The following is a 94795-nucleotide window of genomic DNA, read 5'->3' on the forward strand; positions in this document are numbered from 1 at the left end:
CTATAGTTTCAGCATCGAAAAGCATGTTAGTGCCCGTTTAATGATTCGGTTTATAATAAGCACTCTTAACTTTTAACTCTCAACTCTTAACTCTTCCAGCTATCTTTGCGGCATTACAAACGACAGATATGGCGAAACCGAATTTTAAACCGAAGCAGAAGCAGAAACAAACCGAGAATTTTAACATTATAGCTACCACGCTTGCCGGCCTGGAAGAAGTGCTGGCCGATGAGCTGCGCGCCCTCGATATGGAGTATGTTAAAGTGGGCAACCGTGTGGTTTCTTGTTCGGGTAACCTGCGCCAGTTATACGAAGCCAACCTGTGGTGCCGTACCGCCATCCGTATTCTAAAGCCGATCCGTAATTTTAAGGCCCGCAACGAAGACGACCTGTATGAACAAGTACAGAAAACCAATTGGAGTGAGTATTTTGACCTGGACCAGACCTTTGCTATAGATGCTGTGGTAAGCCATTCTACGTTTGAGCACTCGCTGTTTGTGGCCCAGCTTACCAAAGATGCTATAGTTGACCAGTTCCGTAAAAAGACCGGCGAGCGCCCGTCTGTTGACCGCATCAGACCGGATGTGCGCCTGAACCTGCACATGCACGAAAACATGGTAACGCTGTCGCTAGATTCGTCGGGAGATTCGCTGCACCGCCGCGGGTATCGTTTGCAGACTAACGTAGCGCCGCTAAACGAAGTGCTGGCAGCCGGTATCATTTCGCTTTCAGGCTGGGATAAAAAGTCAACGTTTATAGACCCGATGGCCGGTTCCGGTACTTTCCTGATCGAGGCTGCTATGATGGCACAGAACATTGCCCCGGGCTTGTTCCGCCGCGACCCTTTTGGGTTTGAAAACTGGAAAGACTACAACAAAGAGCTATTTGAGATGGTGTGGCGCACTGCCGAAGCCAAGGAAAAACGCGAACCACAGGCCGAAATAATTGGCTATGATATAGACCCGGATTACGTAGAGGCAGCCCGCACCAACATTGCCAACGCCGGCCTGGAGCACGTGATTAAAGTGGAGGAAGCAGACTTCTTCAAAACCAATGCCCCAACCGAACACGGTGTTTTAGTGATGAACCCGCCTTACAACGAACGTATTCTTTCCGACGACATCAACCTGCTTTACAAGAACATAGGCGACACCCTGAAGAACAACTACCAGGGTTTTGATGCCTTTGTATTTACCGGTAACCTGGATGCAGCCAAAAGTATAGGCCTGCGCGCCTCTCGACGCACCCCACTTTACAATGGTGCCATAGATTGCCGCCTGCTGAAATATGAACTATACGGCGGTAGCAAAAGGGGAGAAGAGCAGAAAGATTAACTATGGTTAATAGTTTCTAAAACATAAATAAAAAGGCATGATACATGGCGCGAGCGTCCTCACTCGTGACGTATTATAGCGGGGCCTCTGGCCCCTTTATATTTTGAGTTGCAATGTCGATGATTGAACATTTACAGTATGTAGTAATACTATAGTTTAAAGCGGCCAGAGGCCGTATGTAGCCCACACATGCGGGACGCGAGCGAGGGTCAATGTAGAGCCATACTATATTTAATTAAAGTGGGCGGGACGCCCAACTATAGTAAGTCACGAGCGAGGACGCTCGCGCCATCATACTTTTCGCGCATTAAACTTTAATAAGTTTAAATCTCACAACTTACTCTATATAGTCACACGGCGTTTACCCTTATACCATCGCACGCCAACTATAGCCGCCACTGCAACTATAAGTAAAGGCCAGATATAAACCAGACCGATCAGTAAATCTTTAAACAATCGCCAGCCACCTGAGAGAGCAGAAATGGTACGGGTAGAGAAGCTGGTTCTGTCGGAATATGATGCTGGCACCAACTGGTACATGGTTAAATTTATAGTGCTATAGTTTACCTGCTGCTGCAGCGCCTTCATTTGTGCCTGCACCACTTCTAATTCTTCCTGTACTTTCTGTAATTCAACTTCAATTGCCAGTATTTCCTGTACGTTGGTGGTCTTGTTTAGCAGCTCCAGGTACTTTTGTTTTACAGCTTGTTTGGCTTTTATGCGGGCTTCCACATCTACATACTGCAAGGTTACATCCTCCGCCGAAATGCTTTTATTATCCAGGTAAATACTCTCGCCTTGTATAGCGGTAAGCAAGGTGTTTAGTTTTTCGGGGGTAACTTTTATAGTAAAGTTGCTTTCAATCAATTCTTCCTGGCTATAGGTCTGGCTGTTGGTAATGGTAGCGCCATACGTAGCTGCAAGTGCTTCAATTTTAGTGCTGCTTTCGCGCAGGTCCTGCACCTGAAAACGGATGGTTGCTTCTTTTTTTAGTTTGCGGTCTGGGAGGCTTTGTGGAGGAGCAAGGTCTAAACTGGCAACTGCCGGCGAGACTTGTTCTGTTTCAGTACCGGAATTACAACTCATGGTGCCAAGCAGCAAAAGGGCGAAAACAAAGTATAGGTACGAGCGCATGTTGGTTAGGGGTTAGTTAACTGTTTATGCAATAAACTATAGTTAGGTAACCCGTTACTAAAGCGCAAGTTAGTTGCTAACAAACTATATAAAGCAAAGACCCGCTACAGGAGAGTAACGGGTCTTTGTGTTAGTGTAATTCACTTCCTCGGAGCAAGGCGTTTCATTCTGGTAAATAAAGCTATAAGATCATTCTGTTAAGTCAACGATCCTGAGTTTTATCTGGGAAACTTGGTGATAGGTTGGTTAAGCCAATGCTATTAACCTACAAGATTCTTCCAGGATGACAAAAAAGAGAATGAAACGACCTTACGCTCAGAGGTAAGTTACGATATCCACGGAATGTTTTTGAAGTTCGGTTTACGTTTTTCTAAAAACGCATTACGGCCTTCTTTCGCTTCTTCGGTCATGTACGCTAAACGGGTGGCTTCGCCGGCAAATACCTGCTGGCCTACCATGCCATCGTCGGTCGCGTTAAAGGCAAACTTCAGCATTTTGATTGAGGTTGGTGATTTTGCCAGTATTTCCTGAGCCCAGTCGTAAGCAGTGTCTTCCAACTCGTCGTGCGGGATAACAGCGTTTACCATGCCCATATCGTAAGCTTCCTGGGCAGAGTAGTTGCGGCCTAAAAAGAAGATCTCGCGGGCACGTTTCTGACCTACCATTTTAGCCAGGTAAGCTGAACCATAACCACCATCAAAGCTGGTTACATCGGCATCGGTCTGTTTAAAAATTGCGTGCTCTTGGCTGGCCAGTGTCAGGTCGCAGACAACGTGCAAACTATGGCCGCCCCCAACTGCCCAGCCCGGAACTACAGCAATCACCACTTTGGGCATAAAACGGATCAGGCGCTGCACTTCCAGTATGTTCAGACGCGGAATTCCACCTTCATCTACATACCCTTGAAAACCACGTGCATTCTGGTCGCCGCCGCTGCAGAAACTATAAACGCCATCTTTTGTAGAAGGGCCCTCCGCAGAAAGCAACACTACACCTATACTTGTATCTTCGCGGGCATCCAGAAACGCATCGAACAGCTCAAACACTGTTTTAGGGCGGAACGCATTGCGCACATTTGGTCTGTTAAAAGCGATACGGGCCACGCCGTCAGCTTTTTTATAAGTTATATCTTCGTATTCCTTAACGGTTTTCCAATTTGCTTTGCTCATATCTCAATTATTTGCCTCAAAGGTAAGGTATTCTATAGTTTAGCTCAAATGGTTTTAGATAGCTTATAACAACATGGCGCGAGCGTCCTCGCTCGTGACAGGTATAGGGTGGCCTCTGGCCACTTTATAGTTATAGTTTATGCTGATTTAGAATTCATGCGGGCCAGAGGCCCAACTATAGTTAGACACGAGCGAGGACGCTCGCGCCATAGTAATTCTATCTTTTGGAGTTAATTGTTTTCCAAAAGCTGCAACGTTTTAGCATCTTGCTGTCCATCAAAATATTTTTCCAGTATTTTCCGGAATACCGGATTTTCATCACTAACAGCCGCAAATAAGGTCATGCTGGATTTTAGTTTCAAATCATCGGGGCTGCCGAAAACCTGGTTGGCCGTTTTGCCAGCTATAGTTAGCAATGCTTCTGAGATCTCTGCCAAACGCTTTCCTAAAATAGGGTGATGCAGGTATGCCTTAGCTTCGTCTATAGTTTTGATGGCGTAAAACTGAGATGTCTCGCTAAACCCCAAACCAGCTACCTGCGGAAAAATAAACCACATCCAATGGCTCCGCTTCCGGCCGTTTCTGATCTCAGATAAAGCAGTTTGGTAGGTTGACTGCTGGGCTTCTACAAATCGGTTCAGGTTATAGTTGTAGGTCATGTTGCGGTTTTAAGTTTATAGTTGTTGCACTGTTCTTTTACAACTTAGGTAAACTATAGTTTAGTTTGTAAAGCAAAAGCCCGGTTACTGAAAGTACAGTTTTATACTTTCGATAACCGGGCTTAAAACAAAAACAGCTTCTTACTTCAGGAAGGAATACTTAACTCCTATGCTAAAGTTCTTAGGAACTTGCTTGAAACGCAGCATGTTGTTGGCTTCGGCAAAGGCAGACATCTTATCAGTTACATTATATTCTAAACCTGCACCGGGGCTCATACGCAACCATAATGTAGTCTCTACTTCTCCTTCATAACCAATTTCTTCCGAAGTTTCCTGTACAGTTCCTACCTCAAACAAATGGGCCAGCAGGTATACTTTCATTTTCTCCTGTTTCACAAAATCATACTGGTATTTAAACGACAACGACTTACGCTTATCCGTCCATTTTATTTTATCTGTAGTATAATTTTTGTAAACTGTTCTCTCAAACTCGTAGTTGGACACATCAATTCCAATACGGAAAGAGTTACGGCTTTTAGCTGAGAAGTAATATTGCGCGCCTACCTGGTATCCTCTGGATGGTCCTGTCGTTTCATCTTCTAAAAAAGTAGCATGGTTCGTGAAATGGGCATAAGCTACCCAGTATGGTTTTTTCTCTACAGCAACTTCAGACGCAAAATAATACGTTATGTTTCCGTTGTTATAAGCTGTAATGGCAGACGCTAATCCTTTTTCAGTAAAGTCGGTTTTCTGTATCTTTTCTATCAGGTCGGCTCTATCCTGCATTAACGTGGTAAGTGTGCCTACATATTTATAGTCGAATTTTTTGTAGCGCTTGCCACTAGCTTCGGTTACTGTTATTTCATTATTCTCAAGTTTGTGCGCCACATCATCTTTGTAAGCATAAAACTCCAGGTTGGCTGCTTCACGTTTATACAGGCTTATTTTATCAGATGATACAACCACCTGGAAAATTAAGGTACTGGTTTCGAAAGGTGAGGTGTAAGGCTTTGCTACATAGCGCTCACCGTTGTTAAGTGTTATTTCCTGTATATTTTTAGGGGCAAATGTTTGCTTGTTATTGTTGGCATCATACACATTAAGTGTAAGCGGGTTGTCGTAATAGTAAGCAATTTTACCTTCTATAGTTCGCCCGTCAGTAAGCACTACTTTACCCTGCTCAGACTGTATCTGGGCAAAAGCAGAAAGGGAACAAAAAAGGAATGTGGCTAAGAGTAAAAGTTTGTTCATAAAATGTATTTGGCTAAAAGTGTGAAAAATTTCCCGAAGATAATTACAATACAATACAATACAATACAATACAATACAATACAATACAATACAATACAATACAATACAATACAATTTTTTCAGTAACTCTCTCTTGAATGAGTGGTTAAGCTATAGTTTAGGCGTTCCGTTTCAGGCAACAAAAAGAGCACCCATTACTGAGTGCTCTCCTAATCTTAAAATATAGTTTATAGTTGTTATATTCTTCTGATCTGTGCGCCAATCGCGTTTAGTCTGCCATCAATGTTCTGGTAACCGCGGTCGATTTGTTCTACGTTATCGATAATGCTGGTACCTTCTGCGGAAAGTGCTGCAATCAACAGGGCTACACCGGCACGAATATCCGGCGACGTCATACGGATGCCGCGTAACGGAATGTTGTTGTTATGGCCGATAACCGTAGCGCGGTGTGGGTCGCAAAGAATGATCTGGGCACCCATGTCGATCAGTTTATCAACAAAGAACAGGCGGCTCTCAAACATTTTCTGGTGGATAAGCGCTGTACCTTTTGCCTGGGTAGCTACCACCAGCGCTACGCTAAGCAGGTCAGGAGTTAAGCCCGGCCAGGTATGGTCCGATATGTTCAGGATGCTACCATCAATATAAGTATCGATCTCGTAATGGTCCTGCGCCGGAATATGAATATCATCACCACGGAACTCCATTTTAATACCCAGTCTTCTGAACGTGTCCGGTATCAAACCAAGCTCCGGTATCTGGCAGTCTTTTATAGTTATCTCAGAGCCGGTCATGGCAGCAAGGCCAATAAACGAACCGATCTCGATCATATCCGGCAGCATGCGGTGCTCCGTGCCGCCCAGTTTTTCCACGCCTTCAATTACAAGCAAGTTAGAACCGATGCCGCTTATTTTAGCACCCATGCGGTTTAGCATGCGGCAAAGCTGCTGCACATAAGGCTCGCAGGCGGCGTTGTAGATAGTGGTTGTACCTTCGGCCAGCACAGCAGCCATCAGTATGTTAGCCGTACCTGTTACCGAAGCTTCATCCAGCAGCATATAAGCGCCTTTTAACTTATCCGCAGTAGCTATAAAGAAGTTATCAGCAGCATTGTAAGTAAACTTAGCACCTAATTTTTCAAAGCCTTCAAAGTGCGTGTCCAGTCTTCTGCGGCCAATTTTATCGCCACCCGGTTTTGGCATTTTAGACTTACCAAATCGGGCCAGCATCGGACCCACGATCATAACCGAACCACGGATAGCACGGCCCTGTGCCACAAACGCATCGGTGTCCAGGTAATCCAAGTCCACGTTATCAGCACGGAAAGTGTAGGTATCAGCAGAAATTCTATCTACAGCTACTCCTAAACCCTGAAGTAATTCGATAAGCTTATTTACGTCCCGGATGTCGGGGATATTAGAAATGGTAACAGTTTCGGAGGTCAGCAACACAGCACAAAGTATCTGCAATGCCTCGTTTTTTGCTCCCTGCGGTATTATCTCGCCTTTTAATTTGTTACCACCAATTACTTCGAATGAAGCCATTTACTATTTATTTCTTTGATTGGAAGATCGTGTATTCTTGTTGCGGTTGCGGTTGTCGCCGCCGCGGTTTTGCTGCTGGTTGCGCTGCTGGTTATCCTGGCGGTTGCTGCCACCTCCCACATTAGACTCAAACAGGTTATTGCTCTCAATGTAAGCCAAATCCATGTTCAGTTTGCCTTTCGATAACTGGCGGATATCCGTCAGGATCACATCGTCGGTAATGCTGTCTTTGTTATAAGAGCGGTACAGCGTTTTCATCAGTTTACCGATAGAGATAATGGCTGCTTCGCGCTCTTTCTCGTCCTCCAGTTCGGTGGCACGCTGTATCAGCAATTCTACGTTCTGGCCATAGTGCTTATACTTTGGTACCTCAAGCGGGTAGCGCATGCGCTGCGGTTTATCGTTCAGGTACTCCATGGCGCTAAGCGGGTAAGGAGCGTCCACATCGAGCTGCGAGCCTGACATCACATACAGGTGGTTCCATAGTTTCTGCTGGTAGTCCTGTGTGTCGCGCAGCTGCGGGTTTAGCTTGGCCATCAGGTTAATCAGTAACTGTGATAAGCGCGTACGCTCAGCCCTGTCTTGTACAGTTAATATATAGTTAACAAGGTCCTGTACGTTACGGCCGTATTCGCGCAGCAACAGGTCTTGTTTAAAGGAGGTACTTGCTTCCATTAGATTTTATATAAATTCAAAAGTATGAATTAGAAATTAGAAATGATAAATATTACACGTAGTGCAACTATAGAATTACGGATTTTGAACAAGAAGTTATGAGCAGTACCGGAAAAGTACAGTCAGGTATACATTCGCTAAAGCCCTAATTTCCAATTTTTAATTCACAATTTCTAATTACGCATGTATACGCAGCTTGGCAAAGCTCAGGAGCAGGGTCTTTTCGCCTACCTCATCAAAGTTTATAGTTGCTTTTACACTGTTGCCCTGGGTGTCTACCAGCGTTACTACGCCGAAACCGAATTTAGGGTGTTCTACCTTCATGCCGGCAGCAAGGTTACTGGTATCGCTAGGGGTAAAGTCGGCAGGAGCGGTGTAGGCTGTAGCGGCTTGTTTGCGTGCCGGTGGCTGCACCAGACTGCTGATGCTGCTCTTGCGCTGTAGTACGCGCTCAAACACACTATTGATTGCCGTATTCCCAGAGTCGCCATACTTAAAGTTCAGGTACTTCGGATCGATTTCATCCAGGAAGCGGCTCTTTTCGCAGGCACGCAGGTTGCCCCACTGGTAGCGGCTGGTAGCATAAGTTAAGTATAGTTTCTTTTCGGCACGGGTAATGGCCACGTAAAACAGGCGGCGTTCTTCTTCCAGATCAGCGCGGGAGTTCAGCATCATCTGGCTCGGGAAAAGGTTCTCTTCCATTCCAACTATAAACACATTCTTAAACTCCAAACCCTTAGCCGAGTGGATGGTCATAAGTGTTACGTGCTCGCCTTGTTCATCTGCTTTGGTATCAGCGTCGGTAATAAGGGCAATGTCCTGCAGGAACGCAGAAAGGCTTTTGTCTTCCTTCTCCGGGTCGTCTACATACTCTTTTATACCGTTCAGCAATTCCTGGATGTTCTCGTAGCGGGCAAGTCCTTCTACGGTTTTATCCTGGTACAGGTCATCTACTATACCTGAGCGCTTGGCTACATGCTTGGCAACTTCAAAGGCATCGTTCTGTTCAGCCATAATCGCGAATTCCCGGATCATCATCGAGAAGTTTTCGATAGCCGTGCCCACGCGGTTGCCTAAAAACTCGGTGGCGTTCTGTACTACTTCCCAAACACTGTGGTTAATTTCATCAGCTGTTACAAAAAGCTTCGACTCTGTAGTTTCGCCAATGCCGCGTTTCGGGTAGTTTATAACGCGGCGTAGCGCCTGCTCATCGTTATGGTTAACGGTCAGGCGCAGGTACGCAATAAGGTCTTTAATTTCTTTTCGCTGATAGAACGACAGGCCACCTACAATTTTGTACTTGATGTTCATGCGGCGCAGGGCTTCTTCCATGGCCCTGGACTGCGCGTTGGTGCGGTAAAGTATAGCAAAATCGTCGTAGGAGAGGTGGTTGTTCATCTTTTCTTCAAAGATGGTTGTTGCCACCAGTTTGCCTTCTTCGTTATCTGAGTTCGCTTTTATAACTTCAATCAGCGGACCCTGTTCATTGTCGGTATAAACATCTTTCTTCAGCTGCGCGGAGTTATTTTTTATAACTGAGTTAGCCGCATGCACAATGTTTTTGGTTGATCTATAGTTCTGCTCCAGCTTAAATACTTCCAGCTCGGGGTAGTCGCGTTCAAAGTTCAGGATGTTCTGGATATCGGCACCACGGAATGCATAGATAGACTGCGCATCATCACCTACCACCACAATATTACGGTTCTGGGCAGCCAGCTTACGTGTGATCAGGTACTGCGAGTAGTTTGTATCCTGGTACTCATCCACCATCACAAACTTAAAGATGTTCTGGTACTTGTTCAGAGCATCGGGGTGGTCGCGGAAAAGCACGTTGGTCTGGAACAACAGGTCATCGAAATCCATCGCGCCAGCCTTAAAGCAGCGGTTCTGGTACTGCTCGTAGATCTTACCTATTTTGGGGCGCATGGCAGCTTCGTCGTCGGCTTGTATTACCGGGTCGTTTAGGTATTGCTTATGCGAGATCAGTTTGTTTTTAGCTGACGAAATGCGGCCCAGCACCACGTTTGGCTTGTATAGTTTGTCGTCCAGGTTCATCTCCTTCACAATATTGCGAATGAGTGTTTTGGAGTCGTCAGTGTCGTAAATAGTAAAGCTTTTCGGGTAGCCAATTTTGTCGGCTTCGGCGCGAAGGATGCGCGAGAAAACCGAGTGGAACGTACCCATCCAGATGTTTTTGGCCTCATTACCGATCACTTTCTCGATACGATGGCGCATTTCTTTGGCCGCCTTGTTGGTAAAGGTCAGGGCCAGTATGTTAAACGGATCGACCCCAATGCTGATAAGGTGGGCGATCCGGTAAGTAAGCACTCTTGTTTTGCCTGAGCCGGCACCCGCTATGATCATGGCCGGGCCATCGGTGTGCAATACCGCCTTGCGTTGCGACTCGTTCAATAAACTGATATAATCCATTTCTTCTCTTCCGCGTGCGTCTTTTTATTGTGATGCAATTTACGAATACTAATCCGTTTTCAGAACCGATGCTGTAAATTGATATGTGTAACAGCGGCTATGCTTGCCACTGCCTACTCATGAACAATACTAACCTTAAAAGCGTTTTAAAACAGGCTAACTAAACAGGCCCGAATATTGTAAGCAGAATGATGGCTATACTTGCCCATTTGAATTAGAAGCAGGTTATGGCTACTTTTGCTTTATAACATGCTTCTGAATAAGAAGAATTTATACAGATGATCTATCAAAAATACTGCTCTACTATACCTGCCATGAAAAAACTATTGCTGCTTGCCCTGTTCGTTTTTAGCGCGCAGTTAAGCCCGGCACAAAGTAAACCGACACAAAAAACCGGCAAAGCTCCTGAAAAGAAAACTGCTACCACGCAAAAGGCAACTTCAGCCCAAAAAGCAAATACCGCAACTATAGCAGCTAAGCCGGTAGCAAAAGCTCCCGAAAAACTTATCTGGAAAACACCAGCCATGCAGGAAGCAATGGCACTTTACACGTCACAAAACTATAAGCAAGCCGAAGTTAAGTTCAGAGAAGCTGCAACACAGGGCGAACCGGAAGCTTTATACTTTTTAGGCCGCATGCACCAGTACCGCGAGCTGAAATATGATAATGTACAGATCGATACTTTAACTGAGCTTCAGAACCGGACTAAATTCTTTTCAGCTAACGCCGATTCGGCAAAGTATTATTTTGAACGTGCCTTAGAAGAGAACAGTCCGTTGGGGCAACTGGGTATGGCAGAAATGATGGTCCTGCGTACGGAAGAAGATAAAGAGAATTTTTTGCAGAAGATGCGCACAGCCGCTATAGTTATCCGGGAGAAAGCTGTGGAAGGCGATGCATTTAGCAACCGTATGCTAGGTAGTATGTACTACACCGGCTATGGCGAAATGAAAGATTTAGGGTACGCCTATAACTACCTGAACCGTGCTGCTAACAAAGGAGATGTGGTAGCTTATACTTTTCTGGCAAATTTATACCTGGATGGGGAAGGAGTGGAGCCAAGCAAAGAGAAAGCGCTTTTCTGGCTTAAAAAAGGGGCAGAGGCCGGCGACCGCGAAGCGCTTTACACGTTGGGCCTGCTTTACGAAGAAGGAACTATAGGCGAGCCAAACCTGGAAGAAGCCCGCAAACTATACCGCCAGGCCATTTCGAAGGGTAGTGTAAGTGCTTACGAGCAGCTCCGTTATATGAACCAGACAGCCGATCAGAAGCTAGTAATTGCATCTATTATGCGAAACCCTGATATGCTGGCGCGTGCGCTTAAAAATAAGGCCAATGTAAACACCTTAGCCGTGCCTGATGATTATGATGCTGAGGAACTGAGTAAGCGTACCCCTTTAATGCACACTGTGTACCTGCCCCTTTTGCTGGAAGATTTCGGTGTAGTATATGAGCCTGAAGTTCGCCCGGCTATGGTTGGCATGTTGCTGAGAAATGGTGCTGATGTTAATGCAAAAGACGAAAAAGGAAAAACTGCTTTGCATTATACTGTAATCGGAGCCCGTATAGCTAATTCGCAGTTGTTTGAGCAGGAGCAGGTGCAACTGCTGGACACGCTGCTAAAGTATAAAGCTGACCTGAACATAAAAGACAACGAAGGTAACACAGCCCTTACTGCGGCACTACAATCAACAAACGGGCAGCACATTGGCATTATGGAGCTGGAAAAACTGCTTGCTTCAGGTGCGAACCCCAATATCCAGAACAACGATGGCAAAACACCTTTAATGCTGGCATGCGAACTAAACTCTGATTTCGAAATTATACTTGCCCTCGTGCAAGCCGGTGCAGATCCTAAATTGCTCGATCAGGCTGGTAAAGCAGCTATAGACTATACCAAACAGGAAAACGTAACCAATATCCTGATGGCTGCCGGATCGCCGCAAAAGAAGAATTAAGCTTTTAGAGTAAGTATAGATGATGAGATTTTAAAAAGGTGATTGTGTAAAACGCATTCACCTTTTTTGTTTTAAATGCTCGAAGGTTTTCCAAAGGCTCCGAGGAATTAACCGGTCCTGCTATAGTTGCGCTTAACGTTCTATAGTTCGTGTTATCCAACCACCCCTGACCCTCAGCGCTACGCTCGCTACCTTCTAACTCTAGTTCTCGATAGTCTAAGGCGGGGAGTTTTTACCCCATCCCAACTTTCCCCTAGAAACAGGGGAAGGAGCTCTTTCCTTTGCTATAGTTAGCATTTTTGTATTTATAGTTACAGACCAAGATCGGACAGGTCGCGACCTGGCCCTACGGACCTACGACCACGATCAAGCTATGCAACTATAAAGTATCAATATCAACTAAAGCTTAGCTATCGAATTGATCTCAGTCTTTGGGTTGAGCGCCTTTGATTTGTTGCGGTGGCGTGAGCCAATCCGAGGCACGAGGATAGCAAGAAGGCAGCAGCGCGATGCCCAAAGACGGGGCCTCCCTTGAAGAGGGCCCCTACCCCCGCCGTGAGGGCACCAAAGCTGGATTGAAACGATAGGTGAGTAAAGCTCCCAAGATTGGAAGTAAATTGAAAGGATAGCTTGGTGCAAGCAAATAAGGACTTAAACTAAAAGCTGTAATAGATTTCTCGCTAAACTCGAAATGACAATAAAGAAACTATAGAACAATAGACGCTAGCAGGAGCTACGCACGCTTCCAGGTCTTTGGGAAACTACAAATTCACCTATAAGGCTAGTTATAACAATAAACTATTTTCTCGTTACCTTTGTCTCTCTTAAGTGCACATAAAGCACTATTTTAACAGAATCATGATAGTCCTTCAGAATACCGTAATCAGCGACGACATCCGCGATAAATTTTTTGTTTGTAACCTCGAGAAATGCAAAGGTGCCTGCTGCGTGGAAGGTGATTTGGGCGCTCCTCTGGCAGAAGACGAGCTGGCTATACTTGCCGACAGTTACGAGCATATTAAACCATACATGACCGGTGCCGGCAAGCTGGCTGTAGAAGAACAAGGCTTATACATTACCGATTTTGAAGGTGATTACTCCACGCCAACTATAGAAAACCGGGAGTGCGCCTATGCACTGTACGACGAGAAAGGTATCCTGAAATGTGCGATTGAACAAGCCTATTACGATGGCAAAATCAGCTGGAAAAAACCGATCTCCTGCCATTTATACCCTATCCGTATAACCAAGTATGATGACTTTGAAGCCCTGAACTATGACCGCTGGAGTATTTGCGCGGCTGCCTGTAATTTTGGCGAAGAGCTTGGTGTAAGAGTTTACCAGTTCCTTAAAGAGCCACTTATCCGCAAGTATGGTGAAGGCTGGTATAATGAACTGACGCAGCTGATGGAAGCTGAAGAAGCGAAAGCATAAACTATAGCAGGTTTAAAATTTAAAAGGGAGGCAAGTTTATACTTGTCTCCCTTTTTTATGCTTTCTTATCAATACTATGTTAATGCTGAGGTATTAGATCTAGATAAATCGTGGCTTCGTAAACAACATTTTCTGCAGTCATAAAACGGGACTTCCAGCTTACCTTTAAAGAATTAGCTTTTAATTCGTGTATTGGCCAGTTAGTTTTATTCCAAGAAGCCTGATTAAACATTATTTTCTTCTTATCAGCAGATAATTCCCAGGTACCTGTGCCTCCATTTATTGTATAGGTACTATCTGCATTAAAAGTAATTTTATAATCATCGTAAAGCATTAAGTATCCCTGAAACAGTTCTAACGCCTCCTTGTTGTCACTTTCCGCTCTAATATTTCCCTTAACCCAAGTATGGGCTGTCAGTAACTTCTCATAATCAGGTGTCGGTTCATCTTTACTGCAAGAAGTTATACTTACAAGTACAAAGAGAGCAAGTATGCTACGGAGTAAAATGTGTTTCATTAAGTTTTGTTTTGGTATAAGTAGTATACTTCAAATATAAAATAAATATAGTTATATCGCTATACTTTCATAATCGTTCATTAAAGTATCAAGTTGTAAAGTTATGTTAAGTAAAGATTAGTCAATAAAAAAGCCGGTACGAATGCACCGGCTTTTCATGCTATAGTTTAAGCTGCTTAGTCAAGCGCTTTAAAATCGAAATTCTCGAGGTAAGCAGTTGTAAAGTTGCCTTCTTTAAAGCCTGGGTCATCCATCAGTTTCAAGTGGAAAGGTACTGTTGTTTTAATACCTTCAATTACGAACTCGCTCAGGGCACGCTTCATCTTTACAAGAGCTTCTTCACGGGTCTGTGCACTCACAATCAGTTTAGCGATCATTGAGTCGTAGTTGGCCGGAATAGAATAGCCAGAATATACGTGCGAGTCTACACGAACACCGTGGCCGCCTGGTACGTGCAGGTTGGTAATTTTACCTGGGCTAGGGCGGAAACCGTTCTTAGGATCTTCGGCATTGATACGGCACTCGATGGCGTGCATTTTAGGATAGTAGTTTTTACCAGTAATGCGCTCACCGGCAGCTACCTTAATCTGCTCCTTAATCAGGTCGTAGTCAATTACTTCTTCGGTAATCGGGTGCTCTACCTGGATACGCGTGTTCATCTCCATAAAGTAGAAATCACGGTTTTTGTCTACCAAGAACTCTATTGTTCCAACACCTTCGTAGTTAATGGCTTTGGCTCCTGCAATAGCAGCCTGGCCCATGCGCTCACGAAGATCATCGGTAATAAACGGAGATGGTGTTTCTTCAACCAGTTTCTGATGGCGACGCTGGATAGAGCAATCACGCTCAGAAAGGTGAGCTACGTTGCCGTGCTGGTCACCGATCAGCTGAATCTCGATGTGGCGCGGCTCTTCAATGAATTTCTCCAAATAAATGCCATCGTTACCGAACGCTGCAGCAGCTTCTGTACGGGCATCGTTCCACATTTTCTCGAACTCAGATTCCTCTTTAATGATACGCATACCACGGCCACCACCACCGGCAGTAGCTTTAATGATAACCGGATATTTGATCTTCTTAGCCAGCTTTATACCTTCTTCAAAGTTCTTTAGCAAACCATCAGAACCTGGTATAGTTGGTACGCCAGCAGCTTTCATGGTATCTTTCGCTGAAGCTTTATCACCCATCTGGTTGATCATCTCAGGAGAGGCACCTATAAACTTAATATTGTTCTCAGCACAAATGCGCGAAAACTCAGCGTTCTCAGACAAGAAACCATAACCCGGGTGAATAGCGTCTGCGTTAGTGATTTCGGCAGCAGCAATAATGTGCGGAATGTTAAGGTAAGACTGAGAACTTGGCGCTGGACCGATACAAACAGCCTCATCCGCAAAGCGCACGTGTAAGCTCTCTTTGTCGGCAGTAGAATAAACAGCTACTGTTTTTATACCCATCTCTTTGCACGTACGAATAATGCGCAGCGCAATCTCGCCCCGGTTGGCAATTAATATTTTCTTAAACATAATGTCAGATTAGGAGATTTGTAGATTTGAAAATTATGAACAATGAAAATGGAGAGGTTTATAAGACCATCTCCATCTCCAAATTTTCTCATTTCCAAATTTTCAAATTAGGATATTAGCTTGGATCTACCAGGAACAGAGGCTGATCGTACTCAACTGGTGTGGCGTTATCTACCAACACTTTCACGATCTTACCTGATACTTCAGACTCGATCTCGTTGAACAGCTTCATGGCTTCGATGATACAGATCACCTGGCCTTTTTTCACCTCATCACCCACATTCACGAAGATAGGAGACTCTGGGCTGGCAGCGCGGTAGAACGTACCGATCATTGGCGCCTTAATGGCAACATACTTGCTGTCGTCGGATGCCGGAGCGGCCGCAGGAGCAGCTGGTGCAGCTGCCGGAGCAGCCTGAGGTGCAGCAGCTACCGGAGCTGGAGCAGCAGGTGCAGCATGGTGAGATGGCTCACTTACATACTTTACCTTCTGAGCAGCATCACGCTGTACCGATATCTTAAATTCTTCTGTTTCGATGTTGACTTTGTTCAGGCCGGATTTGGCGATGAAGTCGATAAGGTCCTGGATTTCTTTAGCTTTCATGTGTTATTTTACTCTTTCTGCGTAAGAATAAGTACGAGTGTCTACTTTTATTTTTTCGTCCTGGCCAATGAAAAGCGGCACCTGTATAGTTGCGCCTGTCTCTACTATGGCTGGTTTTGATGCGTTTGTTGCGGTATCGCCTTTAAGGCCCGGCTCTGTGTAAGTTATGGTTAACTCTACAAAAGGAGGGATCTCGCAGGTTAGCGGGCTTTCGGTTTCAGCATGGAAAAGGATGGTTACTTCCTGGCCTTCTTTCATCAGGTCAGCAAATGGCACCATTTCTTCCGGCAACGTTACCTGCTCAAAAGTGCTCATGTCCATAAAGTTATAGCCCATGTCATCTTTGTATATAAACTGATGCGGACGCTGCTCTACACGGGCAGTTGTAATTTTATGGCCTGCCGAAAACGTGTTGTCTAATACTTTACCACTTCTGATATTTCTTAGTTTGGTTCTTACAAAGGCAGGGCCTTTGCCTGGCTTTACGTGCTGGAAATCTATTACCTGGTACAGGTCGTTGTTGTATTCGATCACAACGCCATTTTTAATATCAGCTGTGGTTGCCATATAGTATTCTGAATCGTGTTGTACTTAAATGAAACGATAAAAGTATAGCGCAAAACTATGTTTAGCAAGCAAAGTTAGTCAATCTGTGTGATTTGTTCTGAAAAAAGGTAGGATTTTAACTTGTTTGTTAGCTGATTTTTTGATATGTTATGCATGCGCAACATATTGCTGTGGCCCCTTTCTCAGCCGCAAACTATAGTTTAACGCCTCAGAAAGCGACTTTAAAGGCAATTTATACCATGCAGGCAGGTTTTATGCCAGGCGGCGCATCACCATTTGCACCATCTTGTTGCAGCGCTCGTTGCCAAACTCAAACACGCTGCTGTCGTTGGCTAGTTTGTACAGGTTATCTTTTAAGAGTGCTTTGGCGCGGTGCAGTCTTATCTTCACATTGCTTTCTGATAGGTCCAGGCAATCCATTACTTCCTGCACACTCATTTCTTCCAACTCACGTAGGGTGTACACTATTTTATACTTCTCAGGTATAGCATCAATGGCCTTCTCCAGTAAATGCCTGGCTTCGCTACTGATAATAATTTTTTCGGGGTCCATAGGCGTTATGTGAGAAAGCGGCAGTGCGTCATAGTCGATCAGGTCGGTAGGGGCTTCGGCCAGTTTTTTGTTTTTTCGCCAGCTGGCCAAAGCCGTATTTATACCTATCCGGATGAGCCAGGTAGAGAACTGGGCATCGTGCCGGAACTGGTAAAGTTTTTCGTAGGCCTTCAGGTAGGTGTCCTGCATGGCGTCTTCTACTTCGCTCTCGCTTTTCAGGTAGCTCCTGATAACGCGGTATAGTTTCTGGTTGTGGCGGCGCATCAGCAGCTCGTACATTTCTTTTTCTCCGGCCAGCACACGGGTCACCACCTCCGTATCCGGCATTGTTCCGGCCTCTTTTAAGGTATAGTTTATTGCCTGCATCGTTTTTTATAGTTGGATGTGCAAACAGTCAGAGGGTTACATTTTTTGTAACGGATTTTACCTGAAGATATCTAATTCCTAAAACTATAACTTAAAAATGGAGGATAAACATCATGAACACCGCATCAAGTATTTCCACTGACCGCCTGCACACCGTTTGGGCGACACTAAAGTATACCTATGCCATAGTGCCCATTGTGGCTGGTATCGATAAATTTACGCACTTGCTTACCGACTGGGACAAATACCTGAGCCCTATGGTTGCCGACATCATACCATTTAGCCCGCATACGTTTATGCTTATAGTTGGCGTGATAGAGATAATTGCCGGTATACTGGTTTTGCTGCGGCCACGCCTTGGAGGGTATGTAGTGGCGGCCTGGCTGGTAGGTATCGCCTTAAACCTGATCACGACCGGGGAGTATTTCGATATTGCCGTGCGTGACCTGGTTATGGCAGTTGGCGCTTTCTGCTTAGCACAGTTATCTGAAGCCCATCACCCCGAAGGCGGCGTTGGCTCCCGAACAAACTATAAAACCGAACAAATGCTTGGGTAAACTATAGGTAAGTTGCAGTTGTAGGGTAGGAGCAGACAGAATTAAAAAAAAGCGGCCGTTAAAGCCGCTTTTCTGTTATAGTTAAGTTATACTATTTCGGATCGTAAGCCCACTTAATGTAAATAGCACCCCAGGTAAAGCCACCGCCAAATGCAGCCAGTATAAGGTTATCGCCTTTTTTTAGCTGGTTTTCATACTCCCATAAGCAAAGCGGAATGGTGCCACTGGTAGTGTTACCATACTTGTGGATGTTCAACATCACTTTCTCGTTGCTCAGGCCCATGCGGTTTGCCGTTGCCTCTATAATGCGTTTATTAGCTTGGTGCGGTACCAGCCAGGCCACATCGTCGCCGGTAAGGTGATTGCGTTCCATTACTTCCGCCGATACATCTGCCATACCCTTTACTGCAAATTTAAATACCTGCTGGCCTTCCTGGTACGCGTAATGCTCTCTGGCTTGTACTGTTTCTATACTTGCCGGTTTGCGGCTACCGCCCGCTTTCATGTGCAGGAACTGTGCACCCGTACCATCCGACTTAAGCACCGAATCAATGATACCCAAGCCTTCCGTGTTTGGCTCCAGCATAACTGCGCCACCACCATCACCAAAAATAATGCAGGTAGCTCTGTCGGTATAGTCTATGATAGAGGACATTTTATCGGCTCCTACAACTATAACTTTTTTGTACTGACCAGACTCTACGAACTTAGAGCCTGTTACCAATGCATAAAGAAAACCTGAACAGGCCGCCTGCAGGTCGTACCCAAAGGCGTTAACTGCACCAACTTCAGCGGTAATCAGGTTAGCTGTTGCCGGGAAAACCATGTCTGGGGTAGTAGTAGCACAGATAAGCAGGTCTACTTCCTCCGGTTTTGTATTGGTCTTTTTAAGTAATTCTAAAACTGCCGGTACTGCTATATGCGATGTACCTTTTCCTTCACCTTTTAATATGCGCCTTTCTTTAATGCCGGTCCTTGAGGTGATCCATTCGTCATTGGTTTCCACCATTGTTTCAAGCTCCTTGTTCGTCAGCACGTAGTCGGGTACATAACCCGCTACACCTGTTATCGCGGCAGTAATTTTACTCATCTTTAAAAGGTATTAGGTTGTTAGTTTAAGGCGGGCAAGATACAAAAAAACTTGGCACAAGCGCTCGGTTCTATAAAAAGTTAACCGAAACAGCTTATGCCAAGTTCAAATTATGGCCGCAAGGCCACTGATGTTATTCGCTATAGTTCTTTCTGAAGCGCTCTGATAAATTAGATGCTACCATTTTCTGAGCCTGCAATACCATGTTGCAAATAGCTGTAGGAGTAGATACCCCGTGGCCAATTACTGCATTGCCATTTATACCCAGAATAGGGCTGCCCCCCTCGGCTTCATAGTTAAACTTGTCGAAGAACGGATCGTGCATCTTCTTCTCGTTTAATATGTCATAGATAGACTCCGCCATTTTCAGGATGATATTACCGGTATAACCGTCGCAAACTATAACGTCTGCTTTATCATTGAAAACGTCGCGGCCTTCTATGTTGCCGATAAAGTTTATAGTTTGGTTTACCTTAAGACGCTGATGCGCAGCCTGTGTATTTACAGTGCCTTTGCCCTCCTCTTCGCCCAGGTTCATCAAACCAACTTTAGGGTTCTCGATGTCGAGTACATACTTGGCGTAAATAGAGCCAAGCTCAGCAAATTGCTCCAGTACTTCCGGTTTGCAATCTGCGTTTGCACCAACATCCAGCATTATACCATAACCACCATTCACTTTCGGAACAAGCCCGGCTATAGATGGTCTTAAAATACCTTCTATAGCTTTAACGCTAAACATAGCCCCAACAAGCATGGCTCCGGTATTACCAGCACTGCAGAAAGCATCTGCTTTCCCGGCTTTCAGTAGTCCGTAACCAACAGCAATGCTGGAGTCTGGTTTTTGGGTGAGGGCTTTGGTAGGGTGTTCCCCCATTTCAATAACCTGGGTAGCATTAACCACTTTAATGCTAGTCCCGGTATACCCATATTCTTGTAACAACGCCTTTACAATATCTTCTTTGCCTATCAGCAAGATCTCGTATTGTTCAGGAAGCTGTTTCTCGGCAAGTATAGCACCTTTAACTATTGCCTCCGGTGCATAATCGCCACCCATTGCGTCTAAGGCGATCCTCATGTAGTGGTTGATGTTAAACTATACAGAACTAAAACTATGAGCAGCTAATGCTTACTGGGCGTTAGTTGTATAATTTTTGATTGCCAGTTTGCCTTTGTGGAACAGGTCACCTTCTACAACATAAGCGTGGTGGTATAGGTGCGGAGTATCCGTAGTAGGGCAGATCGCAATGGCTTTCTCAGAAAGTTTATAATGAGTTCTTCTCTTATCTCTTCTGGTCTTCGAAATCTTACGTTTAGGATGTGCCATTTTTTAGTTAAATAATTTATTTACTGTGTTTATAATTCGTTAAGCTATTACTAATTCAGGTTCTTCAGAGCGTTCCAGCGTGGGTCAATGTCGTCGTCGTCATCATCCTCGTCGTTGTCGTTATCTGCGTCACCGCTTTGTCTGGACGAGTAAACCAGGATATCGTTATCACTGTCTTCATCCATTTCTTCCAGGTACCGTGGGTGCAGTTTTTTCATCGGCAGCGACAATACAATATAATCGTACAGGTGCTGTGCCACGTTAATCTGCTGCGTATCGCTTTCAATCTGCCATAGGTTTTCGTCCAATTCTTTGTTTTCCGGACCAAACTTCATGATCATATCTTCCTGAACATCAACTGGCTGATCAAATTCCTCCAGGCTTCTGTCGCAGGTTAAGCGCACGGTTCCTTTAATATCAAAATGCAGTGTTAGCAGCGTTTCACTCTTTTCAAGCTCTACATCAGCGCGCAGTTTGCCACCATGTATAATTTCGTCGCTAAAAAGGTTAAAAAATGAATCATCCATCTCAAACTCGTACTGGTGCATTTTATTGCTGAGTTTGGCAATGTTGATCTCGTATTCTTTTAACTTCTTCACTACCTTTTTTTATTGCAAGTTGCAAAATTAGAACATTATTCTGACAAATAAAATACCTGTTTATTAAACAACCGGCATTTGTTCTGCAGTTCTCTTTTTTATTACATCGCAGGCCAGAAACAAAGCTTCCCTGAAAGAGGTTTCGCTGGCTACGTGTTTATCGGCTATACTATAGGCAGTGCCGTGATCTGGCGAGGTACGAACTATAGGCAAACCGGCCGTAAAATTAACCCCGCTCTCAAAGGCCAGGGTTTTAAAAGGAATAAGTCCCTGGTCGTGGTACATCGAAACAACAGCATCAAACTGCTTATACTGCTGCATCCCGAAGAAGCCATCGGCAGGGTAGGGCCCGAACACTAAGTGGCCTTTTTCTTTCAGGTGCATTACTGCCGGGCGAATTATTTCCAGTTCTTCGGTACCTAACAAACCATTTTCGCCGGCATGCGGATTTAGGCCCATCACGGCAATACGCGGCTTCAGTATCCCGAAATCCTTCTTCAGCGATTCTAAAAGTATGGTTATCTTCCGGATGATCAGGTCGAACGTGATTCTATCAGACACATCTTTTACAGCCATGTGGCCGGTTATAGTTGCCACGCGCAAATCGCCGCTTACGAGCAGCATTAAACTTTCCGGCGCATCAAAATAAGAAGTCAGGAACTCGGTATGGCCCGGGAATTTAAATTCATCCGTCTGGATATTTTCCTTATCAATAGGTGCTGTAACAATGCCATCCAGCAAGCCAGCTTTAAGGTCTTTACAGGCGGCCATTAAAGAGTCCAGCGAAGCTTTACCAGATTCCGGTGTCGGATTACCAAGGTGTACTTCCAGGTTCTCGTCCAGGCAAGTGATCAGGTTAACTTTTTTAGGAACTATAGACTGCACTGATTGCACTTGCTGGTAATGGAAATGCTCGGCACTAAGCGCCTTACGTACTTTATTAAGCACGTTGGCAGACGCATAAATAACCGGCGTACAAAAGTTAAGTATACGCTGGTCTGATAATGTTCTGATGATCACTTCCGGGCCAATGCCATTGGTGTCGCCTATAGTTAAGCCCAGTCTGGCTTTAAATCTGTTGTCCATTGTTGGTTAGTTAGCTTTTGAGCTAAGGTAATTGTAAACAAGACGAACGCCTGTACCAGTTGCCAGTTTGCCGCGGTAAGAATCTTCGGCGTGTAAATAAGCTGTTCCGGCAATGTCAAAATGCACCCAAGGGTAATCGGTAAATGCCTCCAGAAACTTGCCTGCTGTAATATGGCCAGCATCGGCACCGCCAATGTTTTTCAGGTCTGCAATTTCAGAGTCAAGCTGCTTTTTATACTCGTCGTATAGCGGAAAATCCACTACGCGCTCGTGTACTTTGTTGCCCACTTTTTTGATATCAGCCATTACATCATCACCGGCAGTACCCATGGCAGCTAAGGCTTCTTTGCCTAGGGCGCGCATCGCAGAACCCGTTAAAGTTGCTAAGTCAATTACCAGTTCAGGGTTATACTTTTTCGCGAAGCTCAGGGCGTCAGCCAATATAAGGCGGCCTTCAGCATCGGTGTTCAGTACTTCTACTGTTAAACCGCTGTGCATTGTAATTACATCGCCAGGGGCAACTGCTTTACCACCCGGGCGGTTATCTGTAGCCGGTATCAGACCAATGATATGAAGTGACAGGTTGTTTTTAGCTGCAGCATACAGTACGCCTGTAACAGCTGCGGCTCCAGCCATATCAGACTTCATATAGTCCATCGACATTGGGGTTGGCTTTATACTTAACCCGCCCGTATCGTACACTACGCCTTTACCTACCAATACATATGGTTTGCTGTTTTTAGCGTTTTCTGGTTTCCACTCTAATATGTTAAACGTAGCTGGATCGTCGCTTCCCTGGTTTACAGCCAGTAAACCGCCCATTTTCAAGCTTTGGATTTTGATCTCGTCCAGCACATCCAGCTTAAAACCTGCTTCAGATGCCAGCACTTCCAGTTGCTCGCTTAGTTGCTCTGCGGACTGATGGCTGTGTGGTTCGTTTATTAAGTCGCGAACTTTGTAAACTGCTTCCAGTACGTTGGCCAGTTCCTGCACCTGCGCTGCATCTATAGTTTCGTCGGCTATAGTTATGGTTTTAAGCGTAGTTTCCTTGGTATCTTTGGTTTTGTGCTTAAAGTACTGGTAGTTACTTAAGTATAAACCTTCGGCTAAGTATAAGCTGGCATTGCTGCCGGTCTTGTCAACTATAGTTATACTTTCAGATTTATCCGTTTTAAGCTGCTTTAACAAACTATAGCCGGCCTGGCGAAGCCCTTCGTTTTTCAGGTCTTCGGTTTTGGCATCCGGACTTACAACAATATATACGCGGTGCGAATAGCGGTTCAGGTAAATGAACTTAGCCTCCTGCTGTAGTTGCTGCTGCACATAGTTTTGCTCTTCCGGCTGCAGTTCCTGCAACTCAGTTCCCTTGTTGGCGGCAATAATCAGGGCCAGATCAGTATTTTTAGCTAAGCTTGTGTCGTATTTAAGTTGTGTTGGCATTTGTCGTTCGTATCTTTGATGGCTGCAATATAGTAACTATAAAACGTAATGCGAAAACAAGCAGCCGTAGCCGTTTAGCGCACAATAAAGGTATAACGGGTTTCCGGCAAAAAGTATAACAATCGCCGCAAACTATAAAGTATAGACAGTGAGCAAAGTAAGTCCGAAAAAACATTTAGGCCAGCACTTCCTGGTCGACCAGAACATAGCCCAGAAGATAGTGGAGCAACTGACCATGCCCGAAGGCGTGCAGGATGTTTTGGAAATTGGCCCGGGTATGGGTGTGCTCACGCAGTATTTATTGCAGCACAAAGAATATAGAACCACAGTAATCGATATCGACCGTGAATCCATCGCTTACTTAAAAGAGCATTTTCCGCAACTAGAAGACCGCATCATTTCAGCCGACTTTCTGAAGACAGATCTGAGCAAGCTATTCCCGGGCAAGTTTGCCATTATCGGTAACTTCCCTTACAACATATCGAGCCAGATTTTCTTTGCTGTTTTAAAGCACCGCGATGTAGTGCCGGAAGTAGTGTGTATGATACAAAAGGAAGTAGCTGAGCGTATTGCAGCGCCTCCGGGCTCTAAAACTTATGGTATACTGAGTGTGTTGTTGCAGGCATTCTATAAGATAGAGTATAACTTCACGGTGCACGAACATGTGTTCCATCCGCCGCCAAAAGTAAAGTCCGGGGTTATCAGTCTAATCCGGAACGAGGTGAAGGAATTGCCTTGTAATGAGAAGCTGTTTTTTGAAGTTGTTAAACTGAGTTTCGGAACACGACGCAAAACACTGCGTAACTGTCTCAAAAGTTATAACTTGCCGCCCGAAATACAGGCGCAACCCGTTTTTGATAAGCGTGCCGAGCAACTTTCGGTGCAGGATTTTATAGCATTAACCCAGCTGGTAGAGCAGAATAAATAGCGTATGCAGGTAGAGATCACAAGAGAGTATATTGACCAGGTAGAGGAAGCCATTGAACGCAAGGACTCAGAATTTATACTGAGTACGATGGCCGACATGTACCCGGCCGATATTACCACCGTGCTCTACGAACTGGATGCCAACGAATCCAAATACGTGATGGATTTGCTGCCGCCCGAGGTGGGAGCTGAGATACTGAGCGATCTGGACTACGACATTCGTACCGATTTTCTGCATTACTTTACATCTGCCGAGATTGCCCGCTACATTAACCTGATGCACTCCGATGATGCCGTAGATATTCTCAACGAGCAATCGGTGCAGACGCGCGAAGAAGTGCTGGCCTTACTGGAGAACGAGGAGAAATCGGAAGACATACTGGACCTGCTGCACTACGAAGAAGATTGTGCCGGTGGTCTGATGGCGAAAGAGCTTATAAAAGTAAACCTGAACTGGCGTGTAAGGCAGTGTATCGAAGAGATTCGCAGGCAGGCCGAAGATGTAGAACGCATCTATACGGTATATGTGGTTGATAATAAGGATATACTGGTTGGCCGTGTGAGTGTGAAGGCGCTTTTGCTTTCCCGGGACGATAAATTGGTAAAAGATATCTATAGTACCGATGTTATCTCAATCGAGTCATTCAGAGATGAGAACGAGGTAGTAAGCGTGATGCAGAAGTATGACCTGGAAGCGATACCTGTGGTAAACATACAAGGGCGTTTGCTGGGCCGTATTACGATTGATGACGTAGTAGACGTGATGCAGGAACAGGCTGAGTTAAGTCGTCAGCTCATGACTGGTATTTCGGAGAACGTGGAAGAAGATGACAGCGTGTTCCGTATTTCGCGCTCGCGCATTCCGTGGCTGATCATTGGTATGGTTGGCGGGCTACTGGCTGCCCAATTCATGGGAATGTTTGAGAAAGACATTGCTATACTTCCGGCCCTGGCGCTTTTTGTGCCGCTAATTACGGCAACGGGCGGTAACGTAGGCATTCAGTCTTCTTCTATCATCATCCAGACACTTTCCTCTAATGCGGTGATGTTCGAGAACTTTGCCCAGCGTATTTTTAAATTGATTATGGTCGCCTTACTTAATGCACTCATCATTTCGGCACTGGTATTTTCGTTTACCTATCTTTTGCGTTCCGATTTAACACTAGCGATGGTGGTTTCTTTGGCTTTGTTTTCGGTGGTAATGCTGGCTTCGATGATGGGAACTATAACGCCGATGGTGCTAGACAAATTTGGCATAAACCCTGCCGTAGCTGCTGGTCCATTTATAACTACAGCAAACGACCTGTTAGGTTTGGCAATCTATTTTGGGGTTGCGCACTTGCTCTATAATCTGTAAACGGTCTACTAAATCCTGAACTATAGTTAGCAGAAAGTATAGAAAGCTGAATCCAGAATAACTTTCTAACTTATACTTTCCAAACTTTCTAACTCCAATATCTCGTATCTCACTAACTCTTTAACTCCTAAACTCTCTAACTGCAATGCGTGTCCTGATCATCGACGAAGTGCACCCAGGTATTTTTCCGATGCTGGAAAGTATAGGCGTGGAGGCAGATTACCGGCCAACTATAAAACCGACAGAAGTTTGCGAAGCGTTAGTTGGGTTCGACGGGCTTATAGTTCGGAGCAAGATGCGTGTTACCGCAGAAACTATAAAGTATGCTGATAAGCTGAAGTTTGTTGCCCGTGCTGGTGCTGGTGTAGATAATATTGATGCCGAAGCCCTGGAAGCAAGAGGTATAAAATTACTTTCAGCTAACGAAGGCAACCGGCAGGCAGTAGGGGAGTTTACGCTTGGTTTGTTGCTCTCGCTAACCCGCAACATTGCCCGCGGCGACCGCGAAGTGCGCACCAAAGTATGGCTGCGCGAAGAAAACCGTGGCGAAGAAATAAGTGGTAAAACAATCGGCATTTTTGGCTACGGAAACATGGGGCAGAGTTTTGCCCGACTGCTGCAGTGCTTTGGCTGCCGTATACTTGCTTACGATAAGTTTGCCCCCGAGAAAGTATCGGTGCCGGCAGAGCAGGTTCCGATGGAGGTTATACAGGCTGAGGCTGACATCGTGAGTTTTCATATTCCGTATATCCCGGAGAACTATAATTTTGCCGATGATGCCTTCTTTAACGGCTTCAAAAAGCCGATCTGGTTCCTGAACACATCTCGCGGCGAAGTGGTAGACCAGACCTCTTTAGTAGAACATCTTAAAAAAGGAACTATAAAAGGCGCCGCCCTAGATGTATTGGAAAACGAAAAGCTGCACACGCTTACCCAGGAGCAACAAGCTAACTATAACTACCTGGCGCAGGCCCAAAACGTAGTGCTTACCCCGCACATCGGCGGCTGGACTCACGAATCGTATATCAAGATAAACGAAGTGCTGGTACAGAAAATAAGAGCATTGCTGCAACTATAAATCTGCCTGTAATGCTTGTAAGCCATTATTTGCAACTATAAACGGTATAAATGCCTGTTAAAATTTAAAAACAGGTAGAATCAGCTTGTTAATAAAAATTTCTTATATTTGCCTTAGTACGTTGCAGGTGCCATAAGGTCCTGCCTATTTTTTACTTAAATACCAGCATATGGTATAATGCTAGCAATACCGCTACAGGTGGCGTTGCTTTTAGAATAGAACTGATATAATTTACATAGTTTGCAAAGAGAACGGTTATGCATGCCATAACCGTTCTCTTTGCTTTTGTGTCTTAAACAACAAGAATTTAGTATGAGCAAATTATCTTATTACACTGCAGAGGGTTTACAAAAACTGAAAGAAGAGTTACAGGAGCTTAAAACCAAAGGCCGTTCGGAGGTTGCACGTCAGCTTGCTGAAGCCCGTGATAAAGGCGATTTGAGCGAGAATGCCGAATATGATGCTGCTAAAGATGCCCAGGGTCACCTGGAACTGAAAATTGCGAAGCTGGAAGAAGTAGTAGGCAACGCCCGCCTGATAGATGAATCCGGGTTAGATACCAGCAAAGCCCTGATCCTGTCTAAAGTAAAAATCAAAAACCTGAAGAACAATATGGTAGTAGATTATACTTTGGTAGCGGAGGAAGAGGCAGACCTGGCAACAGGTAAAATTTCTGTTAAGTCACCGATCGGTAAAGGCCTGCTGGGCAAGTCGGTTGGGGAGGTGGCCGAAATTACAGTGCCAGCCGGAAAGCTACAGTTCGAGGTATTGGAAATAAGCCGATAAACTATGGAAGCTTCTGTATTTACTAAGATCGTGAATGGTGAGATACCTGCTTACAAAATAGCAGAAGATGACCGTTTCCTTGCCTTTCTGGATGTTTTCCCGACGACTAAAGGTCATACCCTGGTAATACCGAAGCAACAAATTGATTACATCTTTGACCTGGACGACGAGCTCTATATGGGCCTGATGGCTTTCGCTAAAAAAGTAGCGGCTGCTATTGAAAAGGCAGTGCCCTGCAAACGTATTGGCATCGCCGTGGTTGGCCTGGAGGTACCACATGCGCACGTACACCTTATTCCTTTAAACAGCATGCAGGACATGAACTTTGCTAACAAAAAGCAGTTCAGCCAGCAGGAGTTTGAAGAAACACTGGAAAAAATAAAAGCTGCCTACCAAGAGTAAAGAGTAACTATAGATTTAAGAATCGCCGGAAGAAAGTATGATGCTTTGTTTCGGCGATTTTTGTTTTGTCTGAATCAGGATTTATAGGATTTTAAAGGATTTGCAGGATTTTAGACCTGGCAGCGTGCGCAGCTCCTGCTAGCTTTTGGCTTTATAGTTTCCGTTCCTACACCCCTGTAGTCCCCTCAAGGGGACAGACAGTTCTGTTATCGCCAATCAAACAGCTATAGTTCTATAGTTACAGACCACGATCGGACAGGTCGCGACCTGTCCCTACGAAAATACAACCACGCTTAAGCTACACAACTATAGCTTCTCATTCTAACTATAGCAGAAGCTATCGAAAGATTCCAGATCCCAGACTTGATTCGGGATGAGGCTTCCCTTGAAGAGGGCCCCTACCCCCGCCGTGAGGGCACCAAAGCTAACTATAGAACTATAGGGTTGTTAAACTCCCAGGATTGGAAGTGGCTATGAATGGATAACTTATGGAAAAGAAGTATAGACGTAACTATAAGTTGAGATAGATTTCTCACGTTGTTCGAAATGACAGAAGAGAGTAAAATCGCATCAATAATATGAAAATAAAAAAGCGCAGTAAGTATAAACCTACTGCGCTTCTATAAAATTAATTCTAACTATAGTTTAGTTGTATCCGGCTGCACCGGTTGCTGGCCATTTTGCTTTTGTTCCTTCGCCTGTTTTTTAAAGTACCCACGCAGCAGGAAATTACTTTGCAGGGCTTCCATGTTCTGGTCAAATTTCTGGGTGCTTGTTTCCAGGTTTTGCATGGTGTTTTGCAGGTTGCGGGCAAATTCCTTATCTGTCAGCAATACGCCCATGGCGTTGTTCTTGTCGTTCAGGTTGGTGCTTGCCTGTTTCAGGTTCTGGGTTAGGTTAGCCGCCGAGGTAGTAGCTTGCTTAAGTTGCGCCATAGATGCCTGCAACTGGTTAAATACGGTAGTATCGGTCAGTAATTCGCTGGCCAGGCTGCCTTTGGTATTTAATTGTGCGGTAAAACGGTTCAGGTCGTTTGAGGCACGCATGGTATTTTGTGATACGCGCTGCAGGTTTGCCACCATCGCCCTGAAGTTATCTGCCATGGCCGTATCAGTTAGAATTGCGCCTACGGTGCCTTCGCCATTTACAAGTTTAGAAGACAGCTGCTTAAAATCGCCTGTAATAGCTACCAGGTTCTTATTGTTCTGCTGCAGCGTTTCCATTAAGTCGTCGGTGTTCAGCGGGTTTACAGCTGTAATACGGTCGCCGTCCTGCACAGGTGTAGCCTGCGGACTTCCACTTTCGATAATAATGTTTTTGTTACCAATAAAGCTTTCAGAACTGATGCGGGCTACAGCATCTTTACGAATGTACTGCTGTGCGCTTTCCTCGATGTTCATGATAACCTCTACCTGCGAATCGCCATAAAGCTGGATAGACTTTATAGTTCCGATCTTTACACCGGAAAACCACACGTTGTTACCTGTTTTAAGACCGGCCACATCATCAAAAACGGCCTTTACTGTAAAGGTTGCAATAAAGCGTTTCTGTTGGCCGCCCAGCGTAAAAATACCGGCAATAAGTATTACCAGGGCAAGCAGCACAAAAATGCCAACTATAATAGATCGTTTATTATCTGCCGTATTCATTATTCAGTAAAGTTGTAGTTATAAAAAGCTTTCACGCGTTCATCTTCTGTATCAAACACTTCCTCAAACGTACCCTGCCGCTGAAACTGCCCGTCGAGCAGCATTACTACGCGGTCGCCGACAGCTTTTGCGCAGGTAAGGTCGTGGGTAATGATGATAGAAGAAGTATTAAAGCGGCGCTGCACTTCATTTATTAAGTTATTGATATCCTGGCTCGTAATAGGGTCAAGGCCGGCGGTTGGCTCATCGTATAGCATAATTTCGGGCCTTAAAATAAGGGTGCGGGCTATACCTATACGTTTGCGCTGCCCACCCGACAGTTCAGATGGCATCTGGTTTACAGTTTGAGAAAGACCTACCGCTTCCAATACAATATCTATGATACGGTCACGGTCGCGAGCCGACATCTCTTTAGAGTGGCGGATAAGCGGGAACTCCAGGTTTTCCTTCACCGTCATACTATCGTAAAGGGCACTGTTCTGGAACGAAAAGCCGATCTTCAGGCGAAGGGCATCCAGTTGCTTTGGCGTTAGTTTATCTACATCCTGGCCCAACACATTTACCAGACCGCTGTCGGGGCGCAATAGCCCCGAAATTATCTTTATCAACACCGATTTACCGGTACCGGAGCGGCCAAGCACTACCAGGTTTTCGCCTTTGTACAGGTCCAGGTCTACGCCTTTTAACACTTCATAGTCATCAAAGGCTTTGGTAAGGCCTTTAATGGTGATCACTTTTTGCGTAAGGTCTATCTTCGAGTTTGGTTTCTTCATCAGGTCAGGCGGTTATATAACACGTAAAGCATTGATGATCTGCATGGTAAGCAGCTCTTCAATAAAGATGAGAAACATGGCCGTAACTACCGATGAGTTGGCCGCTTTGCCTACTCCTTCCGTGCCTTTAGACGAATGATATCCTTTATAGCAACCTACCATACCAATCGTAAAACCAAACAATACTGATTTAACTGTATTGGCAACTATATCCAGGAACGTGATGGCCTCAAAAACCTGTGTAAAGAAGGTAGTTATAGTTGTAAGTTCATTCTGATGCACATTTAAATAGCCACCCAGCAAGGCAACCAAAGTGGTATACATGGTTAAGGCCGGAATCATAAGCGTGGTAGCCAGTACGCGGCTCACTACCAGGAATTTATACGGGTTTGTAGCCGATACTTCCATGGCATCTATCTGTTCGGTAACGCGCATAGAGCCCAGCTCGGCACCTATACTTGACCCCACCTTACCTGAAGCGATAATGGCTGTAACCAATGGCCCCATGGCACGCACTATAGCTACCGAAATAAGGGCAGGCAACAAAGAGGCTGCACCAAAATCGGCAAGCGAAGGGCGCGACTGGTTTGTGAATACAATACCGATAATAAAGGAGGTAATAGAAATAAGGGGAAGTGATTTTACACCAACCTCATAACATTGCTTTATGATCTCTCTCCATTCGTAGGGTGGGAAAAAGACTTCGCGGAAAAAACGGGATACGAAAGCATAAATCTGGTATAGTTCCAGAAACAGGCGGTCCAACCTTCTGGTTAAAAAGTATTTACGTCGGCGTGTTGTGTCTTTTTCTCTGTTACTATAATCCATTGGCTGTTTGCTGGTGCCGATTTTTGCTCAAGTTTACTAAAAATTACGATTCTGGAACTGTAAAACAAGTAACTCATCTTACGGCCAGCCCGACATTCAGGGTTATAAAACGCAAATGTAATTCAAATGCTTTTGTATGCCTAACGTAATGCCGTTTATATAGTGTATTCCGGATAAAGTAAAGTTTAGAGTTGATGAGGTACAACTGGTTAAAGTTGCGTTTGTTTTGCAGGGTTCGATGTTGGGAGATCTTTTGTTTTATAGTTACCGTGGTCCAACCACCCCCAACCCCTCAGAGCTACGCTCGCTACCTTCGAAATCGCTTCTCGGTAGTCTAAGGCGGGGAGTTTTTAGGCCTTTGCTATAGTTGGAGCTATAGTTTTATAGTTTAAAATTTACCTCACCCCAACCCTCTCCTAAAAACAGGAGAGGGAGTTTTAAACTGTTACTTCTTCTGTCATCCTGAAAGGATCTTGTGTGAAATGAGCATAAGCCTTAGCCTTAGCTATAACACACCCCTGCCCCTCTCAAGAGGGAATTTCGGCTATTACTATAGCTACAAGTATAGTAATAGTGTTACAGACCAAGAGTGGACAGGTCGCGGCCTGTCCCTACGAAACTATAGCCACGATAAATTTCGAAGCTTGTCATTTCAAAGTATAGTTAAACTATAGCCATGAGAAAGATCACAGTCTTTGGGTTGAGCGCCTTGTAGATTTCTGGTGCCGCAGGCATTTCGAGGTACGAGAAAAAGAAATGTACACCGCGCGATGCCCGAAGACGGGGCTCCCGGCCGTGAGGGCACCAAAGTATAGAATGAAACTATAGGCAAGTAGAGCTCCCAGGATCGGAAGTAGCTATGAAAGAAAAGGCTTGGTATGAGTAAGTATAGACTGCAACTATAGGACACATAAGATCCCTCGACTTCGCTCGGGATGACAAAAGAGAGAATCTATAAAAGAAAACTTTACTTCGAAGCAACCCGATCCGGGTTATCTGTCAGGAAACCTTTCCAGGACTTGGCGCCAGATTTTGCATTGTTACCTTTCTGGTAATGGTGGCACAGCGCGACAGACAAGGCATCGGTGGCATCAAACATTTTCGGGTCCGGCTGAATTTTCAGGATCTGTACCAGCATACTGGCAACCTGCTCTTTAGAAGCATTACCATTTCCGGTAACCGATTGCTTTACTTTTTTGGGTGCATACTCCACATAAGGGATGTCGCGGGAGAGGGCCGCAGCAATGGCAACACCCTGGGCACGACCTAGTTTCAGCATACTTTGGACGTTAACCCCAAAGAAAGGAGATTCGATAGCCAGCTCATCCGGCAGGTATTCGTCGATGAGCTGTATCATGCGGTCGAAAATTTTCTTTAACTTGATGGCGTGGTTGCTGTAACTTTTCAGGTGAATAACGCCATACTGCACTACCTTTACTTTAGAACCGGTAACTTCAATAAGGCCGTAGCCCATAACCTGGGTGCCGGGGTCAATACCAAGAATAAGTTTGTTGGGCGGAAGCGCAGAAGAGTAAACCATAAGTCTACAAAAATAAGACAATATCTTGAACATTGCCTCAAACAGAAGGTTCCTTTTACCCGCCGGCAAATTGCTGGTGGTGGTTCTTACGCTTTATCTTTTGTGGCAGGCCATTTCTACCGTTCCTGATACATTTCTGAGTTGGAAAACGATAGTCCGCAACACCATAAATAGTCCTTTTAGGTGGCTATTTATAGTTACAGCTATACTTATACCTGTAAACTGGGGCTTCGAAGCGAAAAAGTGGCAACTACTTGGCCGTAAACTGGAACCGATATCGTTCTGGCGGGCATACCGGGCTGTAATGGTTGGCCTGACCCTGGGCTTTATCACACCAAACCGGCTTGGTGATTACGCCGGCCGTGTGCTGGAGCTTAAAAGCAAACAACGCCTGGAAGCTATTGGAGCTATTTTTATCGGCAGGTTTTGCCAATTGGTAGCTACGGTTATAGTTGGTTCGGTGGGGTTGCTGTATTTTATAGTTACGTTCTTCTGGGCAGCTAATCCGGGAGTTTCTTTAAGCCTGATTTTTCTATTGATGTCAGTTTCTGCGGCTACGTTGTTGCTTTTGTATAATGCACAGGCCATAGTGGCGGTAGTTTCGGCTATAAAACCATTGCGAAAATTAGTTGGCTATGTAGCCATCATGGGCAACTATAGTTCTGCCGAAATCTCAAAACTGCTGTTGCTTTCGCTTTGCCGCTATGCCGTGTTTTTGTTGCAGTTTATACTATTACTTATCCTTTTCGATGTGCAACTGACTGCGCTGCAATATGTATGCGGTGTAGCAGGTACGTTCTTTATCAAATCTATAGTTCCGTCGGTAAGTTTGCTTTCAGATTTAGGCGTGCGGGAGTTGTCGGCGATGTATCTGTTTGGGTTACTGGGGCAGGAGCGTTTACAGGTGCTAAGCGCCAGCCTGAGCTTGTGGTTACTCAATATTGCCGTGCCCAGCGTGGTGGGTTTATACTTTGTGCTGCAGTTGCGGTTTTTCAGGAAAGGAGCGGGGGCATGACCTGGATAGTTGAGTTACTGCTTTTCGTTTCGTTGGTAAGCTATAGCTGGATTATACTTCGCAGGTGGGTAGCCTGGGCCAAACTTCCGGAAACAAACATGCCAGCCAACTGGCAGCCAACTACAAAACTCTCGGTTATCATCCCTGTCCGAAACGAAGCAGTGAATATTCTGCATTTGCTCCTCGATCTCGAAAAGCAGACTTATCCAAAAACGCTCTTTGAAGTGATCGTGGTAGATGATCATTCCGAAGACGAAACCCAAGCTATAGTTCAGCAATTTTCTAAGGCATCGGCACTACGAATAAAAATTATTGAGTTAAATACTTATGTTAAGTATAGTGGTAAAAAAGCTGCTGTACAAAAAGGAGTGGAGTTGGCAGAAGGGGAGTTGTTGGTTTTTACCGATGGCGATTGTCGGGTGCAACCCGAGTGGCTTACCTTGTTTGCCTATAGTTATCAGACGTATCGGCCGTTATTCATTAGCGGACCGGTTAGTTTCCAGAACACCCATAGTTTGCTGGAGCGCATGCAGCTTGTGGAGTTCGCCAGCCTGATCGGTATTGGTGCAGCGTCAATAGGGCTAGGCAAACCAAACATGTGCAATGGCGCTAACCTGGCCTATACTAGGCAAGTGTTTGAGGAAGTGAAAGGTTTTACCGGAAACGAAACTATAGCCAGCGGCGACGACGAATTTCTGCTGCACAAGATCCATAAACTATACCCCGGAAAAATTTTCTTTGTAAAGAATAAAGGAGCTATAGTTTATACCGAAGCCTGTAAATCCATCAGTAGTTTCCTAGGGCAACGGATCAGGTGGGCCAGCAAGTGGCGGGCCTATCAGGAGTGGCATGTAAAACTGTTGGCGCTAGTCGTTTTTATGGTTAATCTGTTACTTTTTGTGGTGTTATTAATGGCACTGTTCGGCAAAATGCCTGCTTCTGTATTTATTGGGGCTATAATTGCCAAGTTCGCTATAGATTTCTTATTTTTAACTCGTATTCTCAGTTTTTTAGGTCGCAGGCGCTACATTTGGTATATGCTGCCGCTGCAACTGGTGTACATCCCTTATGTGGTAACAACAGCAGTTTTGGGCCTTACAGGGCGCTACCGCTGGAAAGGCAGAACCATACAAAACCGATGACAGAAAACGAATTCGATATACTCGACGAACTATACTTTGTAGCCTCTTACCCGGACCTGCGCAGCACGCTCTCGCTCACCGATGAGGAGCTGTGTGCCGGGTTACAGTTGTTGCTTCAGAAGGGCTACATCCGCATCATGTATCCTGACCAGGATACCGAGCATGCTTATGATCCGCAAACTTTCAGCAAACACTGCCACGAGTATTTTTACCTGGCTACAAAGGCCGGACTTGTAGTGCATAACTCAATTTAAATGGCTGTACTACAACAAAATAAAGCAGCCAGCCGGCCGCCTTCTTATTACATCAGGCAACGCCTTTTGCAAAACAAACCTGCTATGGTGGGGCTGGGTATTATTGTGCTGGCTATAGTTGTAGCGATCCTAGGCTACGCCATTATGCCCGACAGCACACCAAATGCAAACAACGGTTTGGTGCAGATCCAGAAAAAGAGCCCCGGCTTTTCGACACAGGTGCTGCGCATGGCCAAATCAAATCCGGCAGCAGATGTTAACCCGCTGAATTTTATCCTTTCCGGCGCACCCGAAGATTACTCCGAAATCCCGATAGAAAGCTATAGTTTTAAAGGCGACAGCCTGCAGGTACAGCCGCTGCGCAGCAATAACGCCATGGCTGATCAGCCACGCACCTACGGCCTTAACGAAATTGTAGGCAACCGCACAAACTATAGCTCAGCTGAACTTAAGGAAACTATAGAAAACGATCATATCCGAACCAAAACTTACTGGCTGGGTACCGATAAGGCCGGGCGCGATGTACTGAGCAGGCTAATACTGGGAACGCGTATTTCGCTGGGTATAGGCTTTGTGGCTGTACTTATATCCGTATTTGTGGGTATTGCAGTTGGGGCCGCAGGTGGCTACTTTGGAGGTTGGGTTGATAAGCTGATGACATTCCTGATGACGGTGGTGTGGTCGGTGCCGAGTATTATGCTGGTAATTGCCATTAGCCTGGCCCTGGATAGCAAAGGCGTTTGGGTGGCTTTTGTGGCCGTTGGTTTAACTATGTGGGTAGAAGTTGCCCGTGTGGTACGTGGCCAGATACTCGGTTTAAAAGAAAAGACCTACATCGAAGCTGCTCAGGTTCTGGGAGTTCCGGAAAGATTGATTATATTAAGGCATCTGCTGCCAAACATGATCGGGCCCTTAATCGTTATTGCCACAGCCAACTTTGCATCGGCGATTCTGATAGAAGCTGGCCTTAGCTTTCTGGGGCTGGGCGTACAACCGCCGGCACCAAGTTGGGGCATGATGGTAAACGAAGGTTTTCAGCTGATAGGCGCGAAGGCCGGTTTATACTTAGTTTTATTACCAAGTTTATGCATCAGCGTGCTGGTGTTGGCCTTTAACCTGTTAGGCAATGGCCTCCGCGATGCATACGACCCGAAAATACCGTTAACAAATGGCTGAAAGTAGCACACCTAATATACAGCAGGAGCTGAACCTGAAAAAACTGGAGCTTTCGGCACTGCTCGAGATAACGCAGGCTATTAACGAAAACCTGCCCGAAGCTGCTTTGTACAAAATTTACCGTTTTACTCTGCTTGCCCAGTTGCAGATAAGCCGGCTGGTGCTGTACGTACACGACGAAGCGTGGGAATGCAAAGCCGATTTCGGAACGCAGCAGGATTTTAAAAAGCAAGACCTACCGGAAGCCATCACTTCGCTGAAAGAGATCACTTATACCTCTAAACTACAGGTAGATAAAAAGTGGCGTGCCTTCGAGATCGTGATTCCGGTACTGCACAACGGTAAAGTGCTTGCCTTTGTAATGATTGGTAAAATGCAGCCATTCTATACTAACCTGGAAGCCCTTAATTTTGTGCAGACGGTGAGTAATATTATGCTGGTTGCCATCGAGAACCACAAAATGGCCCGCCAACGACTGGCTCAGGAATCTATCCGTCGCGAAATTGAAATTGCCCGTGAAGTGCAGAACATGCTGTTCCCGAAAGCATTGCCTAACGACAAGGACATTGCCATACATGCCAGCTACATTCCGCATTCTTCTATCGGCGGCGACTACTACGATTACATCGAAATAGACCAGGACCAGTCCTTGTTCTGCGTGGCCGATGTGTCGGGTAAAGGTGTTCCGGCTTCGTTGCTGATGTCAAACTTCCAGGCTGGCCTCCGGACGATACTTCGCCAGACCTCAGACCTGAATACTGTTGTATCTGAGCTTAATAACCTGATTTACCGGAACGCGATCGCTGAGAAATTTATTACCACTTTTCTGGCCCTTTATAACCGTAAAACCCGTGAGCTGAGCTACGTAAATGCCGGCCATAACTCGCCTATACTTCTGTTTGAGAATAATACGCACCAACTCCTGAACGAAGGCTGTACCATGCTGGGCGCCTTTGATGTGCTGCCGTTTATGTCGGTTACAAGCATACAGGTACCCGAAAACTCGATGTTGCTGTGCTATACCGATGGCCTGACAGAAGTATTTGACGAGGACGATTCGGAGTTTGGTATTGAACGCACAATAGAGTTTCTGCAGACACACCGTTTCCTGAGTTCTAAAATGCTGCACCTGCAACTGCTGCGCGAAATAAACCTTTATAACGAAGACGCCACCCTCAACGACGACATTACACTGCTATCGTGCAGGTTTAAATAGTTAAAGAGTTTAAGAGCGTTTAAGAGTTAATAAAGTTAGAAAGTTATAGTTTGCAGAGACGCAATATTTAGCGCTTTTTACTTCAGGATATCAGACCATCAGACATTTAACAGTCAACAACCGACAATCAACGTGTTTCGCCTTTTCAAAACGCCTTACCTGATGAAAAAACTATTGCCCGGCTACACCTGGCACCGGGAGGCGACAGGCAAAAATTTATACCTCACGTTTGATGACGGACCAATTCCGGAAGTAACACCTTTTGTGCTGGAGCAACTGGCACAATATAAGGCTAAAGCTACCTTTTTTTGTGTGGGCGAAAACCTGGAAAAGCATCCTGAAATAGCGCTTCAGATTTTAGCTGGCGGCCATAAACTAGCTAACCATACCTATAACCACTTAAAAGGCTGGCAAACATCTTTAGAGCAATACCTGCAAAACGTGCAGCAATGCCAGTACATCCTGCAAACTATAGTTCCGGCCGCACCACAGGAGAAGCACCTGTTCCGTCCGCCATACGGCAGAATAACAGGTAAACAGGCAACCGCTTTGCGTACAACTTACGAGCTGATTATGTGGGATGTGCTCACCAACGATTACGACGCTACCTTACAACCCGACCAGTGCCTGAAACAAAGTATAGCTAAAACCCAACCTGGCAGCATTATCGTATTCCACGACAGCCTGAAAGCAGAACGAAACATGCGCTATGCCCTGCCACGTTTTCTGGAGCATTTTGCCGGGCTTGGCTATACTTTCGAGACGTTATGATCTTATCGGTCATCTATTTTATAGTTTACTTCTCTATTTTCCTGGCACTGCTGTACTTGTGGGTCTACAACCGGAAAAGCTATAGTTTACAACCTGTAGTGCAACCTCGTATCAGCATATTAATTGCTGCCCGCAACGAAGAGCACAGCATCCTGCGCTGCCTTACTGCTATCGAAGCGTTAAACTACCCTCATACTAAAATTGAAGTGCTCATCGGCGATGATGCCTCTACAGACAATACCCGCGCTATAGTTGACGATTTTATAAAAGACAAACCAAACTATAGATGCATAACTATTACCAAAACTATAGGTAATGCCCGCGGAAAAGCCAATGTATTAGCCCAACTTACCAAACTGGCCACTACCGATTATTTCTTTTATACCGATGCCGACATTGCCGTACCCAAAAACTGGATACAAGCTATGCTGGCCGAACTGAAGGAAGATATAGGGGTGGTAACCGGCGTTACAACTATAACCGGCAACCACTTTTTCCATAAAATGCAGGCCCTGGATTGGGTATACTCGCTGGGGTTGGTGCAGGTGGTGGCAGATATAGGGTTGCCGGTTACGACAATGGGTAACAACATGCTGCTGCGCCGCGAAGCTTACGAACAGGTGGGTGGCTTCGAAACTATAAGATTCTCGATAACCGAAGACATTGCCATTTTTAACGAGATACTGCACAAAGGCTGGAACTTCCGGAACATTTATACCCGAAATGCGCTGGCACTCTCGTTGCCGGCGGCCAACTTTGTGCAGTACATAAACCAACGCAAACGCTGGATGAGTGGCTCTATGCACCTGCCGCTTTACATGGCCGTTATCTTTGTACTACATGCGGCTTATTACCCGGTGCTTATCCCGTTTTTTGCCTATACTTCGGTGGCGGTAATGGGTGGCATCTTTTTGCTTAAACTTATCTTCCAGAGTGTATTCGTGCATATTTGCCTGCACCGGCTTAACCTGGCTGTACCGTGGCATTACTACATCCTTTTCGAACTATACCTGGTTGTATCATCCGTTATGCTGATCATCTACTTCTTTATGCCTTTCAGGACCGTCTGGAAAGGAAGAAAATATTAGAAGTTAAAAGTTAGTGAGTTAAAGAGTTTGTGAGTAATTCAATTGTAATCCAGTTCATCCTTCCAAATCCTGAAAATCCTGATTCAGACAATCAGCAATTAAAGCTAACTTGCAGCTTTAATTTGTGTTACCCATCGGCTTTAAGCTGATGATAATCTATAGTTGAGAATGAAGTTAGTTGATTCGCACGCACATATTTATTCCGAAGAGTTTAAGGATGACCAGCCAGCCGCTGTTGCTAAAGCCCGTGAAGCAGGCGTAGAGAAGATCTACATGCCCAACATCGACCACACCAGTATAGATGCGATGCTGGAAACCGAAGCCGCTTTTCCGGGGACCTGCATACCGATGATGGGCCTGCACCCGACCTATGTAAAAAAGGATTTTGAGCGTGAACTATACCTGGTGGAAGAGTGGCTTAACAAGCGCGAATTTGCGGCAGTAGGGGAGTGCGGTATAGACCTGTACTGGGATAAAACATTTTTGCCGCAGCAACAGGAAGCCCTGAAAGTACAGCTGGAACTGGCAAAAAAGCATAAGCTACCCATCGTATTACACACCCGCGACTCTTTTGATGAAACGTATGAACTGGTTGCTGCTGCCCAGGACGGAACATTGCGCGGAATTTTCCATTGCTTTTCGGGTACGCCGGAGCAAGCTGCTAAAGTAAAAGAGCTAAACTTTTTGATGGGTATTGGCGGTGTGGCAACCTTTAAAAATGGCGGACTTGATAAGGTGTTACCGCACGTGTCGCTGAATGATCTGGTACTGGAAACCGACTGCCCATATTTAGCTCCGGTGCCTCACCGTGGCAAACGCAACGAGCCGGCTTATATTCCGCTGGTGTTAAAACGTGTAGCCGAATTAATGCAGAAAACTGAAGAAGAAGTGGCAGAAATCACTACTATAAACGCCCTGAACCTGTTTAAACTATAGTTATGCAAACGGTAAAAGTCCACATCGATACTGCCGCACCCGACGACCCGGAAGCATCTATCCTGATCATTTATACCGGCGGAACTATAGGAATGGTGTATGATGAGAAAGCACAGCACCTGGTACCATTCAATTTTAACCAGGTACTGGAGAAAGTGCCTGAGCTGAAGCAGTTCAATTACCTGCTCACGGTTATTAGCATCGAACCCGTCATCGATTCGTCGAACATAACCATAGATGACTGGCTGATGCTGGCAAAGCTGATAGAAGAGAACTATAACGATTACGACGGGTTTGTGGTGCTGCATGGCACCGATACGATGGGCTATAGTGCATCGGCGCTGAGTTATTTGCTGGAGAACCTGCAGAAGCCGGTGATCTTTACCGGAGCCCAAGTGCCCATTGGCTTGATACGAACCGATGCCCGAGAGAACCTGATCACAGCCTTACAGATAGCTGGAACCAAAGCCCATGTTAAGTGCCGGGTGCCGGAAGTGAGTATTTTTTTCCATAACCTGCTGCTGCGTGGCAACCGCGCCAAAAAAGTAGAAAGCAGCCACTTCGATGCGTTTAAATCCGAAAACTACCCACCGCTTGCCGAAGCCGGTATCAGCATCGATTTTTACGATGAGCACATTTTGCCTTGCCCTTTGCAGCCGCTTAAAGTGCATCATGCCTTAAACCCGAATGTGGTTATATTAAAACTCTTCCCAGGTATAACAGAGCAGGTAATTAAAAGCATTTTGCATACGCCGGGGTTAAAAGGCGTAGTGATAGAAACCTTTGGCTCAGGTAATGCGCCAACATCAGAGTGGTTTCTGAAACTGCTGCAAGAAACGATAGAGCGAGGCGTGTACATCCTGAACGTGAGCCAGTGCGACGAAGGCCGCGTAGACCAGGGCCGCTACGAAACCAGCAAGTACCTGTTAAATATGGGCGTAATTGGCGGGGCCGATATTACTACCGAAGCGGCTATTACCAAAATGATGTTTGTGCTGGGTATGGAGCTACCGAAAGAGGAAACTATAGCATTGCTTTCAGAGAATTTGCGCGGCGAAATAACCCTGTAAAACAGCGAAAGTATAACCCAGCTATAGTTTGCAACTATAGAATTTAAAAGTGTATCTTTGCACGCAATTAGAGAGCTGTCCGAGTGGTCGAAGGAGCACGCCTGGAAAGTGTGTATACCCCAAAAGGGTATCAAGGGTTCGAATCCCTTGCTCTCTGCCGAAGCGTAAAAAGCCTCGTTTATGAAAAGTAAACGGGGCTTTTGTTTTTATTTTCCGGGCGCAGGTATTGGCGGCTAACACAGGGTATAAATCCCGGGAAAAGCTGCCAATTCAGAAAAATACTTTACGTAAGAATATATTTTCGGGTTATAGTTCAAGTATTTTGCGTAACTGCTGCGTATTAGTGTTCTATGATTCTGCAACGCGCTTTAATTTCCGAAACGGTCACCAACGATCATACCCTCTATACCATCCGTTATAGCGAACCTCTCAGCTTAGTTGAAGTTAACTGGAATGGGTTAATCACTTCAAAAGGTTTACAGGCAACGATCACGCATTTGCTTAAGGTGATAGAAGAAAAACAACCCCGTTTTTTGCTTGCCGATACCCGCCTTTTAAATGGACTTGGAGTAGAAGATCAGACCTGGATCAAGAACTCTTTTTTGCCGGAATTAAGCAATTCATCTATAGTTAAGTTTGGCCGCATTACAGAGCCGGATGTTTTCAGCGAAGCCATTATCGACAGTTTTCTGAGTTATGTACAGTGCGAAGCAATCTTTGGCTGCATCATGAAATCATTCCCGGACCGCGAAGCTGCTTTGGACTGGTTTTACTGCTAACCTTAATGCCTTGTAAAACAAAAGCCCTGCAGCGGCTACTACAGGGCTAATTGTTTAACACAAACAACCAACAACTAATTTACTATTATAATCGGGCTTACCTGTAAGCCATAAGTTCTGTTTGCTAAGAGCGCATAAACGTTTGCTGCGGATAGCACTGCGAAAAATCGGAAACCCCCACAAAATACCCTCCTATAAAAATGCCTGCCCCGGTATTTACAGCTTCCTCACACGCATAATAATCAATCACGCCGCCATCTATCGTTGCAAATTCCATCAGGTCATCGGGTTGCAGCGAAATGTTTAAACCTGCTACAGGTACGTTTGGCTGTCCAAGGCAATCAGATTCTTTCAGGATGCTATAAGTTGAGTTCATACAGCGTGTCTTTTAGTTTGATTGAAACAATATTACGAAACAACTATACTTGACAACAGGAAATCTAATGCAAGATTATAACTTGTGTAAAACCAAGAAACTACTGTATGTATTTTTTCTGGGGTAAGTTGAAACCAGCTATTAGCGCCAGGTTTAAAAGGATTTAAAACGCGAAGTAGGGGCGTATCAGAAAGTGTAGTGCAATATAGCTGGTTAAAATAAAGCGCAAAAGTAACATTTACTGCCTTGCTCTCCCCTGTGTTATATGCACTAAATGGTAGCTGCAAACCTGCAAGGCCAGTACGGTTAGCGCCAAAAAGCCTCCCGGAAAAGCTACCAGCCACCACGCACCCAGGTTAGACCGTATGCCAGCTATTGTTCTGCCCCAGCTCGGCAAGTCAGCTGGTAGCCCTATTCCTAAAAACGATAAGGTAGACTCTATGGCCAGTAAGCTCCCAACGCCAAACACAAAAGCCACCACTACCGGGCTTAAAAGGTTAGGAACGGCTTCTTTAAAAATGATCTGCCTATGCGTCATACCTACAGTTGTGGCAGCTTCTATAAAGGGCAATTGTGCTATGCGCAACATTTCGGCACGGGCAAGACGGGCAGTCCCCGTCCAGTAGGTACAGATAAAAATTACCGAAAGTAACATAACCGACGGAGGCATGAAGGCGGCAACACTAATAAGTATAAGTAACCTGGGCAGGCTGGAGATAAGTTCTATAGTTCGGAGTGTAAGGCTATCCAGCGGAAACGCAACTTGTCTGCTGCAAAAAGAAAAACGAGTTATTACTGGCTTTATCCCAAACCAGGCAATGCCGCTTAAACCCACGCCTACCAACATAGATGTATAGCTCAGTTTGCTTGGTAACCCGTTTGAGAACAATTGCAGCGGCACTATAATGTTGTAGTATAGCAATAGTGACAGGCAGCACAGGAGTACCAGTAAGGACCCGCGTTTTAAGTATTGTTTGTTGTTGCCAAAATACCCTGCCAGCACGCCCACACTGACACCTACCAACGACGCAATAGCCATAACAGGCAAGGCCAGTAGCAAACCGTTCCGGGCACCATATAGTGTATTTACAAGCACATCTCTGCCCAATTGGTCGGTGCCCAGCACATGGTATTTATTATTAAAAGGTGCCAGAAATACATTTTCAAGGTCCAGTTGGTCGGGAGTAAAAGGTAGCGGAATAAATGGCAGCAAAGCTATAGTTATACCTAACCCAGCCAGGTACAGCAAGGCCAACCTGAAACTCCATTTGGTTTGCCAAAGATGTGCTATGTCCTGCAGCAATGCTTTCATTTCTGATTATGACGTATTCTGGGGTCAGCCAGCGCATACAGGATGTCGGCAACTATATGAGAAAGCATTTTAGCGATGGCAATAATTACTACAATACCAACTATAACCGGGAAATCGCGGGCTAAAACACTGGTAACTAGCAGCCTGCCGACACCCGGAATAGCAAATATAGTTTCGATAACAACTGTACCGGCAACCAAGGCAGGCAGCATATCAGAAAGTACCGTGATAACAGGCAGTAGGGCATTCCGGAGGGCATGTTTAACGATGACCTGGTTTTGTGGTAACCCCTTTGCCCGCGCAGTCCGGATATAATCAGCCTGCAGTGTCCCTTTTAAAGAAGTGTACAGGTGATTGGTTAAGTAAGGCAGTTCCGCCAGCACCAGGCATATGATAGGCAGTACCAGGTGAGGTAAATTAACTATAAACGACATAAAACCTGATTGTTCGCCAGCATGATGATAACCCAAACCAAAAACGGGGAAAAGTTGCAGCGCGTCCGGGTTGGCAAGCAACAGCAGTAAAAGCAAGCCAGTTAAAAATACCGGAAAGCTATCCAGCAAAATTAAGAAGCTCAGCAACACGCGCCGCCGTTTAACGGCCCTATCCTGAACAATGCTTACACTAATGAGTAATGCCAGAACTATAGTTAACGCCATACTTATAAGCAATAGCCAAATGGTGTTTCCCGCTGCCTCCCAAAGGATCTCCAATACAGGACGCGAACTTGCAAAAGATTCACCTAAACTTCCGGTAAATAATGCAGCCGCCCAAATGTGGTACTGGTTTTTAGTGCCGTTCCAGGTCAGGTCGGGGAGGAGGTAACTATAGTTGGATGTTGCCTGGCTAGTTGCCAGAGGGGCAAAAGTAACATAAAACAGGGGCAGGTGTTGATTGGTTCGGGCTAATAACTGCTCGTGCGCGGCGTTTCTTTGCTGCTGCGATCCTTTACTGTAAAATCCTTCTCCGGCTTGCGAAATCTGCTCCTGTCCAAACGTGCCGGGCAATACTCTGCTTAGTAAAAAGATAAGCGTTACCATAACCCATAGCGTGGGTATAGTATACAGCAGTCGCCGGAACAGGTAGCGCAGCATAAGTATGGCTACTATTGTTTAAGCTCGAAAGCGCTTACGTCGTAATTCGGCTTGAGGCCAGATATTTTAGCATTGCCAAAGCGCTTGTGTATAGCTATGCGCTCTTTCTGATAATATAATGGTATAAAGGTGGCCTCTTCCTGCATCACTTGCTGTAGCTTTTTCAGGTGCAGCGCTTTTTGTTCCGGGTTAGGAGCTGTGTTTATAGCCTGTAGCAAGGCATCACTTTCAGCATTGCCGAAACCGGTATAGTTGGTGCCGCCTTTTTCAGCGAAGGAAGTATGCAACAAGGCAGTAAAGTTAAAAGCAAACGGGTTACCGGTTAATGTCCTGAGAAATACTTCGAAATTATGTGCTTTCAGGTTTTGGTTAAACAGGTTGCCTTCCTGTGCTTCAACCTGAACGGGTATATTTAGCTTAGCGGCACTTTGCTGAAAAATAAGGGCCGAAGACTCCAGTACCGTATTGCCGGCTTTGTAACTGATAGCGATAGTTAATGGTTGCTCTTTGCCGTTTATAGTCCTGAACCAGCCATTATTACGTTCCTGCCAGCCAGCTGCCTGCAACAATTGTTTTGCCTTGGTAACATTAAATGCATAGGGTTTCAGGTTTGTGTTATAGTAGGCTGTAACGTTAGGAGGGATGATGCCGACAGTAGGCGTGGCATACTGCTGCTGCGTTACTTTTATAAAGTTGGCAACATCCAGTAAATAAGCAATGGCCTGTCTTGTTTGCTTGTCTGAAAACTTTGGGAGCCTGCTGTTTATACCCACATAAACTGAACTATAGGACTGAGGCGTGTGCAGCTCGTAATTCTTTAAAAAGTCTTTGTTGCTTTTTAGCTTGTCAAATTCAAGGGCGGCAATATCGCTTAGCACATCCAGTTGCCCGTTTTTAGTAGCGAGCAGGGCTGTTGTGTTGTCGGGTATTACTTGCAGCGTAATGCGCTTAGGGTTTGCTGTCAGGTTTGATGCCTTAGCTTCTTTGCCCCACCAGTTCTTCTTTTGTTTAAGTGTAAGGGTTTGGCCGGGTACCCATTTCTCTAACAGGTAACCGGCGCTGCCTTGTAGTGTTTGTCCGTTGTTATTAAATGCCGGTGTATTAAACCAAGCCGCAAAAGCCTTCACGTTTTTATTGTTTTCTAGCTTGGAAAGGCTGTCCGTAAATGCGGCTACCGGAATTGATTTTAATAGGTTCTCCGGGTCAAATAAGTAAGCAGGCAAAATAAAGAAATCCCCGGAAAGCAGTTCCATTTCAGGTGTAAACCCGTCGCAAACCAGCGTAAACCTCCGTTTATTTTCTTTGTCCTGTATCAAGTCACGGATAAACGCAACCTGTGGTTTCATCATTTCATTTTGTACCAGCGGTGCTTTCAACACCTTCAGCGTAAAGGCAATGTCATCTGATGTTACGGGCGATCCGTTTGTCCATTCAGCTTCTTCCCGCAACTCATAGGTTATAAGAGTTACGGAATCTTTTTGCTCAATTAAAGGCAGGCTTTTAGCCAATACAGGTTTCAGTTGATCGTCTTCCAGGTCAGCGCCCAGCAGGCTATGAAATAGAAGGTTAATAACCTGTAACCCGTTAGAGTCGCTATAGTTTACCGGGCTTAGCGTTTGCGGATCTGAACTCAGTCGTACCCTTACCTCATCCGGCTGTCGCTGGGGTTGTGAGCAAAACGATAAGAAAATTGCTAAACTATAAAGTAAACGGTGAACCTTGCGCATCTGAAATTAACTTTGGCTAAAAGTATTGATGAGCAAGATAAGGAAAAGGAAAGAATACTATTTAGAATTAGTTTCCCAATTTCCAGTGCCACCATCAGTTTTAATCATCATTTCCTTCTTGGCTTTCTCGTCTTTTGCCTTCTGATCAGCCAGTTCTTTTTCCGTGCTAACGCCACCAATTATAGTTGCTACTTGCAGTATTACAGCTATTATTATTTCTACCATGATTTTATGTTATTTTATAGTTTTCGTTTTTCAAATATTTATTAATGATTGCTAAAAGCCAAGGAATATTTTTTATTGATAGTAACTAGGATATTTTTATAAAAAAATATGTAAGTTGCTAACAAAATGTTGTTCCGGGTGAATGCGTTCTGATTTACTTAAATGAAAATCTCTCTTTTATAAAGAGAAAGTAACATTAGTTTTTAGGCTAGTATTGATTTAAATAAAATAATTCTTTAATAAGTCTGATAGTATTTTCCAGTTTTATACATTATCATAACAATAGCTATTTTTTATTAACAAAACAAGTTGCTGCATATGCAGGAAATCCAACAGATCTTAAAAGTTATTGTAACGTCTTCTTCAAAAGGTTATTTGAGTAACTATTTACTGAAGGGTAAAAGTCTCGAGAGTAATTTTATAGGGGGAATTATCCATAATGAATTTAACAGTGATGGAGAAGCTGCGCTAAAGTTATACGGTACAGACCAAAGCGATGTACGCTATAAAATGTTAAAATATAGAGTTAAGAAAAAATTATATAACTCGCTTTTAACTATAGAAATAAACAATAATGATCTGGCATTTCAAAAGGAAGTCGAATGTACCCGTCTATTGAATATTGCCCGAATATTACTAAGGCAGGCAGAACATCAGCTTGCTATTGGGCTTTGTTCTAAAGTCATCAGTATTGCTAAGGAATATGAGTTCAATGAACACCTGCTAAGTGCATACGAAATAGAAATAGCGGCGCTTACTAACCAAACTTCTCTAAAGGTGTTTACAGAAAAAAGAAAACAATACTTAGAGAAATTAATTGTTGTAAATCTTGAGAAAGAGGCAAATGGATTGCACCAGCTTGCAAAAGCACATCTTAGGGGTACAGTTAAAGTAAGAAAAACGTTAGTAAAAGAATTGCCCGCTATAATTAACCGGCTAAAGCAAATAGTAACAGAAGCAAATACATTTGAAACGTTTTTATCCTTATATGTTACATCAATTCTCTATTATGAATTGATCGGGAATTTTAGTGAAATAATTAAAATTACAGAAGATGCAGTTAATAATTTAAATAAGGGTAAAACCAATGCAGCTAGGTTTGATATTAAGTACAATGCTTATATATTAATTTATGCTCACTTACGAACAAAGGAATATGCAAAAGGTCTCGTATTTGCAAACGACTTTTATAATTTATTTAAGCCAACAACAAGGAACTGGTTTGCATATATGGAGAACTACTTCCTTTTAGCCGTGCACGCCAAGCAGTATGAGTTGGCCTCAGTCCTTTTACATCGCGTAAGGAGTAACACAAGTTATGGGATTATTAAAAATAATGCTAAAGAAAGATGGCAGTTGTTTACGGCGTATCTATTCTTTATAGCACCTTCTTCTCCCGTACTGGAAGGATTTAATTATCAGAAATTTATTACATCAGTAACAGAGTATAGCAAAGATAAGCAGGGCTTTAATGTCGCTATACTTATACTTCAGTTTATGTACTATTTAAAGAAGGGCGACACTGAGGGGTTACTGTATAAAATTGAAAGTCTAAAAAAATACATACTTACCCACCTGAAAGATACCTTTAGTTTAAGGAGTAAGCTGTTCCTTAAATTATTAATGTTAACTGTAACAGAAGATTATGATGCACAGTCCTGCCGTGTTAAAGGGGCCAAATACTATCAAAAACTGATTGAAACCCCAACCCCAGGTGATGCCTATGCCGAGATTGAGATTGTGCCATATGAGCACTTATGGGAACTGATACTGGAAACAATGCCTAAATAAGCCTATTTATGGATGAGTTAAAAAGGCTTATTGATATATTGGAGCGTAAGGGGAAAGGTTCTGCCTCAGCTATACTTAATTACGCTGACCATACAAACCTTGAGACACAGTTATATCAGTTAGCTAAGGATGATGAACTAAAAGAAGAGTCATTTTTTGTTGAGCAGTTATATAGTACGCCGGATAAAGCCGGGGCATATAAGATGCTCAAATCGAGGGTTAAGAGGAAACTGTATAACCAATTACTTTTCTTAGATACAGATAACCCAAAACTTGTAGACTTAATTGGAAGCATTAAACTTAAATGCCGGAAAATTTTATATCAGGCAGACAGCCTTAGACGGCTCGATGAATCTGTATTGTCAGAGCAGCAGCTCAAAAAAGCGTTAACAATTGCACAGGATGCCCAGCTTGTAGAACACGAGATTGATGGTTTAGAGCAGTTAAGAATCTTATTAGCAGAGAAAAAATTCAAAAGAAAAGAGTTTGATAAATGTACAGCTAGGCTAGATAAGCTTTATCAAATACAGGAAATAGAAAGGGCCTCAGATAAGATATATTACGACTTCCGGTTTAATATAAAGTTTGGAGTAGAGACAAACTATAAGTTAAAGCAAAAATTGTTAGGCTATGTGAACGAGCTTCAAAACTATTGGGAAGCCACTAATTCTAATATGGTCTTTAGAAGATATCACCAGCTAAAAATGTTTTATTATGAAATGGAAGGGGACTTTGATTCATATATTATTTACTTAAAAAATACATTTTTACTTTATAACTCCGGTAAAATACATCATTTATACTTTTCAGAAAATTTTAATAAGTATGTACTAGTCTTCGCTTATCTCAGAACTCAGAATTATATAGAGGGACTGAAGGAAGCTGAAGAGTTAAAATACAGAATAGAGAATGGCACGAATAATTGGTTTATGCACATGGAAAACTATTTCTATTTGGCAGTACATTCTAAAAATTATCATGAAGCAAATAGCATTCTTACAGAGGTAGTAACAAACAAATATTTTGCTGAGCTAAAGCATGTTGCCCAAGAGCGTTGGATACTATACTCCGGGTTTTTTAATTATTTAACGGGAGGCACAGTTAAAATAAAGAATAATAAAAAATTAAAATACATACCCCAGGACAAGAAAGGATATAATGTATGGGCACTTATACTTGACTGTGTGCTGGCTTTAGATAAAAAGCAGGCTGACCTGATTGAACGTGAAATTGACCGTTTGCGCAAGTTTATACCCAGTTACCTGGTGGATAAAGAAGATGCCCGTACCAAGCTGTTCCTGAAGTTGCTGCAGGTAGCAGGCAGAGAGTATTCGGATGCTAAAGTTTGCAGGCGAAAAGGTGCCTACCTGTTCAATAAGCTGCAGAAAACACCAGTTCCCGGCATTGCTTACGCCGAAACCGAGATCGTACCTTACGAGCATTTATGGGAGCTTATACTTACAAAAATGTAAAGCCAAAAGTAGCAAAACTATACTTTATAGTTACAAACAAGTAACATATAGTATATTTTTAATACCTTGATGCATGCAAAAGAACAACCCTACAATAACCAACGCCTGGTGCTTTTACGACTGGGCAAATTCGGTTTACTCGCTGGTTATTACCTCCACTATATTCCCTATATACTATAGCGCTGTTGCTACTAACCCCGAAACCAAATCAACGATAGTTAACTTTCTGGGTTTTAACCTGGAAAGCTCGGTGTTGTTCTCGTATGCCGTTTCAGGGGCTTTTTTGATCATAGCCATCTTAAGCCCGTTCCTAACCTCCATTGCAGACTATAGTGGCCGTAAAAAGCTGTTTATGCAGTTGTTCTGCTACCTGGGTTCGCTATCGTGTGTGGGGCTATACTTTTTTACCCGCGATACCTTTACGTTTTCGGTCATCTTGTTTGTGCTGGCCTCCATTGGGTTTAGCGGTAGTATTGTTTTCTATAATGCTTATTTGCCAGAGATTGCGACAGAAGACCAGTTTGACAAGTTAAGTGCCCGTGGTTTTTCGATGGGGTACATAGGCAGTGTGCTGCTGCTGATCTTTAACCTGGCCATGATTCTGAAGCCGGAGTGGTTCGGTATTGCTGCCGAAAACAAAAGTCTGCCACCGCGTATCGCCTTCCTTACAACCGGCCTGTGGTGGTTTGGCTTTGCACAATACTCGTTCTACCATTTGCCAGGCAACGTGTATAACCGAAAACCACAAGGCAGCTGGATACTGAATGGCTTTAAAGAACTGCAGAAGGTGCTAAACCAGGTAAAGCAACTACCCATGCTGAAACGTTTTCTGCTGGCTTTCTTTTTTTACAACATGGGTGTGCAGACGGTTATGTATGTGGCTACCATTTTCGGGATAGAGGAACTGCACCTGGAGGACAGCGCACTTATTTTAACTATACTTATCATACAGTTGGTAGCCATAGCGGGGGCTTACGCATTTGCATTTCTGTCAGGTAGGTTTGGCAACATCCGGGCGCTTATAGTGGCCGTTGTTATCTGGATAGGCATTTGTGTGGGGGCATACTTTATCCGGGGCGAGCTGGACTTTTATGTGCTGGCAACTGTAGTGGGTACCGTGATGGGCGGCGTACAGTCCCTTTCCCGATCAACTTATTCTAAATTAATTCCGGCTACAACTATAGATCACGCTTCGTTTTTCAGTTTTTATGACGTTACTGAGAAAGTATCTATAGTTTTAGGAACGCTGGCTTATGGGTTGGTGGCACAACTTACCGGATCCATGCGCAACAGTATTCTGGCACTGATCATCTTTTTTGCTCTTGGTTTGATTTTGTTATCGATGGTGCGATGGAAGCGGGCTATAGCTGCGCAACAGGAGTTAAAAGCTAATGCAGTCTAGTAAACTATTGTTCGGAGATATCAACGCTTGCCCTAGCTCATCTCACGCGAGTGTGTGATACCAGCGTACGGTGGTCGCGTTAAATATAGTTTATAATTTTACTTTATACTGCTCAACTATAGCTGCGCAATGTGGCGTGTGGCGTGGCGCCACGGGTGACTCACACTTGCGGGACGCGGGAGAGATCGAAAGAAACTATAGCTTATTTATAGTCTCTAAAAAAGAAAGCCGCTGCAAATTCTGCAGCGGCTTTTTATAGTTGATAGTTAATGCTTATTTTTTGTAAACCTGCTTGCCATCAACATAGGTGTAAAGTACCTGCAGGTTACGCATTTTTTCCGGGGCAACTGTCATCAGATCATCTTCCAGTATCACAAAATCAGCGAACTTTCCGGTTTCTATACTTCCTTTTTCGTTCTCTTCAAAAGCTGCCTTAGCTGCCCAGATCGTCATGCCACGGAGCGCTTCTTCACGGGTAAGTGCGTTCTCCATCTGGAAACCGCCGCTTGGGTAATTTTTCGCATCCTGGCGGGCAACTGCCGCATGGAACGTATAAAGCGGGTTAATATGCTCTACCGGGAAGTCACTGCCCAGCGGTATCCAGCCGTTTTGTTGCAATAGTTCCTTAAAAGGATAAGCATGTTTTAAACGCTCTTTGCCCAATCTGTCGCCGGCCCAGTACATATCCGACGTAGCATGCGTTGGCTGCACCGATGGTACAATGCTATACTTGCCATACTTTGCCATGTCTTCCGGGTTCACAATCTGGGAGTGTTCTATTCGCCAGCGTTTGTCATTTTTGCCACCCAACACTTCGCCATAAATATCCAGTAATAAACGGTTCGTAGAGTCGCCGATGGCATGCGTGTTCATCTGGAAATCAGACTTCGCTAACGTTGCAGCTATGTTTCTGAATTCCGCCTCAGTAGATAACAGGAAACCATAATGGCCAGCTTTGTCGTGATAAGGTTTGATCAGGGCAGCTCCACGAGAGCCCAGGGCACCATCGCCATAGATCTTAAACGAGCGGACATTTAGTCTGTCAGTTTTATAGATACCGTTTTTCAGGTAGTAATCCAGGTTTGGTTTGGTTGGGTTCAGCATCACGTACACGCGCATCTGTAGGTCGCCACTTTTGTGCATGGCGTCCATCAGGTCGGCAGTGCTTTTGTCCAAGCCCGCATCAGCCAACGACGTTAAGCCAACTGCAAAGCAATTTTCCTGCGCATTTTTCAGTGCCTGGCGTTGTTCTTCTTCAGTCGCTTCCGGAATTTTAGCCGATACCAGGTCTATGGCATTATCAACCAGGATGCCGGTCATCTTGCCGTTTTTTACCTCTACCAGGCCGCCTACCATTTTAGTAGTTGGTTTTATACCTGCCAAATCCAGCGCTTTTTGGTTAACGATAGCTGCGTGGCCATCTACACGGGTAAGTATAATAGGCGTGTTCGGGAAAAGGACGTCCAGGGTATCCTTCGTCGGGAATTCCTTAACTGCCCAGTCGTTCTGGTCCCAGCCGCGGCCGGTTATCCATTCAGTGTCCGGGTACTTTTCGCGCTGTTCAGTTACCTTCTGCACCACTTCCTTAAACGACTCCGTACCTACCAGGTCAGCTGACTGTAGCGATAAGCCATAACGATAGAAGTGGGAGTGGGCATCGTTAAAGCCCGGGTAAATAGCTTTACCCTGCGCATCCAATTCTTCAGTGGCTTTATACTTGCTCCTGATTTCCTCTGATGTTCCTACGGCCAGTATTTTTCCATCTTTTACAGCAAAAGCTTCCGCTTTGTCAAACGTATCGTTTACTGTATAAACCGTACCATTATAAACAATTAGGTCGGCTGTTTCAGATTGGGTTTTGGTATTGGTGCAGCTGCCAAGCAGGGTGGAGCCTAGCAGAATAGCTGCAGCAAATGAGCGTAGTGTGTTTTTCATCAACTATAGTTTACTCGAAACGCATGTGTTTAACAGACTCCCCGGAATTTTGTAACTCTATCAGAGAATCTATACCTATACTCAGGTGTTTTTCGACATAAGAAGAGGTTACCAGTTTATCGCTGGCAGATGTTTTCACACCATCCGGTGTCATCGGGTTATCAGAAACCAGTAGCAAGGCTCCGTGCGGAATCTCGTTAACGAAACCAACTGTAAAAATGGTAGCCGTTTCCATATCGATGCCCATGGCGCGTATCTGGCGCAGGTAATCTTTAAAATCTTCGTCGTGCTCCCAAACGCGGCGGTTAGTTGTATAAACAGTACCAGTCCAGTAATCCAGTTCATGCTTTTTGATCATAGAAGATACGGCACGCTGCAATCGGAACGAAGGAAGTGCCGGAATTTCAGGTGGTAAATAGTCGTCTGAGGTACCTTCGCCGCGGATGGCTGCAATCGGAAGTATAAGGTCTCCGAGTTGGGTTTTTCTTTTCAGGCCACCGCACTTGCCTAAAAACAGCGCCGCTTTAGGTTTGATAGCTGATAACAGGTCCATGACAGTGGCTGCCATAGCACTACCCATACCAAAGTTTATAATGGTGATGTTATTGGCTGTAGCAGTTTGCATCGGCTTGTCCAGGCCGTTTATTTCCACTTCAAAGCGGTCAGCAAACATGCGTACATAGTTTATAAAATTTGTAAGCAGGATATATTCCCCAAACTCATTTAACGGCACTCCGGTGTAGCGGGGAAGCCAGTCGTTTACGATCTCTTCTTTCGTCTTCATAATTTAAATATACTCAATTAGATATAAAAAATCCGCCTTGGCAGCTGGTGCTACGGGGGCGGAGCGTCAGAAAATGGCTAACTTGCAGCATGGATGCTCTTAATCTGCCACCATTCGAACACAAAATTACTAAATCCGGGGATAATTATCTTATTTTTGATATACTCCGCCGGAAGAATATAGTTCTAACCCCTGAAGAATGGGTACGGCAACATTTCCTGCATTACCTTATAAACGAGCTGGGTTATCCTAAAAGCCTCATCAGTATAGAACGCGGCACCAACTATAACAAACTCCAGAAACGCACCGACCTGTGTGTGTATGATAATAGCGGCAACCCTCTTTTGTTGGTTGAATGTAAAGCTGCTTATGTGCCTGTTACGCAGGATGTGGTAAAACAGGTATCGGTCTATAATCAAACTATAAAGGCTAAGTTTATAGTTATTACAAATGGTTTAGACCATTACTGCTGGCAGGTAGATTTTGAAACAAGACAGTTTCAGCCGTTGCAGGAAATTCCAGTTTATAATCAGTTATAGTTGGTCTTTGTCATTTCGAACAAAGTCGAGAAATCTTAATTTTCCTATAGATAGAGGTTATAGTTCTTACTTTGTCATTCCGAGCATAGCCGAGTAATCTTATATGTCCTATAGTTAACTCTAGTAGCGACCGGCACCAAGCTATCCTTCTATAGTTACAACCAATCCTGGGAGCTCTACTTGCCTATAGTTCTATAGTTAGCTTTGGTTCCCTCACGGCCGGGAGGCCCCGTCTTTGGGCATCGCGCTGCTTTCGCTTCCATTGCTCGTACCTCGCAATGCCTGGCGGCACCGGAACCTCTCGAGGCGCTCAACCCAAAGACTGCGATCTTTCTACTATTGACCTCTATCTATATTTGTACTTCTAAGCTTCGACTTTTATCATGGCTATAGTTTCGTAGGGACAGGTCGCGACCTGTCCGCCTCTTGGACAGCAACTATAGAATTATACTTTCAACTATAGCTAAAGCAGACACTCCCTCTCCTGTTAGGAGAGGGCCGGGGTGAGGTAAATTAGCACCTATGAAACTATAAACCCAACTATAGCCAAGACAGAAAATTCCCCTCTCGGGAGGGGTAGGGGTGGGTTAACCGTAAACTATAGCCTGGACGCTAACAGAAGCTGCGCACACTTTAAGGTCGTGAGGGCACGGGTTTTCTTTAAAAATCCTGTTTATCCAAATTAATCCTGCAGATCCTGATTCAGATAAACAAAAAGGCCTTCCAGATTTATTCCGGAAGGCCTTTAACTATAGTTCTGTTATACTTATAGTACAGCAGCTACTTCAGTATACTCTAAGCCGAAAGCTTCAGCAACACCTGGGTACACAACCTTACCATTTACTACATTCAGACCTTTCTTCAGCTCAGTGTTATCAGCGCAAGCCTGCTTCCAGCCTTTGTTAGCAAGTTGTACAGCGTAAGGTAGGGTAGCGTTTGTAAGCGCCTGTGTAGACGTGAACGGAACAGCACCTGGCATGTTAGCCACGCAATAATGAACCACATCATCAATAATAAAAGTAGGGTTCTCGTGTGTCGTTGGCTTACAAGTCTCGATGCAACCGCCCTGGTCAACTGCAACATCAACCAATACAGTGCCTGGCTTCATAGTTTTCAGCATGTCGCGCGTGATCAGGTTTGGAGCCTTAGCACCAGGTATCAATACCGCACCAATGATCAGGTCATGTGTCTGCACAAGCTCACGGATCGTGTATTCATTTGACATCTGCGTTTTAACGTTGGCAGGAAGAACATCGTCCAGGTAACGCAGACGTGCAAGGTTAGTATCAAGTATAGTTACATCAGCACCCATACCGGCAGCCATTTTAGCAGCGTTCGTACCAACCACACCACCACCAAGTATCAACACTTTAGCAGGACGCACACCTGGTACGCCTCCTAATAGTATACCACGGCCTTTCAATGGTTTCTCCAGGTATTTAGCACCTTCCTGTATCGACATACGGCCGGCAACTTCTGACATTGGCACCAATAGAGGCAGGCTTCTGTCAGGGCGTTCTACTGTTTCGTAAGCAAGGCAAACAGCCTTACGCGCGATCATAGCGTGTGTAAGCGGCTCGTAAGATGCAAAGTGGAAGTACGTGAACAGCAACTGATCTTCTTTGATCAGGTTGTATTCAGACTCGATAGGCTCTTTTACTTTGATGATCATCTCAGCAATAGCATATACTTCTTCTATAGTTGGAAGTATAGTTGCGCCAGCTTTTGTATAATCTTCGTCAGCAAAACCGCTGCCTTCGCCGGCAGTAGCCTGTACGTATACGGTGTGGCCGTTACGTACCAGTTCGTTAACACCTGCAGGCGTTGCACCTACGCGGTTTTCATTATTCTTGATCTCCTTTGGAACACCAATAATCATGTCGGTCTATGTTAAGTTTTTGATAAGCTTTAGTATGCTGTTTTTAGCTGCGCAAATATACCATTAACTTCAGGTAATAAAAACAACAATTACACATAGAAAGACACCGCCGTAGAAAGCCGGAAAATTGCACCGGCAACTATAGCCGAAACGAAAACAGAAAGGTATAAAATGAAAAAAGGCAGCGATAAAATCACTGCCGTTAGTACAAAATAAAACTATGAAAAAAACTATCTGAAAGTTCCGGCTGTTCGCCTTCCCTTACATATTTCTATTAGCCAGGCCCTCTACTACATTTGCTTTTAATGTTAGCCTGAGGTTTGGCATTACTATATCGTTTGATAAAACGGTTACTTGCTCGATTTGCTCCTGTAACACAACAGGAATGTATCTAAGTTCCAAAACTGCTTGCTCTCCCGCTTTTATCGCAGGCTTCGATACTCTGTAGCTCACGCAGTTGCATTTGCTTTGTACTCCCTGCACTACCAGGTCCTGCTGACCTGTGTTTTTTATTATGAATTTGGCTACCGCTTTTTGTCCTTTTTCAAGTTTTCCAAAGTTGTAGTTTGTGCTCCCAACTGCCAAACGCGGCGACATTAATTTTTGTTCCTGCGTATAACTGGTTTTCAAATCTTTTGGGCCAACATTACCTTTTATGTAGATAATCGTGTTTGGCGTTTTCGCATTTGATGTAACCGAAATAGACTTATGGAACGGTCCTGGTCGGCCAGCACTGTTATAAACGGCTTTTATAACACCTGTTTTTCCGGGCAATATCGGCGTTTTGGTCCAGTCAGGGGAGGTACACCCACAAGATGGCTGCACATTAGCAATAACCACCGGCTGATCTCCCACGTTCTTAACCTTAAATTCAAAAGTTGCCTGCGTTCCCTCAGCTATCGTACCAAAATCATGTGTTACCTTTTCAAAGGTAAGCTCTCCCTGGGCATTGGCTCCGAAACTAACCAGCAATAAGGTTAGCAACGCAATAATGTATATGTTTTTTCTCATTTCAAAAAAATTGAGAAGCAAATTAACGTAAATAGTGTCTGATTATTTTTCAGAGCAAAACAAAGATAGCAAATCTTTTACAAAACGGGTTCCAATAGCGTGCCAAATTTAGTGAAGGAAGGGCTTAGTTTGAAGTTTAGGCTAATGTTCTGTACTTTTGAATGAAATTATACCACAAGTATATACCTGATATAACATGCAAACTGCTGAAGTATCTATAACTCAAAAATTAACAGCTGAAGAAATACTTCAGGATTATCGCACAGGTTGGGAGAGCCGCCAGGCAAGCCTTGCAGGCCGCAAGGAGGTGTTCATGGGCAAAGCCAAGTTTGGTATCTTCGGAGATGGTAAAGAGGTAGCACAGCTGGCAATGGCCAGGTTCTTTCAGAACGGTGACTTCCGTTCGGGCTATTACCGCGACCAGACATTTATGTTTGCCATTGGCGAACTGACACTACAGCAATACTTTGCACAATTATACGCCCACACCGATGTAGAGGCAGAGCCCTCTACAGCTGGCCGCGCCATGAACGGCCACTTCGGCACACGTTCGCTGGACGATGAGGGGAACTGGAAAAATTTAATGGAGCAGAAAAACTCCAGCTCTGATATTTCGCCTACAGCCGCCCAGATGCCACGCCTTGTTGGTTTGGCTTATGCATCTAAACTATACCGCCAGAACCCGGAATTGCAGCAGTTACAGCAGTTTTCGGTAAACGGTAACGAGGTAGCTTTCGGAACTATAGGTAACGCCTCTACTTCTGAAGGCATGTTCTTCGAAGCCATAAACGCCGGTGGTGTGTTGCAGGTGCCAATGCTGGTTTCGGTCTGGGACGATGGCTATGGGATTTCGGTGCCAGCTGAGTACCAGACTACCAAAGGAAGTATATCTGAAATTTTAGCCGGTTTCCAGCGCAATGCAGAAGGGGAGCAGGGTTACGAGATATTTAAAGTAAAAGGCTGGGATTATGCCGCCCTTTGCGAAACGTACGAAGCAGCCGTGCGTGTTTGCCGCGAGCAGCATGTGCCGGTACTGGTACACGTAGAAGAAGTAACCCAACCTCAGGGCCACTCTACATCAGGCTCGCATGAGCGTTACAAATCTAAAGAAAGACTGGAGTGGGAAGCTGAGTTTGACTGTTTAAAGAAGATGCGTGAGTGGATACTGGCCAACGGTATTTCCACTACAGAGCAGCTTGACCAGATCGAAAACGAAGCGAAAGAGGCTGTACGAGTTGCGCGCACCAATGCCTGGACCGCTTTTGATACGGGTATAAAAGAAGATCACGCGGTAGCATTACAGTTATTAGATAACCTGGCAGCTGCCAGCGAACACATTACCGAAATAGCAACTATAACCGAAGAGCTTCGCAAAGTAACCGTACCTATCCGCAGCGATGCAGTTAGGGCCGTGCGTAAAGCCTTACGTTATGTACGCGATGAACGAAACGCCGCCAAGCGCGAACTGGTAGGTTGGTTAGAGCAAACGATAGGTGAAAACGCAGACCGTTTCAATTCATACCTGTATAGTCAGTCTGAAGAATCGGCGTTATTGGTAGAAGAAGTAAAACCTGAGTTTGATGAAAATTCTCCGGTAGTAGACGGCCGCGAAGTGTTACAGGCAGCTTTTGATGCCATACTTGCCCGCGACCCGCGTGTGTTTGCCATTGGCGAAGACGTTGGTAAAATAGGCGACGTAAACCAGGCTTTTGCCGGCTTACAGGAAAAGTATGGCGAACTGCGCGTTACGGATACCGGTATCCGGGAGTGTACGATCATTGGTCAGGGTATTGGTGCTGCCTTACGTGGACTTCGCCCTATCACCGAAATTCAGTACCTGGATTACCTTTTATATGCCATACAGATCCTGAGCGATGATGTGGCCTGTTTGCAGTACCGTACAAAAGGTGGCCAGAAAGCACCGCTTATAGTTCGTACACGCGGTCACCGCCTGGAAGGTATCTGGCACTCTGGTTCTCCAATAGGTATGATCCTGAACAGCATCCGGGGCATGCACGTGCTGGTTCCGCGCGACATGACGCAGGCTGCTGGCTTTTATAATACACTACTTAAGTCTGATGAGCCTGCACTGGTAATCGAGTGCCTGAATGGTTATAGATTAAAAGAGCGCATTCCGAATAATATTGGGGAGTTTACGGTGCCACTGGGCAAGCCTGAGATCCTGAAAGAAGGCTCGGATGTAACGATTGTTACCTATGGCTCGATGTGCCGCATTGTAATGGAAGCTGCCCGCCAGCTGGAAGAATTCGGTATATCAGCAGAAGTGATAGATGTGCAGACGTTGTTACCGTTCGATATAGAGCATGTGATTACCGACTCTATCAAGAAAACAAACCGTGTGCTGTTTACCGATGAAGACGTACCGGGTGGAGCAACAGCGTTTATGATGCAGCAGGTGGTGGATGAGCAAGGCGCCTGGAGATGGCTGGACTCGAAGCCGCAGTGTTTAGCTGCACAAGCGCACCGTCCGCCGTATGGTTCTGATGGCGATTACTTCTCAAAACCAAATACCGAAGACGTATTCGAGGCGGTGTACGACATCATGCACGAAGCTGATCCGGAAAATTTCCCGACGATTTACTAAATACTAAGTTTAAACCAACAAAAAGGCCCTGCAGCTATAGTTGCAGGGCCTTTTTTATAGTTGCTATAGTTTTAGTAGCTAATTCGTGAATAATGTAATCGGCTCTGAAGTTACCACATTACTTTTATTTGGTACAGGAGTGGTTCGATCATAAATAAACACTTCAAATTTAACCACATCACCAACAGCATAATATTGCTCATTTTCATTCGTGATTTCCAGGGCTAGTTTTATTTCACCCTCCAGCGGTTCTTTCCTATCGTCATTACTTATTCTCGGGAAACGACCACTTAAATCTGTTCCTGTCGGAAATATTAACTCTTCGAAAACAGGATCACCCGGATTGTTAGGATCTGGTCTGGCTCTAAGCACTTTAATAATAAAATTCTTCTCGTAGGGAGAGCCCTTTTGAAATGGGAAATTATAGTCTTCCGACTTATCATCTGAAGATAAGCCCAGATTTCCATCGCCATCCTGAAAACCGATAACTAAAAAGAGGCTATCTTTTTGTACTCCCAATGCATCATGGTCATACTGTTCTACTCGTTTAAAAGATATCTGGGGCTCATCGGGGTAGTTGGGCTCTTTGCGGCACGAGGCTAGTGTAAGTACCAGTAGCAGGCAGGAGAGGCTATACTTTAGCATATAGTTCATACAGCAAAATCAGAAAAATGAAGCTAAATTTACTAAATCAAACGATTAGATATAGGATTTGTTATAAGTTTATTTGATGGATTTCAAGGCGCAGTTTAAACAACAGTTACTCGGGCAACCTACTGATTTTACCCAGATGGCACTTAAGCTGTTCAGGTACCAGGCCGAACACAATGTTGTTTACAAAGAGTACGTAAATAACCTTAACGTTGAGCCAGATCAAATAAATTCGTTAGCACAGATCCCTTTCTTACCTATAGAGTTCTTTAAGCAGCAAAAGGTTGCAACTGGTACTTTTGAGCCCGAAGTTACTTTTTTAAGCAGCGGTACCACCCAACAAACACGCAGCAAACATTACGTTGCCGACCTGCAGTGGTACAACCAGGTTACAAGGTATATTTTCGAGCATTTTTACGGACCGCTGGAGCAATATGTGGTGCTGGCGCTTTTGCCATCTTACCTGGAGCAGGGAGGCTCCAGCTTGGTAGCGATGGTTGATTTTTTCATTAAACAGACAGGCCAGACGGAAGAAGGCTTTTATTTACATAACCATAGCCAGTTGCTGCAAAGTATAGCTTCGGCTAAAGCACGTGGTAAAAGAGTGTTGCTGATAGGGGTGAGCTATGCGTTGCTGGACTGGGCCGAAGAACTGAATGGAAACTATAGTTTTGAAGGCGTAACTATCATGGAAACTGGCGGCATGAAAGGGCGTCACCGCGAAATGGTGCGCGAGGAGCTGCATAGTTACCTGAAACAAGGTTTTGGCGTAGATGCCATCCATTCAGAATATGGCATGACCGAGTTACTATCGCAGGGCTACTCCAAAGGCGAGGGCATTTTTTACCCCGGCCAAACCATGCAAATCCTGCTTCGCGACCTAAACGACCCCTTTGATATTGGTAGCCACCACCGCAGCGGCGGCATTAATGTTATAGACCTGGCCAACATAGATTCCTGCGCTTTTATCGAGACCAAGGACATCGGTAGATTTAAGGAAGATGGCACCTTTGAAGTGCTGGGCCGCTTTGATAATTCGGATATCCGGGGCTGTAATTTACTTATTGCCTAACATCTTTCTGCCCCTACCTGCGTTTAAGCCTGCCATGGGATATTTTGTATTGATACTTTTTTCAGCGGTTTTAGTCTTTGTGTTTTACAGATGGGCTACACGCAAATCACGGCGCAGGAAAGCGGTACTTGCCTCCGAGTTTCCGGGGGAGTGGCGTAAGATATTAAATGATCGGGTAGGTTTTTATCACACCCTGAAGACCGACGAAGAGAAACAACGCTTCGAAAAGCTTATCCAACTGTTCCTGTCCGAAAAGCGCATCACCGGCATAGATGTAAAGATAGACGACCTGACCAAAGTGCTGGTAGCAAGCAGCGCCATTATCCCTATTTTCGGCTTCCGCGATTGGGAGTATCAGAATTTAGGTGAGGTGCTGGTGTTTCCGGGAAGTATAAAAAAGTATAAAGACCAGAAAAGCGAGGCGGTAACAGAAGTGTTGGGCCGTGTAAATCCTTTCCAGAACGATCATTATGTTACCTTATCAAAACCGGCGCTGGAGCGTGGCTTTAACGACATGGCTGACCGCAAAAATGTAGGCATCCACGAATTTGCCCATATGCTCGACCAGGCCGATGGTGAGATTGATGGCGTACCCGAAGCTTATTTGCCGGATGAATGGGTGGAGCCATGGCGGGAACTGATGTATCGGAAGATCAAAAGTATAAAGCGGGGCGAATCAGATATCGATGATTATGGCGCCACAAGCGAAGCCGAATTTTTTGCGGTAGTTACCGAATACTTCTTTGAGAAACCGGATAAATTAGCTGAGAATCACCCAAGACTTTACGCCTTGCTGACCAAAATATTCCAGCAAAACCCGAAACGCAGGTTCCGTATCAATTTCAGGGAATTACTAAACCCGTATGGCAAACGATTGGGCCGAAACGAGCTTTGCCCTTGTGGCAGCGGCGAGAAGTATAAAAACTGTTGCTTGCTGAAGAAACAGGCTGCTTAAAAATAAATGGCTGGCCCGAAGCTTTTAAACTTCGGGCCAGCCATTTATAGTTGCAACTATAACTATGCAAAACAGACTATCCCCTTGAGGGGATTATAGGGGTGTTAATACAGCAGGTAAAAAGCAATTATTATTTTCCTTGCAGCATACCCGTAAATGAAAACACCCCTCTGCGCTCCCCTCAAGGGGAGAATTTGCTACATTGAAATGTCCTAACCCCTCGTAGGGAGGGCTGAATGAAGGCACAATCAAAGATCTTTTGTCCTTTGTCTAAATATCCTTTGTCTTTTATTTAACTGGAAACTATAGTTTACGCTACTACCGGTCGGGCATAGGCTTTGGCATCTTCCAGCGTAATTTCATTGCCGCTCATGATTACCAGTCGCTCTACCACGTTACGTAGCTCGCGCACATTCCCTCGCCAGTCCAGGCCTTGCAAATACTGCATAGCATCGGAAGCTATAGTTTTAGGTTTGTTGCCATAGTCATTGGCAATGTCGTTCAGGAACTTGCTAACCAGGTCCGGTATGTCTTCGCGGCGCTCGTTCAGTGGTGGCACATGTATCAGGATAACGCCCAGGCGGTGGTACAAGTCTTCACGGAAATTTTTGGCTTCGATCTCTTCCAGCAGGTTCTTGTTGGTTGCCGCAATCACACGCACGTCCACCTGAATGTCTTTATCGCCACCTACGCGGGTAATTTTATGCTCCTGTAACGCACGCAGCACTTTGGCCTGGGCCGAAAGGCTCATATCGCCCACCTCATCCAGAAACAAAGTACCACCATTCGCCTGCTCAAACTTACCGATGCGCTGCTTAACGGCTGAGGTAAACGAGCCCTTTTCGTGGCCGAACAGTTCACTCTCGATCAGCTCACTTGGGATGGCGGCGCAGTTTACTTCTATCAGAGGGCCATGGCTACGGTTGCTGTGTTCATGTATAGAGCGTGCTACCAGCTCTTTCCCCGATCCATTTGGTCCGGTTATCAGTACGCGGGCATCGGTAGGGGCTACTTTTTCAATAGCCTGTTTTACACGACCAAGTGCCCCCGAAGTACCTACCATTTCATAGGTTTTAGATATCTTCTTTTTCAGGATCTTGGTTTCGGTTACCAGGGTGGCTTTATCCAGGGCATTGCGAACAGTTACCAGCAAACGGTTAAGGTCGGGTGGTTTCTGTAGAAAGTCGTAGGCGCCTTTTTTGGTGGCTTCCACAGCAGTGTCTATCGTTCCGTGTGCAGAGATCATGATGAACGGGGTGTCCGGGGTAAGCTCCATGGCTTTTTCCAGTACTTCCAGGCCGTCCATGCCCGGCATTTTTATGTCGCAAAGCACTACATCGTACTTGCTTTTGCTCAGGAGCTGTAGTCCCTTTTCACCGTCTTCGGCTTCGTCAACGGCATAATTCTCAAACTCCAGAATTTCCTTCAGGGTACTACGGATGGCCCGCTCATCATCTATAATCAGAATTTTGGGCATAGGTAGATTCAGTTTAGGTTATCAGGCTAAATTAAAAAATAAAACAGCCACCGGCAAGGTGGCTGCTGCACTTGTACGTGTATAAAACTGATTTAGCTATACTTATAGTATGGGCTTATTTAGTAAATGTGATAACACTATAAAGTTCAGGCTCTAGGAAATAACCCCCCGGGTGGCGGGCAGTATAATCAAAGTTTATCCAGAGCTCATCGTTGGTCTCATGGAAATGGATCTTGCCGCTGTTTACTTCATCCGGGAACAAGGTGCGCACCACATGGCTCACTGCATCTATGTCGTCTGACTTACCAACTTTTACTTCGGTATACATATGGCTTTCTGAGATTACTACGCGGGCTTCGCCACCAATAGCCATCACCGACGAGGCCATCAGAATCGCATAATCATCACAGTCGCCGGCCAGCAGTTCCATACTTTCAACCGGAGGCGAGTAATAATCCATGTTAATAGGGTCGTTCACGTATTTCCAATTCAGGCGGATATGTTTGAACAGCGAAAAGTACCGGGTTAGCTTGCCATATTTGCGGTAATACTCATCGTTAAAGTAGCGTGTCGAGTTTTCTACAGCAAAGTTGCGCAGCTTCGGGTGGGTAGGTTGCATGGTATTTTTCACGCGCTCCTCCTGAAAGTAGGTACCCTTTACCGGCTTAAAGTATGATACCTTATGCGGATTGCTGGTCATGTTTACCAGAGCAGCATTATATTCAGAATAAATATCGCCGAAAGTTATGCCCGGAAAACTGCTGTTGTACAGGAACACGCCCATAATTGTGAAGAACGTGAATACGATAAGTTTTGGGCTGATGCGGGTAACGATAACTGACACCGCTGCAGAAACCATAAGCCACAGTAAAAAGTGCAGCTCATAATCCATCGACTTATAAGGTGGTACATAAAAGCTGAGTAACACCGCCATCGGGAACACGATGATGATCTGAATAAACCGTACGGCAAATTTTAACGCCGACGAGGCTTGTAATAACTGCGCCATAAATTTTCCCCTCTCGCTAAAACGCTGTCTTTTAGAAGCTATGCCTCTTCACCAGCATGTCTGTATTCTCCTAACGCAAAATCCGGGCCTTTTTGCTCCCGGCAGGTGCAAACTTTTTTATAAAATTATCGTGCACCTATCCTGTTTTTAAGTTAGAAAATATTTTTAACTATAAAAAGAATTTTTGGACAAAGTGATGAAAATCTTTATTCTGGGAGGGGAGTAAACGTGGGTAATTTAAACTATAAAGGCAGCCCCATCTCTCAGGCTGCCTTTATAGTTACTATTTTTATTTTTTACTGAATTGTTGTACTAAGCCTAAGAAAGAAATTTGTAGAATACGTTTTACAAACTATAGCCAACTTAACAAAAATACAGATCAACCAATACTCTTACTGATACTGGATGTAAAGTGGCTTTGGTGTAAGGGCGAGCACTTCTTCAGGCGTCATCAGGCGGTGACCGTTTTTAGTATCGTTTTTATAGAACAGCTTAAAGCCTGTAAACTGCACCGGCTCATTTTTGATGTATCTTCGGTAAGTATCTTTCTTCAGAGCAGGTCCGCCCCAGCCATCCATGTGCATTACTACCTGGTAGCGTGGGTCGAGCTTAATGTTCTGTGTGTTCCGGATCATGCCTTGCGTAAAGCGGTGTACAATTAAAAGTTTAGGTGGCAGTTTATGTTCTGTAACCAGGTTGGCCAGTAAACCTGTCGCGTAATTAATATCTTCGGCATCAAAAGTACCTATTCTGCGGCCCGGCACTCCACCGTTCTTCATCGAAAATTCGGCATCGATGCCTAAATGCACATTGGGCAGTTGCAGGTATTTAACTAATTCCGGCAACTCTTCCTGCAACGTACTCTGGCCTACCTGCACATCCAGGAAAACAATGGCATCGCGTTTTTTTGCCATCTCCAGCACTTCGTCTATCATTCTGTTCGTCATCCGGAGCCTGTATTTGTTGCCGCGGCCCGGCTTACCCTGCGCTGTAACAACTATAGCATGCAAAGCAGGCTGCACCGGTATAGTTGGGTCGGCAGCTTGCCAGTGGGCAACTTCTTCGTCCAGTTTCTGAAGCATTTTATCTTCTGGTAACTCGCCCAAAATACCCATGCGTTTAGACAACGGATTGCCGTAAAATGCAAGAATGCGTTTGCCAGGAAGTATAGCGCCCGGCAATGGTTTTGGGCCCGGGTAAACCCACGATGTATCTGTGGCAGGTGTGATAGCTATAGTTGCCGTGTCTTGTTTTGTTTTGGCTTTAGCTAAGGTATCGGGTGCAGGTGGTGTGGCCTGCTGGGCGGGTACTGCGGCTTGTACGGTCTGTTGTGCTTCGCGCTCCTGCATGCAACTGCTGGCAAGTATAGTGGTGGCACAAAGTATAAAAGGCAGCCGGATATTGGCTTGGGCAAAGGTCGGAAGTAAGCGGGAAAGCATAAAAAAAGTATAAGGGTGTAATCGATGCTTAAATTAGTAAATTAATATTTACCTGCCTACACCTATAGTTATATTTTTAGTTAATCGACAGCTGGCTGTTTTGTATGGGTATAGTGCCTTTTCAGCCACTGGCTTAAACCGGCAAGTCCCGGAAAAAGTACTCGCTCAGTAATATTGGCCTGGTCCAGTTTGTCGCGAATTTCCCATTTAAGTTTAGCAGGTATAATTACTCTGAAGTATAGTTCCGGGTGTTGCAGCAGCCACTGGCTCAGTTCGGCTTTTACATCCGACATCATAGAGAACAACGCAAATTGCTGTACAATGCGGGCATCCAGCGAAGGTGGCTCCAGAAACAGTACAAACTCCTGTTCCTGCAAATTGCCCAATGTTTTAAACGACGGACAAACAGGAGCCAGTATCTCGGGGGTAAATACGCTGGCACCTTCTTCGTCTACGGCTTTGCGCAGTTGGGGCGGCAGGCATTGCTTTGATTTTACATAGTCTACGCACCAAACTGCACCATCCTCTTCATACTTATCGAGCAGGTCGGTTACAAAATGCAGCGCTACATAAGGCGAATAACTCCAGTCTAAAAGGCGGGTGGGCAGACCGTGATGCTGGGCCATGGCCAGCCAGTTCCAGATGGTGTCGTCCTGGGGGGCGGTACCGTGGGCGTATTTCCTGAAATTGCGCAGAATATGTGGCTCTAACCGTTCGTATTGTGGGCCGATGCGTGTAATGCTCGTGCTCAGGTCATATGATTTGTTCCAGCTGCCCCGGTACACATAACTAGATCTGAAGCGCCCCAGGTTTGGATCCCAACTATGGTCGAAGAGGGCAGCCTGTAACTCAAGCCAGGTATTTACAACTATATCAGTTCCTGCGTGCATCATTGGGTAGGGTTTTGTTATTCTTACAGAAATAAATGTAACAGGTTTCAGTTGCGTTGTTAGGTGTAAGATACAGGAAATTTATACTTTTATATGCACTTATACAGATGCCCTATGATCAAAATTTACCATAATACACGTTGCAGCAAAAGCCGCTGCACCCTCGACCTGCTGAAGGAACATAACCAGGAAGTAGAAGTAGTAGAATACCTGAAGCAAACACCCTCCGTAGATGAGTTGAAAGAACTGCTGCAGAAGTTGGGAATGAAACCTGAAGAACTTGTGCGTAAAGGCGAAGCTGTTTATAAAGAGCAGTTTGCAGGCAAGAGTTTATCAGATGAGGAATGGATACAGGCTATGGTTGCTAACCCGGTTTTGATTGAAAGACCTATAGTTGTAAGAGGTGACAAAGCTGTTATTGGCCGTCCGCCAGAGAATGTTTTAACTATTTTATAGGGCACTATTGTCATTTCGAACATAGTGAGAAATTTGAGCCACAGATTAATGTTGACTTGCTTGATTAACAGGAATTTAGACCTAGCAACGTGCGCAGCTCCTGCCAGCGTCTGATTTTATAGTTTCACATTTGTCATCCTGAGCGAAGTCGAAGGATCTTATATGTCCTTTAGTTTAATTCACTCTTATCTTAACCAAGCCTTAGTTTCAAAAATTCTTTATTCCTGGGAGCTTTAGTTACTCATCGTTTCAAGTGAGCTTTGGCTCCCTCACGGCCGGGAGGCCCCGTCTTCGGGCATCGCGCTGCTGCCTTCTTGCTATCCTCCTTCGTCGGATTGCCTGGCGGCACCGCAACAAGTCAAAGGCGCTCAACCCAAAGACTGCGATCTTTCTACTATATACCGCTTAACTATAGTTTGAAACGGTAAGCTCCGAAATTGATCGTGGCTATAGTTTCGTAGGGACAGGTCGCGACCTGTCCGATCGTGGACTGCAACTATAGAACTATACTTACAACTATAGTAGAAGCAGAAAGTCCCCCTTTGAAGGGGGCAGGGGGATGACAATCGGCAACTATAAAACTATAGCAACCACCTAAATCCCGAAAATCCAATCTAATCCTGTAAATCCTGATTCAGACAACTAATAAAGTCTACTTCCTAACCAACTCCTTCACCACATTCGCTAACTCCTCTGTAAGCGCTCTTCTCGAGAAACGGGTATGATTGATAAAAGGCAGGTCTAAATTCGGATTTATCTTCCATGCTTTGCTCATCAGGGTCATGTGGTCCAGCATCAGGTCGTAGGCGGTGTAGTGGAACAAGCGGCCGGCGCCACATTCGTCTATGATCTGGTCCATGGCAGAGTGTACGGGACCAAGCGCAACTATAGGTTTGTTGGATGCCAGATACTCAAACAATTTACCAGGTACGTTGGCGTACACACTATCTACTTCAGCAATCGAAAGTAACAGCATGGTGCTTTCCATCATATGTTTGATGGCTTCCTGGTGCGGTACGTAGCTGATGTACTCGGTTATCCCTTCCAGGCCAGCTTTGGTAATGCGCTGCTTCACACCTTCTGATACCTTGCCAACAAACCGCAGTTTATAGTTTATTTCGCTGTGCGTTGAAAGTAAATTGGCAATCACCTTCAGGAAAACATCAATGTTATACTGCTCAGTAATGGTGCCGGTGTAAGTTATCAGAAACGTGTCCTCAGGTGGGTTGCTCTGGAAAACGAAATCGTCTTCGTCGTAGCCGTTCGGGATAACGTGAATTTTATCCTCGTGTATGTTGGCCGGCTTGTTCAGGAACAGGCGTTTGGTGTCTTCGCTGGTAACTATAATAGCATCAGCTTGCTCTAGTACCTGGCGTTCATACTTTTCATCCAGGCGTTTGGCAATAGGCGTGTGTAACAGCTGGTCGTAATAGTGTATGTTAGTCCATGGGTCGCGCAGGTCGGCTACCCAGGGCAGTTTGTATTTCTGCTTTAACTTAAGCCCGATGAGCTGCGTAGAATGCGGCGGACTGGTGGTAAGTATAGCGTTATACTTTCCGGCAACTATAAGTTCTTCGGCTTTTTTAAGGGCATGCTTGTTCCAGCCAACACGGGCATCAGGTATAAATAAATTGCCACGCACAAACTTAAAAACCTTGTCTACAAAAGTGTCTTTGGTTTTCTGGTTGGCAAAGCCGCTGTAAGGTATTTCCTTTTTGCCGGATAGCTTTTTATAGTATTCAAACGGCTCTGATGTAGCAGTTTTGTATACTTCTAACCCTTCTGGAATTTCCTTTTCAAAAGTTGGGTCCAGAAGGGCGTAAGAGGCCTGTTTTTCATCAACGGTAAGTACACCGGTGGTAACGCCAGATTGCGGCAGGTATTTGCAGAACTTTAAGCCACGCTGCACGCCCGGACCACCAGACGGGGGCCAGTAATAAGAGATGTATAGTAAGTTTGTTGAGTCGGTCTTTTCCAAAGCGATGAATTGCTTAGCTGTCGTTTCAAATATAAGAAATATATATACTAATTATGCCTTTACGGATTGTCTGAACCAGCGATTAAAAGGATTGGTTAGTTTAGTAAGGTTGGTCAGGTGCTATACAGGTTGATTTGATGAACTATAGTTTTATAGTTTGCCACAATGCACAAAATCATATAAATCGCACAAATCATTTTAATGACTGTCCCTGACAAGTAAAAATTGTTTATTTTTGTAGGTAAATCCAGAAGAAAGAGATGTTTGATAATTTAAGTAACAAACTAGACCGCGCTTTTAAAACGCTTAAAGGCCAGGGTAGCATTACCGAGATTAACGTTGCTGCAACTATAAAAGAGGTGCGCCGCGCCCTGGTTGATGCCGACGTAAACTATAAAGTTGCCAAAACTGTAACCGATAAGATCAAAGACGAAGCCATGGGCCGCGATGTATTAATCGCAGTTTCTCCGGGCCAGTTAATGGTGAAAATCGTGTACGAAGAGCTGACCGAACTGATGGGCGGCGAAAAGCAGGACATCAACATCAGCGGTAATCCGGCTATTATCCTGATCGCGGGTCTGCAGGGTTCTGGTAAAACAACCTTTACCGGTAAACTGGCCAACTACCTGAAAAAGCAAGGCAAATCTGTAATGGTAGCTGCCTGCGACGTGTACCGCCCAGCTGCGATTAACCAGCTACAGGTTCTGGCCGAGCAGGTTGGCGTAGAGGCGTATACCGAACTGGAAAATAAAAACCCTGTTCAGATTGCGCTTAATGCCATAGAGCATGCCAAAAAAACAAACAAGAAAGTAGTCATCATTGATACCGCCGGTCGTTTGGCCGTGGATGAAGCGATGATGAAAGAGATAGCCGAGATCAAAGCTGCTGTTAAGCCAACTGAAACCCTGTTTGTAGTTGACTCGATGACAGGTCAGGATGCGGTGAACACAGCCAAGACTTTCAACGACCGCATCAACTTCGATGGGGTAGTGCTTACCAAGTTAGATGGTGACTCTCGTGGTGGTGCGGCCCTTTCTATCCGTGCTGTTGTTGAGAAGCCAATCAAGTTCATCTCTACGGGTGAGAAAATGGAAGCGCTTGATCTGTTCTACCCGGATCGTATGGCACAGCGTATCCTGGGCATGGGTGACGTTATCTCCCTTGTTGAGCGTGCGCAGCAGGCATTCGACGAGGACGAGGCGAAGCGTATCAACAAGAAGATCCGTAAGAACCAGTTCAACTTCGACGACTTCCTGACACAGCTGGAGCAGATCAAAAAGATGGGTGATATCAAAGACCTGGTTGGCATGATACCAGGTGTTGGCAAAGCCCTGAAAGATGTAGAGATCGATGACAACGCGTTTAAGCCAATCGAAGCCATTATCCGATCGATGACACCAGCGGAGCGCGAGAACCCGGATATGATCAACGGCCCGCGTCGTGCCCGTATCGCGAAAGGTTCTGGTACCGATATTACGCAGGTAAACAACCTGATGAAGCAGTTCAACGACATGCGCAAAATGATGAAGTCGATGAACAAGATGGCCGGAACACGTGGCGGTTTAGGTAACCTTGCTAAAATGATGGGTCGCCGCTAATCGGAACTACAAACTATAGTTAAGAAAGGCTGGGCATTTGCTCAGCCTTTTTGTTTGTCTGAACTGCGGGGTAATTTGGATTTGAAGGATTTGTAGACACGCAAAATCTTGCGCCTTTTTTCTATTAAACTATAGGTATTTTTTAGGGTTTGCTTTTGTCTTTGTTTTGAAACTATAGCCGAACTATAGTTTAAACTTGCCCTCGCTCGTCTCTGGCGAGTGTGAGCTACCGGTGGCGTCCCGCCACGTAAATGCACAACTATAGTTTAAGTATAAAACTAGACTATAGACTATAGCTTAAAGCGGCCAGAGTCCGCTAGTAATTCACACTCGCCAGAGGCGGGCGAGAGCGCTTGTCTCTTAATAACAAACTATAGTGTTATGGTTACGGCCATAGTTATATTTGCTTTCCCAAAGCAAAGCCAGTTACAAACTGGCGCTATAGTGCTGTACAAGTTACGCTTCCGCTATTTATCCGGTTCATACTTTTTAATTCGGTAAATCCTGATTCAGACAAAGAAGAAGCAAAATATTGTGTCTCAACAATTCCAATTTAATCCATCAAACCCCCATTATTCCGCGGTTCAAACAATCAATAATTTGTCTTCTCCAATTTCGCTTCCCAGCGGTTAAAGGCCTCTTTGGCGGCATCCGGTAAAAGTTGCTCCATAGGGATGGAGCGGGCAGTTAAGGGCTTATCTATTTCGTCGTAAATAAACTGGTCGTCGAAGCCAATGCGGGCGGCATCAGTTTTTGTGTTGCCATAGTATACTTTTTTGGGGCGGGCCCAATAGATGGCGCCTAAACACATGGGGCAGGGCTCGCAGCTGGTATATAGTTCGCAGTTCTCTAACTGAAAGGTGCCCAAGGCCTGGCAGGCTTTACGGATGGCATCCACTTCGGCGTGGGCGGTAGGGTCGTTGGTGGCGAGCACGTTGTTGTAGCCGCGTGCAATTATCTTTCCGTCGCACACTACAACTGCCCCAAAAGGGCCGCCAAAACCTGCTTCCATCTTTTCTATCGAAAGCTTAATGGCTTCCTTCATAAATTCTTCGCGTTGATCCATGCTTTACTATAGTTTATTTTGTTGTTTGTCTGTGTATGTATCACCTTTGTCGCCACAACCATTCTGTCAGGATAAAAAAGAAAGGATGGCTGTTAATTTATCCGTAAAAAAGTATAATTTTAACTATAGGTTACGTTACCCCTATATAGTTGCTTTATAGTATAAAACTTTCTTTTATAACACATACGTCTACTTTTTAAAACATCTGATACAAATGAAAAAAACAATACTATGGCTGTTGGTTTTGCTGGTTAGCAGTTCGGCCTGGGCACAAACAAAAGAGATCAATTTCAGGAAAGGCACCGTTGCCGAAATTTTGGCACAGGCTAAAACAGAGAACAAGCCAGTGTTTATTGATGCTTACACCACCTGGTGCGGACCTTGTAAGTGGATGGATAAGAATGTGTTTGTGAACGATGCCGTTGCCGATTACTTTAACCAGAACTTCGTGAACTATAAACTGGACATGGAAAAAGGTGAAGGGATAGATATGGCCAAAAAATATGAAGTGCAGGCGTACCCGAGCTTCCTTTTTCTGGCGGCAGATGGCAGCGTAATGCACCGCACTGTTGGCGCCCGCCCAGCCGAAATGTTTTTAGATGTAGCAACTATAGCCAAAGACCCTGCTAAGAATTTTGCATCGTATCAAAAGAAATTTACGGCCGGCGACCGCTCTGCTGGTTTTATGATGGGCTACCTGAAAGTGCTGAACGAAGCTGCCCTGGATGCCGGAAAAGTGGCCGAAGCTTATTTTGCTACCCAGAAATCGGAACAGCTACTGGAGCCGGGCAACTGGAAACTGATCTATACCAACGTAAGCACCGTAGAATCGCCAACGTTTACGCACCTGGTTAAAAACCGCGAAGCCTTTGCCAAAAAGTATACACCCGACTCTGTAAACCAGAAAATAATGAGCGTATATGGCTCGGCCCTGAACCGCGCCGCTTATGAGGGGAAAGATGCAGAATTTGCAAAGCTGAAAACCGACCTTGCCAAATTAAACCTGAAAGATGCTGAAAGGTTGTTATTGGCTGCCGATGCGGTATACTATGAGCGCAAGCAGGATCTGCCAAAATACCATGCTGCCAATACCAAACTGTTTGATACTTATTACACCACCGATGCTAACCGCCTGAACAGCATTGCCTGGAAATACTATGAAAACATTGATGATAAAGCCATGCTGCAGAAAGCCGAAGAATGGGCCCGTAAGTCGGTAACTATAGCGCCGGGTTATGCCAACTTAGATACACATGCATCGCTGCTTTATAAATTAGGCCAGAAAGACAAAGCGAAAGCAGCCGCTGAAAAAGCCATAGCAGCAGGCAAGAAGAACGGCGACGATGTGCAAGGCACCGAAGAGCTGCTGGTAAAAATTAACAAGCTGTAAACTAAACCGTGCCTTAATACAAAGCGGCGGCTCCTGCACAACAGGGGCCGCCGCTTTGTGTTTATAGTTGGCTTAAAAAGACATAACCTATACTTCACTTGTGCATTAAAAACGCGCATACTCGAAGTATAGGCTATTACGGTCTTCTGCCACCCGGCTAGTGGTATTGTCTACTAATAAAATGTGGTTCAACATCTGGGTTACATGTTTTCCTGCTGCTTAACTAGGAAAAAGTAACTGTAATTATGTACGGACTTATGTAAAACGAGTTTTTTAAAAGTGTTGATTATTAAATATTTACAAATTTTGTGTAAAGATTCTGTACACATCTTAGTACCTGATTTTGCGTAATAGGAGCATCAAACTAACAATCAACAACTATGAAAAACGTAACATTATATTTATTAGGATGGTGCTTTTGTGTTATAGCCTTGCTTAGCAGCTGCTCTGCCTCTAAAGAAACCAAAGTAGAAGACGAACTTGGCGACTTCAGAAACTGGATCAGCCAGACAACATCTAACATCTCAGACAGAACAGAAGAGGACTGGAAAAAAGCTAAAAGCGATTTCGCTACCCGAACCCAGGAACTGGACGTGAAACAGGAAAACTTCTCGGACGAACTGAAGCAGGATTACCAGAACCTGAAACAGCAGTTTAATGACGCAGACAAACAGTATGAAGAAAGCCGTCGCGCTGCCCGCCTAACCGAGTGGGAGCAAAAGCTACTGGGCTCTTACGCCGATAAATCAACTATAACCCGCGAAAACGTGCGCCAGGTTTACATTACTTTTATGGAAAACGTACGCAGCCAACGCAGCAACTGGACGGACCAGGACTGGGAAATGGCTAAAATGGTAATGCAAACCCTGAACGACCGTAAAGATGAAGTGGATGAAGACCTGCCAACCGATGATGAAGTAAAGATTAAAGCATTGCAGATGGAGTTTAAAACCCTGGAAACCGGCGGCGACCTGGGCGGTAACAACTAAACTATAATCCGGCCCTCGTGGGCTTCGCCGTAAAGTATAGCCTCGCCGTTTAGGTGGCGGTAACCGCTGAACCAGGCCAGCAGCGCATCAAACTGATGCCAGTCCTGCGGAGGTTGTGCAAATTTATAAACCAAAAGATCTTGCAGCAGTTGTGCTATTATAGGCAACGTTGCAAGATCTTTTTTATACCCTTTCTCATCAGGCAGCAATACATGCGCCAGCTGCGAGGGGTAAGTCTCCAGCACAGCAATCCCTTGTTCGGCAAGTATAGTGCGCAGCTTTATGGCCCGTGCCGTTAACCCCCCAATAAACATCGGCGACATGGCCTGTACCTCGCGGTCGCAGGCGCGGTAAAAGAAGTCTGAACCAGAGGTGTAAGCCGATTGCGAGTATACTTTGGGTAAGGTTAGCGGGGCATCAATAAATACAGTGGAGGGCCTTTTCTCCAGTATTAGTTTCAGCAGAAATTCATCAGCATCCTGGCCGCGGATGCTGTGCCATAGTTGCAAGCTGTTGTTCTCTACCATGGCGGCGGCTGTGGTGCCGGCTAATTTAGCGCCATAGTCCACGCCCATAAAAGTGAATTTATTTTCTGTAGCCATACCTGTAACCTGTAAGTATAGCTACTTACGTAGTTAGCTGGTAATAGGTAAGTGCAGGTTGCCTTACTTGGTGAGTTGCTGTTTCAGGTGGTTTATTTGTGCCAGGTGGTGGTTAAAATGGTCCTGTATAAAAGTTAAGGTCTGCGAGATGCTAAGCATGCCGGCATACGGGTGTCGGAACAAGCACTTATCCAGCATGTGTGGAGGTAGTTCGGTCAGCAGGTCTTCCAGTTTGTAGCGGGTTTCGTCCCACTGGGCGTGCAGGGTATTCAGGGTTACGGTGTCGGGTACGTTGGCAACTATAGCGGGCGCTTTAAACTTCATACCTGAGCTAAGGGCAAGCTTCAATATAACAGAACTTACCATATGCTTTAAAGTCGAATGCTGGAGTTCTTTTTCCTCAGAAAGCTTCTTTTGTATATACCCAATAGTCAGCTGTTCTACCTGTACCAGGTGGGCGGCAATCTGGCCAATAGACCATTTCCCGTCTGCAGGGCAGGTGTTTAAAAGGGTTTCATCCAGGTCTCTTAAACTATTCAGTAACTTGCTGCGAGACTTCTCCAGGAAAAGGTATTTCGATTCCAGTTTCGGATTCATAAACAGAACGGGGCTAAAAACTGCTGAACTCATAGGGCTAAAAGGAATTATAATGGAGCTAAAACTACATATTTTTTTATTAAATGCAAGCTTGTGGTGTTCGGTATTTTGTGTAACCGGTTGATACATAAGTGAGTGGTGTAGTATTAGCAATTCTATATAATTAGGATTGTGCAATAAACTATTTTCTAATACCAATAATCTGCCAAACTATACTTTTCGTAACTTTACATTATGATCAAGAACGACCCGATCGGAACGGCTATAAAAGATTACCTGCAAGGTAAAAAGAAGGGAAGTATAACAGTATCCTGTAACCTGACCGAAGACGATATTATACCTGTGGATTACCTGTTCAGGCAGCAGGAAGAAATGCCCGAACTGGAAACTATAGCTTTAGAAGCCTGCCATGGCCATGTGCTGGATGTGGGTGCCGGGGCTGGTTGCCATAGTTTGTTGCTACAGGAGCGTGGCTTACAGGTAACAGCTATAGATATTTCGGAAGGTGCCGTAGAGGCCATGCGCGGGCGTGGAATAGAAAATGTGCTGCTCGGCGATGTAAAAGAATTGAATGATCAGAAATACGATACCCTGCTAATGCTGATGAACGGCATTGGTATAGTTGGCGACCTGTTCGGGTTGTACAAGTTTCTGGTGCATGCCAAAACTATACTTAACCCGGGCGGGCAGATACTGCTGGAGTCGTCGGATATACTGTACATGTACGAGCAGGAAGATGGCTCTGTGCTACTTGATTTGAATGCCGGCTACTATGGCGAAGTGGAGTATAAAATGAAATATAAAACCCACGAAAGCGACACTTTTAAATGGCTGTTTATAGATGCCGGCCTGCTGGAGCAATACGCCGAAGAACACGGTTTCACGATGGAAGTGCTGTATGAAGGCGAGAATGGTAATTTCCTGGCAAAGCTGGTGTTGCAGTGGTAGGGGGGTATAATTTGATTTATACTTTGGGGCTATCAGGATAATGAAATGAAAAAAGAGATTTTATACGCTCTTACAGAGAGTATAAATAACGATCGAAGTTGGTTTAATCTTCTTAATACTTATTTAGAGAAAGCTGAATTTGTAGAATTTAATGTCCTCTATGATTCTACAAAGCTAAATTCTGAATTGGATACCCTTGAGCCTTATTTAGTTGGAGAGTTAGAAAGGAAGGATAAAATATATTCTAGCGGAACTAGCCGAAGGTATAGACTAAATGACAGGGCTTAGAAATTTATACTTTCTAAGCCCTTTAAAGACTGGAATAATTATCAGTTTGAAGATCTTTCTCTGATAAAGGATGGTATTGAAATTTTGGCAACAATAACCCACGAGAACTACATCTTTGCACAAATGAGTGAGGGAGAAAGACAAAGGTTAAACGAGCAAGGATATGAATTTGGAGAACTATATAATATTAGCAATTGATTGAACTCTTGCCCTCGCTCGCGTCCCGCGAGTGTGATTTACCCACGGCCTCTGGCCGCCTCAAACTATAGTTTAAATCTTAGTTAACTACAAATTGTTACTTCGTGGCGAGACACCGCCTGTAGCGTACACTCGCGGGACGCGAGAGGGCAGCTGTAGTCTATTCCCACATCCCAACACATCAACAAACTATAAATCTCCGTACCTATAGCTGATTTCGGCCAAATACCGTCGTTACAATTATAGTTATAAGCACATGAACAAACGTGTTGCCTCCACCTGGGAGATCACCAAGCAGACTTTTAAAGAATTTGTAGACGATAACCCGCTTGATTATGCGGCTATTATAGGTTTTTATACCATTTTCTCGCTGCCGGCAGTGCTGATCATTACCATCCGTATTGCAGGAGCTGTGTTTGGGCAGGAAGCGGTAAAAGGTCAGGTCGTAAACCAGTTAGGCGGCATCGTTGGCAGGAACAGTGCTACACAGTTTCAGAATATCATCGAGAATGCCGCTATTTCAGATGCCTCTACTATCGGAACTATAGTTGGAGTGGCTACCATGATCTTTTCGGCCACCACCGTATTTGTAGCGCTGCAGGACTCACTGAATGCAATGTGGGAGGTAAAAGCCAAAATAGAAAAAGGCTGGCTGAAACTGTTGATTGGCCGTGTGCTTTCGCTGGCGATGGTAATAAGTATGGGGTTTTTGCTGCTGGTTTCGCTGGCTATAGATGTAGCCCTGGGCATTGTGTATGATTTTCTGCGGCAGCAGTTTTCCGGGGTCGCTATCTACTTTATAACGATAGGCAATATCCTGGTGTCGCTTGTCATCAGTACCATTATTTTTGCGGCCATTTACCGCGTCTTGCCCGATGCCAAGATCCGTTGGAAAAATGTGTGGGTAGGTGCTTTTGTTACTTCTATTCTTTTTGTGCTGGGTAAATATGTGCTCAATATCTATTTTCAGCACGACCCGCTGGCCGATACCTATGGCGCTGCCGGCTCGTTGGTACTGATACTGGTGTGGGTGTTTTATACTTCGGTTATCTTTTTGTTCGGGGCCGAGTTTACGCAGGTTTATTCTAAAGCACATGAAAAACACATTGAACCCGAGGACACCGCCGTAAAAGTGAAAAAAAAAGAAATGGAGATTGACACCGATACCGGCAAAGTAGAAGTAAAGAGCAAAGAAAAAGGCGACTCGTTGTAAGTCGCCTTTCTTATCAGGGTTTAAAGCTGCTTAAGCTTTTTTGTACATCACTTGTTTAACGGCATCAATGGTGCGCTGTACGTTTGGCAACGACGCCTCGATAAGCGTTGGTGCATACGGAAGCGGAACGTCGCGGCAGGTAACACGCTTAACCGGAGCATCCATGTAATCAAAGGCGTTGCTCTGGATGTGGTAAGCCAGCTCCGAAGAGATAGATGCCAGCGGCCATGCTTCTTCAACAACCACCATGCGGTTGGTCTTTTTAACAGACTCTACCAGGGTTTTATAGTCAATAGGGCGAACCGTGCGCAGGTCAATTACTTCAGCGTTTACGCCACCTTTGGCCAGTTCTTCGGCTGCTGCTAAAGCCACTTTCATCATCTTACCAAACGAAACGATCGTTACGTCAGTACCTTCACGCTTGATATCAGCCACACCGATCGGGATCAGGTATTCTTCTTCCGGCACTTCGCCTTTGTCGCCATACATCTGCTCCGACTCCATAAAAATAACAGGGTCGTTATCGCGGATGGCAGATTTCATCAGGCCTTTTGCATCGTAAGGGTTTGATGGTACAACTACCTTTAAACCAGGCGTGTTGGCATACCAGTTCTCGAAGTTCTGCGAGTGTTGTGACGACAACATACCAGCGCTACCAGTCGGGCCACGGAAAACCATCGGGCACGAATACTGGCCACCTGACATCGACATCATTTTAGCCGCAGAGTTAATTACCTGGTCAATGGCAACCAGCGAGAAGTTGAAGGTCATGAACTCCACGATTGGGCGCAGGCCGTTCATGGAAGCACCTACCCCGATACCTGCAAAACCAAGCTCGGCAATTGGTGTATCTATTACTCGTTCCGGACCAAACTCGTCCAGCATTCCCTGGCTAACTTTATAGGCCCCGTTGTATTGTGCTACTTCTTCACCCATCAAAAACACGCTCTTATCGCGGCGCATTTCTTCTGACATAGCTTCGCGCAGGGCTTCTCTAAACTGTATACTTCGCATAGCAGATGTTATATTCTCGTTCAGCGGGTAAAATTAAGATAAACCTGCCAATTTACAAGGCATTTATAGTTAGTTATGGCCGGAAAGCATCTTTATACGCCTGCTCCGTGCGGTACGCATCAAACTCCATGTCTTCAATCGCCTTTACAGTGTAGCTGTTGTCGGCTTTTATACTTTGGCGCAGGTGCGAGGTAAGCATCGGTTTGTTTTTAGTGCGCGCTGCAATTACCGCTAAACTATAGTTGGCTAAGGCATCGTTCGGCTGCAATTCCAGTGCTTTGTTATAGAATTCCTGGGCACCTTCGTAGTTTTCTTTTAATAGGTAGCTTAGCCCCAGGTTCATCTGTGTCTGGTAGTTGTTACCAGCGTATTTCAAACTCTCGATGGCATCATCATACTGTCCTATTTCAATTTCCAGTGCAGCTTTATCAGCAAAAATGCGCTTCAGTTCTTCGGGGTTTCCACCTAATTTAATGGCATAATCATAGTACTGCAGGGCTTCCAGTTTATCGCCGCGCACATGGTAGGCACTTGCCAAACTATAGTATACCGGGGCAGTCGGGTTCCGGAAACCAGCGTAGGTTAAGTTGTGAATCGCTTTTGCCAGCAGCGCCTGCTTCGCTTTGGTGCGGTATTCTTTGCGGGCCATCTCCACATACACTTTGCCCAGGTTGTGGTAGGCAGGCCATTTGTTGGTAGTTTTTACTGCGGCTTCATAAATCTGCTTTTTCTCGGCCAGCAGTGGGGTAAGAGTAGCAGCATGCTGTAGTTCCTGTTCTGTCAGGGCATCGGCAGGGGCTTTTTCTTCAGCAATTTGCTTGGCAAGTAAGTATAGTTGGTAATCGGCTTTTTTGTCGCGGCTATAGTTTATAGTTACTTCGGCAAAGCGCAGGGCCGGATACACATATAGTTGCAGGTACTCGTTGGCTTCGGTCTTCTGCAGGGCAGCGTCTTTTTCTTTATCAGATAAGTTGCTGTTAGCTATAGTTGTAACTTCCTGTATAACAGCTTTTGGTAGCGCCGAGGCTTTAATTTTAGTTACCAGTTGCTCCCAGGTGCTTTTAACAGGCAGTGTTTTTATGGTTACTTTCTTGTTACTATAGTTAAGTGCTTCCAGTTTAGAGCGGTAATAGTTTTCCATAGCAGCCAGGCGTTTCTGCGCCATTTCTTTGGTCTCGTCCGGCGACTGCGATGCGGTTATAGTTACGGCCTGCGTAGCAACATTATCCATTATGTATTGGTCGAGCACAGACAGATTAGAACCCAGGTGACTACGGAGCTTCGCGTTATCCTCTTCAAAATAAAAGGTCAGCTGGGCAGGTTTGTCGGCTTCGTTGGCGTAGCTGTCTGGTATAAACAGGATCTCGTTGTTGCGCACCATCAGCAGGGGCGTGGTTACAAGGCCGGTTCCAATCTGTTTCGGGTGGCTATACTTTACTTCGTCAGTTTCTTTCTCGATGGCCATGCCCTGCACAAACAGTTTGCCTTTGTTCTTTTTAGGCGTGTAAGGGAAAGAGAATTGCTTCACTATAGTTGGCCAGCCGTTCTCGTACAAAAACTCACCAAACTCGAAGTTTATAGCTCCAATCTGCTCGCGTTGCTGTTCGCCATACTCGTAGTACACATCCATTTTATAGCGGTAACCATCTTTTATAAGGTTAGGTGGCATAGCTACTTTCAGCTCAAACTCTACCAGCTGGCCATTGGCAACAAGCGGGGTTGGTTGCACGGTTATCTCCTGTTTTTTGGCCAGGCGTACCATTTTCTGCAGGGTGCAGCTGCTGGTAACAAGAGCTATCAGGGCGATGTAAAAGAACAGGCTTACAGACTTTTTTTTGTAACAGGGCATAGCTGGTTATAAAGTTTGTTCGTAGAACTACATCAGGACCCGATTTTACCGTTATGCTTAAACTATAGCGGCACCAGATTTTGATGAAAAAAGTTAATACCTTAATTTTATAGACTTAATGGAAATGCTAATGAAACGAATCCAGTATTTTATCGAATCTCAGGCCTTTGGCGTGTGTACGATGCTGGGCGAAAAACTCGGCATCGCCAGCAGTAGCATTCGCCTGTCCTTTATTTATGTGTCGTTCCTGACCATGGGCTCGCCGGTAATCATTTACCTGATGCTTGCCTTTTGGATGAACGTGCAAAAGAGCCTGCGCCGCGAGCGTAGCACTGTCTGGGACTTATAGTTATAGTTCTGATACAGTCCGCTTTTGGCGCACAAAATACTCCCACACAATACTGCCTTTGTAAACGCCGGCCATTTGGGCGAAATTGCCTTTAGGTTGCTGTGCTTTCCGGCGTTTGCGCCAATAGCTGCTGTTACGTAACACATCGGCGTGTGCATCCATTACAGCTAATGCATCTTTTGTTTGACCGGCCAGCACCATCCTGAAAGCAGCCAGCCAGTCCAGTAAAATGCGCAAAACTATAGTTGGTATCAGCTCTGAACCTGGCAGGTTTTTATACAGCAGCGCCAACCCGTTTCTGAAGTTCAGGTACGTTTTGCGCGGGTTTGATTTATGCAGCGTGCCGCCCCCCACATGGTACACCTGGCTATGGCCGTTATACATAATTTTATAGCCTGCATTTTTAGCGCGCCAGCAAAGGTCAATCTCCTCCATGTGCGCAAAAAAAGCGGGTTCCAGGCCGCCCAGCTCGTGATATAATTTAGCACGCACAAACATACAGGCCCCGGTCGCCCAGAAAATTTCCTGCACATCGTTATACTGCCCACGGTCTTCTTCCACGGTCTCAAACAAGCGGCCACGGCAAAACGGGTAACCCATCGTATCGATCATTCCACCGGCGGCTCCGGCGTGCTCTAAAAAGTCAGGATGCTGCTGTGCATTTATTTTGGGCTGAACAGCAGCAATCGTATGGTCAGCATCCAGCATGGCAACTATAGGTTCTACCCAACCCGGCGTAACTTCTACATCTGAGTTCAGCAGCACATAATAATCGGCCTCTACCTGTTGCAACGCTAAATTATAGCCTTCACAAAAACCATGGTTCTGGCTGTGCCTGATAATGCGGACTTTCGGGAAATGCTGCTCTAAATAAACGATAGAATCATCAGAAGAGGCATTGTCTGCAACTATAACATCGCAGCCCGGGCTGTTTACCAGCACCGACGGTAAAAACTGTTGCAGGTAGCGTTGCCCGTTCCAGTTAAGTATTACAATAGCCGTGCGGCTGGTACTATAAGCCAAAGCTGCCTAAATCTAAACCTGGTATATTGGGTAAAAGTCCGGAAGTGTGCTTTTTCATTTCTTCCTGGGCACGCTCAGCAGCGGTTAGCATGGCGTTGTTCACGGCAGCTACTACCAGGTCGTTCACCATTTCGCGGTCATTCACGTTCAGCAACGATTCGTCGATCTCTATCTTTAAAAGCTTGCGCTGGCCGTTTACGGTTGCTTTTACCAGTCCGGCGCCGGCTTCGGCTGATACGGTTATATGTTGTAGGTTTTCCTGTGCTTCTTTTAGTTTGGCCTGGACTTCTTTCATTTTGCCCATCATGCCCATCATATCAAACATAAGCGTGTTTTTTTGAAGTATAAATGCAGTTTTCAACTATAACGCATTCGCTTCCCAAATATACAGGCAAATTCTCAGAAAGCAGAAATAGTATCAGAATTACTTGGCAGGGTATAAAATCGGTACTACTTAAAAAGGATTATTTACCGCAGTAAGGTTACAGTTCCGGTGCGGCGTTTGGTACTGCCGTCCTGTAAGCTAACTGTTATCTCGTAGGCATATACGCCCGCTGGCTGCAGTTTGCCGTTAACATTGCCATCCCAGCCGGTTGCGCGGTTATCAGAGGTATAAACAACCTGGCCTGCGCTATTTATTATCCGTATGGAGAAGTTTTCGAAACGCTTGCCTTTCACTTCAAACACATCATTCAGGCCGTCGTTATTCGGGGTAAAAGCGCTGGGTACAAACAGGGCTAGTTCCAGTTTTATAGTTTGGGTGTTGGAATAAGTTACGGTACCTGAACCGGATGTGGCTTTGATACGATAACGGAAAACCTGTTCCTGCTGGGCAGCTAGCTGGTCTGAGTAAGAGTTGCCGCTAACTTTTATACTTCTGACCACACCGCCAGTTTCATCCAGCACTTCTAAAGTATAGCTGGTTGCTCCGTTTGTAAAGCCGGTATAGTTGGTCCAGGTAAGTTGCGCTGTTTCTTCGGGGGTTAGTTTTGCAGTAAGTATAACCGGACAACTTAGTGCGCTGGCTGCAGCAGTTTTATCGCAGGGGTTTGTGTAGGTAGCACGGTAGCAGACAGTGGAAATCGCACTCAGTTTATCTGAAATAGTGGTTTGCTGGGTGTTAGCTATATCTTTAAATGCTGCTCCGTTTATACTTCGCTGGTACGTAGCCGATTTTATACTTTGGCCGTTGGGTAACTGCAGGGTAATTTCTATTTCGTTTTGCGGGTTAAAACTGGTCAGCAACGTTGCAGCCGGTGGGGTAGATGTAGAAGTAACAGCAATACAGCTCTGCACCGAAACCGTAGTTGACTTCCCATCCATAGTTATGCCTTTTATTTCATAGCAATTGTTTTGTCCGCAACTCACATCTGTATCGGTATAAGATGAGCTATTTCCTGCAACAGATTGGAGTAAAATGCCATTACGGTACAGGTCGTATTGCTTGAAAAAGCCAGCTATAGTTTGCCAGTTTATTGTTACCTGTTCGTTTCCTCCGGTTGTAGTTAGTGTAATTATGGTTGCTTTGTTAGAGGTTGGTAACACAGTACTGCATGCATCGGTGGCTTCCAGTATAAATTCGGTTTTTGATGCGGTGTTAGTATTGGCTAAAGTATAGCTTGTTTGGTTTGCTGCTATAGTTGCAACAGGCTTATAGTTGGTTTCTGTTTCCGTTTTACTTTTTAAAGTATAGCTATAGCCTTGCAACAGGTTACTGAAAGTAAAATCTATAGTTCCAGTGGTAGCATCCTGTTTTTGTACTTTCAGGGTGTTGATGACCGGCGAAGTATAAGCTGGCAGATCGTTTATAGTTTGTGTGGCTTCCGGAGAATTGCAAAAACCGCCAACATATTTGCCGGTAACTTTTACGTTGTGGGGCCCAGCTTGTGTGTATCTATGCGTTACCGGGTTTCCAATATTCTGTTTTGTAATGGGTGGACTAGACGTGCCATCACCGAAATTTATAGTATAATAATCGTAATGTGCGTCTGTAATCTGAAAGCGGAAAGTTTTGTTGGCGCAGGCTGTAACTGTAAAGGTTGGGGAAGGAGTATCTACTACTTCAAAGGTCTGCGAAAATTCTTCTGTTCGGCCGTTCAGGTTGCCAAGTTGGGTTACAGTTACAGGGCCGGCAGTGGTAAACGTATGATATTTTTGTTTTGCTTCCGGTGTATTAAAATCTAAACCGTCACGCTTATCATAGTCATAGTATTCCTTGTCGGCATCTACACCGGCACAGTCGCGGAACGTGATGCGCTCTCCAATACAAAATTTTGTAACTTCCCTTCCCAGTCTGTCATAGGCTTTAAAGCAACGGCTCTGGGCATTTGCAGCAAAGCCGGTCAGCAGTAAGACCAGAAACAGGAGGAGGTGCTTTTTCAAGGCAGATAATGTGTAAAAGTTGCAGTACGAATTTACCTAAAAATGTCTGAACCACAGATTAAAACAGATTTTAATGATTTACCAGATCTCAAGTATAATCTGGTAAATCCATCAAATCAACATTAATCTGCGGTTCAGACGAATTCCTGCTAATCCTTTAATCCTGAAAATCCTGGTTCAGACAAACTAAAGCTTCTCAGGAAATCAATACTCTTCATAATATCATCGTGCAAAACGCGGTCTGTAGATACAAAAGGCACTGCTTCGCGGAACGACCTATAAAGCTCTTCCAAAACTGATGAAGTTTTTAATGGTCTGCGGAAGTCAATAGCCTGGGCGGCGTGCATGAGTTCTATAGCTAACACGCGCTCCACGTTCTGCACCACCTGGTATAGTTTGGTAGCAGCGTTGGCACCCATGCTTACATGGTCTTCCTGTCCGTTTGAGGATGGAATGGTGTCGATAGACGCTGGCGTGCAAAATTGCTTGTTCTGGCTAACTATAGAAGCGGCTGTGTACTGCGTGATCATAAAACCAGAATTCAGACCAGGCTCGGCCACTAAAAAGTCAGGTAATCCACGTGTTCCCGATATCAATAAATAACTGCGGCGCTCCGAAATACTTCCCAGTTCTGCCATGGCAATCGCCATAAAATCCAGCGCTAATGCCAGTGGCTGCCCATGGAAGTTACCGCCTGAAATGATCTCGTCTTCGTCGGGGAAGATGTTCGGGTTGTCGGTTACGGAATTTATCTCGGTCAGGAAAACTTCTTCGGCGTAGCGCAGCGCGTCTTTGCTGGCACCATGCACCTGCGGAATGCAACGGAACGAATACGGGTCCTGTACATGCACCTTGTCCTGAACGATAAGCTCGCTACCTTCTAGTAGGTTCCGGAACGTCTCAGCCGTTTGCAACTGACCCTTATGCGGACGAACCTTGTGTATCAGTTCATTGAACGGCTCAATTCTGCCATCAAATCCATCCAGCGAAAGCGCACCAATTAAGTCAGCCTGGGCTGATAAACGGCGGGCCTGCAGCAGGTTGTAAACGCCATAAGCGCTCATAAACTGCGTACCGTTCAGCAGGGCCAGCCCTTCTTTTGCTTTTAGCGCGATTGGTTCCCAACTGAACATCTCCAGCACATGGCGGCTTTCGAGTTTGTAGCCCTGGTAATGCACTTCGCCTAAGCCGATCAATGGCAAACACAAATGCGCCAAAGGAGCAAGGTCGCCGCTTGCACCCAGCGAGCCCTGCTGGTAAACTATAGGGTAAATATCACGGTTATAAAAATCGATCAGGCGTTTTACCGTCTGCAACTGCACACCACTATGCCCATACGCCAGCGACTGTACCTTTAACAGCAACATCAGCTTCACCACTTCCTGCGGTACTTCCTGCCCCGTGCCGCATGCATGAGACATCATCAGGTTACGCTGCAACTGCTCCAGGTCGTGGTTCGAGATTTTATTTTTATACAGTGAGCCGAAACCGGTATTGATGCCGTAAATGCTGCGCTCATTCTGCTTCATTTTATCCTGCAGGTAGTCGTAGCATTTTTGGATGCGCTGCTCGGCATCGGCGGAAAGGGCCAAACTATAGTTACCGGAAATGATCTCCTGTATGCGCTCCAGGCTCAGGTGCTCGCCGGAGATGTGGTGTATGTTGCTCATGTTAGGCTATGTCTTTCAGCTGGGCAATAATGTCGTCGATGTATAGTTCGTCCTGTTCGCCGGTCTGCATGTCGCGGAGCTTTAACTTGCCGCTTGCCATTTCTTCGGAGCCAACCAGCAGCACGAACGGGATGTTTTTCTGATCGGCATAGCTCATCTGTTTCTTCAGCTTGGCAGCTTCCGGGTATAGTTCCGACGAGATGCCGGCATCGCGTAGTTTCTGCAGCAACGGCAGCGCGTATAGTTCCGACTCCTTATCGAACTGAACAATAAGTACCTTGGTGCTCAGCTGTGCGCTCACCGGGAACAGGTCCAGTTCTTCCAGCACATCGTAAATGCGGTCTACGCCAAACGAGAAGCCCACTCCCGACACGCCCGGCAAGCCGAACATGCCTGTCAGGTTATCGTAACGGCCACCGCCGCTGATGCTGCCCATGTTCACGTTGTTCACCTTCACTTCGAAAATGCAGCCGGTGTAGTAGGAGAGGCCGCGGGCCAGGGTTACATCCAATTGCAGGCGTGGGTTACCTGATGGGTTTGTGGCTGTTAACGCATTGCTGCCCAGGTTATCGAGGTAAGTCCAAACGTCGTTCAGGTCTTTCAGGCCGCGTTGCCCTTCTTCGGTGTTGCCCAGTATTGTTTGCAGTTGCTGCAGCAGGTCCTGGTTGTCACCTTCCAGGGTATAAAGTGGCTCCAGTTTGCTTACAGCATCTTCCGAAATACCACGCTCCAACAACTCTTTGCGCACGCCTTCCTTGCCTATTTTATCCAGCTTATCGATGGCCACGCAAATGTCGCCTTCACGGCCTTTCTCGCCGATGGCTTCGGCAATGCCAGCCAGCACGCCACGGTGGTTTATCTTTATCGTGAAATCCGTCAGGCCAAGGGTAGTCAGCACTTCGTCGATCATCTGCACAATTTCGGCTTCGCAAAGCAGCGAGTTGGTGCCTACCACATCGGCATCGCACTGGTAAAACTCGCGGTAACGGCCTTTCTGCGGACGATCGGCACGCCAAACCGGCTGTATCTGGTAACGCTTGAACGGGAAGGTGATCTCGTTACGGTTCATCACCACGAAACGGGCAAAAGGCACGGTCAGGTCGTAACGTAGTGCTTTTTCAGAAATCTTACGGATCAGGTGTTTCGAGCCTTGCTCGATATCGGCAGGAGTGGTTTTGCCCAGGTAATCGCCGGAGTTCAGGATCTTGAAGATCAGTTGGTCGCCTTCGTCGCCATACTTGCCGGTAAGCACCGACAGTTGTTCCATGGCCGGGGTTTCGAGGGGCAGGTAGCCGAACTTCTCGAAAGTACGGCGGATAATGCTGAAAATATAGTTACGCTTAACGACCACAGCCGGGCCAAAATCGCGGGTTCCTTTCGGTATACTTGGTTTCTCTTTGCTCATGCTAAAAACTTTGCCGGCGAAGTTACTAAGTTATGCCCATAAAAGACACGGGAAAGTGGCAGTTTATAGTTTATAGCGAAGTTACCCGTGTTATTACCCGCTTACATTCGCGTTATAACGCGGCTATTCATAAACCTCTATCAGCTTTTAGTGGCAGTTTTATAGTTTGCAAAGCCCGGTTTTCTTTTCGGGAGAATTAAATCATGATTATGTAACTCCAATTTGAGGAGGAAAAAGAAAGGAGATTCATAAGAATAGTAAAACTTGAATACTTTACTTAACTTGTTGTAAGATTATAGGCCATAATAGTGGTAAACTATAGCCTTAAATAAAACAAAAACCACCTTCGCACATAGTGTAGATAAACCTCATAATAACGTATATACTATAGTTATGTATAATCATGAAAAATGAAAACCTCGCAATACCACTAATATTGACAGCCTTTTTGCTGGTGTCATCTTTTGTGCCTATAATTCAGATTTTACTGATTTACCTGAATTCTGCACTTGTGTATCCAATAACAATAATAGCTGGAACAGATATTATGGCTGTGCATTATGTAACAGATGGACTTCTTGCCATAGTTACCTTGTTTAGCTTCTATTACTCCAAGAAAACCATCTGGAAAATTTTTTCATCCATTGGTTTTACACTCTTTATGTTGCCAATGCTGGTTTATTCAACAGAAGGGGCATTTGACGAAAAAAAACCAATACTTTCTGAGCTTCATGTTGTTCGGAATAATAATAGGTATACCATTGATATTGGTGGGGGGATTGAAAATGAAGAAAGAATGTCTACACATAACACGGCACAGGCTTTAATCTCGTCTACGCCTCACCAAAGCCTGTACGAGCACGTTGGTCGTAATAATTTTAGATGAAGATACTAACTCGCGTGATTATCTGGGACTTCATTGCTATGAAGAACTTAGGCTTTGCAATGATACTAGTTGTTACCTCATTAGGTGCCTGTAACGACCATGATGACTGCACTCCCGAATCAGTGACCACCAACTTCACCGAAGGCAGAGAAATCGTGACGGTGTTTAATGCCGCCAGTAACTCAAACATTTATAAAGTGGAGAATGGTAACAACACCGTATTTGAGTACACCAATGCTAAGGCTCAGTGTGACAATGCTTATGATGATGAAAAGGTTAGAAAATTCACTTTTGAGGTAAACACCGAAGCCGTACAATTTCGATTTACAGATAAGGAAGTGAAGTTAACAAATTGCTATTTTGAGGATGTGGGTGGTTGGGCAAGAGGAATATATGAGATAGAGAGTGGCTTAATTGAAGGTGTAAAAATATCAGATGGAAAGTGGAGAGTTAATGTATCTGTTTTGACAGTTCCCAAATTCCCAGATGAGAAACCTGAAAGAATTGAATTCAAGGAAGTATTCATTAAGTAGAATTAGTGCCACTAACCAATCCATAACCTTCGCTCCGTTGTACGCTCAAGCAACGCAAGCCGATAAACACCAAATAAAGCGTACATTTATGAAGTAATTAATTCAGAAGTGTATGGATGATGCAACAAAGGTATGTTTGGCGTGTGGGTTATGTTGCGACGGTACCTTGATTGGCTTTGTACAGGTTGGGTATGAAGAATTGCCTGTATTAAGAGAGTTGCTGGATGTGGAGAATGCGAACGGGGAAGGTTTTTTTCTGCAGCCCTGCAAAAAGTTTTGTGATGGCTGCACCATATATCCTGAAAGACCGAAACATTGTGCCAAATACGAGTGCGGGCTTTTGGCATCTCTGGAACAAAAGGAAATAGATGTTGAAACGGCTCTTGTAACAGTGGATGTGGTTAAACAAAAGAAAGTTGCTATAGAAAAGAAGCTGGCCTTTGTTCAGTTTGAACTGCAATCTCAATCGTTTTATTATAAAATGATCGAATTAAAAAAGTTACTTCGAACGGACAAGTCGCCCTCATCCTTCAACCAACTCCACCTGGATTTACTGACAGAACTAGATCAACTCGAAAAGCTGCTGTCTGAAAGGTTTGGCATCTCATTTTCGTAAGAAAAGATAACAGTGCATCAATAACCTCAACTATGGAAAAACAAAAAATCACAGTAGAAGCAACTATAAACGCTGGCAACCAGAAAGTGTGGACCTACTGGACCTCGCCAGAACATATCGTGAACTGGAACTTTGCCTCCGACGACTGGCACTGCCCTTCTGCTGAGAACGATGTAAGAACGGGTGGCAAATTCAGATCAACGATGGCCTCTAAGGATGGCAAAATGAGCTTCGATTTTGGAGGTGTTTACGATGAAGTTATACCTGAGAAGAAGCTGGCTTACAAAATGGAAGACGGAAGGCAGGTTGAGGTTTTATTTGAAGACCTGGGTAACAACACAACCAAACTGACCGAAACATTTGATGCAGAAAGCACGCATTCTGATGAAATGCAACGTGCCGGTTGGCAGGCTATAGTTAATAACTTTAAAAAGTATGTGGAGGGTGTATAGCTTACACAGCTTTTAAGAGGATTTTACACAAGCAAAAGTACAAGTAAGCGAAGCGCTTCTCTCAGATCAGGGGGAGGCGCTTTTGTTATGAAGTATAAACTGTAATTTTAAGCTTTTACGTTACATAACTATACCTGAACCCGGAGGCGGTCAGCTCAATTACCCAAACTGATGATAATGTCTAAAAACATACTTGCTTTTATAGTTGCTATACTTACTGCAACATCCTGCTTTGCCCAACTGCCCCACGTAGCTGGCGGCACCATTAAGCGTTATGATAAGTTTGCCTCTAAGTATATAACCCCCAGAACAGTAGATGTCTGGCTGCCAGAGAATTATGACACCACCCAACAATATGCGGTACTCTACATGCACGACGGGCAAATGCTTTTCGATAGCACCAAAACCTGGAACGGGCTGGAATGGAAAGTAGATGAAACGCTAACGGCCTTGCAGACGAAAGGGCAGATCAGGAACACCATTGTAGTGGCCACCTGGAACATACCAAAGTATAGGTTTGCCGAATACTTCCCGGAGAAAGCGCTGGATAATTTACCTGAAAAGCTACGCGAAAATCTGGTGAATAACGAGCTGATGGATAAACCACAAGCCGACAATTACCTGCTCTTCCTGACACAAGAACTTAAGCCTTTCATAGACAGTACTTTCTCTACTTACTCAGACCGCGAGAATACATTTATAGCGGGTTCCAGCATGGGTGGGCTTATTTCGCTTTATGCAATCTGCGAATATCCTGAAGTTTTTGGTGGGGCTGCCTGCCTTTCTACGCACTGGCCGGGCAGTTTGCGCATACAAAATGCTACTATTCCCAAAGCTATAGTTACGTACCTGGAGAAGAAACTACCATCCCCTGAGAACCACAAAATATACTTCGATTACGGTACCGCCACCTTGGATGCTTTTTACAAACCTTACCAAAACATGGTAAACAAACTAATGAAGGAAAAGGGTTACACAAGAAAGAACTGGGTTACCAAAGAGTTTACAGGAGAAGGCCACTCCGAAGCAGCCTGGGCTCGACGCCTGCATCAGCCTTTACTTTTCCTGTTAAGCAAACAATAACAAGAAAACCAGATCAAAAAGTAATTTGAACATCTTTTAAAGTATAAAGCAAAAGCGCTCCGGGTTTTGGTCCGGAGCGCTTTTGCTTTAAGTATAACTATAGTTGTTAATCTTCCTTGCGGGTTACCCAGCTCAGGTTGTATAGGTCCTTACGGCGGTCTTTCAGGTTACGCACGCTGCCGGCGGTATTCAGATCTTTCAGCAGGTTCAGGTCCAGGTCGGCTATCAGGGTCATCTCGGTGTTTGGTGTGGCTTCAGCAATTACAGCATCATGCGGAAACGCGAAGTCGGAAGGAGAGAAGACGGCTGACTGCGAGTACTGGATGTCCATGTTCTCAACTTTCGGTAAGTTACCTACGCTGCCGGTAATCGCCACATAACACTCGTTCTCGATGGCGCGCGCCTGAGAGCAAAGTCGAACACGTAGGTAAGCGTTTTTGGTGTCGGTCCAGAACGGTACGAACAGGATCTTCATGTCCATATCCGAAAGCATACGCGCCAGTTCCGGGAACTCTACATCGTAACAGATCAGGATACCGATCTTTCCAATATCCGTGTCAAATATCTTGAGCTTGTGGCCACCGCGCATCCCCCAGTAGTGCGATTCGTCCGGCGTAACGTGCAGTTTATATTGCTTGTCGTAGGTGCCATCGCGGCGGCAGAGGTAGCTTACGTTGTATAGTTTGTTGTCGTAGTACTCGGGCATGCTGCCGGCAATAATGTTGATGTTGTACGACAGCGCCAGGTGTATCATGCGTTCGCGAATCTCATCCGTATATTCGGCCATGCTTCGGATCGCTTCCGACGGAGAATCTTCCTTGGTAAGGGCCATCAGCGGGGCGTTAAAGAACTCCGGAAATACCACAATATCAGACTTGTACGAGCTTACCGTGTCCACAAAGAACTCGATCTGCTGCATCATGTCTTCCAAGGATTTTACGGCACGCATCTGCCACTGCACAATACCAATCCGAACGATCGTTTTCTTACCGCCTATCAGCTTTTCCTTCTCTTCAAAATACACGTTCACCCACTCCAGCAATGTGGCATAGGCACGCGAGTCGGTATCGTCGGGCAGGTAGTTTTTCATGATCTTGCGCACATGGAACTCGTTGCTCAACTGGAACGATAGCACCGGATCTGAAAGCTCTTTGTTGCGCACCATCTCGATGTACTTGGCAGGCGTCAGCTTGTTGGCGTAATCCTTATAACCCGGTATGCGGCCGCCGGCAATTATACCGCGCAGGTTCAGGTTCTCGCACATCTCTTTACGGGCATCGTACAGGCGGCGGCCCAGGCGCAGGTTGCGGTACTCGGGGTGCACAAACACGTCTATGCCGTATAGGGTGTCACCTTCGGGGTCGTGGGTTTTAAAAGTGCCACGGTCTACAATCTGCTCGTAGGTGTGCTTGTCGCCGTACTGGGCGTAGTCTACTATAAGGCTGAGGGCGCCGGCCACTACTTTTCCTTTATCTTCAATACAGATCTGGCCTTCCGGAAACTTCTTGAGCAGGTTCGAGAATTCTTTTCTGGTCCAGGCGCCATCAATGTTACGGTACACCGTATCCATGATCTCTTTTACTTCATTATAGTCTTTGAGCTCGAGCTGGCGCAGTAATAATTTGTGTTCAGTGTGTTCTGTACTTTCTTCGTTCTTATCGCTCATGGGTCAGTTTTTCTCTTTTATGCTACAGGTATACGTGCAGCAACTATAGTTTCGATACAATTTATAGTTAGATGCCTGTACGCACCGTATCAAAGTTAAAAAAGAAAGCGCAGCTATAGTAACTGCGCTTTATAGTTTGTATGGTTTGATTGTCATCCCCCTGCCCCCTTCAAAGGGCAGGGCCGTTAAGTTCTATTTTTCGTAAACTAATATGTTTAGGAAAGGGGGAGCAGATGCAAAATAGTGAAGTAAGTTTACTAGCCTGTCTGCGTGAGGTACCTGATTTTCGTCGCCCGCAAGGC

The 94795-nt window shown here is 45.1% G+C and carries 87 protein-coding genes and 1 tRNA gene; 40 read left to right on the forward strand and 48 right to left on the reverse strand.

The window, feature by feature from the left end:
• Positions 1-128 precede the first annotated feature (128 nt).
• Positions 129-1334 (forward strand): THUMP domain-containing class I SAM-dependent RNA methyltransferase, encoded by a 1206-nt coding sequence (locus GWO68_RS08500; RefSeq protein ID WP_162346009.1) that lies wholly within the window; start codon positions 129-131, stop codon positions 1332-1334.
• Between the two features lie 342 nt (positions 1335-1676).
• Here the strand turns inward: GWO68_RS08500 and GWO68_RS08505 are convergent, their stop codons facing one another.
• The 7 genes from GWO68_RS08505 to GWO68_RS08535 all read right to left on the reverse strand — a co-directional run bounded on the left by GWO68_RS08505 (position 1677) and on the right by GWO68_RS08535 (position 10193).
• Positions 1677-2468, reverse strand: coding sequence for a DUF4349 domain-containing protein (locus tag GWO68_RS08505; RefSeq protein ID WP_162346010.1), 792 nt, complete (start codon positions 2466-2468; stop codon positions 1677-1679).
• 326 nt (positions 2469-2794) lie between these two features.
• Positions 2795-3637 (reverse strand): 1,4-dihydroxy-2-naphthoyl-CoA synthase, encoded by an 843-nt coding sequence (locus GWO68_RS08510; protein WP_162346011.1) that lies wholly within the window; start codon positions 3635-3637, stop codon positions 2795-2797.
• 230 nt (positions 3638-3867) lie between these two features.
• Positions 3868-4296 carry a DUF1810 domain-containing protein gene (locus GWO68_RS08515; RefSeq protein ID WP_162346012.1) on the reverse strand — a complete coding sequence of 143 codons (429 nt, stop codon included), beginning with the start codon at positions 4294-4296 and terminating at the stop codon, positions 3868-3870.
• A 141-nt stretch (positions 4297-4437) separates the two neighbouring features.
• Positions 4438-5547: a hypothetical protein gene (locus GWO68_RS08520; protein WP_162346013.1), complete on the reverse strand. Its 1110-nt coding sequence runs from the start codon at positions 5545-5547 to the stop codon at positions 4438-4440.
• A 236-nt stretch (positions 5548-5783) separates the two neighbouring features.
• Entirely contained in the window at positions 5784-7088 is a 1305-nt protein-coding gene (murA, locus tag GWO68_RS08525) for a UDP-N-acetylglucosamine 1-carboxyvinyltransferase (RefSeq protein ID WP_162346014.1), read from the reverse strand.
• A gap of 3 nt (positions 7089-7091) precedes the next feature.
• On the reverse strand, positions 7092-7763 hold the full coding sequence (locus GWO68_RS08530; protein ID WP_162346015.1) for a DUF4290 domain-containing protein: 672 nt from the start codon (positions 7761-7763) through the stop codon (positions 7092-7094).
• Between the two features lie 177 nt (positions 7764-7940).
• Positions 7941-10193 (reverse strand): ATP-dependent helicase, encoded by a 2253-nt coding sequence (locus GWO68_RS08535; protein ID WP_162346016.1) that lies wholly within the window; start codon positions 10191-10193, stop codon positions 7941-7943.
• 278 nt (positions 10194-10471) lie between these two features.
• Between GWO68_RS08535 and GWO68_RS08540 the strand changes: the two genes are divergently transcribed.
• Positions 10472-12151, forward strand: coding sequence for an ankyrin repeat domain-containing protein (locus GWO68_RS08540; protein ID WP_235941998.1), 1680 nt, complete (start codon positions 10472-10474; stop codon positions 12149-12151).
• Positions 12152-13009: 858 nt separating this feature from the next.
• A complete protein-coding gene (locus GWO68_RS08545) occupies positions 13010-13585 on the forward strand; it encodes a DUF3109 family protein (protein ID WP_162346017.1) in 576 nt (191 codons plus the stop codon).
• 79 nt (positions 13586-13664) lie between these two features.
• Here GWO68_RS08545 and GWO68_RS08550 read toward each other — a convergent pair whose 3' ends face one another.
• The 5 genes from GWO68_RS08550 to GWO68_RS08570 form a co-directional block, all read right to left on the reverse strand.
• Positions 13665-14102, reverse strand: coding sequence for a hypothetical protein (locus GWO68_RS08550; RefSeq protein WP_162346018.1), 438 nt, complete (start codon positions 14100-14102; stop codon positions 13665-13667).
• Between the two features lie 176 nt (positions 14103-14278).
• Positions 14279-15625 (reverse strand): acetyl-CoA carboxylase biotin carboxylase subunit, encoded by a 1347-nt coding sequence (gene accC, locus GWO68_RS08555; RefSeq protein WP_162346019.1) that lies wholly within the window; start codon positions 15623-15625, stop codon positions 14279-14281.
• A 115-nt stretch (positions 15626-15740) separates the two neighbouring features.
• Positions 15741-16229, reverse strand: a complete 489-nt coding sequence (accB, locus tag GWO68_RS08560) for an acetyl-CoA carboxylase biotin carboxyl carrier protein (protein WP_162346020.1) — start codon at positions 16227-16229, stop codon at positions 15741-15743.
• Positions 16230-16232: 3 nt separating this feature from the next.
• A complete protein-coding gene (gene efp, locus GWO68_RS08565; protein ID WP_162346021.1) occupies positions 16233-16796 on the reverse strand; it encodes an elongation factor P in 564 nt (187 codons plus the stop codon).
• Positions 16797-17048: 252 nt separating this feature from the next.
• Positions 17049-17714 (reverse strand): RNA polymerase sigma factor, encoded by a 666-nt coding sequence (locus GWO68_RS08570; protein ID WP_162346022.1) that lies wholly within the window; start codon positions 17712-17714, stop codon positions 17049-17051.
• Positions 17715-17827: 113 nt separating this feature from the next.
• Between GWO68_RS08570 and GWO68_RS08575 the strand changes: the two genes are divergently transcribed.
• On the forward strand, positions 17828-18271 hold the full coding sequence (locus GWO68_RS08575; RefSeq protein WP_235941999.1) for a tRNA (5-methylaminomethyl-2-thiouridylate)-methyltransferase: 444 nt from the start codon (positions 17828-17830) through the stop codon (positions 18269-18271).
• Between the two features lie 91 nt (positions 18272-18362).
• On the opposite strand, the gene GWO68_RS08580 is transcribed toward GWO68_RS08575, so the two are convergent.
• The 6 genes from GWO68_RS08580 to GWO68_RS08605 form a co-directional block, all read right to left on the reverse strand.
• Complete coding sequence (locus GWO68_RS08580; protein ID WP_162346023.1) at positions 18363-19361, reverse strand: beta-ketoacyl-ACP synthase III; 999 nt, start codon at positions 19359-19361, stop codon at positions 18363-18365.
• A gap of 133 nt (positions 19362-19494) precedes the next feature.
• Positions 19495-20436, reverse strand: coding sequence for a phosphate acyltransferase PlsX (plsX, locus tag GWO68_RS08585; protein WP_162346024.1), 942 nt, complete (start codon positions 20434-20436; stop codon positions 19495-19497).
• Between the two features lie 51 nt (positions 20437-20487).
• Positions 20488-20685 (reverse strand): 50S ribosomal protein L32, encoded by a 198-nt coding sequence (rpmF, locus tag GWO68_RS08590; protein WP_162346025.1) that lies wholly within the window; start codon positions 20683-20685, stop codon positions 20488-20490.
• A gap of 50 nt (positions 20686-20735) precedes the next feature.
• A complete protein-coding gene (locus GWO68_RS08595) occupies positions 20736-21284 on the reverse strand; it encodes a YceD family protein (protein ID WP_162346026.1) in 549 nt (182 codons plus the stop codon).
• Between the two features lie 63 nt (positions 21285-21347).
• Positions 21348-22370 (reverse strand): 4-hydroxythreonine-4-phosphate dehydrogenase PdxA, encoded by a 1023-nt coding sequence (gene pdxA, locus GWO68_RS08600; RefSeq protein WP_162346027.1) that lies wholly within the window; start codon positions 22368-22370, stop codon positions 21348-21350.
• Between the two features lie 6 nt (positions 22371-22376).
• Complete coding sequence (locus GWO68_RS08605) at positions 22377-23810, reverse strand: leucyl aminopeptidase family protein (RefSeq protein WP_162346028.1); 1434 nt, start codon at positions 23808-23810, stop codon at positions 22377-22379.
• A gap of 148 nt (positions 23811-23958) precedes the next feature.
• On the opposite strand from GWO68_RS08605, the gene rsmA reads away from it, so the two are divergent.
• The 5 genes from rsmA to GWO68_RS08630 all read left to right on the forward strand — a co-directional run bounded on the left by rsmA (position 23959) and on the right by GWO68_RS08630 (position 28360).
• Entirely contained in the window at positions 23959-24738 is a 780-nt protein-coding gene (gene rsmA / locus GWO68_RS08610; protein WP_162346029.1) for a 16S rRNA (adenine(1518)-N(6)/adenine(1519)-N(6))-dimethyltransferase RsmA, read from the forward strand.
• A gap of 3 nt (positions 24739-24741) precedes the next feature.
• On the forward strand, positions 24742-26094 hold the full coding sequence (gene mgtE, locus GWO68_RS08615) for a magnesium transporter (protein ID WP_162346030.1): 1353 nt from the start codon (positions 24742-24744) through the stop codon (positions 26092-26094).
• A gap of 145 nt (positions 26095-26239) precedes the next feature.
• Complete coding sequence (locus GWO68_RS08620) at positions 26240-27172, forward strand: NAD(P)-dependent oxidoreductase (RefSeq protein WP_162346031.1); 933 nt, start codon at positions 26240-26242, stop codon at positions 27170-27172.
• 312 nt (positions 27173-27484) lie between these two features.
• Complete coding sequence (greA, locus tag GWO68_RS08625) at positions 27485-27958, forward strand: transcription elongation factor GreA (protein WP_162346032.1); 474 nt, start codon at positions 27485-27487, stop codon at positions 27956-27958.
• A 3-nt stretch (positions 27959-27961) separates the two neighbouring features.
• A complete protein-coding gene (locus GWO68_RS08630; protein ID WP_162346033.1) occupies positions 27962-28360 on the forward strand; it encodes an HIT family protein in 399 nt (132 codons plus the stop codon).
• A 638-nt stretch (positions 28361-28998) separates the two neighbouring features.
• Here the strand turns inward: GWO68_RS08630 and GWO68_RS08635 are convergent.
• The 4 genes from GWO68_RS08635 to ruvC all read right to left on the reverse strand — a co-directional run bounded on the left by GWO68_RS08635 (position 28999) and on the right by ruvC (position 33150).
• Entirely contained in the window at positions 28999-30009 is a 1011-nt protein-coding gene (locus tag GWO68_RS08635; protein WP_162346034.1) for an MlaD family protein, read from the reverse strand.
• Positions 30009-30782, reverse strand: coding sequence for an ABC transporter ATP-binding protein (locus tag GWO68_RS08640; protein WP_162346035.1), 774 nt, complete (start codon positions 30780-30782; stop codon positions 30009-30011). Before GWO68_RS08640 ends, GWO68_RS08635 begins: the two co-directional genes overlap by 1 nt.
• 12 nt (positions 30783-30794) lie before the next feature.
• Complete coding sequence (locus GWO68_RS08645) at positions 30795-31610, reverse strand: MlaE family ABC transporter permease (RefSeq protein WP_162346036.1); 816 nt, start codon at positions 31608-31610, stop codon at positions 30795-30797.
• Positions 31611-32577: 967 nt separating this feature from the next.
• Positions 32578-33150 carry a crossover junction endodeoxyribonuclease RuvC gene (gene ruvC / locus GWO68_RS08650; RefSeq protein WP_162346037.1) on the reverse strand — a complete coding sequence of 191 codons (573 nt, stop codon included), beginning with the start codon at positions 33148-33150 and terminating at the stop codon, positions 32578-32580.
• A gap of 25 nt (positions 33151-33175) precedes the next feature.
• Here ruvC and GWO68_RS08655 point away from each other — a divergent pair, with 25 nt between their 5' ends.
• From GWO68_RS08655 to GWO68_RS08705, 11 genes are all read left to right on the forward strand, one after another.
• Positions 33176-34165 carry a lysylphosphatidylglycerol synthase domain-containing protein gene (locus GWO68_RS08655; protein ID WP_162346038.1) on the forward strand — a complete coding sequence of 330 codons (990 nt, stop codon included), beginning with the start codon at positions 33176-33178 and terminating at the stop codon, positions 34163-34165.
• The gene (locus GWO68_RS08660) at positions 34162-35307 is read left to right on the forward strand and encodes a glycosyltransferase family 2 protein (protein WP_162346039.1); all 1146 of its coding nucleotides are present in this window, start codon (positions 34162-34164) and stop codon (positions 35305-35307) included. The genes GWO68_RS08655 and GWO68_RS08660 overlap by 4 nt, the downstream gene beginning before the upstream one ends.
• Positions 35304-35561: a hypothetical protein gene (locus GWO68_RS08665; protein WP_162346040.1), complete on the forward strand. Its 258-nt coding sequence runs from the start codon at positions 35304-35306 to the stop codon at positions 35559-35561. Before GWO68_RS08660 ends, GWO68_RS08665 begins: the two co-directional genes overlap by 4 nt.
• On the forward strand, positions 35562-36737 hold the full coding sequence (locus tag GWO68_RS08670) for an ABC transporter permease (RefSeq protein ID WP_162346041.1): 1176 nt from the start codon (positions 35562-35564) through the stop codon (positions 36735-36737). It begins immediately after the preceding gene.
• Complete coding sequence (locus GWO68_RS08675) at positions 36730-37953, forward strand: PP2C family protein-serine/threonine phosphatase (protein WP_162346042.1); 1224 nt, start codon at positions 36730-36732, stop codon at positions 37951-37953. The genes GWO68_RS08670 and GWO68_RS08675 overlap by 8 nt, the downstream gene beginning before the upstream one ends.
• 162 nt (positions 37954-38115) lie before the next feature.
• Positions 38116-38724 carry a polysaccharide deacetylase family protein gene (locus GWO68_RS08680; protein WP_162346098.1) on the forward strand — a complete coding sequence of 203 codons (609 nt, stop codon included), beginning with the start codon at positions 38116-38118 and terminating at the stop codon, positions 38722-38724.
• Positions 38721-39812, forward strand: coding sequence for a glycosyltransferase (locus GWO68_RS08685; RefSeq protein WP_162346043.1), 1092 nt, complete (start codon positions 38721-38723; stop codon positions 39810-39812). The genes GWO68_RS08680 and GWO68_RS08685 overlap by 4 nt, the downstream gene beginning before the upstream one ends.
• Positions 39813-39980: 168 nt before the next feature.
• Positions 39981-40748, forward strand: a complete 768-nt coding sequence (locus GWO68_RS08690; protein ID WP_162346044.1) for a TatD family hydrolase — start codon at positions 39981-39983, stop codon at positions 40746-40748.
• Positions 40749-40750: 2 nt separating this feature from the next.
• Positions 40751-41818: an asparaginase gene (locus tag GWO68_RS08695; RefSeq protein WP_162346045.1), complete on the forward strand. Its 1068-nt coding sequence runs from the start codon at positions 40751-40753 to the stop codon at positions 41816-41818.
• Between the two features lie 69 nt (positions 41819-41887).
• A tRNA-Ser gene (locus GWO68_RS08700) sits at positions 41888-41975 on the forward strand.
• Positions 41976-42168: 193 nt separating this feature from the next.
• Entirely contained in the window at positions 42169-42597 is a 429-nt protein-coding gene (locus GWO68_RS08705; RefSeq protein WP_162346046.1) for a hypothetical protein, read from the forward strand.
• A gap of 124 nt (positions 42598-42721) precedes the next feature.
• Here the strand turns inward: GWO68_RS08705 and GWO68_RS08710 are convergent, their stop codons facing one another.
• The 5 genes from GWO68_RS08710 to GWO68_RS08730 all read right to left on the reverse strand — a co-directional run bounded on the left by GWO68_RS08710 (position 42722) and on the right by GWO68_RS08730 (position 47331).
• On the reverse strand, positions 42722-42973 hold the full coding sequence (locus GWO68_RS08710) for a hypothetical protein (protein WP_162346047.1): 252 nt from the start codon (positions 42971-42973) through the stop codon (positions 42722-42724).
• Between the two features lie 238 nt (positions 42974-43211).
• Positions 43212-44285, reverse strand: a complete 1074-nt coding sequence (locus GWO68_RS08715; RefSeq protein ID WP_162346048.1) for an ABC transporter permease — start codon at positions 44283-44285, stop codon at positions 43212-43214.
• A complete protein-coding gene (locus tag GWO68_RS08720) occupies positions 44282-45379 on the reverse strand; it encodes an ABC transporter permease (protein WP_162346049.1) in 1098 nt (365 codons plus the stop codon). Before GWO68_RS08720 ends, GWO68_RS08715 begins: the two co-directional genes overlap by 4 nt.
• A gap of 11 nt (positions 45380-45390) precedes the next feature.
• Positions 45391-47106: an ABC transporter substrate-binding protein gene (locus tag GWO68_RS08725; RefSeq protein WP_235942000.1), complete on the reverse strand. Its 1716-nt coding sequence runs from the start codon at positions 47104-47106 to the stop codon at positions 45391-45393.
• A gap of 57 nt (positions 47107-47163) precedes the next feature.
• Positions 47164-47331, reverse strand: a complete 168-nt coding sequence (locus GWO68_RS08730) for a hypothetical protein (protein WP_162346050.1) — start codon at positions 47329-47331, stop codon at positions 47164-47166.
• 318 nt (positions 47332-47649) lie between these two features.
• Between GWO68_RS08730 and GWO68_RS08735 the strand changes: the two genes are divergently transcribed.
• From GWO68_RS08735 to GWO68_RS08745, 3 genes are all read left to right on the forward strand, one after another.
• A complete protein-coding gene (locus GWO68_RS08735; protein WP_162346051.1) occupies positions 47650-49122 on the forward strand; it encodes a hypothetical protein in 1473 nt (490 codons plus the stop codon).
• 8 nt (positions 49123-49130) lie between these two features.
• Positions 49131-50594, forward strand: coding sequence for a hypothetical protein (locus GWO68_RS08740; RefSeq protein ID WP_162346052.1), 1464 nt, complete (start codon positions 49131-49133; stop codon positions 50592-50594).
• A 73-nt stretch (positions 50595-50667) separates the two neighbouring features.
• Entirely contained in the window at positions 50668-51996 is a 1329-nt protein-coding gene (locus tag GWO68_RS08745; RefSeq protein ID WP_162346053.1) for an MFS transporter, read from the forward strand.
• 273 nt (positions 51997-52269) lie between these two features.
• Here GWO68_RS08745 and GWO68_RS08750 read toward each other — a convergent pair whose 3' ends face one another.
• A complete protein-coding gene (locus GWO68_RS08750) occupies positions 52270-53931 on the reverse strand; it encodes an amidohydrolase (protein WP_162346054.1) in 1662 nt (553 codons plus the stop codon).
• A 10-nt stretch (positions 53932-53941) separates the two neighbouring features.
• Entirely contained in the window at positions 53942-54715 is a 774-nt protein-coding gene (locus GWO68_RS08755; protein WP_162346055.1) for an AMP nucleosidase, read from the reverse strand.
• Positions 54716-54804: 89 nt separating this feature from the next.
• Between GWO68_RS08755 and GWO68_RS08760 the strand changes: the two genes are divergently transcribed.
• Positions 54805-55254 (forward strand): type I restriction enzyme HsdR N-terminal domain-containing protein, encoded by a 450-nt coding sequence (locus tag GWO68_RS08760; protein WP_162346056.1) that lies wholly within the window; start codon positions 54805-54807, stop codon positions 55252-55254.
• Between the two features lie 766 nt (positions 55255-56020).
• Here the strand turns inward: GWO68_RS08760 and ald are convergent.
• Positions 56021-57133, reverse strand: coding sequence for an alanine dehydrogenase (gene ald, locus GWO68_RS08765; RefSeq protein WP_162346057.1), 1113 nt, complete (start codon positions 57131-57133; stop codon positions 56021-56023).
• A gap of 261 nt (positions 57134-57394) precedes the next feature.
• Positions 57395-58144: a DUF1573 domain-containing protein gene (locus GWO68_RS08770; protein WP_162346058.1), complete on the reverse strand. Its 750-nt coding sequence runs from the start codon at positions 58142-58144 to the stop codon at positions 57395-57397.
• Between the two features lie 196 nt (positions 58145-58340).
• Here GWO68_RS08770 and GWO68_RS08775 point away from each other — a divergent pair, with 196 nt between their 5' ends.
• On the forward strand, positions 58341-60749 hold the full coding sequence (locus tag GWO68_RS08775; protein ID WP_162346059.1) for an alpha-ketoacid dehydrogenase subunit alpha/beta: 2409 nt from the start codon (positions 58341-58343) through the stop codon (positions 60747-60749).
• Positions 60750-60827: 78 nt separating this feature from the next.
• Here GWO68_RS08775 and GWO68_RS08780 read toward each other — a convergent pair whose 3' ends face one another.
• Entirely contained in the window at positions 60828-61403 is a 576-nt protein-coding gene (locus GWO68_RS08780) for a hypothetical protein (protein ID WP_162346060.1), read from the reverse strand.
• A 76-nt stretch (positions 61404-61479) separates the two neighbouring features.
• Between GWO68_RS08780 and GWO68_RS08785 the strand changes: the two genes are divergently transcribed.
• Positions 61480-62472 carry an acyl-CoA synthetase family protein gene (locus tag GWO68_RS08785; RefSeq protein ID WP_162346061.1) on the forward strand — a complete coding sequence of 331 codons (993 nt, stop codon included), beginning with the start codon at positions 61480-61482 and terminating at the stop codon, positions 62470-62472.
• Positions 62465-63427 carry a zinc-dependent peptidase gene (locus GWO68_RS08790; RefSeq protein ID WP_235942001.1) on the forward strand — a complete coding sequence of 321 codons (963 nt, stop codon included), beginning with the start codon at positions 62465-62467 and terminating at the stop codon, positions 63425-63427. The genes GWO68_RS08785 and GWO68_RS08790 overlap by 8 nt, the downstream gene beginning before the upstream one ends.
• 310 nt (positions 63428-63737) lie before the next feature.
• On the opposite strand, the gene GWO68_RS08795 is transcribed toward GWO68_RS08790, so the two are convergent.
• The 4 genes from GWO68_RS08795 to GWO68_RS08810 all read right to left on the reverse strand — a co-directional run bounded on the left by GWO68_RS08795 (position 63738) and on the right by GWO68_RS08810 (position 68245).
• Positions 63738-64904 carry a sigma-54-dependent transcriptional regulator gene (locus GWO68_RS08795; RefSeq protein ID WP_162346063.1) on the reverse strand — a complete coding sequence of 389 codons (1167 nt, stop codon included), beginning with the start codon at positions 64902-64904 and terminating at the stop codon, positions 63738-63740.
• Positions 64905-65019: 115 nt separating this feature from the next.
• Positions 65020-65913 carry a transglutaminase domain-containing protein gene (locus tag GWO68_RS08800; RefSeq protein WP_162346064.1) on the reverse strand — a complete coding sequence of 298 codons (894 nt, stop codon included), beginning with the start codon at positions 65911-65913 and terminating at the stop codon, positions 65020-65022.
• A 392-nt stretch (positions 65914-66305) separates the two neighbouring features.
• On the reverse strand, positions 66306-67352 hold the full coding sequence (locus GWO68_RS08805) for a hypothetical protein (protein ID WP_162346065.1): 1047 nt from the start codon (positions 67350-67352) through the stop codon (positions 66306-66308).
• Positions 67353-67432: 80 nt separating this feature from the next.
• A complete protein-coding gene (locus GWO68_RS08810; protein WP_235942002.1) occupies positions 67433-68245 on the reverse strand; it encodes an FRG domain-containing protein in 813 nt (270 codons plus the stop codon).
• 111 nt (positions 68246-68356) lie between these two features.
• Between GWO68_RS08810 and arsC the strand changes: the two genes are divergently transcribed.
• Positions 68357-68698 (forward strand): arsenate reductase (glutaredoxin), encoded by a 342-nt coding sequence (gene arsC, locus GWO68_RS08815; RefSeq protein WP_162346066.1) that lies wholly within the window; start codon positions 68357-68359, stop codon positions 68696-68698.
• Between the two features lie 652 nt (positions 68699-69350).
• On the opposite strand, the gene GWO68_RS08820 is transcribed toward arsC, so the two are convergent.
• On the reverse strand, positions 69351-70676 hold the full coding sequence (locus tag GWO68_RS08820) for a glycosyltransferase family 4 protein (RefSeq protein WP_162346067.1): 1326 nt from the start codon (positions 70674-70676) through the stop codon (positions 69351-69353).
• Between the two features lie 260 nt (positions 70677-70936).
• On the opposite strand from GWO68_RS08820, the gene ffh reads away from it, so the two are divergent.
• Positions 70937-72274: a signal recognition particle protein gene (gene ffh, locus GWO68_RS08825; protein WP_162346068.1), complete on the forward strand. Its 1338-nt coding sequence runs from the start codon at positions 70937-70939 to the stop codon at positions 72272-72274.
• A 592-nt stretch (positions 72275-72866) separates the two neighbouring features.
• On the opposite strand, the gene GWO68_RS08830 is transcribed toward ffh, so the two are convergent.
• Positions 72867-73340, reverse strand: coding sequence for a nucleoside deaminase (locus GWO68_RS08830; RefSeq protein ID WP_162346069.1), 474 nt, complete (start codon positions 73338-73340; stop codon positions 72867-72869).
• Positions 73341-73554: 214 nt separating this feature from the next.
• Here GWO68_RS08830 and GWO68_RS08835 point away from each other — a divergent pair, with 214 nt between their 5' ends.
• Together GWO68_RS08835 and GWO68_RS08840 are read left to right on the forward strand one after the other, a co-directional pair.
• On the forward strand, positions 73555-74730 hold the full coding sequence (locus GWO68_RS08835; protein WP_162346070.1) for a thioredoxin family protein: 1176 nt from the start codon (positions 73555-73557) through the stop codon (positions 74728-74730).
• 380 nt (positions 74731-75110) lie between these two features.
• Positions 75111-75719, forward strand: coding sequence for a hypothetical protein (locus GWO68_RS08840; RefSeq protein WP_162346071.1), 609 nt, complete (start codon positions 75111-75113; stop codon positions 75717-75719).
• Here GWO68_RS08840 and GWO68_RS08845 read toward each other — a convergent pair.
• Both GWO68_RS08845 and GWO68_RS08850 read right to left on the reverse strand, forming a co-directional pair.
• Positions 75716-76321, reverse strand: coding sequence for a DUF429 domain-containing protein (locus GWO68_RS08845; RefSeq protein WP_162346072.1), 606 nt, complete (start codon positions 76319-76321; stop codon positions 75716-75718). The two genes, GWO68_RS08840 and GWO68_RS08845, sit on opposite strands and share 4 nt — an antisense overlap.
• A gap of 63 nt (positions 76322-76384) precedes the next feature.
• The gene (locus tag GWO68_RS08850; RefSeq protein ID WP_162346073.1) at positions 76385-76918 is read right to left on the reverse strand and encodes a DinB family protein; all 534 of its coding nucleotides are present in this window, start codon (positions 76916-76918) and stop codon (positions 76385-76387) included.
• A gap of 234 nt (positions 76919-77152) precedes the next feature.
• On the opposite strand from GWO68_RS08850, the gene GWO68_RS08855 reads away from it, so the two are divergent.
• The 3 genes from GWO68_RS08855 (at position 77153) to GWO68_RS08865 (ending at position 79565) form a co-directional block, all read left to right on the forward strand.
• Positions 77153-77866 carry a class I SAM-dependent methyltransferase gene (locus GWO68_RS08855; protein WP_162346074.1) on the forward strand — a complete coding sequence of 238 codons (714 nt, stop codon included), beginning with the start codon at positions 77153-77155 and terminating at the stop codon, positions 77864-77866.
• 45 nt (positions 77867-77911) lie between these two features.
• Positions 77912-78154: a hypothetical protein gene (locus tag GWO68_RS08860; protein WP_162346075.1), complete on the forward strand. Its 243-nt coding sequence runs from the start codon at positions 77912-77914 to the stop codon at positions 78152-78154.
• Positions 78155-78608: 454 nt separating this feature from the next.
• Positions 78609-79565, forward strand: a complete 957-nt coding sequence (locus GWO68_RS08865; RefSeq protein WP_162346076.1) for a YihY/virulence factor BrkB family protein — start codon at positions 78609-78611, stop codon at positions 79563-79565.
• Between the two features lie 30 nt (positions 79566-79595).
• Here the strand turns inward: GWO68_RS08865 and GWO68_RS08870 are convergent, their stop codons facing one another.
• Both GWO68_RS08870 and GWO68_RS08875 read right to left on the reverse strand, forming a co-directional pair.
• Entirely contained in the window at positions 79596-80579 is a 984-nt protein-coding gene (locus GWO68_RS08870) for a pyruvate dehydrogenase complex E1 component subunit beta (RefSeq protein WP_162346077.1), read from the reverse strand.
• A 73-nt stretch (positions 80580-80652) separates the two neighbouring features.
• On the reverse strand, positions 80653-82428 hold the full coding sequence (locus GWO68_RS08875) for a tetratricopeptide repeat protein (protein WP_162346078.1): 1776 nt from the start codon (positions 82426-82428) through the stop codon (positions 80653-80655).
• A gap of 130 nt (positions 82429-82558) precedes the next feature.
• On the opposite strand from GWO68_RS08875, the gene GWO68_RS08880 reads away from it, so the two are divergent.
• Entirely contained in the window at positions 82559-82777 is a 219-nt protein-coding gene (locus GWO68_RS08880) for a PspC domain-containing protein (RefSeq protein ID WP_162346079.1), read from the forward strand.
• On the opposite strand, the gene GWO68_RS08885 is transcribed toward GWO68_RS08880, so the two are convergent.
• The 5 genes from GWO68_RS08885 to hisS form a co-directional block, all read right to left on the reverse strand.
• Positions 82778-83800 carry a glycosyltransferase family 2 protein gene (locus GWO68_RS08885; protein ID WP_162346080.1) on the reverse strand — a complete coding sequence of 341 codons (1023 nt, stop codon included), beginning with the start codon at positions 83798-83800 and terminating at the stop codon, positions 82778-82780.
• Positions 83790-84125: a YbaB/EbfC family nucleoid-associated protein gene (locus GWO68_RS08890; RefSeq protein ID WP_162346081.1), complete on the reverse strand. Its 336-nt coding sequence runs from the start codon at positions 84123-84125 to the stop codon at positions 83790-83792. Before GWO68_RS08890 ends, GWO68_RS08885 begins: the two co-directional genes overlap by 11 nt.
• Positions 84126-84268: 143 nt before the next feature.
• Complete coding sequence (locus GWO68_RS08895) at positions 84269-86182, reverse strand: gliding motility-associated C-terminal domain-containing protein (RefSeq protein ID WP_162346082.1); 1914 nt, start codon at positions 86180-86182, stop codon at positions 84269-84271.
• 149 nt (positions 86183-86331) lie between these two features.
• Positions 86332-87852 carry a histidine ammonia-lyase gene (gene hutH, locus GWO68_RS08900; RefSeq protein ID WP_162346083.1) on the reverse strand — a complete coding sequence of 507 codons (1521 nt, stop codon included), beginning with the start codon at positions 87850-87852 and terminating at the stop codon, positions 86332-86334.
• Position 87853: 1 nt separating this feature from the next.
• On the reverse strand, positions 87854-89257 hold the full coding sequence (gene hisS, locus GWO68_RS08905) for a histidine--tRNA ligase (protein ID WP_162346084.1): 1404 nt from the start codon (positions 89255-89257) through the stop codon (positions 87854-87856).
• 403 nt (positions 89258-89660) lie between these two features.
• On the opposite strand from hisS, the gene GWO68_RS08910 reads away from it, so the two are divergent.
• The 5 genes from GWO68_RS08910 to GWO68_RS08930 all read left to right on the forward strand — a co-directional run bounded on the left by GWO68_RS08910 (position 89661) and on the right by GWO68_RS08930 (position 92827).
• The gene (locus tag GWO68_RS08910) at positions 89661-90143 is read left to right on the forward strand and encodes a hypothetical protein (RefSeq protein ID WP_162346085.1); all 483 of its coding nucleotides are present in this window, start codon (positions 89661-89663) and stop codon (positions 90141-90143) included.
• Positions 90144-90181: 38 nt separating this feature from the next.
• On the forward strand, positions 90182-90676 hold the full coding sequence (locus tag GWO68_RS08915) for a hypothetical protein (RefSeq protein ID WP_162346086.1): 495 nt from the start codon (positions 90182-90184) through the stop codon (positions 90674-90676).
• Between the two features lie 112 nt (positions 90677-90788).
• Positions 90789-91292: a YkgJ family cysteine cluster protein gene (locus GWO68_RS08920; RefSeq protein ID WP_162346087.1), complete on the forward strand. Its 504-nt coding sequence runs from the start codon at positions 90789-90791 to the stop codon at positions 91290-91292.
• 32 nt (positions 91293-91324) lie between these two features.
• Positions 91325-91744, forward strand: a complete 420-nt coding sequence (locus GWO68_RS08925) for an SRPBCC family protein (RefSeq protein WP_162346088.1) — start codon at positions 91325-91327, stop codon at positions 91742-91744.
• Positions 91745-91921: 177 nt separating this feature from the next.
• Positions 91922-92827: an alpha/beta hydrolase gene (locus GWO68_RS08930; protein WP_162346101.1), complete on the forward strand. Its 906-nt coding sequence runs from the start codon at positions 91922-91924 to the stop codon at positions 92825-92827.
• Between the two features lie 106 nt (positions 92828-92933).
• Here the strand turns inward: GWO68_RS08930 and GWO68_RS08935 are convergent, their stop codons facing one another.
• The gene (locus GWO68_RS08935) at positions 92934-94493 is read right to left on the reverse strand and encodes a carbon-nitrogen hydrolase family protein (protein ID WP_162346089.1); all 1560 of its coding nucleotides are present in this window, start codon (positions 94491-94493) and stop codon (positions 92934-92936) included.
• Positions 94494-94795: the final 302 nt, after the last annotated feature.

The sequence above is a fragment of the Pontibacter fetidus genome (genome assembly GCF_010119545.1).
Lineage (GTDB): Bacteria > Bacteroidota > Bacteroidia > Cytophagales > Hymenobacteraceae > Pontibacter > Pontibacter fetidus.

Excerpts from the sequence above, each read along its gene's own strand:
- GWO68_RS08500 (WP_162346009.1), top strand. The coding sequence starts at position 129 with ATGGCGAAACCGAATTTTAAACCGAAGCAGAAGCAGAAACAAACCGAG.
- GWO68_RS08505 (WP_162346010.1), bottom strand. The coding sequence starts at position 2,468 with ATGCGCTCGTACCTATACTTTGTTTTCGCCCTTTTGCTGCTTGGCACC.
- GWO68_RS08510 (WP_162346011.1), bottom strand. The coding sequence starts at position 3,637 with ATGAGCAAAGCAAATTGGAAAACCGTTAAGGAATACGAAGATATAACT.
- GWO68_RS08515 (WP_162346012.1), bottom strand. The coding sequence starts at position 4,296 with ATGACCTACAACTATAACCTGAACCGATTTGTAGAAGCCCAGCAGTCA.
- GWO68_RS08520 (WP_162346013.1), bottom strand. The coding sequence starts at position 5,547 with ATGAACAAACTTTTACTCTTAGCCACATTCCTTTTTTGTTCCCTTTCT.
- murA (WP_162346014.1), bottom strand. The coding sequence starts at position 7,088 with ATGGCTTCATTCGAAGTAATTGGTGGTAACAAATTAAAAGGCGAGATA.
- GWO68_RS08530 (WP_162346015.1), bottom strand. The coding sequence starts at position 7,763 with ATGGAAGCAAGTACCTCCTTTAAACAAGACCTGTTGCTGCGCGAATAC.
- GWO68_RS08535 (WP_162346016.1), bottom strand. The coding sequence starts at position 10,193 with ATGGATTATATCAGTTTATTGAACGAGTCGCAACGCAAGGCGGTATTG.
- GWO68_RS08540 (WP_235941998.1), top strand. The coding sequence starts at position 10,472 with ATGATCTATCAAAAATACTGCTCTACTATACCTGCCATGAAAAAACTA.
- GWO68_RS08545 (WP_162346017.1), top strand. The coding sequence starts at position 13,010 with ATGATAGTCCTTCAGAATACCGTAATCAGCGACGACATCCGCGATAAA.
- GWO68_RS08550 (WP_162346018.1), bottom strand. The coding sequence starts at position 14,102 with ATGAAACACATTTTACTCCGTAGCATACTTGCTCTCTTTGTACTTGTA.
- accC (WP_162346019.1), bottom strand. The coding sequence starts at position 15,625 with ATGTTTAAGAAAATATTAATTGCCAACCGGGGCGAGATTGCGCTGCGC.
- accB (WP_162346020.1), bottom strand. The coding sequence starts at position 16,229 with ATGAAAGCTAAAGAAATCCAGGACCTTATCGACTTCATCGCCAAATCC.
- efp (WP_162346021.1), bottom strand. The coding sequence starts at position 16,796 with ATGGCAACCACAGCTGATATTAAAAATGGCGTTGTGATCGAATACAAC.
- GWO68_RS08570 (WP_162346022.1), bottom strand. The coding sequence starts at position 17,714 with ATGCAGGCAATAAACTATACCTTAAAAGAGGCCGGAACAATGCCGGAT.
- GWO68_RS08575 (WP_235941999.1), top strand. The coding sequence starts at position 17,828 with ATGAACACCGCATCAAGTATTTCCACTGACCGCCTGCACACCGTTTGG.
- GWO68_RS08580 (WP_162346023.1), bottom strand. The coding sequence starts at position 19,361 with ATGAGTAAAATTACTGCCGCGATAACAGGTGTAGCGGGTTATGTACCC.
- plsX (WP_162346024.1), bottom strand. The coding sequence starts at position 20,436 with ATGAGGATCGCCTTAGACGCAATGGGTGGCGATTATGCACCGGAGGCA.
- rpmF (WP_162346025.1), bottom strand. The coding sequence starts at position 20,685 with ATGGCACATCCTAAACGTAAGATTTCGAAGACCAGAAGAGATAAGAGA.
- pdxA (WP_162346027.1), bottom strand. The coding sequence starts at position 22,370 with ATGGACAACAGATTTAAAGCCAGACTGGGCTTAACTATAGGCGACACC.
- GWO68_RS08605 (WP_162346028.1), bottom strand. The coding sequence starts at position 23,810 with ATGCCAACACAACTTAAATACGACACAAGCTTAGCTAAAAATACTGAT.
- mgtE (WP_162346030.1), top strand. The coding sequence starts at position 24,742 with ATGCAGGTAGAGATCACAAGAGAGTATATTGACCAGGTAGAGGAAGCC.
- GWO68_RS08620 (WP_162346031.1), top strand. The coding sequence starts at position 26,240 with ATGCGTGTCCTGATCATCGACGAAGTGCACCCAGGTATTTTTCCGATG.
- greA (WP_162346032.1), top strand. The coding sequence starts at position 27,485 with ATGAGCAAATTATCTTATTACACTGCAGAGGGTTTACAAAAACTGAAA.
- GWO68_RS08630 (WP_162346033.1), top strand. The coding sequence starts at position 27,962 with ATGGAAGCTTCTGTATTTACTAAGATCGTGAATGGTGAGATACCTGCT.
- GWO68_RS08635 (WP_162346034.1), bottom strand. The coding sequence starts at position 30,009 with ATGAATACGGCAGATAATAAACGATCTATTATAGTTGGCATTTTTGTG.
- GWO68_RS08640 (WP_162346035.1), bottom strand. The coding sequence starts at position 30,782 with ATGAAGAAACCAAACTCGAAGATAGACCTTACGCAAAAAGTGATCACC.
- GWO68_RS08645 (WP_162346036.1), bottom strand. The coding sequence starts at position 31,610 with ATGGATTATAGTAACAGAGAAAAAGACACAACACGCCGACGTAAATAC.
- ruvC (WP_162346037.1), bottom strand. The coding sequence starts at position 33,150 with ATGGTTTACTCTTCTGCGCTTCCGCCCAACAAACTTATTCTTGGTATT.
- GWO68_RS08660 (WP_162346039.1), top strand. The coding sequence starts at position 34,162 with ATGACCTGGATAGTTGAGTTACTGCTTTTCGTTTCGTTGGTAAGCTAT.
- GWO68_RS08665 (WP_162346040.1), top strand. The coding sequence starts at position 35,304 with ATGACAGAAAACGAATTCGATATACTCGACGAACTATACTTTGTAGCC.
- GWO68_RS08670 (WP_162346041.1), top strand. The coding sequence starts at position 35,562 with ATGGCTGTACTACAACAAAATAAAGCAGCCAGCCGGCCGCCTTCTTAT.
- GWO68_RS08675 (WP_162346042.1), top strand. The coding sequence starts at position 36,730 with ATGGCTGAAAGTAGCACACCTAATATACAGCAGGAGCTGAACCTGAAA.
- GWO68_RS08680 (WP_162346098.1), top strand. The coding sequence starts at position 38,116 with ATGAAAAAACTATTGCCCGGCTACACCTGGCACCGGGAGGCGACAGGC.
- GWO68_RS08685 (WP_162346043.1), top strand. The coding sequence starts at position 38,721 with ATGATCTTATCGGTCATCTATTTTATAGTTTACTTCTCTATTTTCCTG.
- GWO68_RS08690 (WP_162346044.1), top strand. The coding sequence starts at position 39,981 with ATGAAGTTAGTTGATTCGCACGCACATATTTATTCCGAAGAGTTTAAG.
- GWO68_RS08695 (WP_162346045.1), top strand. The coding sequence starts at position 40,751 with ATGCAAACGGTAAAAGTCCACATCGATACTGCCGCACCCGACGACCCG.
- GWO68_RS08705 (WP_162346046.1), top strand. The coding sequence starts at position 42,169 with ATGATTCTGCAACGCGCTTTAATTTCCGAAACGGTCACCAACGATCAT.
- GWO68_RS08710 (WP_162346047.1), bottom strand. The coding sequence starts at position 42,973 with ATGAACTCAACTTATAGCATCCTGAAAGAATCTGATTGCCTTGGACAG.
- GWO68_RS08715 (WP_162346048.1), bottom strand. The coding sequence starts at position 44,285 with ATGAAAGCATTGCTGCAGGACATAGCACATCTTTGGCAAACCAAATGG.
- GWO68_RS08720 (WP_162346049.1), bottom strand. The coding sequence starts at position 45,379 with ATGCTGCGCTACCTGTTCCGGCGACTGCTGTATACTATACCCACGCTA.
- GWO68_RS08725 (WP_235942000.1), bottom strand. The coding sequence starts at position 47,106 with ATGCGCAAGGTTCACCGTTTACTTTATAGTTTAGCAATTTTCTTATCG.
- GWO68_RS08730 (WP_162346050.1), bottom strand. The coding sequence starts at position 47,331 with ATGGTAGAAATAATAATAGCTGTAATACTGCAAGTAGCAACTATAATT.
- GWO68_RS08735 (WP_162346051.1), top strand. The coding sequence starts at position 47,650 with ATGCAGGAAATCCAACAGATCTTAAAAGTTATTGTAACGTCTTCTTCA.
- GWO68_RS08740 (WP_162346052.1), top strand. The coding sequence starts at position 49,131 with ATGGATGAGTTAAAAAGGCTTATTGATATATTGGAGCGTAAGGGGAAA.
- GWO68_RS08745 (WP_162346053.1), top strand. The coding sequence starts at position 50,668 with ATGCAAAAGAACAACCCTACAATAACCAACGCCTGGTGCTTTTACGAC.
- GWO68_RS08750 (WP_162346054.1), bottom strand. The coding sequence starts at position 53,931 with ATGAAAAACACACTACGCTCATTTGCTGCAGCTATTCTGCTAGGCTCC.
- GWO68_RS08755 (WP_162346055.1), bottom strand. The coding sequence starts at position 54,715 with ATGAAGACGAAAGAAGAGATCGTAAACGACTGGCTTCCCCGCTACACC.
- GWO68_RS08760 (WP_162346056.1), top strand. The coding sequence starts at position 54,805 with ATGGATGCTCTTAATCTGCCACCATTCGAACACAAAATTACTAAATCC.
- ald (WP_162346057.1), bottom strand. The coding sequence starts at position 57,133 with ATGATTATTGGTGTTCCAAAGGAGATCAAGAATAATGAAAACCGCGTA.
- GWO68_RS08770 (WP_162346058.1), bottom strand. The coding sequence starts at position 58,144 with ATGAGAAAAAACATATACATTATTGCGTTGCTAACCTTATTGCTGGTT.
- GWO68_RS08775 (WP_162346059.1), top strand. The coding sequence starts at position 58,341 with ATGCAAACTGCTGAAGTATCTATAACTCAAAAATTAACAGCTGAAGAA.
- GWO68_RS08780 (WP_162346060.1), bottom strand. The coding sequence starts at position 61,403 with ATGAACTATATGCTAAAGTATAGCCTCTCCTGCCTGCTACTGGTACTT.
- GWO68_RS08785 (WP_162346061.1), top strand. The coding sequence starts at position 61,480 with ATGGATTTCAAGGCGCAGTTTAAACAACAGTTACTCGGGCAACCTACT.
- GWO68_RS08795 (WP_162346063.1), bottom strand. The coding sequence starts at position 64,904 with ATGCCCAAAATTCTGATTATAGATGATGAGCGGGCCATCCGTAGTACC.
- GWO68_RS08800 (WP_162346064.1), bottom strand. The coding sequence starts at position 65,913 with ATGGCGCAGTTATTACAAGCCTCGTCGGCGTTAAAATTTGCCGTACGG.
- GWO68_RS08805 (WP_162346065.1), bottom strand. The coding sequence starts at position 67,352 with ATGCTTTCCCGCTTACTTCCGACCTTTGCCCAAGCCAATATCCGGCTG.
- GWO68_RS08810 (WP_235942002.1), bottom strand. The coding sequence starts at position 68,245 with ATGATGCACGCAGGAACTGATATAGTTGTAAATACCTGGCTTGAGTTA.
- arsC (WP_162346066.1), top strand. The coding sequence starts at position 68,357 with ATGATCAAAATTTACCATAATACACGTTGCAGCAAAAGCCGCTGCACC.
- ffh (WP_162346068.1), top strand. The coding sequence starts at position 70,937 with ATGTTTGATAATTTAAGTAACAAACTAGACCGCGCTTTTAAAACGCTT.
- GWO68_RS08830 (WP_162346069.1), bottom strand. The coding sequence starts at position 73,340 with ATGGATCAACGCGAAGAATTTATGAAGGAAGCCATTAAGCTTTCGATA.
- GWO68_RS08835 (WP_162346070.1), top strand. The coding sequence starts at position 73,555 with ATGAAAAAAACAATACTATGGCTGTTGGTTTTGCTGGTTAGCAGTTCG.
- GWO68_RS08840 (WP_162346071.1), top strand. The coding sequence starts at position 75,111 with ATGAAAAACGTAACATTATATTTATTAGGATGGTGCTTTTGTGTTATA.
- GWO68_RS08845 (WP_162346072.1), bottom strand. The coding sequence starts at position 76,321 with ATGGCTACAGAAAATAAATTCACTTTTATGGGCGTGGACTATGGCGCT.
- GWO68_RS08850 (WP_162346073.1), bottom strand. The coding sequence starts at position 76,918 with ATGAATCCGAAACTGGAATCGAAATACCTTTTCCTGGAGAAGTCTCGC.
- GWO68_RS08855 (WP_162346074.1), top strand. The coding sequence starts at position 77,153 with ATGATCAAGAACGACCCGATCGGAACGGCTATAAAAGATTACCTGCAA.
- GWO68_RS08860 (WP_162346075.1), top strand. The coding sequence starts at position 77,912 with ATGAAAAAAGAGATTTTATACGCTCTTACAGAGAGTATAAATAACGAT.
- GWO68_RS08865 (WP_162346076.1), top strand. The coding sequence starts at position 78,609 with ATGAACAAACGTGTTGCCTCCACCTGGGAGATCACCAAGCAGACTTTT.
- GWO68_RS08870 (WP_162346077.1), bottom strand. The coding sequence starts at position 80,579 with ATGCGAAGTATACAGTTTAGAGAAGCCCTGCGCGAAGCTATGTCAGAA.
- GWO68_RS08875 (WP_162346078.1), bottom strand. The coding sequence starts at position 82,428 with ATGCCCTGTTACAAAAAAAAGTCTGTAAGCCTGTTCTTTTACATCGCC.
- GWO68_RS08880 (WP_162346079.1), top strand. The coding sequence starts at position 82,559 with ATGAAACGAATCCAGTATTTTATCGAATCTCAGGCCTTTGGCGTGTGT.
- GWO68_RS08890 (WP_162346081.1), bottom strand. The coding sequence starts at position 84,125 with ATGTTTGATATGATGGGCATGATGGGCAAAATGAAAGAAGTCCAGGCC.
- hutH (WP_162346083.1), bottom strand. The coding sequence starts at position 87,852 with ATGAGCAACATACACCACATCTCCGGCGAGCACCTGAGCCTGGAGCGC.
- hisS (WP_162346084.1), bottom strand. The coding sequence starts at position 89,257 with ATGAGCAAAGAGAAACCAAGTATACCGAAAGGAACCCGCGATTTTGGC.
- GWO68_RS08910 (WP_162346085.1), top strand. The coding sequence starts at position 89,661 with ATGAAAAATGAAAACCTCGCAATACCACTAATATTGACAGCCTTTTTG.
- GWO68_RS08915 (WP_162346086.1), top strand. The coding sequence starts at position 90,182 with ATGAAGAACTTAGGCTTTGCAATGATACTAGTTGTTACCTCATTAGGT.
- GWO68_RS08920 (WP_162346087.1), top strand. The coding sequence starts at position 90,789 with ATGGATGATGCAACAAAGGTATGTTTGGCGTGTGGGTTATGTTGCGAC.
- GWO68_RS08925 (WP_162346088.1), top strand. The coding sequence starts at position 91,325 with ATGGAAAAACAAAAAATCACAGTAGAAGCAACTATAAACGCTGGCAAC.
- GWO68_RS08930 (WP_162346101.1), top strand. The coding sequence starts at position 91,922 with ATGTCTAAAAACATACTTGCTTTTATAGTTGCTATACTTACTGCAACA.
- GWO68_RS08935 (WP_162346089.1), bottom strand. The coding sequence starts at position 94,493 with ATGAGCGATAAGAACGAAGAAAGTACAGAACACACTGAACACAAATTA.